This window comes from Planotetraspora thailandica (genome assembly GCF_016863335.1).
In the GTDB taxonomy this organism is placed as follows: Bacteria; Actinomycetota; Actinomycetes; order Streptosporangiales; family Streptosporangiaceae; genus Planotetraspora; species Planotetraspora thailandica.
The window spans coordinates 115,344-198,380 of record NZ_BOOR01000031.1 but is presented as its reverse complement, the minus strand read 5'-3'; the positions used below and the strand labels follow the sequence as shown (position 1 = coordinate 198,380).

Annotated in this window: 77 protein-coding genes (1 of these 77 cut by a window edge); 53 read left to right on the top strand and 24 right to left on the bottom strand. The window is 68.2% G+C overall.

The window, feature by feature from the left end:
• The 5 genes from Pth03_RS21715 to Pth03_RS21695 all read left to right on the top strand — a co-directional run.
• The coding region (locus Pth03_RS21715; RefSeq protein ID WP_203946165.1) for a GMC family oxidoreductase at window positions 1-1,117 on the top strand (1,117 nt) is incomplete at its 5' end.
• A gap of 230 nt (window positions 1,118-1,347) precedes the next feature.
• Window positions 1,348-1,965, top strand: a complete 618-nt coding sequence (locus Pth03_RS21710; RefSeq protein WP_203946164.1) for a hypothetical protein — start codon at window positions 1,348-1,350, stop codon at window positions 1,963-1,965.
• Window positions 1,966-2,014: 49 nt separating this feature from the next.
• Complete coding sequence (locus Pth03_RS21705; protein WP_203946163.1) at window positions 2,015-2,341, top strand: hypothetical protein; 327 nt, start codon at window positions 2,015-2,017, stop codon at window positions 2,339-2,341.
• Between the two features lie 294 nt (window positions 2,342-2,635).
• Window positions 2,636-2,779, top strand: a complete 144-nt coding sequence (locus Pth03_RS21700; RefSeq protein ID WP_239119250.1) for an NUDIX domain-containing protein — start codon at window positions 2,636-2,638, stop codon at window positions 2,777-2,779.
• A 159-nt stretch (window positions 2,780-2,938) separates the two neighbouring features.
• Window positions 2,939-3,379, top strand: coding sequence for a hypothetical protein (locus tag Pth03_RS21695; RefSeq protein ID WP_203946162.1), 441 nt, complete (start codon window positions 2,939-2,941; stop codon window positions 3,377-3,379).
• A gap of 216 nt (window positions 3,380-3,595) precedes the next feature.
• Here Pth03_RS21695 and Pth03_RS21690 read toward each other — a convergent pair whose 3' ends face one another.
• Window positions 3,596-3,847, bottom strand: coding sequence for a hypothetical protein (locus tag Pth03_RS21690; protein WP_203946161.1), 252 nt, complete (start codon window positions 3,845-3,847; stop codon window positions 3,596-3,598).
• A 111-nt stretch (window positions 3,848-3,958) separates the two neighbouring features.
• Complete coding sequence (locus Pth03_RS21685; RefSeq protein ID WP_203946160.1) at window positions 3,959-4,360, bottom strand: hypothetical protein; 402 nt, start codon at window positions 4,358-4,360, stop codon at window positions 3,959-3,961.
• A 203-nt stretch (window positions 4,361-4,563) separates the two neighbouring features.
• On the opposite strand from Pth03_RS21685, the gene Pth03_RS21680 reads away from it, so the two are divergent.
• The 9 genes from Pth03_RS21680 (at window position 4,564) to Pth03_RS21640 (ending at window position 13,953) form a co-directional block, all read left to right on the top strand.
• Complete coding sequence (locus Pth03_RS21680) at window positions 4,564-4,944, top strand: hypothetical protein (RefSeq protein WP_203946159.1); 381 nt, start codon at window positions 4,564-4,566, stop codon at window positions 4,942-4,944.
• Between the two features lie 298 nt (window positions 4,945-5,242).
• Window positions 5,243-6,634: an LLM class flavin-dependent oxidoreductase gene (locus Pth03_RS21675; protein WP_239119249.1), complete on the top strand. Its 1,392-nt coding sequence runs from the start codon at window positions 5,243-5,245 to the stop codon at window positions 6,632-6,634.
• 322 nt (window positions 6,635-6,956) lie between these two features.
• Window positions 6,957-7,121, top strand: a complete 165-nt coding sequence (locus Pth03_RS21670; RefSeq protein ID WP_203946158.1) for a hypothetical protein — start codon at window positions 6,957-6,959, stop codon at window positions 7,119-7,121.
• Window positions 7,118-7,624 carry a flavin reductase family protein gene (locus tag Pth03_RS21665; protein ID WP_203946157.1) on the top strand — a complete coding sequence of 169 codons (507 nt, stop codon included), beginning with the start codon at window positions 7,118-7,120 and terminating at the stop codon, window positions 7,622-7,624. The genes Pth03_RS21670 and Pth03_RS21665 overlap by 4 nt, the downstream gene beginning before the upstream one ends.
• A gap of 87 nt (window positions 7,625-7,711) precedes the next feature.
• Window positions 7,712-9,352 (top strand): ABC transporter substrate-binding protein, encoded by a 1,641-nt coding sequence (locus Pth03_RS21660; RefSeq protein WP_203946156.1) that lies wholly within the window; start codon window positions 7,712-7,714, stop codon window positions 9,350-9,352.
• Window positions 9,337-10,329: an ABC transporter permease gene (locus tag Pth03_RS21655; protein WP_239119248.1), complete on the top strand. Its 993-nt coding sequence runs from the start codon at window positions 9,337-9,339 to the stop codon at window positions 10,327-10,329. Before Pth03_RS21660 ends, Pth03_RS21655 begins: the two co-directional genes overlap by 16 nt.
• Window positions 10,326-11,180, top strand: coding sequence for an ABC transporter permease (locus Pth03_RS21650; protein ID WP_203946155.1), 855 nt, complete (start codon window positions 10,326-10,328; stop codon window positions 11,178-11,180). Before Pth03_RS21655 ends, Pth03_RS21650 begins: the two co-directional genes overlap by 4 nt.
• The gene (locus tag Pth03_RS21645; protein ID WP_203946154.1) at window positions 11,177-12,838 is read left to right on the top strand and encodes a dipeptide ABC transporter ATP-binding protein; all 1,662 of its coding nucleotides are present in this window, start codon (window positions 11,177-11,179) and stop codon (window positions 12,836-12,838) included. The genes Pth03_RS21650 and Pth03_RS21645 overlap by 4 nt, the downstream gene beginning before the upstream one ends.
• Window positions 12,839-13,200: 362 nt before the next feature.
• Window positions 13,201-13,953 (top strand): hypothetical protein, encoded by a 753-nt coding sequence (locus Pth03_RS21640; protein WP_203946153.1) that lies wholly within the window; start codon window positions 13,201-13,203, stop codon window positions 13,951-13,953.
• On the opposite strand, the gene Pth03_RS21635 is transcribed toward Pth03_RS21640, so the two are convergent.
• Complete coding sequence (locus tag Pth03_RS21635; RefSeq protein WP_203946152.1) at window positions 13,922-14,836, bottom strand: recombinase family protein; 915 nt, start codon at window positions 14,834-14,836, stop codon at window positions 13,922-13,924. The genes Pth03_RS21640 and Pth03_RS21635 overlap by 32 nt on opposite strands.
• 375 nt (window positions 14,837-15,211) lie before the next feature.
• Here Pth03_RS21635 and Pth03_RS42545 point away from each other — a divergent pair, with 375 nt between their 5' ends.
• The gene (locus Pth03_RS42545) at window positions 15,212-15,364 is read left to right on the top strand and encodes a hypothetical protein (RefSeq protein WP_203946151.1); all 153 of its coding nucleotides are present in this window, start codon (window positions 15,212-15,214) and stop codon (window positions 15,362-15,364) included.
• Between the two features lie 187 nt (window positions 15,365-15,551).
• Here Pth03_RS42545 and Pth03_RS21625 read toward each other — a convergent pair whose 3' ends face one another.
• Window positions 15,552-16,046, bottom strand: a complete 495-nt coding sequence (locus tag Pth03_RS21625) for a MarR family winged helix-turn-helix transcriptional regulator (protein ID WP_203946150.1) — start codon at window positions 16,044-16,046, stop codon at window positions 15,552-15,554.
• 163 nt (window positions 16,047-16,209) lie between these two features.
• Between Pth03_RS21625 and Pth03_RS21620 the strand changes: the two genes are divergently transcribed.
• Together Pth03_RS21620 and Pth03_RS21615 are read left to right on the top strand one after the other, a co-directional pair.
• A complete protein-coding gene (locus tag Pth03_RS21620; protein WP_203946149.1) occupies window positions 16,210-17,109 on the top strand; it encodes an alpha/beta hydrolase fold domain-containing protein in 900 nt (299 codons plus the stop codon).
• 421 nt (window positions 17,110-17,530) lie between these two features.
• A complete protein-coding gene (locus tag Pth03_RS21615) occupies window positions 17,531-19,783 on the top strand; it encodes an LLM class flavin-dependent oxidoreductase (protein ID WP_203946148.1) in 2,253 nt (750 codons plus the stop codon).
• A gap of 795 nt (window positions 19,784-20,578) precedes the next feature.
• On the opposite strand, the gene Pth03_RS21610 is transcribed toward Pth03_RS21615, so the two are convergent.
• From Pth03_RS21610 to Pth03_RS21600, 3 genes are all read right to left on the bottom strand, one after another.
• Window positions 20,579-21,238: a hypothetical protein gene (locus tag Pth03_RS21610; RefSeq protein WP_203946147.1), complete on the bottom strand. Its 660-nt coding sequence runs from the start codon at window positions 21,236-21,238 to the stop codon at window positions 20,579-20,581.
• 78 nt (window positions 21,239-21,316) lie between these two features.
• Window positions 21,317-22,372 (bottom strand): zinc-binding dehydrogenase, encoded by a 1,056-nt coding sequence (locus Pth03_RS21605; protein WP_203946146.1) that lies wholly within the window; start codon window positions 22,370-22,372, stop codon window positions 21,317-21,319.
• A 27-nt stretch (window positions 22,373-22,399) separates the two neighbouring features.
• Window positions 22,400-24,541 carry an amidase family protein gene (locus Pth03_RS21600; RefSeq protein ID WP_203946145.1) on the bottom strand — a complete coding sequence of 714 codons (2,142 nt, stop codon included), beginning with the start codon at window positions 24,539-24,541 and terminating at the stop codon, window positions 22,400-22,402.
• Window positions 24,542-24,850: 309 nt separating this feature from the next.
• Between Pth03_RS21600 and Pth03_RS21595 the strand changes: the two genes are divergently transcribed.
• Genes Pth03_RS21595 through Pth03_RS21550 form a run of 10 tightly spaced genes read left to right on the top strand, consistent with a single transcriptional unit; the run spans window position 24,851 to window position 35,069 of the window.
• Window positions 24,851-26,446 (top strand): ABC transporter substrate-binding protein, encoded by a 1,596-nt coding sequence (locus tag Pth03_RS21595; protein WP_203946144.1) that lies wholly within the window; start codon window positions 24,851-24,853, stop codon window positions 26,444-26,446.
• Between the two features lie 40 nt (window positions 26,447-26,486).
• Window positions 26,487-27,428 (top strand): ABC transporter permease, encoded by a 942-nt coding sequence (locus tag Pth03_RS21590; protein ID WP_203946143.1) that lies wholly within the window; start codon window positions 26,487-26,489, stop codon window positions 27,426-27,428.
• Window positions 27,425-28,291, top strand: a complete 867-nt coding sequence (locus Pth03_RS21585; protein WP_203946142.1) for an ABC transporter permease — start codon at window positions 27,425-27,427, stop codon at window positions 28,289-28,291. The genes Pth03_RS21590 and Pth03_RS21585 overlap by 4 nt, the downstream gene beginning before the upstream one ends.
• On the top strand, window positions 28,288-29,304 hold the full coding sequence (locus Pth03_RS21580) for an ABC transporter ATP-binding protein (protein WP_203946141.1): 1,017 nt from the start codon (window positions 28,288-28,290) through the stop codon (window positions 29,302-29,304). Before Pth03_RS21585 ends, Pth03_RS21580 begins: the two co-directional genes overlap by 4 nt.
• Window positions 29,301-30,344, top strand: a complete 1,044-nt coding sequence (locus Pth03_RS21575; protein WP_203946140.1) for an oligopeptide/dipeptide ABC transporter ATP-binding protein — start codon at window positions 29,301-29,303, stop codon at window positions 30,342-30,344. Before Pth03_RS21580 ends, Pth03_RS21575 begins: the two co-directional genes overlap by 4 nt.
• Window positions 30,341-31,300: a glycosylasparaginase gene (locus tag Pth03_RS21570; RefSeq protein ID WP_203946139.1), complete on the top strand. Its 960-nt coding sequence runs from the start codon at window positions 30,341-30,343 to the stop codon at window positions 31,298-31,300. The genes Pth03_RS21575 and Pth03_RS21570 overlap by 4 nt, the downstream gene beginning before the upstream one ends.
• Window positions 31,297-32,121: a M55 family metallopeptidase gene (locus Pth03_RS21565; protein WP_203946138.1), complete on the top strand. Its 825-nt coding sequence runs from the start codon at window positions 31,297-31,299 to the stop codon at window positions 32,119-32,121. Before Pth03_RS21570 ends, Pth03_RS21565 begins: the two co-directional genes overlap by 4 nt.
• Window positions 32,118-33,374: a methylaspartate ammonia-lyase gene (locus Pth03_RS21560; RefSeq protein ID WP_203946137.1), complete on the top strand. Its 1,257-nt coding sequence runs from the start codon at window positions 32,118-32,120 to the stop codon at window positions 33,372-33,374. Before Pth03_RS21565 ends, Pth03_RS21560 begins: the two co-directional genes overlap by 4 nt.
• Window positions 33,371-34,570, top strand: a complete 1,200-nt coding sequence (locus Pth03_RS21555; RefSeq protein ID WP_203946136.1) for a CaiB/BaiF CoA transferase family protein — start codon at window positions 33,371-33,373, stop codon at window positions 34,568-34,570. The genes Pth03_RS21560 and Pth03_RS21555 overlap by 4 nt, the downstream gene beginning before the upstream one ends.
• A gap of 1 nt (window position 34,571) precedes the next feature.
• On the top strand, window positions 34,572-35,069 hold the full coding sequence (locus tag Pth03_RS21550) for a MaoC family dehydratase (protein ID WP_203946135.1): 498 nt from the start codon (window positions 34,572-34,574) through the stop codon (window positions 35,067-35,069).
• 21 nt (window positions 35,070-35,090) lie between these two features.
• Here Pth03_RS21550 and Pth03_RS21545 read toward each other — a convergent pair whose 3' ends face one another.
• Window positions 35,091-35,720: an Lrp/AsnC family transcriptional regulator gene (locus tag Pth03_RS21545; protein WP_203946134.1), complete on the bottom strand. Its 630-nt coding sequence runs from the start codon at window positions 35,718-35,720 to the stop codon at window positions 35,091-35,093.
• A 279-nt stretch (window positions 35,721-35,999) separates the two neighbouring features.
• On the opposite strand from Pth03_RS21545, the gene Pth03_RS21540 reads away from it, so the two are divergent.
• From Pth03_RS21540 to Pth03_RS21495, 10 genes are all read left to right on the top strand, one after another.
• On the top strand, window positions 36,000-36,713 hold the full coding sequence (locus Pth03_RS21540) for a creatininase family protein (RefSeq protein ID WP_203946133.1): 714 nt from the start codon (window positions 36,000-36,002) through the stop codon (window positions 36,711-36,713).
• Window positions 36,710-37,408, top strand: coding sequence for an SDR family NAD(P)-dependent oxidoreductase (locus Pth03_RS21535; protein ID WP_203946132.1), 699 nt, complete (start codon window positions 36,710-36,712; stop codon window positions 37,406-37,408). Before Pth03_RS21540 ends, Pth03_RS21535 begins: the two co-directional genes overlap by 4 nt.
• A complete protein-coding gene (locus tag Pth03_RS21530) occupies window positions 37,395-38,771 on the top strand; it encodes a dipeptidase (RefSeq protein WP_203946131.1) in 1,377 nt (458 codons plus the stop codon). Before Pth03_RS21535 ends, Pth03_RS21530 begins: the two co-directional genes overlap by 14 nt.
• Window positions 38,771-39,952, top strand: a complete 1,182-nt coding sequence (locus Pth03_RS21525) for a dipeptidase (RefSeq protein WP_203946183.1) — start codon at window positions 38,771-38,773, stop codon at window positions 39,950-39,952. The genes Pth03_RS21530 and Pth03_RS21525 overlap by 1 nt, the downstream gene beginning before the upstream one ends.
• A 75-nt stretch (window positions 39,953-40,027) precedes the next feature.
• Window positions 40,028-41,758 (top strand): DUF885 domain-containing protein, encoded by a 1,731-nt coding sequence (locus Pth03_RS21520; protein WP_203946130.1) that lies wholly within the window; start codon window positions 40,028-40,030, stop codon window positions 41,756-41,758.
• A 27-nt stretch (window positions 41,759-41,785) separates the two neighbouring features.
• Window positions 41,786-42,640: an alpha/beta fold hydrolase gene (locus Pth03_RS21515; RefSeq protein ID WP_203946129.1), complete on the top strand. Its 855-nt coding sequence runs from the start codon at window positions 41,786-41,788 to the stop codon at window positions 42,638-42,640.
• Window positions 42,637-43,560 (top strand): succinylglutamate desuccinylase/aspartoacylase family protein, encoded by a 924-nt coding sequence (locus Pth03_RS21510; RefSeq protein ID WP_203946128.1) that lies wholly within the window; start codon window positions 42,637-42,639, stop codon window positions 43,558-43,560. Before Pth03_RS21515 ends, Pth03_RS21510 begins: the two co-directional genes overlap by 4 nt.
• Window positions 43,557-44,321 (top strand): HpcH/HpaI aldolase/citrate lyase family protein, encoded by a 765-nt coding sequence (locus Pth03_RS21505; RefSeq protein WP_203946127.1) that lies wholly within the window; start codon window positions 43,557-43,559, stop codon window positions 44,319-44,321. Before Pth03_RS21510 ends, Pth03_RS21505 begins: the two co-directional genes overlap by 4 nt.
• 162 nt (window positions 44,322-44,483) lie before the next feature.
• Entirely contained in the window at window positions 44,484-44,675 is a 192-nt protein-coding gene (locus tag Pth03_RS21500; protein ID WP_203946126.1) for a DUF5999 family protein, read from the top strand.
• A 346-nt stretch (window positions 44,676-45,021) separates the two neighbouring features.
• Entirely contained in the window at window positions 45,022-46,389 is a 1,368-nt protein-coding gene (locus Pth03_RS21495) for an IS110 family RNA-guided transposase (protein WP_239119253.1), read from the top strand.
• A 192-nt stretch (window positions 46,390-46,581) separates the two neighbouring features.
• On the opposite strand, the gene Pth03_RS21490 is transcribed toward Pth03_RS21495, so the two are convergent.
• Together Pth03_RS21490 and Pth03_RS21485 are read right to left on the bottom strand one after the other, a co-directional pair.
• A complete protein-coding gene (locus Pth03_RS21490) occupies window positions 46,582-46,836 on the bottom strand; it encodes a hypothetical protein (protein WP_203946124.1) in 255 nt (84 codons plus the stop codon).
• 224 nt (window positions 46,837-47,060) lie between these two features.
• Window positions 47,061-47,270, bottom strand: a complete 210-nt coding sequence (locus Pth03_RS21485) for a hypothetical protein (RefSeq protein ID WP_203946123.1) — start codon at window positions 47,268-47,270, stop codon at window positions 47,061-47,063.
• A 671-nt stretch (window positions 47,271-47,941) separates the two neighbouring features.
• Here Pth03_RS21485 and Pth03_RS21480 point away from each other — a divergent pair.
• Window positions 47,942-48,217: a hypothetical protein gene (locus Pth03_RS21480; RefSeq protein WP_203946122.1), complete on the top strand. Its 276-nt coding sequence runs from the start codon at window positions 47,942-47,944 to the stop codon at window positions 48,215-48,217.
• 352 nt (window positions 48,218-48,569) lie between these two features.
• On the opposite strand, the gene Pth03_RS41625 is transcribed toward Pth03_RS21480, so the two are convergent.
• From Pth03_RS41625 to Pth03_RS21465, 3 genes are all read right to left on the bottom strand, one after another.
• The gene (locus Pth03_RS41625; protein WP_239119247.1) at window positions 48,570-48,707 is read right to left on the bottom strand and encodes a hypothetical protein; all 138 of its coding nucleotides are present in this window, start codon (window positions 48,705-48,707) and stop codon (window positions 48,570-48,572) included.
• Window positions 48,708-48,956: 249 nt separating this feature from the next.
• Window positions 48,957-49,436, bottom strand: coding sequence for a hemerythrin domain-containing protein (locus tag Pth03_RS21470; protein WP_275413158.1), 480 nt, complete (start codon window positions 49,434-49,436; stop codon window positions 48,957-48,959).
• A 111-nt stretch (window positions 49,437-49,547) separates the two neighbouring features.
• Window positions 49,548-49,835, bottom strand: a complete 288-nt coding sequence (locus Pth03_RS21465) for a hypothetical protein (RefSeq protein ID WP_203946119.1) — start codon at window positions 49,833-49,835, stop codon at window positions 49,548-49,550.
• A gap of 416 nt (window positions 49,836-50,251) precedes the next feature.
• On the opposite strand from Pth03_RS21465, the gene Pth03_RS21460 reads away from it, so the two are divergent.
• Together Pth03_RS21460 and Pth03_RS21455 are read left to right on the top strand one after the other, a co-directional pair.
• On the top strand, window positions 50,252-50,773 hold the full coding sequence (locus Pth03_RS21460) for an RNA polymerase sigma factor (protein ID WP_203946118.1): 522 nt from the start codon (window positions 50,252-50,254) through the stop codon (window positions 50,771-50,773).
• The gene (locus Pth03_RS21455; RefSeq protein ID WP_239119246.1) at window positions 50,770-51,255 is read left to right on the top strand and encodes a hypothetical protein; all 486 of its coding nucleotides are present in this window, start codon (window positions 50,770-50,772) and stop codon (window positions 51,253-51,255) included. Before Pth03_RS21460 ends, Pth03_RS21455 begins: the two co-directional genes overlap by 4 nt.
• A 49-nt stretch (window positions 51,256-51,304) precedes the next feature.
• Here the strand turns inward: Pth03_RS21455 and Pth03_RS21450 are convergent, their stop codons facing one another.
• The gene (locus Pth03_RS21450; protein ID WP_444544175.1) at window positions 51,305-53,167 is read right to left on the bottom strand and encodes a Xaa-Pro dipeptidyl-peptidase; all 1,863 of its coding nucleotides are present in this window, start codon (window positions 53,165-53,167) and stop codon (window positions 51,305-51,307) included.
• Window positions 53,168-53,513: 346 nt separating this feature from the next.
• On the opposite strand from Pth03_RS21450, the gene Pth03_RS21445 reads away from it, so the two are divergent.
• The gene (locus tag Pth03_RS21445; RefSeq protein ID WP_203946116.1) at window positions 53,514-54,044 is read left to right on the top strand and encodes a MarR family winged helix-turn-helix transcriptional regulator; all 531 of its coding nucleotides are present in this window, start codon (window positions 53,514-53,516) and stop codon (window positions 54,042-54,044) included.
• A 111-nt stretch (window positions 54,045-54,155) separates the two neighbouring features.
• On the opposite strand, the gene Pth03_RS21440 is transcribed toward Pth03_RS21445, so the two are convergent.
• Window positions 54,156-56,462 (bottom strand): LLM class flavin-dependent oxidoreductase, encoded by a 2,307-nt coding sequence (locus Pth03_RS21440; RefSeq protein WP_203946115.1) that lies wholly within the window; start codon window positions 56,460-56,462, stop codon window positions 54,156-54,158.
• A gap of 275 nt (window positions 56,463-56,737) precedes the next feature.
• Between Pth03_RS21440 and Pth03_RS21435 the strand changes: the two genes are divergently transcribed.
• Window positions 56,738-57,343, top strand: coding sequence for an HD domain-containing protein (locus tag Pth03_RS21435; protein ID WP_203946114.1), 606 nt, complete (start codon window positions 56,738-56,740; stop codon window positions 57,341-57,343).
• A 135-nt stretch (window positions 57,344-57,478) separates the two neighbouring features.
• Here the strand turns inward: Pth03_RS21435 and Pth03_RS21430 are convergent, their stop codons facing one another.
• The 4 genes from Pth03_RS21430 to tal all read right to left on the bottom strand — a co-directional run bounded on the left by Pth03_RS21430 (window position 57,479) and on the right by tal (window position 61,041).
• Window positions 57,479-58,258: a PIG-L deacetylase family protein gene (locus Pth03_RS21430; RefSeq protein ID WP_203946113.1), complete on the bottom strand. Its 780-nt coding sequence runs from the start codon at window positions 58,256-58,258 to the stop codon at window positions 57,479-57,481.
• A gap of 450 nt (window positions 58,259-58,708) precedes the next feature.
• Entirely contained in the window at window positions 58,709-59,257 is a 549-nt protein-coding gene (locus Pth03_RS21425) for a cupin domain-containing protein (RefSeq protein WP_203946112.1), read from the bottom strand.
• 70 nt (window positions 59,258-59,327) lie between these two features.
• Window positions 59,328-59,921: a DsbA family oxidoreductase gene (locus tag Pth03_RS21420; protein WP_203946111.1), complete on the bottom strand. Its 594-nt coding sequence runs from the start codon at window positions 59,919-59,921 to the stop codon at window positions 59,328-59,330.
• A gap of 4 nt (window positions 59,922-59,925) precedes the next feature.
• Window positions 59,926-61,041: a transaldolase gene (tal, locus tag Pth03_RS21415; RefSeq protein WP_203946110.1), complete on the bottom strand. Its 1,116-nt coding sequence runs from the start codon at window positions 61,039-61,041 to the stop codon at window positions 59,926-59,928.
• 231 nt (window positions 61,042-61,272) lie between these two features.
• On the opposite strand from tal, the gene Pth03_RS21410 reads away from it, so the two are divergent.
• The 5 genes from Pth03_RS21410 to Pth03_RS21390 all read left to right on the top strand — a co-directional run bounded on the left by Pth03_RS21410 (window position 61,273) and on the right by Pth03_RS21390 (window position 65,836).
• The gene (locus tag Pth03_RS21410) at window positions 61,273-61,959 is read left to right on the top strand and encodes a TetR/AcrR family transcriptional regulator (RefSeq protein WP_203946109.1); all 687 of its coding nucleotides are present in this window, start codon (window positions 61,273-61,275) and stop codon (window positions 61,957-61,959) included.
• Between the two features lie 11 nt (window positions 61,960-61,970).
• Window positions 61,971-62,777: an alpha/beta hydrolase gene (locus Pth03_RS21405; RefSeq protein WP_203946108.1), complete on the top strand. Its 807-nt coding sequence runs from the start codon at window positions 61,971-61,973 to the stop codon at window positions 62,775-62,777.
• 202 nt (window positions 62,778-62,979) lie between these two features.
• A complete protein-coding gene (gene sigK, locus Pth03_RS21400; protein WP_203946107.1) occupies window positions 62,980-63,579 on the top strand; it encodes an ECF RNA polymerase sigma factor SigK in 600 nt (199 codons plus the stop codon).
• Window positions 63,576-64,337 (top strand): anti-sigma factor, encoded by a 762-nt coding sequence (locus tag Pth03_RS21395; protein ID WP_203946106.1) that lies wholly within the window; start codon window positions 63,576-63,578, stop codon window positions 64,335-64,337. Before sigK ends, Pth03_RS21395 begins: the two co-directional genes overlap by 4 nt.
• Window positions 64,338-64,657: 320 nt before the next feature.
• Entirely contained in the window at window positions 64,658-65,836 is a 1,179-nt protein-coding gene (locus Pth03_RS21390) for an acyl-CoA dehydrogenase family protein (RefSeq protein ID WP_203946105.1), read from the top strand.
• Between the two features lie 60 nt (window positions 65,837-65,896).
• On the opposite strand, the gene Pth03_RS21385 is transcribed toward Pth03_RS21390, so the two are convergent.
• Window positions 65,897-66,778: a TIGR03619 family F420-dependent LLM class oxidoreductase gene (locus tag Pth03_RS21385; protein WP_203946104.1), complete on the bottom strand. Its 882-nt coding sequence runs from the start codon at window positions 66,776-66,778 to the stop codon at window positions 65,897-65,899.
• A gap of 222 nt (window positions 66,779-67,000) precedes the next feature.
• Between Pth03_RS21385 and Pth03_RS21380 the strand changes: the two genes are divergently transcribed.
• From Pth03_RS21380 to Pth03_RS21365, 4 genes are all read left to right on the top strand, one after another.
• Window positions 67,001-67,393, top strand: coding sequence for a MerR family transcriptional regulator (locus Pth03_RS21380; RefSeq protein ID WP_203946103.1), 393 nt, complete (start codon window positions 67,001-67,003; stop codon window positions 67,391-67,393).
• Window positions 67,394-67,795: 402 nt separating this feature from the next.
• A complete protein-coding gene (locus Pth03_RS21375) occupies window positions 67,796-69,178 on the top strand; it encodes a DUF4331 domain-containing protein (RefSeq protein ID WP_239119243.1) in 1,383 nt (460 codons plus the stop codon).
• A 57-nt stretch (window positions 69,179-69,235) separates the two neighbouring features.
• Window positions 69,236-70,531 (top strand): tetratricopeptide repeat protein, encoded by a 1,296-nt coding sequence (locus Pth03_RS21370; protein ID WP_203946102.1) that lies wholly within the window; start codon window positions 69,236-69,238, stop codon window positions 70,529-70,531.
• A complete protein-coding gene (locus Pth03_RS21365; protein ID WP_203946101.1) occupies window positions 70,528-72,069 on the top strand; it encodes a nickel/cobalt transporter in 1,542 nt (513 codons plus the stop codon). The genes Pth03_RS21370 and Pth03_RS21365 overlap by 4 nt, the downstream gene beginning before the upstream one ends.
• A gap of 81 nt (window positions 72,070-72,150) precedes the next feature.
• Here Pth03_RS21365 and Pth03_RS21360 read toward each other — a convergent pair whose 3' ends face one another.
• The 4 genes from Pth03_RS21360 to Pth03_RS21345 all read right to left on the bottom strand — a co-directional run bounded on the left by Pth03_RS21360 (window position 72,151) and on the right by Pth03_RS21345 (window position 77,889).
• Entirely contained in the window at window positions 72,151-73,263 is a 1,113-nt protein-coding gene (locus Pth03_RS21360; RefSeq protein ID WP_203946100.1) for a substrate-binding domain-containing protein, read from the bottom strand.
• 65 nt (window positions 73,264-73,328) lie between these two features.
• A complete protein-coding gene (mmsB, locus tag Pth03_RS21355; RefSeq protein WP_203946099.1) occupies window positions 73,329-74,627 on the bottom strand; it encodes a multiple monosaccharide ABC transporter permease in 1,299 nt (432 codons plus the stop codon).
• A complete protein-coding gene (gene mmsA / locus Pth03_RS21350; protein WP_239119242.1) occupies window positions 74,624-76,171 on the bottom strand; it encodes a multiple monosaccharide ABC transporter ATP-binding protein in 1,548 nt (515 codons plus the stop codon). The genes mmsB and mmsA overlap by 4 nt, the downstream gene beginning before the upstream one ends.
• Before the next feature lie 704 nt (window positions 76,172-76,875).
• Complete coding sequence (locus Pth03_RS21345; protein WP_239119241.1) at window positions 76,876-77,889, bottom strand: LacI family DNA-binding transcriptional regulator; 1,014 nt, start codon at window positions 77,887-77,889, stop codon at window positions 76,876-76,878.
• 68 nt (window positions 77,890-77,957) lie between these two features.
• Between Pth03_RS21345 and Pth03_RS21340 the strand changes: the two genes are divergently transcribed.
• Complete coding sequence (locus tag Pth03_RS21340; RefSeq protein ID WP_203946098.1) at window positions 77,958-78,911, top strand: ROK family protein; 954 nt, start codon at window positions 77,958-77,960, stop codon at window positions 78,909-78,911.
• A gap of 405 nt (window positions 78,912-79,316) precedes the next feature.
• A protein-coding gene (locus Pth03_RS21335) for a GH92 family glycosyl hydrolase (protein WP_203946097.1) crosses the window boundary here: on the top strand, window positions 79,317-83,037 show its 5' portion. The gene runs 1,889 nt beyond the window's last position; 3,721 of the gene's 5,610 nt are visible here — the first part of the coding sequence; it begins with the start codon at window positions 79,317-79,319; its stop codon lies off the right edge, out of view.

Genomic DNA, 83,037 nt, shown 5'->3' with positions numbered 1-83,037 from the left:
CCGGGATCCGGCCCTGCGTGGCGTCGGCGGCCCGTTGACCGTCGCGCCCGCAGACCCCGTCAACCCGGTATTGGCAGCCTGCCTGGAGGCGGCTCTAGAGGCCGGACATCCCCGAGCATCCGACGTCGGCGGCGGGCTTGAGGAGGGGTTCGGGCCTGTCGATCTCAACATCGTCGGCGGCCGTCGGCAGAGCGCCGCCGACGCCTACCTGGCCCCGGCCCTGGGGCGGCCGAACCTGCGGGTGGTGACCGGCGCGCTCGTGCACCGGCTGCGGATCGCCGGCGGCCGCTGCACCGGAGTCGACTACAGCGTTGGAGGGCAGCCCGCCACCGTCTCCTGCTCGGGGGAGGTCGTGCTGGCCGCCGGCGCGATCGGGTCGGCGCAACTGCTCCTGCAGTCCGGCATCGGCCCGCCTGTCCACCTGCGCGAGCTCGGCATCGACGTAACGGCGGACCTTCCAGGAGTGGGAGAGAACCTGCACGATCACCCCATAGCCAACGTGGTGTATCGGTCGGCACGGCCGGTCCCGCCCGCGACGCACAACCACGGCGAGGCCTTCGGCCTGGTCCGCAGCGATCCCGCGCTGGACGAGCCCGACCTGCAGATCCTCTTCATCGACGGCCCGGGTCACATACCCGACTCCGCCGAGCAGGGCTACACCATCGGGGTCGCACCCATGCGCCCCCTCAGCCGCGGCACCGTACGCCTGGGCGGCCCGGAGCCGGGCACTCCTCCGGTGCTGGACCCGGCCTACTACAGCGACGACCGCGATCTGGCCACGGTGGTCACGGGGTTGCGAATGGCCCGTCGGATCGGCCGCGCGAGCGCCCTGAACTCCTGGCGCGACCAGGAGGTGAAGCCGGGATCGGACATGCTCGACGACGGCGTCCTGCGCGCCTACGCCCGCGCCACCCTGGCGTCGTATTGTCATCCGGTGGGCACCTGCCGGATCGGGGACGACGACATGGCCGTCGTCGACCGTGACCTCCGGGTGCGCGGCCTCAGCGGACTTCGGGTGGCCGACGCCTCGGTGATCCCCGCCATTCCGTCGGCCAATACCAACGCGACCGTTTACGCCATCGCCGAGCGCGCGGCCGAACTCCTCGGCGGGGATTGATCGCAGGGGCGAGCCCGCGGCGGCAGGCAGATCCCCGGCGTCAGGGGCGACTGCCGGTTCGTCGGCCCACGGAGTCCTGCAACTTCCGCCCTTCCTGATCGGTCGGCCTGTGCATCCTGACAGGCTGCGTCGCGCCAACTTGTCTTTAGGCGGTGCCCCTGCACCCTGTCACCGCGAGAGCCAGCGGTCAGGAGTTGGAAGGTGTTGGTGTTGCAACACCGTGATCTGCGATGGTGAGACTGATTGGTGTGCAAGAGCGGGATGGATGGTGGGCGGCGTTATCCCCACAGGTTCGTGATCAAGTCGACGACCAACTTCGTCGTCGGCGGCTGATCGGAGCCGTCGTGCTGTTGCGGTCCGAAGGCGGGCTGGATCCTGTGCCTGGACTGTATGAGGCGCAGGACATGCTGCAGGAACGGTCCGTGTGGTTAGCCGAGCAGGGCTTGGTCGATCCCGAAGATCCGCCCGCCCAGGTGCCGCAGATGGTTGAGGCGGTCAATGCGATCAGCGACCCGGCGGTAGCGATTGAGGCGCTGTGGGACGGCGATACGCAGGGCTGGTTCGTGCGACTGTTCGCGATCGTGCAACGACCGGGCAGGGAGCATCACCGCTTCGACGAGCAGCCACTGGCGCTGTTTCGTCACGGGGGTGACCTGCGCTTGTTAAACGGTGCTGTTCCTCCTTGGCCGGAAGCCGCCGAGGCTGTTGAGAAGGGCCAGGCGATAGCCCGCAGCCTTGGCGTGCCGTTCTACTTCGCCAGTCCAGACACGCCGGATGATGAATCGCCACGCTGGTGGGACTCGCAGGAAAGGGCATGCATGCCACAATCCTCGCCACGGACTCAATAAGCAGGAGACCGCTCAGCGCGCATGTACGCGGAAAGAGGAGTCATTGGTAGTGCGGAAGGCGCCGGACTGGGTCGATGATGATGCCATTCCACGTCCTCGCCTGGATGCCTGGTATGAGGGACACGTTGAGGTAGGTATCGACCTCAGCAGGGATGGAAAGTATTGGCTGAGCCTTGATTTCCATTGCCCTGCCGGACAATTGACCCATGATGCTGAGTCGCAAACCGCAAGTGGATGGATTCCCTTCGACGATCCGAGTGAAGTAAGGCGGCTCATCGACGAATTGCAGCAGACGGTCGAGCGGATCGAGAACCTCAACGCCGACCGAGTTCGCACTCCACAGGAGCATGATGCGGGCCGGGCCCACGACAGATAGCAGTCGAAGCTGATTTCCAAGGATGTGCAGAATCTGAAATCAGAAAGCGATGGATCATGGGTTGATCCTCGTGACAACGCACGGTTTAGGTCCTCTGACGGGCGACGCGGCGACGATTCTCATATATCGAACAATTACCTTTCATGTTTTGTTTGATGTCCGGATGGCCTTCGGGGGAATTCTGTCGCACCGGCGGGGGAAATCGGCCGTAATCCATTCGCTCACGGCGACGCGAATGGCCGTCGCCTCGACGGAGATTCGCGGCGGGTCGGTGGGAAATGTAATGGCACGCAGATGAGCGGGCAGCCCGATCTCGACGAGATCAAGGAGCGTTTCGTCGCGCCCGGTGGCGTGGTCGAGTTGGGACGAACCCCGGAACACGCAGTCGTCCGGGAGGTTCTGGAAGAGATCGGGGTCAGGTCAAGCCCGGGGTGCTGACCGATGTGTACAAGAATCGGTGCCGCCAGCGGCGGCACACACCTACGCCGACAAGCGGGCGTCGATAGATCACGAAGTTGGACGTGTGCGCGGGATTTGTTCTGAAGTTGGCCGATCGGGTGGACGACTAGCCGTAATCGCTACGAGAGATGAGAGTTGATGCACGCCACAAAGCAACATATTCGATATCGTCTCACATTCGCGCAGCTTTTCTCCCCTGCGCTGCTCGGTGTGCCGATTTTAGGAGTTGAATCGGCTGCATTCTGGATCGACTCTCCTGTGACATTGCCCCAGGACCTACCCGTGCTTATGCAATTGACCGTGATTCTCGCAGTGTCTTATGCGGCCTTCGCGTGCAGATTTGGCGTGACCTTGGATTGCGACGGTTTGATTGCGCATGGCCATCGATCGTGCAAGATTCCCTGGTCTGATATTGAATTGATATACATGAAGAGTTCCGGCTGGATGAAGGTTCTGGTCGTCCGCGAACGATCCGGTCGGAAGACGTTGCTCCGTGCTCCCATTCCGTTTCTTGATGCGCAATTCGAAAGGAAGTCGGCGGAGATATTCCGCATTTACGAAGACCGTATACGGGCGTAACGCGCGACGGCATCCGCTCGCCGTCGATGCTCAACTCGCCACTATCACGCCGTGAAACCCCGCCCCATGCCGTTATGGGGCTGGTCGATCTGAGACCGGAGTGTGGAGATGTCGAGTACTGGTAGCCATGACGAAGTCATGTCACAGGTTCGGCAGCGCCTTGAGAAATATCAAATGGCCCTTGAGGGTGTTCCAGTTCAGGGCTTCTTAACGTTGCTACTCATCACGGCTGCGGTGCTCAAATAGGCGATCCAACTCCTTGAGCACATGTTTCGAATCTGCTTGTAAGCGCTCGACGATCACATCGCGCCGCCCGTGCATACACGACGGTGTAACGCGTTCCCAAAGATCATCAGACGGGATGTACAGCACGGGCGGGTCTACTCCCCAACCGGCGGGGAACCAGAACGTGCACCCGTCCTCGGAGTAGATGACGACCTCTTTCCACTTGAACGTCACGCTGTACATGCCTGAACGATAGGTCAGAAAGCTGCAGATGTAGCGATGCTGATGAGGTAACCATCACTGACGGATTCGCGTGGCCCCGCCTTCTCGGCCTGCGGTAGACCTTTGCTGTGGCTACAGATCCGCAGGCGAGGGGATGACGATCAGACACAGCGTGGCGATCTCGGTGAGTGCCTGACTGGAGAGATGCCTGACCTCGGCCCATCCGGGGTCAGCGGCGAGCCCATCCGGGGTCCATTTGTCAGCGTTGGCCTGACCGCTCATCTCTGACAAGCGGTCATCGATGCGCTGCAACAGATCGTGAAGCACCGGGGAGAAAAGCCCCGGCGATCGCTCGTTGACCGCCAACGGCACCCACCCGTTAGCCCAGTCGAAGTCGAGCGCCAGTTCGTCCACGCACCACTGGTGCCGGTCAACCCACGCGACCTGTTCGTCGGCGGAGGCGGCCAGCATCACCAGCGTCTCCGCCAGTCGCAACACCGAAGTCGGCACGTCCGGCTGGCGATCAGAATTCATCGGCGCCTGCCCTTCTCTTGCAACCAGGCGGTCGGATGAATGACCAACTGCGGGACAACGCGATCGTAGACATGTTAGAGGGCAGCGGAACTATTGCTGTCGCCTTATGAGCAACGGACGACGATCCGGAAATTGGATCGGCTCGGTGACTTCCGACTGAGTAGCGTCGCGGGCGGCGCCGCGGCGAACTCGGGAGGCGACGGATGGGACGTCGGAAGAGCCCTCAGGAGAAGAAGCTGCTGAGTTATGCCAAGGATCGCCGCAACGACTATGGCGAGAACGACAAGAGCTCACGCAAGAACATTCCGCGGAACAAGCGGTATCCGCACCGGGCCAACCGGCGGAGGGTGAGCCTGGTTCTTGAGGCGGCCAGGGGTGTTGTCGACGAAGCCGTCGAGGCGGCCGCGGAGGAACGTCTTCTGACGCGGCGGCCCAAGTCCTGGAGGAAGTGGCGGGACGCTCCGCTGGGAGAGATCGTGCAGTACACCCTGAGACGCCGATTGCGCCTCGGGATCGACGATCGAGAGAGTGGTACGGCCCGCGTGGAACGCGTTCGCCGACGACTCCGGCAGCCAGTCGAGTGAGGTTTCGCGAGCCAGTGCTGAACCGGCATCGAGCCGTCGGCAGTCGCTTGAGCCGTGCCTGAGCGGCGGGCCAGACAGACTCTCCGAGGCGGTTGTGGCGCACGACAAGGGCAATCCCTATAAAACTGGTAGGCAAACATTGTTTTTGGGCCGCGAGATCCGTATGGTTTGGCGTCATGACCCGAGGCAGGCGTCAGGTACGACGCTCTTGGTGTGCGGCGCCGGCGGCATCACCAGGCATGGCCACACGCCCCGCCGGCGGCATCGCCCAGGCCAACCGAACAAGCAGTGAGTGAACGTGACTGACACCCGGATCATCCACTTCAACCTCTTCGAGATGAACTGCGTCGGCCATATCCAGCACGGGTTGTGGACGCACCCGGACAACAACCGGCACCGCTACACCGACATCGAATACTGGACGGACCTGGCCAGGCTGCTGGAACGTGGCCTGTTCGACGCCGTCTTCCTCGCCGACGTGGTCGGGCTGTACGACCGGTACAAGGGCGGGCCGGCGACCGCCGTCCGCGAGGCGGTGCAGGTGCCGGCCAACGATCCGCTGCTCGTGGTGCCCGCGATGGCGGCGGTCACTCAGCACCTCGGCTTCGCAGTGACCTTCTCCACCACCTACGAGCCTCCGTACGCGCACGCGCGCCGCATGTCCACGCTCGACCACCTCACCAAGGGGCGGGTTGCATGGAACGTCGTGACCTCCTACCTGCGCAGTGCCGCCAGGAACTTCGGGCTCGACGACGAGATCGAGCACGATCTGCGTTATGAGATCGCCGAGGAGTACCTCGAGGTCGTCTACAAGTTGTGGGAGGGCAGCTGGGAGGACGACGCGGTCGTCCGCGACCGGGAACGGCGTATCTACACCGATCCGGCCAAGGTCCACCCCATCGACCACGACGGGAAACACTTCCGCGTCGCCGGGCCGCACCTGTCCGAGCCCTCCCCGCAACGCACTCCCGTCATCTACCAGGCCGGCAACTCCGACCGGGGTAAGGACTTCGCGGCCAGGCACGCGGAGGCGATCTTCACGGGGGCGCCGTCGATCGAGGCGCTGCGCGAGGAGATCGCCGACGTCAAGAGGCGCGCCGCCGCCTTCGGCCGCGATCCCGACCACGTCAAGGTGTTCCCCGGGGCGTCGGTGATCGTCGCCCCGACCCAGGAGGAGGCCGACGCCAAGGTCGCCGAGTTGCAACGCCACATCAGCCCCGAGGGGTTCCTCGCGCAGCGCGGCAGTGGCATCGACCTGGCCGCCTACGACCCCGACGAGGCGATCGACGACATCGTCGCGCGCGGCGGCGACTTCACCGAGCGGGCGATCCGCCCCCTGGTCGGCAGAGGCCTGCGGGTCAGGGACGTGCTCCAATCCGTCGGCCGGATCGGGTCGGGCGGGCCGTTCTTCGTGGCCGGCACACCCGCACGGGTCGCCGACGAGATCGAGCGCTGGGCCGACGAGACGGGTGCGGTCGGGTTCAACCTCATGCAGTACCTCTCGCCGGGCACGGCCGAGGACTTCATCGAGCTCGTCGTCCCCGAACTCCAGCGGCGCGGCCGCTACCGCACGTCCTACGACGACGCCACGCTGCGGGAGCGCCTGCTCGGCCAGGGGATCCACCGCCTGCCCGACACCCATCCAGGCGCGGCCTTCCGCCGGGGGCCGAAGGCCCAAGGGTCCGACTGACCTGCGAGATCGTAACCCGGTCGCCCGGCTCGTCCGAGCGGTCGGGGCACAGATCACCCAGCTTCCATGTAAAACAGGTAGGGAATATTGACTTTATCTTCTGGGGTTTCTAGATTGGGCGGTATGAGCCAGGATGTCCGACCGACCCGGCGCCATAACGTGCACTTCTGTCACGTCGCACGTGGCCAATGTCGCTGATTGCGGGCCGTCACCCTTCCAGAGCCGCCCCATCGTCGCCCTCCCCTGGGTGGGAGTCCGGGGCCGGCGATCGCCTCGTGAACACCCATGTGCCGGCGGCGTGGACACCTGAGAGAGAGATCAGATGAGCATCGTGACAGTGGGGGTGGGCTCCCAGGCGCTTGACGTGTCCCCGGAGGCCGCCACCAAGCTCGGCGCGGACCTCCCCACGCCGGGGCCGGCCGTGGTCGAGGCGGTCATCCCGCAGATTCCGGCTGCCCGGGTGCTCAGGGAAGGAACTGGAAGGTGACCGCGACCCTTCCAGGGCGGGCGGTGGACGGTGAGCTGTTCCGCAGAGCGCTCGCGGCGCACGCAGCGGGAGTCGTAGTGATCACCGCTCAGGCCGAGGGGATCCCCGTCGGGCTGACCGCGACGTCGTTCTCCTCCGTGAGCCTGGAGCCGCCGCTTGTCTCCTTCTACGTGGACCGGGCCTCGACCACCTGGCCTCGGCTGCGTTCCGCCGACCACTTCGCCGTCAACGTGCTCACCAGCGACCAGGGCGAGTTGGCGGCGAGGTTCGCCCGGAAGGGCGTCGACCGGTTCGCCGAGCCGACGCGCTGGCGTCCTGGTCCGCACGCCACACCACTGCTGACCGACGTGTCGGTGCATCTGGTCTGCCTGCCGTACACGTCGGTGAAGGTGGGCGACCACGTGCTCGTCGTGGGCCTGGTCACGGAGGCGGCGGTGCACGGCACCGGCCGGCCGCTGCTGTACCACCAGGGCCGTTTCGGCAGATTCATCCCCCATCCCTGATCTCTGTTCACTTTCCTCTCGGCCGCTGCCCTGGCTGCACGGTCGGAGTGATTTCCGCGTACCCGCATCCCCCATGAGGAGCGTTCGTTGTTCCCCTCAAGAACCATCCGGAGCCTGATCGCCGCGCTGGCCGGCCTGTCGTTGCTGACCGCCTGCGGCGGCGCCACCACCACGGGCACCGTCGATGGCAGCTCCAAACAGCCCGTTCGCGGCGGCACTTTGAACCTGTCGATGTCGCTTGACCCGCTGTGCCTGGACCCGCACGCGATCTCCTCCGACGTTGAGCAGATCTTCGGGCACATCCTCACCGACAACCTGGTCTACCTGGACGAGAAGGGTGACCCTTCGCCGTGGCTGGCCACCTCCTGGGAGATTTCGCCCGACGCCAAGACCTACACCTTCCACCTGCGTAAGGGTGTGACCTTCAGCGACGGGGCCGTGTTCGACGCCCAGGCGGTCGTCACCAACTTCGAGCACATGCTCGACCCGGCGACCCGATCCCCGCTGGCCGGCCCGTACATCGCGCCGTACAAGGACAGCAAGATCATCGACGACTACACGCTCGAGGTGCACCTGTCCCGGCCGTACGTCCCGTTTTTGACCGTGCTGGCTCAGGGCTGGCTCGGAATGGAGTCACCCAAGGCGATCAAGGAGGACACCCCCGCCCAACTGTGCGAGCACCCGGTCGGCTCCGGCCCGTTCGTGCTGACCGGCTACACGAAGAACCAGAGCGTCACCTTCGCCCGCCGGGCCGACTACAACTGGCCTCCTGACCTGTTCAAGCAGACCGGTCCCGCCCACCTCGACGGCATCAAGGTCGACTGGGTGGGACAGGACGCGGTGCGCTTCAACGCCCTGGTCAGCGGCCAATACCAGGCCACCGGCTACCTGCCGGCGCAGAACGCGCAGGCCGTGAAGTCCAACCCCAACCTCGACTACCACAACAACAACCGGATCGGCTGGCCGTTCACCCTCGACTTCAACGTCTCCCGGGCGCCGTTCGACGACATCGACGTCCGCCGGGCCTTCGCCGCATCCGTCAACGTGCCGGCGATCATCCAGACGATCGGATTCGGGCAGCGGCAGCCGGCGACCGGTTTCCTCGACCGGGTCACCCAGTATTACGACCCGAGCGTGAAGTTCCCGGGGTACGACCCTGCGAAGGCCAACCAGCTCCTCGATCAGGCCGGCTGGACCGGGCGCGACGCCGACGGTTACCGCACCAAGGACGGCAAGGTTCTGGAGGCGCAGTTGCCGGTGACCCAGACGGCCACGGTCAGCCCGATCTACAACCTGATCCAGGCACAGGCCAAGGCGGTCGGCTTCAAGGTGAACGTGAACCTTCTGCCCCTCACGCAGGTCACCACGCTGCGGTACGACGGCGACTACGACCTCCTCTCCGGGGTCTGGCACACCAACACGCCGGACGTGCTCTACATCAAGTACGCGACGGAGAGCATCCCGAACGAAAAGCGCCTGGGGCAGAACCTGTCGCATCTGTCCGACCCTCAGATCGACACGTGGTTGGAGCAGGCCCGCCAGACCACCGACGGCGCGAAACTCAAGGACCTGTACGGCAAGGTCCAGCAGCGGCTGGTCGACCTGGTGCCCGGCGTGCCCATCTATGACAACTCGGTGTTGTGGGCGACGAGTAAGAAGCTGCAGGGCGTCATCACCGACACGTCGCACGCCACGCCCGTGTTCACCTATGCGTGGCTCACGAAATGACCGCCGGCGGCGCGACGGCGACCGGGCTCGGCGGTCATCCAGCCGCAGTCGCCATCGCCAAGCGGATCGGGGTACGCCTGATCGCCGGGGTGGGGGTTCTGTGGGGCGCGGCCACGCTCAGCTTCATCGCGTTGCACGTCACCGCGGGTGACGCCGCCCTGTCCACTGTGGCCGGGCAGGGCGCCAACCCGACCAAGGAGGTGCTGGACCAGGTCCGCCGTGACTTGGGCCTGGACCAGCCCCTCTACCGCCAGTACCTCGACTACCTGGGTCGTCTGCTCCACGGCGACCTGGGCCGGTCCTACCAGCAGCGGATCTCGGTGAGCCAGGCGATCGGCGAGCAGCTCGGCCAGACCGTTCAGCTCGCGGTGGCGGCGGCCGCCGTGGCCGTGCTCCTCGCGATCGCGGCCGCGGTGCTCACCGCGCGGAGGCGGCCGTGGCGGTCGATCGCCTCCGGAGTGGAGCTGACGCTGTCCGCGACGCCGACCTTCGTGATCGGCATCGTGCTCCTCATCGTCTTCTCGTTCACCCTCAAGGTCCTGCCCGTCTCCGGAAACGACGGGCCGCGCGCGCTGATCCTGCCGACGCTCACTCTGGCGTTGCCGATCGGCGCGGTGCTCGCCCAGGTGCTGCGGGCCGAACTGGAGGAGGTGCTGGAGCAACCGTTCATCCTCACCGCCCGCACCCGCGGCATGCGGGACACCTCGGTACGGGTGCGGCGCGCCCTGCGCCACGCTCTGGTGCAGATCGTCACGATGTCGGGCTTCGTGGTGGGCGGCCTCTTGGGCGGCGCGGTCATCACCGAGACGCTGTTCGTCCGCCAAGGGGTGGGGCAGCTGATGCTCTCCGCGGTGACGACCAAGGACATCCCCATGGTTTTGGGGCTGGTGGTCTTCGCCGCCTTCGTCTACGTCATGGTGAACCTGCTGGTGGACATCGCGTACACGCTCATCGACCCGAGGCTGGTGACCCGATGAGCGCGTTGACCGCCACGGACGCGGCGCTGCCGTGGGCGGGCCGCATCCGGCTGAGCCCCGGGCTGATCTTGGCCGGGCTGTTCGTGGCGGCCGTCGTGGTCGCGGCCCTCGTGCCACAGCTGCTGGCGCCGCACGACCCCTTGGAGATCGGTACCGAGGGGGCCTTCCTGCCGCCCGGCGGCAGTCACCTGCTCGGAACCGACGAGTCCGGCCGGGACGTGCTCAGCCGTATGGTCTATGGGGCCCGCCCCTCGCTGGTGATGGGGTTGGGCGCGACGGCGATCGCGATCACCGGCGGCACTCTCCTGGGCCTGATCGCCGGGCTGGGGAGCCGGTTGACCGAGAGCATCGTCATGCGGCTGATCGATGTGGTGCTGTCCATACCGGAGCTGCTGCTGGCGCTGGTGGTCATCACGCTGGCCGGCGCGGGCAGCACCAATGCGATCTTCGCCGTCGCGTTCGCCGGCATCCCGTCGTACGCGAGGATCGTGCGGGCACAGACGCACATCGTGCGCCGCTCCACCTTCGTCGAGGCGGCCGCGGGGCTGGGCATACGACGTTCCACGGTGATCTGGCGGCACGTTCTGCCGAACGCGATCCGGCCGGTGCTGGTGCTGTCCACCATCGGGGTCGGCAGCGCGATCAGCGCGGGCGCGGCGCTGAGCTTTCTGGGGTTGGGCGCGGAGCCGCCGGCGGCCGAGTGGGGCGACATGCTCTCCAACGGCCTGCAGTACATCTCCAACGACTGGTTCCTGGTGGCCGTGCCCAGCGTGACGATCACGCTGACCGTGCTGTCCATCACCGTGCTCGGCCGCGAACTGCGCCGCCGCTCCGAAGGGAGAACCGCATGACCAGCCTGCTCGAGGTCGCCGGGCTGAAGGTCGCATTCAACGGCACCTCGGTCGTCGACGGAGTCTCCTTCACGCTGGAGCGCGGGGAGTGCCTTGCGCTGGTGGGGGAGTCGGGCTCGGGAAAGAGCGTGACGACCCGTACGCTCGTCGGCCTCCCGGGGTACGGCGCCCGCGTTCACGCCGACCGGTTGCGCTTCGACGGCACCGACGTCACCGGGTTCACCGACCGGACATGGCGGCGGGTGCGCGGGGCGCGGATCGGGTTCGTGCTCCAGGACGCGATGGCCTCGCTCGACCCGCTGCGGCCGGTGGGCCGGGAAATCGCCGACCCCCTGGCACTGCACACCACGATGAACCGGGCCGCGCGGGCCGCGCGGGTCCGCGAACTGCTGGACTCCGTCGGGGTGCCGGAGCCCGAGGTGCGGGCCGCTCAGTATCCGCACCAGCTGTCCGGCGGGCTCCGCCAGCGGGCGCTCATCGCGTCCGCGATCGCGTGCGAACCGGAACTGCTGCTCGCGGATGAGCCGACCACCGCGCTGGACGCGACCGTGGCCCTGCAGGTGCTCGATCTGCTCGGCTCGCTCAAGGGCAACCACAGCGGACTGCTGGTCGTCAGCCATGATCTGGCCGTGGTGGCCCGGCTGGCCGACCGGGTCGCGGTCATGAAATCCGGCCGGATCGTTGAGACAGGCACCACCGACGCGGTGTTGCAGGATCCGCAGCACCCGTACACCAAGGCGCTGCTCGCGGCAGTGCCGTCCGCGCACGCGAAGGGCACTCGGCTGTCCGCAGTGGAGCGACCCGCGGCTTCGGCCTCCGTACAGGACCCGAACCCCGCCTCGGAGCCGGACGGGAAACCCGTTCTGGCCGCCGTCGGGCTGCGCAAGTCGTTCCCCGGACCGGACGGCGTCGCGCGGGTCGCGGTGAAGGACGTCTCGCTGACCCTGCGGGCCGGCGAGACGCTGGGCATTGTGGGGGAGTCCGGCTCCGGCAAAAGCACCACCGCCCGGCTGCTGCTCGGCATGGAGACGCCGGACGCCGGCGAGGTGCTCGTCGACGGCACCGCGTGGACCGCCCTGACCCCCGAGCAGCGGCGCGCTCATCGGCGTCGGCTGCAGATCGTGTACCAGGATCCGCTCAGTTCCTTCGACCCGCGCTACACGGTGGACCGAGTCATCGGTGAGGCGCTCGGCGTCGCCGGTTACCCACGCGGCGCCCGCCGCAGGGACCGCACCGTCGAGCTGCTCGAGATGGTCGCGCTCGACGCCGGTTACCTGCGGCGGAGGCCGCTGGAGCTGTCCGGTGGGCAGCGGCAGCGGGTGGCCATCGCCCGGGCGCTGGCGGCCGAGCCGGAGGTCATCGTCTGCGATGAGCCGGTGTCCGCGCTGGACGTCTCGGTGCAGGCGCAGATCCTCGACCTGCTCGCCGACCTGCAGGAACGACTGCGGGTGGCGTATCTGTTCATCTCCCACGACCTGGGCGTCGTCTACCACGCCAGTGACAGGGTGATGGTGATGCGGGATGGGACAGTGCTGGAGTCCGGAGACGTGCGCAACGTTTTCACCGATCCGCAGCATGACTACACCCGAGAACTGCTCGCCGCGATCCCGCGCCTGACGACCCGGGCGGCGCCGCCGCCTACCCCTTTGGGAGTGTGACCTTTAGAAATCTACGATGTAAAGGGGGTCGCTCGGCTCGGCTGGTCTGTCGCGCTCTCTCCGCAAGCCTTCGCCTGCAACGTGTGCCAGCTATCCCTGCACGGGCCAGAGGAGTTGAGCGAAGGACGACTTCCGGCCTCTGGCCACGAGGTTCGTCTGGAGGATCTCGGAGAGGATTTCGAGCCGGAGTACTTCGTCGAATCCCAGTACGGACTCCGGGACTAGGTGAGGAGGGCGGCTCGTCGAGACGCCGCCCGCCGGCTGATGCCCTGGCTGCCGTGACGCAGCGCCCCCAGCTCCCATGAACAAGGAATATGGGGCGTTCGCGTTCCGGGGTCAGATCCAGTCGCGTTTATCGTCAGGTGCGCCTCGCGGATGTTGCCGAGCAGGTCGCCGAAGGCGTGGTCGAATACATGCGCGACGCCATGACCGCCTACGCGAGCGTCCGGCTGAGCTGGACCCCAAGGACGGGCGGCATCGCGCCCCGGGCAACCGCGCAGACCGGGCGGCACCGCACTTCCCCGCGCGGGGAAAACCGATGGCCCTCTGGGGGCGGTCATTCGCATCATGAAGACATGCGACTTGTGTTCACGCCGGCCGAGGGGGATCGCTGCCGCGTCGTCGTGTACCGACGCGACGGCGTGACCTTGGAGATGCGCTCCTACGACCGGAAATTCCGCGTGCCTCACGACCTTGCCCATGCCGTGACCGAACGTGAGCTCCGGTTGGGCGCGGGAGTCTTCGGCTGCATCGCCGCCGGAGCCGTCTTCACCTCGATGCAGGTGCTCACGGGTTCGCCACGGCATGACTCGGCGGCCCGCAGCGCTCGCATCATCAAGGCCAACGCCCGCTCGATCACCACCGCCGAAGCGCTCAGCGGTGTCCTGCACGAGGCCGCCAACGGCGCCCTGACCAGGCCCTTGTTCACCAAGGTGCGTGAGGTATGGGGGATCGTGGAAGCGCGCACCTTCCCTTACGACGAAGCCACCATCACCGCGACGGCGGAAACCTTGAAAACACTGGCCAACGTCTGGAGCGGGCTCACCGTCGGCGAGGAGCTCGTCTTCATGTGGCCTCCGGCTCTCACCGCGCCGATCCCGACCACCCACCGCTGAAACCGATCACCTCGTTCGCGTCCCCGCGGAGCCGTTCGGGCCCGGGGTCAGATCCAGTCGCGTTTGCGGAACATCCAGTACAGGACCGGCCTCGGGGAACATCGGTACAGCGGTTGGCGCTGAGAACGATCACGGTCAGGGCGTGAGTGTGCTGACCCGGTTCTCGTACTCGCGGCGGGCCTTGCGTTGGGCCGGGATGACCGGGACGCCTTGGCGGCCGTCGAGGGGCTGGCAGCGGTCGAGGAGTTGGCGGTGCACGGCTGGGGCGGCGGTGACGCGCAGGGTGTACCCCTGGCCGCGTCGTACGGTCACCCCTTGGTCGAGCGCGGCGCGCTCGGCGTCGTGCAGGGCGGCTTTCCAGGTATGCGGTGCGCACGTCGCCGGTCTGGTCGGCCGGGACGGCGGGGCGGCGGCCGCCTTTGCTGCCCTTGGCCTCGGCGGCGCGCAGCCCGTCGTAGGTCAGCTCGCGCTGGAGGTCGCGTTGGAGTTCGCCGGCGGCGGCGAGGGTCTGCACCATGAACTTCACGGTGGACAGCAGTTCTCCGGTGCGGGGGTGGCGGGCGGTGAGGTCCATGGCGGAGAACGCGCCGTCGTGGATGCGCAGCGCGAGGCGGTCGCGGTGCAGGACGTCGAGCACGTCGAGGATGTGGCCGGTGCCGCGGACGAGGCGGAACATCTCGGAGATGTGGACGGTGTCGCCCGGCCGCGCGTAGTCGGGGAGCGCGCGGAACTTCGGGCGCTGGGGAGGGTGGAGGCGGCTGGAGGTGCCGCCGTCCTCCTCGAAGACGTCCGGGTCCTCGATTCCGGCTTCGTCCAGGACGAGGCTCTGCCGGGCGGTGGACCGCTGGTCGGTCGAGACCCGCTTGTAGACCAGGTTCGCCACCGAGGGGCCCCTTCCGTACGGAGGATCGGACCTTATCTGTCGTCAAACCCTGTCATCAATCGCCATCGGATCTGATTGGATTCGCTCCGCCGTGAACCCCCGGACTGCACGGGTTCATTGGACGCGCCACCTGCCTGTCGTCAAACGACCGTTTGACGACAGGAGCGACAGGCATCGTTCTCGGTGTGGAGTGGGCCGCCTGAGGCTTGTGTCAGGCGGCGCCTTCCTCCACCCGCTGCTATGCGGTCGGCAGTCGGAAGGTCGACACGCGCAAGCCAGTTCGAGAACGCGCTGAGCCGCGGGAACGCGACGTCCGGTGACCCGATCTGCAGCGGCACGATGAAGTTGGCGAACCCGAACAGGTTCGCCGGTGGCGTGGAGCAGCAGCGTGATCGTGCCGTGCGTGGTGAACAGCTGGTCGTACTGCTCGGGGGAGAAGAACTGCAGCCCGGGCCGGGCCGGCTCGGCGCGCATCAGCAACGCCGTGGCTCCGCCGATCAGGAAAACGCGCATGACGTCGTGAGGTGAAGCACGCCGATCGTCTTGTGACCGTGGTCCGGGCGATCTTCAGGACCTGCCTGCCCTTGGGTCCCTGCCACGCAGGCCGCATCGGAACCGGAACAGGCCTGCTCACGGTATCGGTCATGGATCCTCGCGGTGGATCGGCTGGTGGCGCGTTTTTGTGCGGTTCGGCGGGTCCGGCCGCCGAACCGCGTCAGCGGTACATGACGGGCGGTACCGATTCGTCCTCCGCGCCGACGCAGGCGGCGATGTCCGTGGTCGCCGTGGCCTGCTGGAGAAGGCTGTAGAGCTGTTCGCGCTGCTCGAGGGTGAGCGCGGCGAGCGCCTCGTCCTCGACCGCGGCCATGGCCAACTCCGCCTTGGCCAGCTTCTTCGCGCCGACGTCCGTGAGGTCCACGACGTGCCGGCGGCGGTCCTCCGGCGAACGGCGGCGTTCGATCAGATTGTCGGCTTCGAGGTCGTTGAGCAGGCCGACGAGGTTGGTGCTGTCGATGCCCAGCGTGGCCGCGAGGGCTTGCTGGGTGCTGCTCCCGTGGTCGCGCAGGACGGTGAGCGTGAGCAGGTGGCGCGGCCGCAGGCCCAGTGGCGCCAGCACCGTCTCGGACCGCGTCCGCACCCGGCGGGAGAGGTGGTCGAGCAGGGCGCCGCACTGGTGGGGGGGCTGGTTGACGACTGGGAGCGAGGCCATAGATCGAGTGTACCGCCTATGCCGCGCATACCATCAGTCGCTTGTGTGCTATAAATGGTTTGCCCTACGCAAATGACTTACCCAGGCTTCGTTACCTGTCGAGGGGGCGCCTGACGCCCACGATCGGCTCGGCGACCACGAAGCTGCTACTGAAAGAGGAAGCATGAAGAAACTGAGTGACGAGCTCGCCAAGGTGCACCACCTGCTGACCACCGTGGGTGATTACCTGCCCGTCGACGAGCGGCCCGAGCTCGAGCGCTTCCGCGAAGCCGGCCGGTTGTGGAGCGAGCAGTTCCCGGTTCCCGACGAGGCCGTGGTCACGGAGGCGCCGGGCTTCCCGGGCCTGACGGTGACGACTCCGGCGTCGCAGGCCGATCGGGTGCTGCTGTACTTCTACGGCGGCGGCTACAACGCCGGCGAACCCTACATCTACCGTGGCGTGGGGGCCAGGCTGGCCACCGCGGCCGGCGCCGTGGTCCACCTGCTGGACTACCCGCGCGCCCCGGAGAATCCGTTCCCGGCCGCGCTCGACTCGGCGCTGGCCGCGTACAAGTCGCTGCTCGCCACGGTGGGCCCGGACCGGATCGCGGTGGGCGGCGACTCGGCCGGCGGTGGCCTGACGCTGGCGCTGCTGCTGAAGCTGAAGCAGGAAGGTATCGCCCTGCCCGCGGCCGCGGTGCCGATTTCGCCGTGGACCGATATGACCGTGTCGGCGCCGTCCTTCACCGAACTCGCGGACCGCGACCCGTTCGTCTCGGCCGCCATGCTCCAGGCGTTCGCCGCCGGGTACCTCGGCGACCACGATCCGCGTGACCCCCTGGTGTCCCCGCTGTTCGGCGACCTGTCCGGGCTCTCGCCGATCCACATCGAGGTGGGCACCGAAGAGGTCATGATCGATGACTCGCGCCGGTTCCACGAGAAGGCCCTCGCGGCCGGAAACTCGTCGGAACTGTTCGTCATCGAGGGTGGTGCGCACCTCTTGCAGCTGTTCGCGGGCTTCGCGCCCGAGGCCGCGGACTCGATCGAGCGCATCGGCGCCTTCGTGCGCAAGCACATCGGCTGACCCCCGCCCGAGACGACCACCCTCGCGGGAGACAGCACCGGCTGTCTCTCGCGAGGGAGCGGGACTTCACGGCCAGTGGGTGTGACCGGCCCGTCGAAGCAGAAGAACCTCTGACGATCGCGAACCCGTCGACGTCGTGGCGCAGAACGTCTCCGGCCCCGCGGCGCGGGAGATCGCGGGGGTCCACGTGCTCGGCGGTGGTACGTCGCGGGCGTTCAACACCCTGCGCGAGAGCGGATCCCCGGCGCGACCGCGTCGGCCGGTCAGGGTGTGGCGGTCAAGGCCGGCCAACGGCGGCCGCGATCGATCTGCAGATCCTGTTCGGTTATGGAGTGTCCATTTCGGACCTCGCCGCTCGACGCACACGTTCGACGATCTGCTGGCTTCCACGATCAAACATCACGACAGGAGGGCGGTCACCATGACCGACTACGGTCACGACCTACGCTTCGGCTCATTCCTCACCCCGCAGAACCAGGACCCCCAGCGCGTGGTGGACCTGGCGGTGCACTCCGAACAGGTGGGCCTGGACCTGGTGACCTTCCAGGACCACCCCTACCAGCCGGCCTTCCTCGACACGTGGACGCTGATCAGCTGGGCCGCCGCCCGCACCGAGCGCGTCCACCTGTCCGGGAACGTCACCAACCTGCCGCTGCGTCAGCCCGCGGTTTTGGCCCGCTCCGTGACCAGCCTCGACCTGCTGTCGGGCGGCCGGATCGACCTCGGTCTGGGTGCCGGCGGTTTCTGGGACGCCATCGCCGCGATGGGCGGGCGGAAACTGACGCCGGGCGAGAGCGTCCAGGCACTGAGTGAGGCCATCGACATCATCCGCGGCATCTGGGCGGCTGACGAGCGCGGCGCCCTAGACGTTGACGGCGCGTACTACAAGGTCAAGGGCGCCAAGCGCGGCCCGGCACCGGCCCATGACGTGCCGATCTGGCTGGGCGCCTACAAGCCCCGTATGCTGCGGCTGATCGGCGAGAAGGCGGACGGGTGGCTGCCCAGCCTGGGCTATCTGTCCTCGCCGACCCTGCGTGAGGGCAACGAGATCATCGACGAGTCGGCCGCGCGGCACGGCCGCGACCCGCACGAGATCCGCCGTCTGCTCAACATCCAGGGAGCCTTCGGCACATCGTCCGGCCTCTTCCAGGGCCCGACCGGGCAGTGGGTGGAACAGCTCCTCCCGTTCGTCCTGGAGGACGGCATCAGCACCTTCATCCTCGTCTCCGACGACCCCGTGACGCTCCAGACCTTCGCCGAAGAGGTGGCTCCGGCCCTGCGCGCGCAAGCCGCCGCCGAACGCAGGTCAGCCAGCACACCCACCGGCAGCGTCCGCTCGGCCGCCGCCCTGGCCCAGCGCCGCGACGGCATCGACTACGACGGCCTGCCCGCGAACTTGGCCGACCGGGCCGTGGAGCCGGGAGACCGCGAATACCACAAGGTCCGCTCCACGTACCTGTGGTCCGGCTCGCCCGGACTGGTCCTGCGCCCCACCACACCCCAGGAGGTCTCCGAGGCGCTGCGCTACGCCCGCACCCAGGACGTGCCGATGGCGGTCCGCAGCGGCGGACACGGCATCAGCAGCCGCTCCACCAACGACGGAGGCATCGTCCTCGACCTCGGCGCCCTCAACGGCATCGAGCTCATCGACCGTGAGCGGCGCCTGGTGCGCGTCGGCCCCGGCGCCCGCTGGGCCGAGGTGGCCGCCGCGCTTGCCCCGCACGGTCTCGCGATCAGTTCCGGCGACGCCGGCGGAGTGGGTGTCGGCGGACTGGCCACCACCGGCGGCCAGGGTTTCCTCGGCCGCTCCTACGGCCTCACCATCGACCACCTCAAGGGCGCGGACGTCGTCCTGGCGGACGGCTCACTGGTGCGTGCGGATGCCGAGCAGCACCCCGACCTGTTCTGGGCCCTGCGCGGCGCCGGCGCCAACATGGGCATCGTCACCTCGTTCGACATCGAGGCTACCGAACTCGGCGACGTCGTCTTCGCGCAGATCCTGCACGATGCCACCGACACCACGGGCTTCCTCCAGATGTGGGGCAAGGTGATGGAGGACAGCCCCCGCGAGCTGACCGCGTTCCTCACTGTCGTCCAGCAGAGTGGGCGCCCAGTCGCCCAGACCTACGCCGTCTGGGCCGGCGACGACACCGAGCGGGCGGTGCATGCGCTGGAGCGCTTCCTGCCCATCGCCCCGGTCCTGCAGCAGAGCGCGCAACTCGTCCCGTACGCGGCGGTCATGGCCCATGACCCCGGCCAGCACGACGGCCAGTCCCTGATGCACAGCCGCACCGCGCTGGTGGACCACCTCGACGCCGACACCGCCGCCCTGGTGACGGGCCTGTTCGACCGCAGGGACACCAGCTACTTCCAGATCCGCGCCGTGGGCGGAGCCGTCAACGACCTGCCGGCCGACGCCACCGCCTACGCCCACCGCACCCAGAATCTCTCCCTCAGCATCGTGGTCCACCGCGGCCACGAGGAGCAGACGGACCGGGAATGGGCGAAGATCCCTGCGACCGGCCTCTACCTCAGCTTCGAGACCCATGACCACGCCACCGCACTGACCAAGGCGTTCCCGCCGGCCACCCTGGAGCGGCTGCGGCGGGTGAAAGGCGTCTACGACCCCGACAACGTCTTCCGCAACAACTTCTCCGTCAGCCCGACGACATGACGGGGGCACTGCCGCCGGGGATCTCCCAGCAACAGCTACCGGAAACACTCACCGCTTAACCTGCAGAAACGGATCACGCGGAGGTCGACTCATACACCACCCCGCTGGACGTGACCGCGCACACGACGTTCGCGCGCAAGCCACAGGCGTGCCAGACAGGACGGTCATGGAGGGGGACTCGCGGGGTTCGGGGTCAGTGTCATAGGCCCACTGACCTGCGCATCAGCAGGTTGCCCGAAGTCTTCCAAGCTGGTTGTGCGCTGCGAGTACCGAGAGCCGGCGTCGGAACCGCCATCAGTAGCGTTCGTCTAGGGCTTCGACCAGGTTTCGGAGTTCGAGTGCCCGCCGTGGGGACATGGCCAGCGTCACTGCTTCGAGGTCCCCACGGGCTTGCCATGGGTCGCCGCAACAGGCCCATTCCGTGCAACCGGCGTTCTTGTCGTCCCACAAACGTCGATTCGGTTGGTGGACGAAGCTTCGCCAGCGAACAAAGGACGACCCTATCGAGCCCGACCACAAGTACTTCTTCTGACGCTCGATCCGTCTAACCTCGGCGAGGGCTGCGGAGGACAGGCCAGGAATAACCGTGAGGTGGTCCTGCGTCTGGCGCCGGCGTGGAAGCCCAGCGCGGACGCGGCCAGGCCGTCTACGCGGCATCGACCTTTCTGGTGATCGTCATGCCGCTCATCTTCTCACCAGTGCGTGCCGTGCGTCGCGGGGGTCACGTCACCCGCTCCATGAACACAGGCCGGGACAGAGAGGCGCGCGCCTCTCTGTGATCGAGCCGTCCACGCCTCACGTTGATGGGCGAACGTCCCTTCGGCGAGAGCTCCCGCCGAGTTCGCCGATCCTGGCGGCCACGTGGGTGCCGCCGCCCGCACACTGCCAAACAGCGGTTCCCTCCACCAGATCGGCATGTAAGCCAAGCCGATGCTCGGGACAGGTGGGCCACACCATCCAGGTGACTTCCATGACTTCGTCCTGAGTCGCGTCAGCGACTTCCGCCAACGCAACTCCGATGTCCTTGCCGCTGCTCGGCCAGATGGGAGGTGAACCACAAGCGCCGCGGAACTCCACCCGTGCGCATCCACTGTCATCCCAGTCCGGCATCGTGATCCCCAGCGCACCTTCAATTCCTGAGGCGCGGAGGTCGCCTTCGACTACCTTCGCTGCCGTCTCGAGAGTGGCCCACCAGCCCGGCTCCAGGTCGAAGCCCGGCTCGAAGTCCATCAGCTCAAGCAGTTCCCGCCCGAGCCGGACGACATCCGCAGGACCCAGCTCCGCCGTCCGGCGTTCCAAGATCTCTCGTACGGCAGAGCCGCTCAAGCCGTATTCCTCCATCAGGCAGGCAAGCTCGACCACCGGCTCGACCCGAAGGCCACTCCCGTGCAAGCCCGAGTACACCTGCGCAGCCAATTGCTTGACCGCTCTCCCAACCTGCTCACTGGAATCCACGCCCCGGATTGTCTCCCCGCGCGACCGCTCTGACGAACGGGCCTCCTACCAGAAGCAACAACCTTGATCAGATGCCCGTCACGCAGAGCCCACGGTGACCATGGTCTTGATCGATTCTCTGGAGGCCATCGCGGCATAGCCCTGTGCGACGTCCTCCAGGGGGAGAACGCTGTCGAACACCGGGCCGGGGTCGAGGGTTCCTGCCGTGATCCGTGAGATCAGGTCGGGGAGATGGCGGCGTACGGGAGCGAGCGCGAGGTTCAGGCTCAGATTGCGGACGAGCGGCTGGAAAAGCGGCAACGTGGGTGCCGTGTGCGGCACGCCGACCGCGCCGATCGAGCCGCCGTCCCTGGCCATGCCGATCGCCATGGCCCAGGATTCCGGGGTGCCGACCGCCTCGATCACATGCCGCGCCCCGAGGCCGCCGGTCTGCTCGCGCACCGCCGCGATCCCCTCATCGCCTCGCTCGGCGATGACATCCGTCGCTCCGAAGGACTTGCCGATGGCGGCGCGGTCCGCGTGCCGGCTCATCAGGAAGATCCGGTCGGCTCCGAGGACGGCCTTCGCGGCGAGCACGGCGCACAGCCCGACGGCGCCGTCACCGATGACGGCCACCGTCGAACCCTCGGTGACACCCGCGATGACGGCTGCATGCAGGCCGGTGCCCATGACATCCGAGGCGGCCAGGAGCGCGGGATACAGCGAGTCATCGACACCGCCCAGGCCTCCGGGCACCGCCACGAGGGTTCCGTCGGCCCACGGAACCCGCACCGCCTCCCCCTGGCCGCCGTCGGTGCCCGGCGCGCCGAACGTGCCGCCGTTCACGCATGAGGTCTGAACTCCGTCCAGGCAGGCCGGGCAGGTGTTGTCGGACCACTTGAAAGGCGCGACGACCAGATCGCCGGGGCGGAAGGTGCGGACGTCGGCGCCGACCTCCACCACGATGCCGATGAATTCGTGTCCCATCCGGGATCGCTCGGCACGGGTGATGACGCCGCGGTAGGACCACAGGTCCGAACCGCAGACGGCGGCACGCAGAACCCGGACCACGGCGTCGGTCGGCTCGGATAAGGAGGCATCGGGCACGTCGTCGACGACGACGTTGCCGGCGGACATGTAGAGCGTGGCACGCATGGGAAATCGCCTTCGGTGGGGGGTTGATCAGCGCAGGGCGGGGGTGCGGGCGTCGACGGCGAGCGCCGACTCGACGTGGCCGGCTACGGCGAGCAGGTCCATGTCGGTGCCCCGCGGGGACGACAACTGGAGCCCGATCGGGAGGCCGTCGGCGCTCCAGCCGCAGGGCAACACCAGCGCCGGGGCGCCGGTGAGATTGTGGACGGCGGTGAACAGACCTTCCGCGGCGCCTTCCGGCGTGTCGACCGGAGGGGTCGTGACGGGCGCGACGAAAGGCGCGGCGGGGGTCAGGAGAACGTCGATCCCCGTGTAGACCTCGGCCGCGGCGGGCAGCAGCCGCTCGCGGGCGGTCATGGCCGCGCGGTAGCCGGCCTCGCTCACCTCGGAGCCGGAACGCAGCAGCCGCAAAGTCTCCGGGCCGTAGTGGCCGGGAGACGCCGTCACCCGTTCGCCGTGGACCTGCCAGGCCTCGAACAGCAGGATGTCGGAGAAGGTCTTCTCCAGTTCGTCGAAGGCCGAGCCGTCGACCTCCACGATCGTGCAGCCGGCGTTCCGCAGTGCCTTGATCGCCTCGCGTACGGCTGTCGCCACGTCCGGTTCGAGCTCGGCGCGATCGAGCTGTCCGGGGAGGACGCCGACGCGGAGCGCGGTGCCGGCGAGCTGCGCGGGCGCGGCTCCCGTCAGCGCCGAGAAGACCGTGACCGTGGTCGCGACGTCGCGGGCCAGCAGGCCCACATGGTCGAGGGTGGGGGAGAGCGCCTGCACACCGTCGAGCGGCAGAGCGCCGTAACTCGGTTTGAACCCGACGGTGGCGCAGTAGTGCGCCGGGATCCGGATCGAGCCGCCGGTGTCGGTGCCGAGAGCAACAGCGCAGGCGCCGACCCCGACGAGGGCCGCCGAACCTCCGCTGGACCCGCCGGCGGTCCGCCTGGGGTTGAAGGGGTTCATCGTCTCCGGCACGGCGGGATGGACGGCGCCCGCGGCGTACTCGAGCAACGACGTGGCGGCGAAGACGTCGGCGCCTGCCGCGCGCAGCGCCGCGATGACGGGGGCGTCCGCCGCGGCGGGTTCTCCGCGCATCGCCTCGGGGTTGCCGTTGCCGCGTGGGTGACCGGCGATGTCGATCAGGTCCTTGACCGCGATCTGCACGCCGTGCAGCGGTCCGTCGGCGGCGCGGGCGGGCGCGTGGAACAGTTCGACCACGGCGTCCAGTGGACGGCCGAGCCGTTCGGCGCGTTCGTAGGCGGCGAGGAGCTCCAGGTTGGCCACCTCGCATGTTCGCTCGCCCCGCTCGATCGCCTTGATGATCTCGCCGGTGTAGGTCGTCAGCGGGCCCGCGAGGTCGTGCAGCAGGTCGTCGACCTCCGTCTTGCGCTTGCGGACCATCAGGTCCCTGTAGATGCCGCTGTGCGACTTGGCGCTGGCGCGGTTGAAGGCGACCAGCCGGGCGAGGGATCCCTCCAGGTCACTGGGCTCGAAACCGTCGAAACCCTCGGGCTTCACCGGAGCCTGCGCGAGCACCTCCCTGGCGATGCCGAGCATGAGCGGCCGCCACTTCGGGTCCTCCAGGGAGTCCGCGATGGACAGGTCGGAGACGGCTCCGGCGTAGAGCATGGCGCCGTAGGCCTCCTTGCCCCAGAGGAACCCCATGATGTTGCCGGTGGCCTCGGCGTAGGGGAGGGCGTCGACCAGTTCGCGCAGCCGCGGGGTGATCTCGCCGGACAGCTCGCCGACCCGGAACGTGCCGACGTTGCCCTGCATGATGCGGCCGGGGCCGAGGACGTCCGCGCCGAAGTTCACGAAGCTCACGAGTAGCCGCTCCACGCCGACCACGGCGGCCAGTGCGTCCGCGGTCAGACCGTTCTGGAAGCTGACCAGATATCCGTCCGGGGCCAACCGGCCACGCAGCAACTCGGCGGCCTGCGCGGTGTGGTGGCTCTTGACGGCGATCGCGACGTGGTCCAGGCGTTCGGGCAGGTCATCGGGGGTGACAGCGCGCGCGGCCACCGTGAAGTTCTCGACCGGGCCTTCGATGGCCAAGCCGTCGCGGTTGATCGCCTCGACGTGCGCCGGGTCCGCGTCGCAGAACAGCACGTCGTGGCCCGCCCGGATGAGGTGGGCGCCGATCGTTCCGCCGATGGCACCGGCTCCGATGATGGTCAGCTGCATGGGGAGATCCCCTCGTGGGGTGTTCGCCTCGGTGATCCGAGAATGTCCTGCCGCCGGACACTACCAAAGCAATTTGAGGATCTACCCGGCCCTCCCCATGGCGTCTGATTCGGAAGTTGCGCTTAAGGCCTTACGTATGACAGGTGATTCGTGCGTAATATGTCGGAAACGTACCCGTGCTCCAATGCTCAACGGTGGACAGGTTCAGGCGCGCCTGACCGGCACAGCAGACCTCACCACACCCCTCACCTCCCCAAACCCACCTTTGGCGACCGCTCCGCCCCATAGCACATCTACGAAGGAGCAGGCATGTTCGATGACATTCCCGAGGGCCTCCGCGTACCTGCGATCAGCAGGCGCAGGTTGCTCCAGCTGGGCGCACTCGGTATCGGGGCGTTCTCGGCCGCGCCGCTGCTGGCCGCATGCGGGTCGACCTCCTCGCAGGCGGCCCCCGGCGGCACCAAGAAGGGAGGCGACCTGGTCATCGTCCGCGATCACGACGCGGTGAACATGGACAAGACGACGGTGTTCAGCAACGCCTCGATCTGGACCTACAACCAGATCTACGAGCCGCTGGTGGCCATGACGGACGACGGCCAGGGCGTGAAGCCGTGGCTCGCGGAGAGCTACGAGATGGCGCCGGACAACCTGTCCTGCACGCTGAAGCTCAGGCAGGGCGTGAAGTTCCACAACGGCCAGCCGATGACCTCGGCCGACGTGAAGTTCTCCATCGACGAGTCGAGCAAGACCAAGGGCGGCTGGGAGTTCATCAACTCCGCGATCAAGGAGGTGACCACGCCGGACGACTACACCGTCGTGGTGACCACCAAGTACCCGTGGGCGCCGCTGCTGGCCGACCTGAGCTGCCCGAACAACGGCATCATCCCCAAGGACTACGCGGGCAAGACCAAGGACGAGTTCTACGCCAACCCGATCGGGACCGGCCCGTTCGTGTGGGCCACCTGGCAGAAGGGCAGCGCCCTCACGCTCAAGAAGAACCCGTCGTACTGGCAGGCGGGCAAGCCGCACCTGGACTCCGTCACCTGGAAGGTGGTCGCCGACAGCAACGCCCGCGCGATCCAGCTGCAGGGCGGGCAGGCGCACATCAACGAGGCCCCGCCGTTCTCCAGCCTCGCCCAGCTCAAGGGCACGCCCAACGTGAAGGTCGACCTCTTCCCGTCCACGAAGACCGACTACATCATGATGAACCAGACCAAGAAGCCGTTCGACGACGTGCACGTGCGCCGTGCCATCTCCTACGCCGTCGACCGGGAGGCGCTGGTCAAGAGCATCCTGTTCGGCAACGGCACCCCGGCGAACTCGTTCATGATGCCGTCCACGCCGTACTACGACAAGAACACGCCGGGCCTGCAGTACGACATGGCCAAGGCCAAGGAGGAGTTGGCTCAGTCGAGCGTGCCGAACGGCTTCACCACCACATGGCTGGCCATGTCCGGCGACGCGGTGGACGCGGCGATCGCGCAGGTCCTGCAGGCGTCGCTGAAGGAACTCGGCATCACCCTGAACATCCAGAACGTGGACCCGAGCGCGCAGCACGACCTGACCGGCAAGCTGGATTACGAGATCGCGCACTCCTACTGGACCATGGACCTGGCCGACCCGGACGAGCTGGCGCAGTTCGCGCTCGACCCCACGACCGGCGGGCACTCCTTCGACACCGGCATGAACGATGCGTCGCTCATCGACCTGGTGCACAAGGCGCAGAAGGAGTTCGACAAGACCAAGCGTCAGGCTCTGTACACCGAGCTTCAGACGAAGGCCGCCGAGTCGGCGTTCCTGGTGTTCCTGTTCTACACGCCGTTCCCGTACGCGACCACCAGCAACGTGCAGGGCTTCAACGTCCTGCCCACCGGCTCCTACCACCTGGAAGACGTCTCGCTCTGAGCGGGGTAATGCCGACCCAACTCAGGGAGCGACAGAGTCGATGAAGTATCTGCTCTACATCCTCAAACGGCTGGTGTCCCTGATCCCCGTTCTTCTCGGGATCTCGTTCATCGTGTTCTTCCTCATCCGCCTGATCCCAGGTGATCCGGCGGCCACGCTGCTCGGTTCGCACGCCACTCCGCAGGCGATCAGCGAGCTGCGCAGCCAGATGGGGCTCGACAAACCGCTGCTGAGCCAGTACGTGACGTTCCTGGGGCACCTGTTGCAGGGGAACCTCGGATACTCCTACGTGTACAGCAGTTCGGTGATGGACCTGGTGACGATCAGCCTGCCGGTGACGATCTGGCTGCTGGTCTCGGGCACGGTCTTCACGTTGCTGATCGCCGTGCCGCTGGCCGTCCTGGCCGCGGCGCGGCGCAACGGGATCGCCGACAACATCATCCGCGCGGTGCCCGTCGTGGGGCTGGGGCTGCCGGCGTTCTGGCTCGGCATCATGCTGATCCTGATCTTCGGGCTGAAGCTGGGCTGGTTCCCGGTCGCCGGATACGGCGCCAGCCTGGCCGACCACCTGCGCGGCATGGTGCTGCCCGGCGTCACGATCGCCCTGACCCTTTCGCCGATCCTCATCCGCAGCCTGCGCGCCAGCATGATCGACGTGCTGAGCAGCGACTACATCGTGACGGCGAACAGCAAGGGGATCAGCACCGCACGGGTGGTGCTCGGGCATGCCCTGCGCAACGCCGCCGTCTCGTCCGTCACCGTCCTGGGCGTCAACCTCGCCTACCTCACGGGCTCCACGCTCGTGGTCGAACGCGTCTTCTCGCTCCCCGGCATCGGACAACAGATGATCAATTCCATTCTCGGAAGGGACTTCCCCACCGTGCAGGGAATCACTCTGGTCTTCGCGATCATGGTTGTCGTCGTGAACCTGTTGACCGACGTGACGCACGCCGCCCTCGATCCCCGGGTCAAGCTCGCATGAGCGCGGTCACGATCGTCGGTCCCGACGTACCCGCGGCTCCCGAAGCCGGCCGCCGCATCCGCGGACGGTGGAACCCGCCGCTCGTGGCCGGGCTGGTCCTGTTCGGCCTCATCGTCGCGGCGGCGCTCTGCGCACCGCTGCTGACGAGCCAGGATCCGATCAAGCAGAACCTCGCCGACGCCCTGCTCGCACCCGGAGCGAAGGGGCATCTGCTCGGAACCGACGCGCTCGGCCGCGACGTGCTGGCCCGGCTCCTTTACGGCGCCCGCGTCGACCTGCGGGTCGGCGTGCTGGCGGTCATCTCGCCGTTCATCATCGGGAGCCTGGTCGGGCTGATCGCGGGATGGTTCGGCGGCTGGGTGGACGCCGTCATCGGCCGGATCGTCGACATGGTGATCGCGTTCCCCTTCCTGGTGCTGGTGATCGCGCTGGTCTTCGCCATGGGCCCGGGGACGACGAGCATCTATACGGCGATCACCCTGGTCGGCTGGGTGGCGTACTGCCGCATCGTGCGCGGTCAGGTGCTGGTCGCCAAGGAGCAGGAGTACGCCATGGCGGCCAGGGCCAGCGGCCTGCCGACGTGGCGGATCCTGCTGCGGCATCTGCTGCCGAACGTCGTCCTGCAGGCGATCGTCTTCTCGATGAGCGACATCGTGCTCACCCTGCTGGCGATCGTGACGCTGGGATTCCTCGGCCTCGGCGTGCCGCCGCCGACCCCGGACTGGGGAACCATGATCCAGGAAGGTCAGCAGTTCATCTTGACCAAGTGGTACATATCCACCATTCCCGGCTTGGCTGTCGTCATCACCGGCCTCGCGCTGGCGCTGATCGCGGACGGCATCGTGGAGAAGGCGAACCGATGACCCCTCCACTGCTCGAAGTCCGAGACCTGCACGTCGACATCCCGATGCCGCACGGACGCCTGCACGCGGTCCGCGGAGTCTCCCTCTCCGTGGGTGCGGCCGAGTCGGTGGGGCTGGTCGGCGAGTCCGGCTCGGGCAAGAGCCTGACGTTGCGCGCGCTGCTCGGCCTGCTGCCCCGCCCGGCGAGGATCGTCTCGGGAACGATCCTCATCGACGGCGAAGACGTCACCGGGCTGCCGGCCAAACGCCTGAAGCGCCGGCTGACCGACACGATGAGCATGGTCTTCCAGGACTCGCTGACGGCGCTCAACCCGGTGATGCGGGTGGGCGACCAGATCGCCGAGGCGCCGCTGCGCAAGCTCGGCAAGTCGCGGAGCGAGGCCAAGGCGATCGCCGTCGACCTCATGAGAGAGGTCGGGATCGCCGATCCCGAGCGCCGTTATGAGCTGTATCCGCACCAGTTGTCGGGCGGGATGCGCCAGCGGATCTGCATCGCGATCGCGCTGTCGACCAAGCCGCGGCTCATCCTCGCCGACGAGCCGACCACGGCCCTCGACGTGACGATCCAGGCTCAGGTCCTCGGCGTCCTGCGCCGGCTCAAGCAGGAGGAGCACGTCGGGCTGCTGCTGGTCAGTCACGACCTCGCGGTGGTCAGCCAGACGTGCTCGCGGCTGTACGTGATGTACGCGGGCAAGGTCGTCGAGTCCGGCGACCTGCTGGACCTGGTCACCGAGCCCCGGCATCCGTACACGTTCTCCCTGCTCCGCTCGGTGCCCGACCCGGACCGGCGGGTCGCCCGGCTGCTGACCATCGAGGGCCGGCCCCCGGACCTCAGCGAAGCGGTGACGGGGTGCTCCTTCGCCCCCCGCTGCCCCTTCGCCGAGGACGCCTGCCGCGAGCGGGAACCGGAGCCGGTTCCCGCCGGGCCGGGGAGAGTGAGCGCCTGCCGGCGCATCGACACGGCGGAGCGATGGACCGCGATGGTCTCGGAAGAAGCGGTGAGCCAGCAGTGACGGCGGGAAACGAGATCCTTTCAGTCGAGGGCCTGGCCCGGCACTTCACTCCCAGCGTGGCGGTGACCGACCGGCTGTTCGGCAAGAAGCCGGTGGTGAACCACGCCGTCGACGGCGTGGACCTGGTGCTGCACAAGGGAGAGACGCTGGGGCTCGTCGGCGAGTCGGGTTGCGGCAAGTCGACCCTCGCGCGCACCGTCGTCGGCCTCTACCGGCCCACCGCGGGCACGATCCGCTATGAGGGCGAGGTCCTGCCGGAGAAGCGCACGCGGGCTCAGCAGCGGGCGATCCAGATGGTCTTCCAGGATCCCTACAGTTCGCTGAACCCGCGCATGACGGTCGGGCAGATGCTGTCCGAGCTGCTCCGCTTCCACAAGCTGGTCCCGCGCGACAAGGTGAACGAGCGCAGCAGGGAGCTGATGCACCTGGTCGGCCTGCCCGAACGTGCCCTGGAGCAACGCCCGCGGCAGTTCTCCGGCGGCCAGCGGCAGCGCGTCGGCATCGCACGGGCGCTGGCGCTGGAGCCCACCGTGCTGGTCGCGGACGAACCGGTGTCCGCCCTCGACGTGTCGGTTCAGGCCAACATCATCAACCTGCTCGCCGACCTCAAGGAGACGCTCCACCTGTCGGTCGTCTTCGTCTCGCACAACATGGCGGTCGTACGGCAGATCAGCGACCGTACCGCCGTCATGTACCGCGGCCGCATCGTCGAGACCGGGGACACCGACACCCTGTTCGACGACCCGGTCCATCCGTACACCAAGTTGCTCATCGGCTCGGTTCCCCGGCTCGTCGACGGGGAAGGCCCGGTCGAGGCGGAGGAGGAGCCGGAGGAGGCCGCTGGTCACGACGCCGTCAGGCAGGAGGTCGCGCGGTCCGCGGAAAGGGACGGCACCCACCCGTGCCGTTTCGCCGACCGGTGCCCGTCCGTCGTGGCCGCGTGTGCGGCCGAGCCGCCCCTGCTTGTCGATCCACGCGATCCCGCCCGGTGGGCCGCGTGCGTCCACATGTCCCAGCGCGCAGAAGGAGTCGTCGCGTGAGCAGTCCCACCAGCAGCCCCGTCGTCATCGGCAGCGAGCGGAGCGAGGCCGGTCTGCCCGCCGCCATGGAGATCCTCGCCCGCGGCGGTTCCGCGCTGGACGCGGTCGAGGCCGGGCTGCGGAGGTGCGAGGACAACCTCGACGACCACTACGTCGGCACCGGGGGGCTGCCGAACGCCCAGGGGGTGGTGGAGCTCGATGCGTCGGTGATGGTCGGCTCGACCAGGGCCTTCGGCGCCGTCGGCGCGGTGAAGGGCTTCCCCAACCCCATCTCGATCGCCCGTGCCGTACTGGAACGCCTGCCGCAGCACAGCCTGCTCGTCGGCGCCGGAGCCGAGCTGTTCGCCGAGGAGAACGGGTTCACCCGGGCCGACCTGCTGACCGAGGAGTCCAAAAAGCTGTTTTTGTCGGCGCTGCTGCCCTCGGAGGAGTCCGTCGAAGGTGAGCGGACGGCGGCGCAGGCCGGTGACGACCTCTACCGCAGGACCGCCCTGGACCTGGTCAACCGGTTCGCCCCGCACGACGGGCCATGGGGAACCATCAACATCATCGCCCTGGACTCCTCCGGCGAACTGGTCGTCGGCGTGTCCACCAGCGGCTATCCCTGGAAGTACCCGGGAAGGGTGGGGGACTCGGCCATCCCCGGCGCGGGAAACTACGCCGACCTGCGGTACGGCGGCGCCGCCTGCACCGGCCGCGGAGAGCTGAGCATGCGCGCGCTGGGCGCCCGCGGCATCGTCGCGGATCTGGCGCGCGGGCTCGACCCGTCCGCGGCGTGCCTGGCGATGCTGGCCGACGCGGCGACCCTCCCGGACGAGTTCCGCGCCGAACTGCGCTGTCTCGCCCTCACGCCGGACGGCCGGCACGGCGCCGCGGCGGGACAGGAGGGCTCGGTCTACGCGGTGATGACCGAGACCTCGACAGAGCCCGAGTTCCACCCGAGGAGCGTGTTGTGAAAATCTTCATCTCTTCCGACATGGAAGGGACCGCCGGAGTCGTCGACTGGGATCAGTGCGTCATCGGCGGATCGCAGTACCCGTACTACACCGGGCTGCTGACCGGTGAGATCAACGCCGCCATCGAGGGCGCGATGGAGGCCGGGGCCACCGAGTTCCTGGTGAACGACGCCCACTCCAAGATGGCCAACCTGAAGCCGGACGCGCTCGCCGGGCGCGCCGGTTACCTGTCCGGCCGGTACAAGCCGATGTACATGATGCAGGGGCTCGACGAGAGCTTCGACGCGATCTTCCTGGTGTCCTACCACGGGTCGATGGGCAGCGACGGCTCGGTCCTGTCGCACACCTACTTCCCGTCGGCCTTCGCCGAGGTGACCGTGGGCGGGGTCGTCGCCGGAGAGGCGGGCATCAACGCGCTCGTCGCCCGCGCGTACGGCGTGCCGATCGTGCTGGTGACCGGCGACGTCACGACGGCCGAGGAGACCGAGCGGTTCTGCCCGGGCATCAAGGCCGCGGTGGTCAAGAAGTCCATCACCCGGTTCTCCGCCGAGGCGCTGCACCCGGAGGCGGCGAGGGACCTCATCCGCGAGCGAGCCCGGGCAGCCGTCGGCGACCTGCCGGGCGCGGCACCGCCGTCCATCGACCTTCCCGTCACCCTCGGCCTCTCCTTCCGCAGCAGCGACTACTGCGAGCTGGCCGCCAGGATCGCCGGGGTCGAGCGCACCGGAGCCTTGTCGGCGGCCATCACCGGCGACGACCCGCTGTGGATCTATCAGACGTTCGTCACGGTCGTGCTGCTGTGCCGGGGGCTGGTCGAATGAAGATCGTCGGAGTTCTCTCCGTGCCCGCGCGTGCCGGATTCTTCGCCGACGACCAGGCGGCCATCAGGGCCGGCGCCGAGCACGACGGCTTCGCCTACCGGGGTGATCCGATCACGCCGGGCTTCTCCGCGATCCGGCAGGCCGGCGAGGCGCTGTCGGTGCTCCTGCTGCTCGAAGACGGCTCGGTCGCCCAGGGCGACTGCGCCGCGGTGCAGTACAGCGGCGCCGGCGGCCGCGACCCGCTCTTCAACGCGGCGGCGGCCCGCAGGGACGTCGAGGAACACCTCGTCCCCCTACTGGTGGGCGCGGAGCTCGACTCGTTCCGCGAGCTCGCCGGGCGCGTCGACGCCTGCCGTACCGCGTCGGGGCCGCTGCACACGGCCGTGCGGTACGGCGTGACGCAGGCGGTGCTCGATGCGGTCGCGCAAAGCCGCAGGCTGACCATGGCAGAGGTCGTGCGCGACGAATACGCGACCGGCGTGGAGCTCAGGCCGGTGCCGATGTTCGCCCAGACCGGCGACGAGCGATACGCCAACGCGGAGAAGATGATCCTCAAACGGGTGGACGTCCTTCCGCACGCCCTGATCAACAATGTCGACACCAAGCTGGGACGCCGGGGCGAGCTCCTCGAGGACTACCTGCGGTGGCTGGTGGCCAGGATCGGGGAACTGCGTCCTGACAGCGCGTACACGCCCCGGCTGCACTTCGACACCTACGGCACCGTGGGCCTGGCCTTCGACGGGGACGTCGAGGCGGTCGCCGCCTATCTCGCCCGTCTGGGCGACATCGCCGCGCCGTACGAGCTGGTGGTCGAGCACCCCGTCGACGCCGGCGGCAGGGAGGCGCAGATCGAGACGTACGTCGGGCTGCGGTCGGCCCTGCGGCGGATGGGCGCTCAGGTGAAGGTCGCGGTCGACGAGTGGTGCAACACCCTTGAAGACATTGAGATGTTCGTCGGCAAGGACGCCGCCGACGTGATCCACGTCAAGACGCCGGATCTCGGCGGCGTCAACAACACCATCGAGGCGCTGTTGCTGGTCCGCGATCGTGGACTCGTGGCGTACTGCGGTGGAACGTGTAACGAGACGGACCGTTCGGCGCAGGTCAGCGCCAACATCGCCATGGCCTGCGGCGCGGGACAGGTGCTGGCCAAGCCCGGCATGGGAGTGGATGAGGGGCTCATGATCGTGGGGAATGAGATGGCGCGGGTCGCGGCCCTCGCGGCGGCGCGGGGAGAGAGGGCTCTGCCGTGACGCCGCTGGCGGATGTCCGCATCATCGCGATCGAGCAGTACGGGGCGGGGCCGTTCGGCAGCGTGCACCTGGCGGACCTGGGGGCCGAGGTCATCAAGATCGAGGATCCTTCGACCGGCGGGGACATCGGGCGGTACGTCGTCCCCGAGCAGCACGGTGAGGACAGCCTGTTCTTCGAGACGTTCAACCGCAACAAACGGAGCCTCAGCCTCGACATCTCCACGCCGGAGGGCCGCGCCGTCTTCGAGGACCTGGTGAAGGTCAGCGACGTGGTGCACTCCAACCTGCGCGGCGACGTCCCGGCCAAACTGCGGATCCGCTACGACGACCTGAAGCATCTCAACCCCGCCATCGTCTGCAGCTCGCTCAGCGGCTTCGGGATGACGGGGCCGCGCAGCGCGGAGCCCGGCTACGACTACGTGTTGCAGGGCATGGCGGGCTGGATGGACATCACCGGCGAGCCCGGGGGACCGCCCACCAAGTCCGGCCTGTCGCTGGTGGACTATTCGGGCGGGCTGGTGGCGGCGGCGTCGATCCTGGCCGCGCTGCACGCGGCGCGTCGTGACGGGATCGGCGCCGACTGTGACATCAGCCTGTTCGACACGGCGATCTCGATGTTGACCTATCCGGCCGCCTGGCAGCTCAACGGCGATTTCGAGCCCAAGAGGACGCACCACTCGGCGCATCCGTCCCTGGTCCCCTTCCAGGCGTTTCCCACCGGGGACGGCTGGCTGGTCGTCGCCTGCCCCAAGGAGAAGTTCTTCCGCCGGCTCGCCGAGGTCGTCGGTCATCCCGAGTGGCCGGACGACCCCCGGTATCAGGATTTCGCCGCCCGCAGAGAGAACTCCGAGGCCTTGCTCGCGGAGCTGGAGGCCGTGTTCGCCACGAACACGAGCGAGCACTGGCTGGGGCTCCTACGAGTGGCGGGGGTGCCGTGCGGGCCGGTCAACTCTGTGGCGCAGGCCCTGCGGGATCCGCACACCATCGCCCGCGGCATGGTGGTCGAGACCGAGCACCCCTATTTCGGGACCGTACGCCAGGTGGCGAGCCCCCTGAGAGTGGGGTCCGAAGAAGGCCGGTATCGCCGCGCTCCCCGGCGCGACGAGGACGCCGACTACGTCCTCACCAAGGTGCTCGGTTACGACGCCGACCGCATCGCGCGGCTGCGGTCGGTGCGGCCCGAGGAGGAGCGCTGACATGACCGTCCGTGAAGGATGGCAGGGCCGCTACTTCGAGGACTTCGAGGTGGGTGACGTGTACCGGCACGGACTCGGGCGCACTGTCACGCAGGCGGACAACATCTGGTTCACCCTGCTCACCCAGAACACCGCTCGCGTGCACTTCGACGCGCACTACGCCGCGCAGACCGAGTTCGGCCGCCCGCTCGTCAACTCCGCCTTCACCATCGCCCTCGTCACCGGGCAGTCCGTCACCGACGTGTCCTACAACGTGATGGCCAACCTGGGCTGGGACGAGGTGCGGCTGCCGAACCCGCTGTTCGAGGGCGACACGGTCTACTCCTCGTCCGAGGTGGTGGCGGTGCGGGAGTCGCGATCCAGGCCGGAGGTCGGGATCGTCACCGTGCGGACCACCGGCACCAACCAGCATGGGACCGTCGTCATCACCTTCAACCGGACGGTGATGGTGTACAGGCGGGGCTTCGGGCCCGCGCACGGGCCGATGACCGGCGGATGACCGCCGGTCCGGCCGGACTCGTCAGGCCGGGTCGCCGGCCGGCTTCGACAGCAGTTCGGCGACCAGGTCCTTCGGTCCGATCTCCACGAGACTCAGCGACGTCTCGGTCCGCTGCACGCCTTCGATCTGCCAGATGCGATCCATGAGCAGCTGCCGCAGATGCAAGTGATCACGTACCCGGAGCTGGGCGAGCAGGTCGATCGCGCCGGTGACGATGTCGAGCCGCTCCAGCTCCGGTATGAGCGCCAGCTTCTCGACGAGTTCCTTCTGCTGGTAGCCCTGGACGGCGGTGATGGTCAGGTAGACCGTCATCGGAAAGCCCGCGGCGCTCCAGTCCAGGCGCACGCCGTAGCCGCGGATGACGCCCAGGCGCTCCAGACGCGCGATGCGCTCCTTCACCGAAGGGGCGGACATGCCCAGCTCACGGGCCAGTGCGCGCTGCGAGCGCCTGGAGTCCTGGCTGAGCAGCACGAGTATCTGCCGGTCCACGTCGTCGAGCGGAACGGGGGGCGACTGGGGCGGCATGTCGGTCAGGTCGCGGAACGGGGCGGCCGAGGCGGTGGGCGCGGCGTCGGGCGCGGCGTCGGGCGCGGTGGTGGGAGAGGTGTTGGGCGCGGCGTTGGGCGTTGCGGCGCGGCGGCGAGGGGGCATGGCGGGAAGGCTACCTGCCCGGACGTGCGGAAAGCGCAGATCCTCCGAAGTCGTCCGTATGAGGGACGCCACACCGGGCTCCGGATGCCGGTCGCGCATGCCCGAGCAAGCGACCATTTGCACATTTAAGGGGTGATGGGTGGTGATTTTGAGGCGAATGGTTAGTATGGGGCACAGATCTCCTTACAGATGACTGCCCAGGGGATCGACTCGGCTTTCACTTCACAAGCCGAATGCGCGGACAGTGCGTGGAACCACCAGAACGGAGCGTGAGGACCGGTGCGGGTCTTCGACAGCAACTGGATGCAGATCGCCGACCATCTCCAACGCGACGATCGCATCGTGTTGCCGGTCGGTTCGACCGAGCAGCACGGGTACCTCTCGCTCGGGACGGACACGCTGCTCGCCGAGCGGGTGTCGGTGGAGGCGGCAGAGCCCCTCGGCGTGCCGGTCCTGCCGGTCCTGCCGTACGGCATGGCGCCGTACTTCACCGAATATCCGGGGACGATGAGCCTGCGCATCTCCACCTACATCGCGGTGGTGCGCGACCTGCTCGACTGCCTCGCCTCCCAGGGCTTCCGGCGGATCGCGGTGGTCAACGGCCACGGAGGCAACGCACCCGTCGCCGGCCTCATCCGTGAATGGATCTCCGAGCCCCGGCTCGACCGGGTGGAGGTCCTGTTCCACAGCTGGTACAACGCGCCGCGGACGGCCGAGGCCGCGAGCCGCTTCGACGACGACCAGTACCACGGCTCCTGGCTGGAGAACTTCCCCTGGACCAGGGTCGCCGGCGTGGAGATCCCCGACGGCGCCGCCCCCGTCCTGCCCAGGTCGCTGGTGAACAACCTGAGCGCGAAAGAGATGAAGGAGCTCTCGCCTGACGGGAGCCTCGGCGGGGCCTACCAGCGCAGTGACGAGGACATGCAGGCCGTGTGGGACGCCGGCGTGGCCGAGGTCCGCGAACTGCTTGAGAACGGATGGATCAACAAGTGAGTGCAGGAAAGGACAGGGTCGCCGTCGTCACCGGCACGGCCCACGGGATCGGGGCGGCCATCGTGGCCGCCCTCGAGGCGGACGGCGTCCGGGTGCACGGCGTCGACAAGGACATCGCCGACCTGACCGACTCGTCCGCGGTGAACGCCTTCTTCGGGGAGGTCGGTGACGTCGACATCCTGGTGAACAACGCCGGCGGGGTCGTCGGCCAGGTGCACCACCCGATCGAGGAGATCACCGACGACGACTGGGCCGCCGTGGTCGCGGCCAACCTGACCAGCACCTTCCTGTGCACGCGGGCGGTCGCGCCGGGCATGAAGCAGCGCGGCTGGGGCCGCATCGTCAACATCTCCTCCGGCGCCGGACGCAGCGTCAGCCTCACCGGCATCCAGGCCTACGCCAGCTCCAAGGCCGGGCAGATCGGCTTCACCCGCCAGATGGCCCACGAGCTCGGCCGGTTCGGCGTCACGGTGAACTGCATCGCGCCGGGGTTCGTGCTGTCCAACCCCACGACGATCAAGCAGTGGGAGAGCTACGGCGAGGAGGGGCAGGCCGCGCTCGTCGACGGCATCGCCGTACGGCGGCTCGGCAGGCCCGAGGACATCGCCCACGGCGTGCGGTTCTTCGTGTCCGAGGAATCGTCCTGGATAACCGGTCAGACAATCTCGATTGATGGTGGACATGCTCTCTTTTGATGCGACCGACGCCGAGTACATCGACGAACTGGCCGCCTACGTCGCGGTCCCGAGCGTGAGCCGGGACGCCACCCAGGAAACCATGCGCGCCGCGGCCGAATGGCTCGCCGCACAGTTGTCGTTCGCCGGAGGCCGCGTCGTCGAGACCGAGGGTCACCCCGCGGTGCGGGGCGACTGGCTGGGCGCGCCGGGCGCGCCGACCATCCTGGTCTACGGCCACTACGACGTGCAGCCGACGGGCGATCTCGCCGAGTGGCACACCGAGCCGTTCGAGCTCACCGTGGACGGCGACGTGATCCGCGGCCGCGGTGTCACCGACGACAAGGGCCCGGTGTTCATCGTGCTCAAGGTGGCGCAGGCGTTCGTCGAGCAGGAGGGCGCGCTGCCGCTGAACGTCAAGTTCCTCTTCGAAGGCGAGGAGGAGATCGGCAGCCCCCATCTGCCTGCCTACCTGCGCGAGCACGCCGACGAACTCGCGGCCGACCTGGTGATCTCCGCCGACGGAGCCATGTGGCGGCCCAGCGAGCCCTCGCTGTCGATCGCGTCCAAGGGCCTGGTGACTCTGGACGTCGAGGTCACCGGTGCCGACGGCGACCTGCACTCCGGGCGGTTCGGCGGCACCGTCGCCAACCCGGTGCACGCGCTGTCGGAGATCCTGGCCGGCCTGCACACCACCGACGGCCGGGTCGCGGTCGACGGCTTCTACGACGGCATCCCCGAGCTGACCGACGAGCGCCGCGCCGCCATCGCGGCGGTGCCCTTCGACGAGGACGGCTATCGCGATGGCCTAGGCCTGGACGAGGTCTTCGGCGAAGCCGGCTACAACACCCTGGAACGGCTGTGGGAGCGTCCGACGCTCGAGATCAACGGCGTCAAGGCCGGCGGCAAGTACACGGTCATTCCGCACGTCGCGACCGGTCACATCTCCTGCCGTCTCGTGCCGGGCCAGCGCCCGGAACGGGTGCTCCAGGCGATCACCGACCACGTGCTCGCCCAGAAGATCCCCGGTGTGCGCGTCACCGTCCGGCCCGACGAGGGCGGGGTTCCCGCGTACACGATCCCCGCCGACCACCCGGCGATCCGCGCCGCCACCGAGGCCCTCGCGCACGTCTACCCCGGCCAGGAGGTTCTGCTGGCGGTCATCGCGGGGACGCTGCCCGCCACCGCGCTGTTCGAGGAGGTGCTCGGCGCGAAGACCCTGTTCTTCTCCTTCTCCACGGCGGACGAGAACCTGCACGCGCCGAACGAGTTCCTGCGGATCTCCCGGCTGCGCGAGGGCATGCGCGCCTGGGAACACCTGTGGCGCCTGCTCGCCGACGGCCCGCACCGGCTGGCTCCCGTCATCCGGGACGGATCGGCGTGATGTACCAGTCGTACGGCTATCTCACGCCGGGCGTCGACCTCCCCGCCTTCGACCTGGCCCCCGAGTTCGGCCGCGTGCCGCCGTACGACGGCGGGCTGAGCGAGCCGGACCGGGAACGGGCCGAGCGGCTGCTGCGCGACACCATCGTGATCAGCCTGCACGACCATCCCGTACGGTTCCCCGCGGACATGCGGCAGACGCCGGACTACAACCGCACGGGACGCCAGCACACCGCGTTCGCCGGACTCCTCGCGTCGGGCATGACCGTCGTGTTCGACAACATGATGGACGGCACGGCCTGCGTCACCGGCAACGCCCCGTGGCGCTGGCTCGACATCGTCACCGACCTGGGCATGCGCCAGGCAGACATCGCCCACCAGAGCGACGTCATCGTGATCCGCACGATGGACGACATCGAATACGCCCACCGGGCGGGCAAGGTGGGGCTGCTGTTCGGCCTGGAGGCGGCCACGCCGATCGAGAACGAGATCGACCGGCTCGACGTGCTCTACGGTCTCGGGCTCCGGCAGATCGGCATCGCCTACTCCGACGCGAACGCGCTCGGCAGCGGGCTGAACGAGACCACCGACGGCGGCCTGACCGACTTCGGCAGACGCGCGGTCGCCAGGATGAACAAGCTGGGCCTGGCCATCGACATCTCGCATTCCTCCGATCGGACCGGCATGGACGTCTGCGCGGTCAGCGAGCGTCCCGTGTTCATGACGCACGCCGGAGCCCGTGCGGTCTGGAACACGCCCCGGATGAAGCCGGACGACGTCCTTCGGGCCGTGGCCGAGACGGGTGGCGTCATCGGGATGTCCGCGGCACCGCACACGACGTTGTCCGAGGCACACCCCCGGCACACCATCCTGTCGGTGATGGACCACTTCCGGTACTGCCTCGATCTGGTCGGGATCGAGCACGTCGCGTTCGGCCCCGACACGTTGTACGGCGACCACGTCGGCCTGCACACCGTCTTCGGGCACCTGCTCAAGGTGGGGACGGCCGCCCCCGGGGGTCCCTCCTTCGAAAAGGTGGAGTTCGTGGACGGTCTCGAGAACCCGACCGAGAACTTCGGCAACATCTGCGGATGGCTGGTGCAAGAGGGGTTCTCCGACAGCGAGATCGCCGCCGTATTGGGCGGCAACATCCTCCGAGCGCTCCAGCGGATCTGGGCCTAGGCATGGCCTGTCCCACCGATTTCGCCATTCATCCCTCAGGAATCTCAGGAACCCGGCCGACAGGAAAGAAGACCAGTGGCCACTGACAACCAGCCCTCGGCCCAGGCGAGCGCCGAGCCGAACGACCAGCTCGCCCAGCTCAGCGCGGAGTTCTTCGAGGTGAAGCACACCGCCGACCCGTTCAGCGCCACCCTGCTGGGCGTCTCGGGTTTCGACGGCCTGGTGCCCGACCCCAGCCGTAAGGGCTCCGCCGCCGAAGCCGCGAAGATCGCCGACATCGAACGGCGGCTGCATGACATCGATCCCGCCGGCCTGAACGGGACGGACCGCATCAACCACGCGGTGCTCGGCCGGCTCGCCTGGGGCGTACGGTCCGACCTCGAGCACGGGCTGTGGGAGACCGGAGCCTCCGCGGACGGATACTCGTCGCCGCAGGCGATGATGTTCATGTCGGTTCCCGCCGCGTCCATCACCGACGCGGCGGCGGCCGACCGGTACCTCCAGCGGCTGGCCGCCCTGCCCGCGTTCCTCGACGCGATCCTCGACCGCTACCGGGAGGCCAAGGCGGACGGGCGGATCCCCACCCGCGTCGGCGTCGGCCAGGCCATGGACCAGCTCAGCGGGCACCTCGCGCTGAGCCTGGCCGACGACACCCTGCTCAGCCCGCGCCTGCCCGACGGCGTCGACCACCAGCGGATCAGGGCCCGCGCGTCCGAAATCGTCGAGGGGTCCGTCCGCCCGGCCATGCGGCGCCTGCTCGCCGGCCTCGAGGACGAGCTGCTGCCGGTGGCCCGGCCCGACGACCGGGTGGGCATCCGCTTCGTCCCCGGAGGCGAGGAAGGCTACCGCGACGCGGTGCGGCGGCACACCACCACCGATCTCAGCCCGGACGAGATCCACCAGATAGGCCTGGACTGCCTTGCCGAACTGCGGCAGGAATGGGCCGAGCTGGGCGGCCGGGCGCTCGGCACGAGCGACGTGGGGGAGGTCCTCTCCCGGCTGCGGGACGACCGTTCGCTGCGGTTCGCCACAGCCGCGCAGATCGTCGACACCGTCGCCGACGCGCTTCGCCGCGCGGAGGAGGTCCGCGACGAGTGGTTCCCGGCGTACGACATCGCCGACTGCGTCATCGAGGAGATCAACCCGATCGAGGCGGGCAACGCCGCGCTCGCGCACTACCGGCCGCCGGCCGGCGACGGCTCCCGCCCCGGCGCCCACTGCGTGCTCACGACCGACCCGCAGGAGCGGTTCGTCTACGAATACGAGGCGCTGGCCTTCCACGAGAGCACACCGGGCCACCATCTGCAGATCGCCTCGGCGCAGACCCTGACGGATCTGCCGGAGTACCGCCGCTTCCTGGACGCCGAGGTGTGCGGGTACGTCGAGGGCTGGGGCCTGTACAGCGAACGGCTGGCCGACGAGATGGGCCTGTACACCTCCGATCTCGCCCGGCTGGGGATGCTCTCGTTCGACGCGCTGCGGGCCTGCCGGCTGGTGGTCGACACCGGCATGCACCACCTGGGCTGGTCGCGGCAGCAGGCCATGGATTTCATGTGGGACAACACCGCGACCACACGCGCCAACGTCCGCAACGAGATCGACCGGTACATCGCCTGGCCCGGCCAGGCACTGGCGTACATGATCGGCCGCAGGGAGATCCGCCGCCTGCGCGCCCTGGCCGAGGACCGGCTCGGATCCCGGTTCGACATCCGCGCCTTCCACGGGACGGTGCTCGGCAACGGCGCGGTCCCGCTCGGCGTGCTCGACCAGATCGTGGCCGCCTGGATCGACGTCGTGGCGGCCTGACCCGGCGCCCATCGGCAAGGAGTGAACATGTTCGTGGAAATCAACGGAGCGCGGCTCAACGTCGAGGTCCTCGGCGAGGAGGGCGCCCCGGTGCTGATCGCGCACCACGGCGGCGGGGGAATCGGCTCGCTGGCGGAGCCGAAGGCGACCTTCGGCCCGCTCGCCGACCTGTTCCGTGTGATCGTGTTCGACGCCCGGGGATGCGGCCTGAGCGAGGGCGTCCCGCCCTATTCACACGCCCAGTGGGCCGCCGACGTCGACGCGTTGCGCGAGTGGGCGGGCGCCGAGCAGATCGTGATCGCGGGCGGCTCCTACGGCGGGTTCATCGCCATGGAATACGCGATCGCCTATCCCGGCCGGGTGCGCGCGATGATCCTGCGGGACACCTCGCCGGACCGCACCAACCTGGAGATCGCCCACCAGAACGCGCGCCTGCAGACCCGGGTGGAGCTCAACTGGGAGAACTACGACCGGTACTGGAGCGGCAACATCCGCGACGACGAGGACCTGAAGGCCCGCTGGGCCGAGCTGATCCCGCTGTACGACTACGAGTACGACCCGGTGAAGGCGGCGGCCCGGGTCGAGGCCGGCATCTACCGCCATGAGGCGCACAACTGGTGTTTCCAGCACAACGCCCCCGTCTATGACGTCAAGCCGCAGCTTCCCTCCGTCACCTGCCCGACCCTGGTCACCGTCGGGCGCGCCGACTGGGTGACCCCGGTGTCGTCGGCGGAGACGATCGCCTCGCTCATCCCGAACTCCAGGCTCGTCGTCTTCGAGAAGTCCGGCCACTCACCACAGATCGAGGAGGCGGAGCTGTTCCAGAAGACGATGCGCGACTTCCTCGCCGAGGCCCTGCCGGATCTCGAGGCGTCCCGATGATCACACGGCGGGACCTGCACATCCCCGACCTCGAGCTCGAGATTCCGTACTTCGAGATCCAGGGGCGGGGCGACGGGCCGCGGCTCACCGTGTTGTCCGGCGTCCACGGCGCCGAGTACGCCTCGATCGCGGCCGTCCGCGAATTCGTGCGGGACCTCGACACGGCCGCCGTCTCCGGGCGGATCGTCGTCGTTCCGGTGGTGAACGTGCCGGGGTTCTGGGCAAGGACGCCGTTCGTCGTCCCGGCGGACGGCAAGAACCTGAACCGGAGCTTTCCCGGCGACCCCCACGGCACTTTCACCGAGGTGCTCGCCCACCACGTGTTCAGCACGTTCATCGTCGGCTCCGACTACCTGGTCGACATGCACGCCGGCGACGTGCCCGAGTCGCTCGAGCCGTTCACGATCTACGAGGAGTCTCCGGTCGAGGCGGCCTCCTTGGATCTCGCCGTGGCCTACGGCGCCGGGCACATCGTCCGGCAGGCCGCGGTGGAACGGACCGTCGCGGGCAGCACATGCGCGGCCGCGGCGGACGCCGGCATCCCGGCGATCATCGCGGAATCCGGTCAGAACGGCCTGCTCGACCGGGCGGCGATCGACAGGCACCTCGCCGGGCTGACCAACATCGCCAGGTCCATCGGAGTGCTGGACGGTGAGCCGTGGCCGGCGCGCGACGCTCGCCGTCACGAGGGCTGGCACTGGCTGCGCACCGACCGGGCCGGTTGGTGGCAGCCTGCCGTGACAGTCGGGGAACATGTGCCGGCCGGCGGGCTGCTCGGAACCGTGAGCGACGTCTGGGGTGAGGTGTTCGCCGAGGTGCGCGCGCCCGAGGCGGGCACGCCGCTGTTCCTGACGAGCAGCCCGGCGGTCTCCGCCGACGGCCTGCTGCTCGGCCTCGCCCGGGACGTGGAACGGTCATGAGGGCACGGTCCTGGCTGTTCACGCCCGGCGACCGCCAGGACCGGTTCGCCAAGGCCGCGGCGAGCGGCGCCGACGTCGGCATCCTCGACCTCGAAGACGCCGTGGCGCCGGAGCACAAGCCTGCCGCTCGGGCGGCCGTAGCCGAAGCGCTGATCCGGCACCGGGCCTACGTGCGGATCAACGGCGCGGACACCCCATGGCACGACGACGACCTCGCCGCGATCGCCGACCGGCCCGGACTGCTGGGCGTCATGGTGCCCAAGGCCGAGACCCCGAACGCGCTGGATGCGATCGCGGGGCCGGTGGTCGCCCTGGTGGAAACCGCCGCCGGGCTGGAGAACGCGTCCCTCATCGCCGCCCACCCGAACGTGGTACGGCTGGCTTTCGGCAACGTCGACTTCGGCCTCGACATCGGCGCCGCCGACGAGGAGTTCGTCTACGCCCGTTCTCGTCTGGTGGTGGTGTCACGCGCGCAGGGGATCGCCGTGCCGATCGACGGGGTGACCACCGACCTCGACGACCCGGCCCAGGCGGCCGCCGACGCCCGGCGTGCCCGCAGGCTGGGCTTCGGTGGCAAGCTCTGCCTCCACCCCCGCCAGATCGCCCCGGTCAACCAGGCGTTCACCCCCACGGCGGCCGAGCTCGCCTGGGCCCGCCGGGTAGTGGAGAAGGCCGACGAGAGAGGCGTCATCCGCGTCGACGGCCAGATGATCGACAAACCCCGCCTTGAGCTGGCCCGGCGTCTGCTCGACGAGTCGTGAACAGGCTGGAAGTTCCAGGCGGAGGCGTCGCGTACCGGGGAGCGGGGAGGCTCCGGTAGGGCCTGCCTGCCTGGAAGAACGGGCGTTGGCCGTATAGACGGGCAACCCGGGTGCGGCGATCGTGGGTGGTGTAACGGGTTCGTAGGGAAAGGGGAGGGCATCATGTGCGTCCACCGGCCTCGATGCCCCGCGGCGAACGCCACCGACCATATGGCCGCCTGCGTCGTGTCCGCCCATCCGGAGCAAGGGTGGAGTCTCCTCTGCAACGGCGTGGTGCTCTTCGACGACAGCGGCGAACTGTTCCCCGACGGGCATGCCCTCGCGCCACGAGAGCGGCTCTCCTCCGCTGCCTGACCGGGTGAGGGGATGCACCGATCTGCCGAACGCGCGGCCGTCTACCTCGACACCATGGACCACTCTGCGATGCGCCATGAGGGATTCGAACCCCCGACCGTCGGATTAGTCCCCCTATCCCTGCGGTGACGCCGCGCAGGCGTGAAAATGGGGTCGGGTTGCCCGCCGACGTCGGTGTCTTCTTGGGATCTGGAGCCCGTGGATTAGTCTGACGCCGGGGCCCGACCTGGAAGGGTCACGCACTGTTGCTTCGAGCACGCCGGTCAGAATTTCGGTTCCCGACCGAGGCCCCCGGGCATCCCTCCACCTACCCCCCGACAGGTGATGGAGGACGGTTCGCGTGGCGATGCGAGAGCCTCATGAAATCCCCGATGAGGAACACGAGCAGGTCTTCCAGCGGGTCTGCGCGATCGATGTGGCCAAGGACTCCGGCAAGGTGTGCATGCGCGTGCCGCACGAGTCCAGGCCGGGCCGGCGCCTGAGCAAGGTGTGGGACGTTGACGCCACGTTCAACGCGGTTACCGAACTCGCCGATCATCTGGTGTGCCAGGGGATCGAGATGGTCACGGTCGAGTCGACTTCCGACTGTTGGCGGATTTGGTTCTATCTGCTGGAAGCGCGCGGCCTGAAGGTCCAGTTGGTCAATGCCCGGGATGTTAAGAACGTCCCCGGCCGCCCGAAGACGGACAAGTTGGACAGCGTCTGGTTGGCCAAGCTGACGGAGAAAGGGCTGCTGCGGCCCTCGTTCGTGCCGCCAAAGGAGATTCGTACGCTGCGGGACTACACCCGGATGCGGGTGGATCTGACTCAAGAGCGGACTCGGCATTGGCAGCGGCTGGAAAAGCTGCTGGAGGACTCGCTGATCAAGGTGTCGTCGGTGGCGAGCAAGCTGGATACCGTTTCGGCCCGGGACATGGTCGAAGCGCTGATCGCGGGGGAACGCAACCTCCGGGTGCTCGCCGATCTGGCCCGCGGCAAGATGAAGGCCAAGAACGCCGCCCTGATCGAGGCGTTGACCGGCCAGTTCGACGACCACCACGCTGAACTCGCCCGGATGCTGCTGGACCAGATCGACGGCCTCACCAGGCAGATCGATCAGCTGACCGTCCGGGTCGAGCAGGTGCTCTCAGCCCTTCCCGCCGCTCAGGCTCCCCGGGACGGAGACGGTCACGGCTGTGACTGCGGCTCCGATGAGTGTGACCACTGCCAGATGGCCCACATCCTGCTCCCGGCGTTGGAGCGGCTGGATGAGATCCCCGGTATCGCTCCGCACATCGCCCAGGTGATCATCGCGGAGGTTGGACTGGATATGAGTCGGTTCCCCACCGCAGGACATCTGGTGTCTTGGACCAAGCTCTGCCCTCGCACCATCCAGTCAGGGGCCAAGAGCAGATCTGGTCAGGCGGGAAAGGGCAACCCGTACTTGAAGGGTGTGCTGGGAAACGCGGCTGCCGCTGCGGCCAAGAGCGACACCTTTCTGGGCGAGCGCTACCGGCGGATCGTCAAACGTCGCGGCAAGCTCAAAGCCCTGGTGGCCATCGCCCGGTCCATCCTCGTCATTGTCTGGCATCTGCTCGCCGATCCCAGCACCCGCTTCAGTGACCTGGGCGTCGACTACTACGCCAACCGCATCGACAAGGGGAAGAAGGCCCGCAACCACATCCGGCAGCTGGAAGCGCTCGGCTTCACTGTCGCCCTCACTCAAGCCGTCTGACCAATACCGGCCCTGACCAGCCCCAGCCCGCAATCACTGGCTGGGGTTCGCTGCCGCCTGCCTAGCTGAAGTGGATCATTTTCCGGTCAGAAGTGGATTAGTTTCCTCCAGCTCTACATAGCCTCTGACCTGCTGAACGGGGCGTCGGGGAACGGCCGAAGACGGAGATCATCCCGCGTATATCCCGCACGCCTATTGGTCGGCTCTGGAGCGCCTGGCGCGTTCTCGCAGTCGACGTAGGCGGCGGTCGTACTGCCCCGCATATGACCTCGTGGCCTTGTCGACCAAACGGATCAGCGGGTCCGAGAAGTGCTCATAGAGTTCAACCTCGAACGGGTCGCTGTCGTAATCGATCAGCCGGGCCAGCGTCTTACGGTCCTGTTCGATAGAGCCACGACGCCGAACACGGTCGCGCCACCTTTCTGCGCTCACCTGGGCCTCGTCCACGCCCCTACCGTAGTCGTCATAGCGGACGATGCGGAGAGTGTGTGGAACCGAGCTATCAGCTTGGGAAGTCTTTCAACATCATGCGGTCTGAGCTGCGAAAACGCTGATCTGCGTGTATGCGGGTCGAGTGACCGTGAGTCCCCGTGATTCCCCGCTGCTTGCCGACCGTACGGGCACGCAACGGGCACGGTGCAGGCTCCGGTGATCTCCTTTGCGTGCCTCCACTACTGAGGGAGCGCGGTCTGTTCACGGTGGGTCCTGAAGCCGAAGAAGTGCAGACCGTCCACCGCTCTGTCGTCAGCTACCTCTTCTGCGGTCCACAGATGATCGGAGTAGTCGTCCATCGCGATGCCGCCCTGCGCGAGCAGTGCCAACGTTAGATGGCGCACCTCGGCCGTCCCGTCGACTCGGCCCGAGACCTCGACTTCAAGCATCCATTCAGGTCGCCGGCCGCAGGCCCGAGTAAGACTCCTTACCGTCTGCGGCTCCCAGTCCAGGTACAGGTCCTCAGTTATCAGCCATACGTACAGACATCCGTCCACGAACCACGGATGCCTCCGACCGGGAGACCGTTCGTCAAGCAGAGCAACGACGGCAGCCTGCTCGACATCGGGGAAGACGAAGATGCTACGCACACCCAGAGAGTCGCATACGACAGGCGAGCCCACGCGTCAGCGGTAGTTCGTGAACTGCCACGGTGGTGTGGCTGACCAGCATTGAAGCGCCGATGGTGCCTCTGACCTGCGGGTTTGGCATCTCGGCGCTTCTCGTCATTACGCGGCCGATCACGCTGTCATGTGCCCTGGATGTGCCCTCGGTCGGGCGCCATGGCCGACAAGCCCATCGGCTGTAACTTCTTGCTCCCAAAGCACTGGTCATGGCTCTTGGGGCTGGCGTTTGTCCAGGTGAAGTCACATGTTCAGTGCATGGATGTGCACTGAAGGGCTGGGCTAAGCATCCCTGATGTCACTCAGTTTGGCACTCACCCGGCACGCACCGTCGGCGGCTTCTCGGCTGTAGGCACCTGCCAACGGCCCTGGGTGGCACGGCGGCCGGTTATTGCTCTGAGTACTCTTCGAGTGGCGGCGATCACCAGGACGGCTTCATGAACAGGCTTACAGTGCAGAGCGGCAGCGAGGATTTCGTTTGCCTCTTCATTGAACCGTACGGCGAGGACTTCTGGTTGAAGCCCGGTGACGAATTCACCGTTGTTCCGGCTGAGGACACGTCGGATCCTCAGTTCACGGTGGTTGCCGCCACTGACCGCATGGTGGTGTGGATCTTCGAAAGTGGCGACCCAGAGAAGGTAATCGTCGACTATACGATCGTCGACAGCAACGGCACCGCGTTGAAGTGCGGCCATCAGCAGCCTGCTGACTAGGGACCTGGGGGCTCATGTCCCTGACCTGGGCCGTGGTTGGAGCGGGTGACGGGAATCGAACCCGCGCTGTCAGCTTGGGAAGTCGCTACGCGATGGGGCTGCTGACGTCGGAGAACCCTGACCTGTGGGGGAGCGGGGTGAGCAGCCACGACTTCCTATGAGTCCCTCTTGGTCTCCTCTCTGACGGGCACGCAACGGGCACGGGGGCATGGCTTCTGCTTCCTCGCTGCATACCTGTGCTCGTATGGCCGGGCCGAGGAAGGAATGTCCCCACACGGTCCCACGCCGGCTCGGCCGAGCTAGACCCTGGCGTGGATGTGCTCGCGCTGTGTTTCGCCGTGTGACAGCGGTCTCAGAGTTTGTACAGCTTGTTGAACGGTGTAGTGATTCGTTCCTGCCGCGATCCGAAATCGACGAGCACGGCGATCTCGTCTTCTACAGCGATGACGACGCCGAGACCATACCGATCATGGGTCACTTGGTCGTTCACGCTGAACCGCTCGGCAGTCGGGGCGGGGGGCGGGGGCTTGAAGGGACTTGTGGGCAGGTGGCGACGGGGCGCGCCGCTGGGTGGCTTCATCCCCTTAAGTATGTGCCGCCTGTGAGAACGCTCGCGACGGGAGATGGAGATGGCCCTAAAAATGATCAAGGTCCGAGTTTGGATTAGCGCCCTGACCTGGGCTTTCGTCACCGTATCCCCGGAATCCCGCAAGGCTCCCGGGGAAGATCGAGCGGCCGGTCAGACAGTGCTGCGAGGCGGGGTTGGGGTGCCGTACAGGCGCTTGGCGTAGGAGGCGTAGACGCGGGGGCTGTATTTCTCGGCCAGTGGCAGGATGCGCTCCTCCTCCAGAGCCGTGTGCTCCACGAGCGCCGAGTTGAGACGTTCGAGGGCGCCGGCAAGCCCGTCACGGTGGCGGACCGCCGCGGTGCCGCACCAGGGATCGAGTTCCTTCTTGATCCCCTGGTTCGCCTCGTCGATGGCCTCGTGCTGCCCTTCCATCACATGTACGACGGCGGCGACGTCGTCCGACCCGCGGTCGAGGAGTTTCGGCCACAGCAGCGCGTCCTCGGCCGCGTGATGGCCATGGAGGACGCCGGAGATGAACTCGATGTGATCGGCGACCTGGCCGGCCCGGTTCACATCGCTCTCACCGACGCCGCGGACCACATCCACCGTCAGGCCGAATTCTCTGCGCATAAGAATGTGCGCCATATACATGTCGCGTATGTCGGCCATACGCTCTTGCTCTACCGCCACGTCTGGCCGGCTTGCCATAGCTGAGCGCGCGCCCGCCGTTCCGGCTGGAAGGCGGGCGCTTTGCCGATCAGGTCACGTCTGGTCGGCGTACCAGACGTTGGTGCATTGAAGAGCCCCGTTGTGGCGAAGGCAAACCCGTACGGGGGTGTGCCAGTTGTTGATCGTGGGGGAATGAACGGTGTTTCCCGTCGCGTAGACCGTTCTCTGGCAATACTCCCAGCTTCCGATCTGCTCCGTGAACCACCACTTCTTCGTGGTGTTGCGCTTGTCGGAGTCGGTGGCCCGGTCGATCGAGACGATGTCTCCGGCGGAGGCGTTCTCCACTCTGGCGTAGGACTGGTTGAACGCGCCACCGTTCATCAGCCGGACGGTCTTTCCGTGGAGCTTGGCGGGATAGGCGATATCACGACCATTCCAGCGGGAGCTGCCCGAACTGTAGAGCACTTCTTTGTAGACGTCGGGAAAAGACGCATTGCAGGCCGATGAGTCGGCCCTTGCGGTTGATCCGAACCCCGTCATGAAACCTGTTACAAGGATGGAGACCGACGCAATTCGAGTTAGCGTCCTCTTCAACCCATTTCCCCCTTATGGCTTGATTGCATGATCTGCCCCGCATGAAGTAGATCATGTGCATCTATTGCGTGCAAGGCTTGATAAGCGCGTAAATGCCTCATGTGCCGTAGGAGTTGCGCGGCTGTCGCCGGCTCCCGGTCGGCTTTGCGTGCATGAACCTGATCGGGTTCTCGTCCGACTGTGCAGGGTGACGGGAGGACGAGATGACCGACGAATTGCTGGTCGTGCGCGCCCAATTAGGCGAGCGGGCGGCACTGGCCGAGCTGGTGGCCCGATGGCGGATGCCGGTGTGGACGTACGTGCGGCGAATGCTGGACGCCGAGCGGGCCGACGACGTGTCCCAGGAGGTCTGGCTGGCCGTGCTGCGTGGCCTGCCCCGGCTGCGCGAGCCCGACCGGTTCGCACCCTGGCTGTTCACCATCGCCCGCCGTTCGGTGACCGACCGTCTGCGCGGCCAGTACGCCTTCCGGCAGGAGGACCTCGTCGGCGACGTCGTCGTCGAGGACCCGGTGGAGTCCTTGGTGGACCGCGCCGAGCTGGTGAGCCTCCTGTCGGAGCTGCCGGTGCTGGAGCGGGAGGTCCTCGTCCTGTTCTACCTGGAGGACCTGCCGGTTGAGGACTGCGCGCGGATCTGCCGGATCCCCGCCGGCACGGTCAAATCCCGGCTCAACCGGGCCCGTCGCCTGCTGCGTGAGCACCTGGAGAAGAAGGGATACCGGCCATGATCGAGGAGGAACCGCGTCTGTCGGCGCAGGAAATGATCGATCGGCTCGAGCCGTCGCTGTCCCTGAAGAGACGGGTTCGGGCGGTGGCGGCGCTGCTGGCAGGGCTGGCCGGTGCGGTCTTCGTGTCTGCGCTGTGGTGGAGCGAGCCCGACCCCTTGCCTGGCCGTACTCAGCTGGTCTTCGCCCTGCTCACCGTGTGCTGCCTGGCCTGGGCGGGATACGGCGGGTGGTTGCTGACGCGGCGGGTGCCCCTGTTCGCCACCGACCGGGTGATCGCCGCCTGGATGGGCCTTGCCGCCTCGGCCGCGACGACCACGGCCCTGGCCGCCGTCGCCGTGCAGCGCGGCACCGGCCTGGTCCCGGCTCTGGCGGTCGGAGGCCTGTTCGTCGCCGTGGCGCTGGTGCTGGCCGTACGGGCTCATGCGCGTCGGCGGGCGCTGCTGCGCCGCGTACGCGAGCTGACCGGCAGAGAGGAGAAGTGAAGAACAGGGCGGGCCGCCGATGGCGGCCCGCCCTTCCGTGCGATCGAGATCAGGCGTTCGCCGAGCGGAACTCGCCCGCTCCGCCGACGAGCGGCAGCATGACCGTGCTCTTCGTCGTGTCGAGGTTCAGCGTCGCGCCGGGGGTGGGCCGGATGGTGTACTCGTAGTCGCTCGACAGCAGCACGATGCCGATGCGGTGGCCCGCAGGGAACACGTAGTCATGCGGCTGCATGTCGAAGTCGAGGCGGTACTCGCTGCCCGGCTTGACCGGGGTGGTCTTCCAGATCGACTTGCGGTTCTGCGGATCCGTCCAGCCCCGCGTGATGATCTTGGCCTTGCCGTTCTGGTCGTAGTCCACGAGCAGCGCCGTGACGTTCGCGGCCGGCTGGCCGAACGACATCCGCAGCGATACCAGCGGCGTGCCGCTGAGCCTGACCGCACCGGACAGCGTCCCCGACTTGTAGGCCAGACGGTTGGGAGACGTCGCCGCGTCGGCGAGAGTCTGTGCCGTCTTCGTCGCGTCGTCGACGATCGTCTCGGTCACGGGCTTGCCCTGGCGGGTCTTGTCGTGGGTGAGGACGCCGGCGGCCCCGTTCGTGCCGGGCGCCAGGTTGAGCTCGGTGTCCGCCGCGGCCGGGTCGGGCCACTCGGGGTATTCCACCAGGCTCCTGTCCTCACGCTGGATCAGGGCTCGGGGGTCGTTCTCCACGCCGTTCTTGTAATCCCACAGGTAGCGGGTGAACCAGCGGTTGAGCACGTCGACGCTGGGGGAGCCGCCGTGCCCGCCCTGGTGCAGGTAGATCTTGTGCGGCACGCCGCGCGCCTTGAGCGCTTCGTACCACTGCGCGGCGTGCTTGGTCTTGACGTTCCAGTCGTTGAGCCCGTGCGCGACCAGCACCGCGGCATGGACCTTGCCGACGTCGTTCATGTAGTTGCGCTCGTCCCAGAAGGCGTTGTAGTCGCCGGTGACCCGGTCCTGCGCCTTCGCGAGCTCCTCGATGACGCTTCGGCAGATCTCCTTGTCCGCACGGGTGTAGACGTACTCCGCGAGCACATCGGTGTCCTCGCCCTGGTAGCCGCCGGCGGCGACGACGGCGCCGTTCGCGCGGTAGTAGTCGTACCAGCTCGAGATCGCCGAGATCGGCACGATGGCCTCGAGCCCCTGGACGCCGGTGCTCGCGACCGCGTTGGGCAGGGTGCCGTTGTACGAGGTGCCGATCATGCCGACCTTGCCGGTCGTCCAGGTCGCCTTGACCTCCGCGCCGGTGGCGTCGTAGGCCTTCGCGCGGCCGTTCAGCCAGTCGACGACGGACTTCGCACCAATGGTCTCGTTGCGCCCGCCGGTGGTCGGGCAGCCGTCGGACTTGCCGCTGCCCAGCGACTCGGCGTGGACCACCGCGAAACCGCGGGGCAGCCAGTTGGACTCGTGGCTGGTGCTGATGGCGGGCTGCGGGCCGGTGGCCGCAGCGGACGCGGCGACGCCGGCCCCTTCTGCGGTCGCGGCGGCCAGCCGCTCGTCGGACGCCGGGTCCAGCACCGCACCGCCGCGGTTCTGCCAGCCCTTGCCCGGGCGCAGAGCCTCGTAGAGCTCGTGGTCGACGTCGTGGTTCGTGATCGGGTTGCCGCCTGCGTAGTAGGGGCTGACCTCGTAGACGACGGGCGACTTCAGACCGTCCGTCTCGGTCTCCCGGAGCCGGGTGACCTCGGCGTGCACCCGGTCGTTCCGTCCGTCGCCGTCACTGTCGATCGGGGTCTGGACCCATACTTCCTGGCGGATCCAGTCGTTCCTGTTCGTCGAGAACACCGGCTGGGCCATGCCGTTCTGGAAGACCGGCCCGACGGGGGCGGCCGCGGCGGCGGGGGCCGAGGTCACGATCACTCCCGTAAGGACCGTGATGACGGCGAGACCCAGCGCCGCGGCGCCACGACGTGCTGATCCAGGACTACGAAGGGCGGTCGGAGCCAGAGGGCCCGTCACCCGGCGCGGTAAGGACATCGGCAAACTTCCCTAGCGATCAGGCGCCCGGGACCGGAGAAAAGGGCCTCGAGCGGATAAAGGGACCGTAAAGGCGGCTCGCTCGAGGCTATGAGTTAGATACGCCGAATGTCTTCGTACGACCGTTCTCTATTGATCGTGGCGTTTTCTACAAATGTCTTAAACCGGGTCGACATGCCTCCATGGGCAGGACAAGCGTGTGCGCACATCTTTTGTCAGGCAACTTATGGAGTGGTCAACACACTGCCGTAGAATCGGTCGCATGTCCGTCGTCACAGACCCATACGAGCCGCCGGCCGGACGCCGGCGCGGTTCCAACTTCGGCTGGTCTCTCGGCATGGTGCTGCGCCGCTGGCACGAGTACGTCGAGGAAGTGCTGAAGGACCTTCCGCACGGCAGCCGCGGGTACCACATCCTGGCCGTGGTCGTACACGAAGAGGTGCCGACGCAGAGCGCCCTGGCGGCCCGCCTGGTGATCGACCGCAGCATCCTGACGTACGTGATCGACGACCTTGAGAACGCCGGTCTCATCGAGCGGCGGTTGGACGCACGCGACCGGCGGGCCCGCCGGATCGTGGCCACCGAGCGTGGGCGCCAGGCACTCGCCGATGCAGAGCAGCGGGTCGCGCACGCCGAGGACCACGTGCTGGGCGGGCTGCCCGAGGAGCAGCGTGCCGCCTTTCGCGATTTCGCCGAGCGCGCCGCCGAGGCGATCCAGGACGCCGCACCCGGAACCGACCCCTGCATCGCGGTGACGAGCGTCCTTCCCCCGGCGGGCGAATCCGCCTCCTGACTTCCGATCCCTCCCGGACGCGGGGGCGAGGTCGCGTCCGGTCGATCGGCATTCGCCTGTCATTGCGTACGAGCCACGCCCCGCGATGATCTCCGCGTGATCAGGCAGATCTCAAGCGGCATGGTCGGTCTCCTTTCCGGCCTGCTGGGCTGGGGCCGGGGGGATGGGGAAGTTGCGGTTGAAGACGTTGTCCGGGTCGTAGGTCGCCTTGATGGCGCGCAGCCGGCTGAGGCTGGGCTCGGGCCAGGCGTCCAGGAGCCGTTCCGGACTGGTCTCGGACTCGAAGCTGAGGTACATGCCGTCGAGGTGCTCGTACAGGTCGGCCCAGAGCTTGTCGAGCTGGGACCGGCGGTCCGGAACGGTGGCGGCGAGCACCGAGAAGTTCTGTTCCCGGTGCGGATAGGCGGTCGCGTCGCGGGCGACGTCGTTGACGGCTCCGCCCACGGATCGGAACTGCATGATCATCACGTCGCCGGAGCGGATCATGGTCGCCATGGCGTCCGCCGCCTGCGGTGTGATGTGGTGCAGCAGGCCGCTGTGGGTGTCCACCAGTCCCTGGCCGCGCTGCTGATTGCCGGGCGGTGCGACGATCGCCGAGTACGGCGCGAGCTGGGCCTGCTGGTCGAGGATCGGCCCGATCTCCAGGAACGGGCTCAGGGCGGTCTGCGCCGCTTCGACGTCGTCTCCGGCGTAGACGAGAGTGACCTGGGCCATCGGCGGGTCACCGCGGCGGCCGGGGAACAGGGAGAGGAAGCTGGTGATCTCCCGTGGCGCGCCCTCGACGAGCCGGCCCCATCGGCCGAGCAGCTCCGCGGTGTCGGTCGCGTCGACGACGAGCTGGGCGTAGACGACGTCGTCGACCTCGTACGCCTCCAGTTCGAGGGCGGTCACGACGCCGAAGTTGCCGCCGGCGCCGCGGATCGCCCAGAACAGGTCGGGGTGATGGTTTTCGTCGACGCGGAGCAGATCGCCGTCCGCGGTGACGATCTCGGCGGCGACGATGTGGTCGATGGTCAGGCCGTACTTGCGTGCCAGGTATCCGAGGCCGGCGGTGGTGGCGAGACCGCCCACGCCCACGTCGCCGTAGTCGCCCGAGCTCATCGCCAGGCCGTACGGGGCGAGTGCCTGGGCGACGTGTCCCCAGCGGACGCCCGGCTCGAGGCGGATCCGGCGGGTGGCCCGGTCGAGCACCTCGACCTTGTTCATCTTGGACATGTCGATGACGATTCCGCCGTCGTTCGTCGACCGGCCGCTGATGCCGTGCCCGCCGCTGCGGACGGACAGCGGCACGTTCTGCGTCCGCGCGTAGGCCAGGGCGTCGATCACGTCGGGGGCGCCCTCGGGGCGGATCACCAGGGCAGGCGATCCCTGCCGGCTGTAGCTGTGACGCACCCGCTCATAATCCGGGTCGCCGGGTTCGACGGATGCGGCGGCCAGTGTCGCGGGCAGCGCGTCGTAGTCGAGGCCGGGCAGGCGCTTGGCCAGGACGACCGCCGGCCGGACCCGACCCGTCGCCGTCCCGCTCTCCTTGCGCTCCTTGGTCACGGCCTCACGCAGCGCGGGCGCGACCTCCTGCCCGAACGTCTGGATGAGGCGCGGGTCGTCGCGGCCGACGAGGAACGCGCTGAACCCCTCCTCGAGCACCAACGGGAGCAGCTGGTCGACCCACTGCTCGGGCGGCCCCTGCAGGAAGCCGCGGTTGTCCGGGGAGAAGCCCACCTGCATGAGGTTGAGCAGCCTGCGGATCTGCCGCGGGTCACGCCCGGCCTCGGCGGCCGCGTCATCGATCATGCGGTTGGCCGTGACGCGGTCGGGGGACTGGATGTATTCCTGGGTCGGCAACCAGCCGTCGGCCTTGGCCCCGGTCAGCGCGAGCATCCGGGGCTTGTAGGACCCCAGCCAGATGCTGATGTCGTGCGCCGGCGCGGGACCTCGTCGCATCCCCGGAACGGGATAGTGCTCGCCCCGCAGGCGCAGCGGCCCCTTGGCCGAGCCGTCCCATACGCCGCGCAGTATCTCGATCGCCTCGCTCAGCGCCTCCACGCCCTGGCCCGCGGTCAGCCGCCGGCCGCCCATGCCCTCGATCGCGTCCCAGAACGCCCCGGCGCCCAGGCCGAGCTCGAACCGGCCCTTCGAGAGCAGGTCCAGGCTCGCCGCGGCCCGGGCCAGCACCGCCGGCGCTCGCAGCGGCAGGTTCAGCACGTTCGCCGAGACGCGTATCCGCTCCGTCCGGGCCGCGACCCAGCTCAGCAGCGTCCAGGTGTCGAGGAACTCCGAGTTGTACGGATGGTCCTGGAAGGTGGCCAGGTCCAAACCTGCCGCCTCGGTCAGCTCGGCCAGCGCCACCACCCGGTCCGGGTCGTGCGAGCTCGGCAAGATGAACGTCCCGAACAGCAGTTCGTGGCCGTAATCGGGCATCGCCCTACTCCCTCGTCTAAGAATCGTTGATCGACAATCAAGTCTGACTGTCAAATCGTTTGTCCACCAACCTATCTGATTCTGAGATTATTCCGGGCTCTGTGGCAGGTGCCCACCGGCTCCTCATGACGGAGGATGTCCGTGGCCGTGGGGGGCGATAATGTGTCGGCTTCGCCCGGGTCCTGATGACTTCGCGCCTGCCTCGGTACGGTTCGACGGACTGCGCAATCGGGTCGACCCGGCCTGGCCAACGCTGACGAGAGAGGGATACGTCGATGCGCCGGTTCACAAGTTGGAAGACCTGGAGCGACGCTCAGGCGCCTCTGCGGGATTCGCTGCCCGAGGCCGTCCTCACCGACGTCGCCGCAGCGGTCGCGTTCGCGGCCGAGCGGCACGCGGACCAGCAGCGGCCGACCGGTGTCCCGTACATGGAGCATCTTCTGGAGGCCCTGGAGGTCGCCGTGGTCGGGGCCGGGGTGCGGGATCGGGATGTGCTGGTCGCGATCGTGCTGCACGACGTGGTCGAGGACACGCCATGCGAGCCGGAGGAGATCCGCGACCGGTTCGGCGAGCAGGTCGCCGACCTTGTGGCGTGGGTGACCAAGCCGCCCACGCCATCCGGTGCCGACAAGGCCGCCGTCAAGCAGGGGTACCTGCGGGCGCTGGCGGACGCGCCGCGAGTCGCCGTCCTCGTCAAGCTCGCCGACCGGGTCAGCAACGTGCAGGAACTGCACCGCATGTCATCCGATTTCCAGCGCCGTTATCACCGGGAGACGCTCGACTACATCGTCCCGCTCGCCGCGGCCGACCCCTGGTTCGCCGACTGGTTCCGGACCTGGCGCGAGGAGTGGCGTCATCTGGAGACCGATCACGCGAACTGAGGCCGGCCGGCGCCGTGCCGGCATGTGCTCAGCGCGAATACGCCCTCGCCGTATCAGTGCGGACGATCGGATCAAGCCCGATGACCTGATCCGGACATCTGCGCGCTGCTGGCTTGCGACGGCATTGCGGCGATGTCAGCCGTTCTGATCGCGGGTCTCCCACGGCGGCGGGCTGCTCGGGTCGAGCGGGCAGGCATCGAACAGGACCGCCGACGGCACACCCATGCGGGCACCGCCGCTGTCGGCGATCCATCTCACGATTTGTGCGGGGTCGGTCGAGCCGTCACCCAGCCCCTCGAAGTAGGCGCGGTGCGCGCTCAGCGATGCGACGCCCCGATCGACGAATCCGGTCACATCGACACCGCAGTTCGGGTCGTCGGTGCCGCCGAAACAGATGTACCGCACCCCCGGCCAGGGCTCGAGGCCGTCCTCGATCAGCTCAGGAAAGACCCACCGGTTGCCGGCGTCCCGTACGGCGTCCAGCGTGGCGAGACCGACGGCGCGGTGGTCGGCCTGGTTGAGGAGACCACCGACCATCCGTTCGGCGAAGGTCCCGGTGAAGACGACATCGGGCCGGTGCCGCCGGATGGCGCGCGCGATGTCGCGCCGCAGCGGCAGCCCATACTCCACAACGCCGTCACGGTGGTCGAGAAACTCCACCACGTCGACGCCGACCTCGCGGGCGCCCTGCCGCTCCTCCTCTTCGCGGATCACGGCCGCCTCGCGCGGATCGAGCTTGTCGATGCCGGCTTCCCCTCGGGTCACCAGCAGGTAGACGATTTGCTTGCCCTGGGCCGTCCAGCGGGCCACCGCGGACGCCGCCCCGTACTCGAGATCGTCCGGGTGCGCGGCCACGCAGAGCGCGCTGTGCCAGTCTTCCCGCAGAGCGGGGAGTAACGGTGGTTGGGGGGTCATGTCGCGATGATAGGCAGGCGCTCGTGACGACTTCAACGAGTCATCACCTGGCCCACGGCCGGCACTTCGGACCCCTCGATGTGCCCCGCCGAGCCGTGACCCCGAGCCGCATCCCGGGTGGTCGACGGCCAGGTGACAGGGGGCTTCCCGGAAGGACCGGCCGGTCTCGCTCACATGGCGTAGCGGATAATTACGCTAAGTAGTAGTCTGGCAGTCCCGTTCGCCCGCCCCCCACTAGATCGGTAAGGGAGCGGAAATGCCGGCCTCGCACATTCCACCGCCGGACCAGTCAGGCCTCGAAGCATGGATTCGCCAGCTGCTTCGCCTCACGGGAGCCTGCGCGACCACAAGCCTCTCCACCGCTTCTCTGCCGCTCGGGGAGGAGCGCGGTGGCCTCGGCCCTGGCTGAGGGCGGCCGACTCCGATCGTCTGACGATCGCCCGGGCCGGGTCAGTGCCGTGTAACCAGGTGAGGCGGTGGTGTCAGTCCGTAACGCACCACGACGTCGTCGAACCAGTCGGGATCGCCGTAGGTCAGGCCGTATCTGGCCGCGAGGTCGGCGAATTCGGGCGTCGCGTGGAGCTTCACGCCGGACGCCGGTTTGACGGAGCCGAGCAGCTCGCTGAGCTCGCGGAAGTAGTTCTCGAAGCCGCCCGGTGTGATGACCTCGATGATGCGGCCGGGCACCGTCCCCGCGTTCCACATGGCGTGCATCTGCCCCCGTGGTTTGGTGATGTAGCCGCCGGGCCCCAAGACGACCTCGTCGGCGTCGGACCGGAAGCCGATCTCGCCCTCGAGCACGATGGAGTGCTCGTCCTCCCGCGTGTGGCGGTGCGGCGCGGTGATCGTGCCCACGGCGAACGGATGCTCGACGATGGCCACTTCGCCGTTGTTGTCGCGGCTGTAGAGCTTGAAGACCGCGCCGAATCCCAGGATGGCGGCCGACTCACCGCCGCCGGGCGGCACCACCTCCACAGCCGGTGCGCCGGAGAGGGTCATCAGGTCCTGCCCTTCTTCGTGTTCACTCCGCGTCAGCAGATGCGGGGCCTTCTGTTACAGCACCGAACCCTTACTCGTCCGACAGCGCCTTCTTCGCAAGGCGTTCGAACTCCGACGGTGGGCGAAGACCCGAGATCAACTCTCCCGCGATGAACCAGCTCGGCGTTGCCTGTACGCCGAACCGGGTGCCCATCGACTCGACTTCGACAAGGTTCGCTGATGCGGCGCCATCGATCAGCGCGGCACACAGCGCGCTGAGATCCACACCGACCTCGACCGCGTGCTGAGCGATCACCACCATGTCGCCGAGGTCCTCGCCGAGCGCGAAATGTGCGGCGAACAGCCCCCTGTTGAAGTCGCCCGACACTTTGGGTTGGAACAGGCGAACCCACTCCGCCGCAGCCAATGCCGTTCGGGTGTTGGGCAGCCGAGCCGGCCAGTTCAACGGCAGGCCGGCCCGAGCCGCCTCACGTTCGAGTGAGGCGTACATCGGCCCGACACGTGGCCCCGCGTCGATTCCCTCAAGCGGGATTTCGGGATGGATCTGAAATGGCAGGTGGACGACATCCAGGCCGCGTTCTTCGAGGATGTCGTTCCGCTGTTGTCCCACGTAACAGAACGGGCAGATGAAGTCGAACCAATGCAGGATCGGCGCACTCGCCATCACGTCACTCCCTCGCCATAACGAGCCGAACGGCCACAGAGTCGAGCAGTTTCCGCCAGGACCTCTCGAATTTGCCGACGCCCTCGTCTTCGAGCACCCGGAACACGTCGCTCAGGTTGATGCCGACGCCGGCGAGCCGATCGAAGACCTCCCGCGCCTGCATAGCGGTGCCGCTGACCGTGTCACCAGTGATATGAGCGTGGTCGGCGACAGCGAAGAGAGTCTCCTCCGGCATGGTGCTGACGGCGCCGGCGACGACGAGCTCGTCGACATAGCGGGTGTCGGGGTACCGGGGATTCTTCACGCTCGTGGACGCCCAAAGCGGGCGCTGCGGCCGGGCGCCCGCGGCGGCCAGCGCGTGCCACCGGTCTGTGGCGAAGAGCTCCTCGAACACGCCGAAGGCCACGCGGGCGTTGGCGATCGCGGCCACGCCGCGCAGCGATCTGGCCTTGTCGGTGCCGATGGCGTCGAGCCGCCTGTCGACCTCGGTGTCCATTCTGGACACGAAGAACGACGCCACCGAGGCGATCCGGCCGAGGTAGTGGCCATTGGCTTCGGCCTGCTCGATGCCGGCGAAGAAGGCGTCGACCACGGCTCGGTACCGGTCGGGCGAGAAGATCAGCGTGACATTGACGCTGATGCCCTCCGCCAGAACAGCGGTGATGGCCGGCAGGCCTTCCTTGGTCGCCGGGATCTTCACGAAGACGTTGGGCCGGTGCACGGCCTCCCATAGCCGCCGCGCCTCGGCCACCGTCGCGCCGGTGTCCCTGGCCAACCGGGGGTCCACCTCGATGGACACCCAGCCGTCCGTGCCGTCCGTCGCGTGGTGAACGCCGCGGAAGAGGTCGGCGGCCTCACGGACGTCCGTGGTCGTCAGTTCGCGGACCGCGGTGTCCGGGTCGGCGCCGTCGACGGCCAGTTCGTGGAGCCGGCCGTCGTAGGCCTCGCCGTACGAGATCGCGTTCTCGAAGATCGTCGGGTTCGTCGTGACACCGGACACGTGGTGGTCGCGGATGAGCTCGGCAAGGTTGCCTGAGATCAGCCGTTCCCGCGACAGATCGTCGAGCCAGATGGACACCCCGGCCTCGGCCAGCCTGGCAAGTCGGTCGATACGGCGCATGATTCTTCCCTTCTGGCGTCAGGAGGCGAGCGAGGCGGGCGCGGCGTCCCTACGGCGTCGGCGGTGAAACCCGAACTCGCGGAACATGTTTCCTAGTTGCGTTACATCCAATGAATGTAACGTAACGCCCCTCGCCGCCACAAGTCACCCCGTGCGGGCGGTGGTGTTACAGTCACATGCTGTAACGTATCCAGTATGATGTGACGCCAGTCGTCATCCGCGAGGTGATCCATGGTCCGAGCACGACAACCGCAGAGCGAGCAGCGTGGCGGCAACGGTGTGAAGGGTGAGACCGACCGGGCGCATCCCGGCGGCCGGCCTCGGGACGCGGCCATCGACGAGGCCATCATCCTGGCCACCCGCGAGCGGCTGGTACGCGACGGCTACTCGAGGATGACGATCGGTGACATCGTCGCCGACGCCAAGGTGACCCGTCCCACGCTCTATCGCCGCTGGAGCAACAAGTTCGACCTGGTGGTCGACGCGCTCGACTACGGATTTCGCAAGCAGCGCGACATGTACACCGTCGACCTGTCCGAGCTGGAGCCTCGCGACGCGCTCGTCGAGGCCGTCCGCCGACTCGACCCCGCCTACTTCAACCCCGACGCCATGGTGCTGATGGGCAACTTCGCCGGCGAGGCGATCCGCACTCCGGAACTGCTGGAGATCCTGCGCACGCATGCCGTCGAGCCCCGCGTCGCCCTGATCGAGGAGGCGCTGAAGCAGCTGCAGGAACGCCGCGCGGTCGGCGCCGACATCGACACCCGCATGATCGCCATGATGTGTTTCGGCAGCTACTTCGCCGCGTTCTACGCCGGGGATCCGACGGACGAGATTCCCGAACGCGTCGTGGCCGTGCTGTGGCCGGCCATCGACGCCGCCCCGGGACGGGGTTCTGGCACCGGACGATCCACGTGACCATGACTTCCGTGACGGTCGAGAACGATCTCGTCTTCGCCACTGTCGGCGGGACCGAACTCGGGCTGGATCTGTACCGCGCACCGCAGCCCGACGCGCCTCTGGTGCTGTACGTCCACGGTGGCGGCTGGCGGCATGGCGACAAGGCGGACGGGAGCGCCGAGCGGCTGGCGCCGCTGGCCGCGTACGGCGTGACGGTGGCGTCGGTGAACTACCGGCTGGTGCCCGACGCGGTCTTTCCCGACCAGATGCACGACATGAAGGGGGCTGTGCGCTGGCTGCGGGCCCACGGTCCGCGCCTGGGCGTGGCGACCGAGCGGATCGGCGTCTGGGGTGCATCGGCCGGGGCCTATCTCGGCTCCCTGCTGGCCCTGACCCCCGGGGACGCGGAGTTCGAGGGTACGGTCGGCGGCAATCTCGATCAGTCCAGCGAAGTGCAGGCCGTCGTCCATTGGTTCGGTCAGTCCGACCTGCTGGTGTCCGGCTCCCGCAGCGAACTCGAAGCCGGCCTTCTGCCGTTCGCATTCGAGGCGGATCTGCTCGGCGTGTCCGACGTCGCCGACGTCGCCGACCGCGCCCGGGAGCTGAGTTTGCCGTCCCGCGTCAGTCCGCAGGCTCCGCCCTTCCTGATCGCGCACGGCGACAGGGACCGGGTGATCCCGCCTTCGGAAGGCGAAGCCCTGCATCACGCGCTGAGCAGGGCCGGGGTGAACACCCGCTTCGACCTGCTGGGCGGGGCCGGACACGAGGGAGCGGAGTTCGACAGCCCAGCCTCGCTCGCCGTCACGGCGGCATGGTTGCGCGCCGTACTGCGCTGACCTCGCCCCGATGCCGTTCGCGGCCCGCCGTACGGGGGATTGGAGCTGTCACATCACGCGCGGCGAGCGGACGATGCATGGGCGGGCGTCGACGCGAGCGTGCAGGATTCGGGAAACAGCGGAACCCATACCAATCCGCTGGCCGGTCGACTCCGAACAACTGGCGAAAGAGGCGTAGTGGGCCGGTGGCGGAGGAGGGTTTATGGGCCCGAGGAAACCAACCGTGCGGCCGTCCGAGGGGGGCGGGCAGGCCGGCGAGGTGGGGCTGGAGGGGCTGCTGCGGCGGGTGGCCAGGGGGGACCGCGCGGCCTTCGAGGAGGTGTACGAGCAGGTCGCCGGCCAGGTCTACGGCCTGGCTCTGCGGGTGTTGCGCGATCCGGCGCAGAGCGAGGAGGTCGCTCAGGACGTGCTGGTAGAGGTGTGGCGCAGCGCCGCCCGGTACGAACCGTCCAGGGGGTCGGCAAGGGCATGGGTGATGACCATCGCCCACCGCCGCGCCGTGGACCGGGTCCGCTCGGCGCAGGCGGCGGTGAACCGCGAGGAGCGGGTGGCCCGCCTGGACGTGCGGCGCCCGTTCGATGAGGTCGCCGACTCGGTGGAGAAGACGCTGGAGCTCGAACGGCTGCGCCGCTGCCTGAACGGGCTGACCGAACTGCAGCGCGAATCAGTGACCTTCGCCTATTACGACGGATACTCCTACCGCGAGGTGGCCGAGCTCTTGAAGGTGCCGCTGGCGACCGTGAAGACCCGGATGCGCGACGGACTGATCCGCATGCGTGACTGCCTGGGGGTGGAACGATGAACGTTGCCGGCGGGCACGACCCGCACACGCTGGCGGGCGCCTACGCGCTCGACGCCATCGACGACCTCGACCGGCGCCGCTTCGAAGACCATCTGGACACCTGCGAGGAGTGCGCGCAGGAGGTGAGCGGCCTGACGGAGACCGCGGCCTGGCTGGCACAGGCCGTCGCCGCCCCGCCGCCGCCCGGCATGCGCGCGGCGGTGATGGCCGAGATCGGCCGGGTTCGCCAGCTTCCTCCGGCGGTCGGATCCACGCCCGACGGCGGGCGTGTCACCAGGACGGGCAGGGCGCGGTGGTGGCCGCGGGTGGCCGCGGGGCTCGCCGCCGCGGGTGTGGCCGCCGCCGTGGTGGCCGGCACGTTCGCCGTCCGGACGCAGGACGAACTGGAGCGCATCAAGGCGGGCGACCGGCAGGTGGTCGCGGTGCTGGCCGCCCCGGACGCCCGTACGGTCTCCGCGACGGCGGGCCGCGACACGACCGGCACGGCCGTGGTCTCGCGTTCGCAGGGCAAGCTGGTGTTCGTCTCCTCGGGGCTGGCCGCCCTGCCGTCGTCGCGGACCTATCAGCTGTGGCGGATCGCTCCGGACGGGATCCGGTCGGCCGGGCTGCTTCATCCGGACGGCTCCGGCCAGGTGGCACCGGTGATCGTCGACACCGGGGGAGACGTCGAGCAGGTGGGCGTGACAGTCGAACCGGCCGGCGGGTCGGAGCAGCCCACCACGCAGCCGATGTTGCTCCTCGACCTTCCCACTGCCTGAAAGACCGGCTGGAGAGCACTGGCCGGGCGCGGGGCGGCCTGAGCCGTGGGTGCTCATGAACGAGAGCACCCACGGCGCCGGATTGTTCGCCGAGCCTCTACTGGGTCTTGGGGGGAGTGTTCAGTTACTCCCCGTAAACTGTTGTTTGCGATATTCGAACAAAATCCTCATCCGTCCGTACCACGGTCGGATCGCACATCGAGGCACCCGGTCCCGGCGAGGCGACGCGCACCGCGCATGAAGGCCGGCATCGATCATCATCCGCTTCACCCGGGGAAGCGCGGTCATCAGCCCGAAGAACACCGTCGAGGAGGTCCGAGATGACGGATCTGGCGAGGGACTACCTCGATCTCGACAGCCTGTTCTCGGCTGAGGAACTCGGCCTGCGGAACCGTGTCCGCGAGTTCGTGCAGGCCCGGATCAAGCCGAACATCGCGCGGTGGTACGAGGCCGCGCACTTTCCACGGGAGATCGCGAAGGAGATGGGCGCGCTCGGCCTGCTCGGCATGCACCTGACCGGCTACGGGTGCGCCGGCCGCAGCGCCGTCGAGTACGGCCTGGCCTCCATGGAGCTCGAGGCGGGCGATTCTGGCATGCGCACGTTCGTCAGCGTCCAGGGGTCGCTCGCCATGACCGCGATCCACCGCTTCGGCTCGGAGGAGCAGCGGCAGCGCTGGCTGCCCGGCATGGCCGCCGGCGACTTGATCGGCTGTTTCGGCCTCACCGAGCCGACCGCGGGCAGTGATCCGGCCGCGATGCGCAGCACTGCCGTACGGGACGGCGACGGCTGGGTCCTGAACGGAGCCAAACGATGGATCGGGCTGGCCACGATCGCCGACGTGGCGGTCATCTGGGCCAAGACGGACGAGGGCGTCCGTGGCTTTCTCGTCCCGACCGGCACCGAAGGATTCACCGCCACGCCGATCGAGCCCAAGCTGGGGATGCGCGCCTCGATCCAGTGCGACATCGACCTGACCGACGTGCGACTCGCCGCCGAGGCCGTCCTTCCCGGCGCCGTCGGGCTGCGGGCGCCCTTCACCTGCCTCAACGAGGCCCGCTACGGGATCATGTGGGGTGCGATGGGCGCGGCCCGCGACGCGTACGAGGCCGCGCTCGCCTACGCCCTCGAACGCCACCAGTTCGGCGCCCCGATCGGCGCGTTCCAGCTCATCCAGCAGAAGCTGGTCGACATGGTGCTGGAGATCCAGAAGGGGACGCTGGTCGCGCTGCGGACCGGACGGTTGAAGGACTCCGGCGCGTTGCGGCACGAGCAGCTGTCGTTCGGCAAGCTGAACAACGTCCGCGAGGCAATCGAGATCTGCCGCAGTGCTCGCACGATCTTCGGCGGCAACGGCATCACTCTCGACTACTCGCCGCTACGGCACGCGTGCAACCTGGAGAGCGTGCGGACCTACGAGGGCACCGACGAGATGCACACCCTCATCATGGGCCGGGCGATCACTGGGGTGGCCGCGTTCAGCCCGGGGACCGCGGGCTGACGAACGCCGGCGGCGTCCCGGGCAGAGGCGTCTCGCCGTCTCCGGCGTTGGCAACATCGGTCATGAGGCTGCGGCCCGTTCGCGGATCTCCACCGCCGTCTCAAGCATCTGCCGAGTGCTGGTGAACCAGTCCTGCAGATTCAGATCCACGATGAGCTCGTCTGCGCCGGCCTCTGCGGCCGTGTGGATGTCGTCCATGATCTGGTCGACAGTGCCGACGAACGGCGATCGGTCAGGTCCTGCCGGACGGTCGGTGAAGGTGACGTTTCCCACCACGACCATCTCCATCAGGCTTGTGTCCCGGCCATACTCAGAAGCCATTTCCCGGATACGGTCCCAGCTTGCGCGCAGTTCTGCGGCTCCTTCCGGGCCCGGCACGGTCAGGAACGGCAGCCAGCCGTCTGCGCGTTTGGCCATGCGCTGCACGGCCTTGGCGCTGCCACCGCCGCCCAGCATCACAGGGATTTTCGAAACGGGCTTGGGCAGGACCGAGGCGTTGTCGATGACTACGCGAGGACTCCGGAAGTTCACCGGGTCCGGCCCCCACACGGCATCGAAGACGTCCAGCGTCTCGTCGAGGAAGCGGCCGCGATCCGCTCGGGTGGCGCCAGCGGCCTGGAATTCGTCGGTGGACCAGCCGGTGCCCATACCCGCGATAACGCGGCCGCCGCTGATCTGATCGATCGTGGCCAGCTGCTTCGCCAGCTGGACGGGTGTGTGAAGTCCGGCGACCAGAACGGCAGTACCGAGGCGCACCTGTTCGGTCGCCACCGCCGCTGCCGTGAGGACTGCCATGGAGTCGGCGGCCTGCCGCTGGGTTTCCGGCCACGGCACGTTCGGCGGGGCATATGGTTCGGCGGGTGTCTCCGGGAAGAGCAGCCGTTCGTACGTCCACAAACTGGCGTACCCGGCCGCTTCGGCCGTTCTGGCTGCTTCGACCACGTCGTGTTGTAGGTCGGTTCCCAATCTCTGGGGCAGACGAAGTCCAAGTCTCATTTGAGACCTTCCATGTAGTCGTGAATGTCGTGGCCGCCGCAGGAACTGAGCCGAGCCTCACTCCTACCCCGCTTACCAGGCAGAGTGCAGATCTCGGCCGTTCTCGGACCACCCAGCGAGTCTTAAACACTCACATTGATGTGAAGGTCAAGGCGTAGGCTTGAGCACATGAGAATCGGAGAGCTCGCGGAGCGTACCGGCGTATCCCGCCGGCTACTGCGCTACTACGAGGAGCAGGGGCTGATCATAGCCAGCCGCGCCCTCAACGGTTACCGTGAGTACAAAGAGTCACATGTGGACGTCGTGCTGCAGATCAAGGGACTGCTCGACGCCGGACTGCCGACCCGAATCATTCAGCAGCTCCTGCCGTGCCTGGACAAGCCGCAGACCATTTACGTCCCCGACGTGACATCCGAAATGATCACCACACTGCAACGCGAACAAGCTCGGCTGTCCGAACGCATCGAGTTCCTGACCCGCAACAGAGACGCAATCGCCGACTACCTCGACACGGTTCTCAGCGTCAAGGCAGCGAACGCCGAGAGCAGGGCCACGTCATGATCTGACGAGCGTCTCGCGGTTGGTCACGCAGCATCGATCTGGACGGGGAGGGCGGCCAGGCGCCATTCGAGCATGCCCTCGGTCAGCCGCCCGGCAGTGCGACCGCGGGCGTTGAGCAGGCAGACCGCGTCGGGCGCCGGCACGCAGTTGCTGCTCGCCGCCGTCAGCGATAGCGCACACCTCGCGGGGTCCAGGGCCGGTACGGACTTCGGATCTCCAGATCGTCGCCTTCACCAGCGCCAGCACCTGTTGTCCAGATTCATCGGAAAGTCGACCAAACATGGGCCAATCCGCGTGCACCCCGGCGACGAATGACTGACGGGAATCCGGCCGGATCCTTTCTTCCCGCAAGTCACAGACCGGCTACTCATGTGGCCGGGAGCCGAAAGGACCCAGCAGACAATGGAGCTGCGAACCAACCGGCGCGTCCTCGTCGCCCTCGGCATGGCAGGCGCGCTGGCCGCGTCCTCTCTCGCCCTGCTTCGACCGGAGAGCGGCGCGGCGTCCTCGCACCGTGAGGCCCCCATGATCGCGGGCGACCCCCGGAACGACAACACCGACGTGTACGCCTTCGTCAGCCCGGACAAGCCCGACACCGTCACCTTGATGGCCAACTTCATCCCGTTCGAGGAGCCGACCGGCGGGCCGAACTTCTACCAGTTCGACACCAACTCGCGGTACTCCATCAAGATCGACAACAACGGCGACGCGAAGCCCGACGTCACCTACCAGTGGACCTTCCGCAACGAGGACAGGCGCGGCACGAGCTCCTTCCTCTACAACAACGGTCCCGTCACCTCGCTGAACGACCCGAACCTGCTGTTCAAGCAGCGTTACACGCTCAAGAAGATCACCCACGCGGGGACGCGGACCCTGACCTCGAGCGGCATCGTGGCCCCGAGCAACACCGGCCCCGCCTCCATGCCGCGCTACTGCACGCTGCGCGCCCAGTCGATCAAGACTCTGCCCGGTGGCGGCAAGGCGTTCGCCGGACAGGCCGACGAGGCGTTCTTCGCCGACCTGCGGGTCTTCGACCTGCTCTACGGCGGCAACCTGTCCGAGGTCGGCCAGGACACCTTCAAGGGCTACAACGTGCACAGCCTGGCCCTGCAGGTGCCCAAGAAGGATGTCGCCCTGCGCGGGAACGTCGGCCGCAACTCGGTGATCGGCGTCTGGTCGACCGTGGACAAGTGGAGCCCGAAGGGCTACGTCCAGGTCTCGCGTCTGGGCCAGCCACTGGTCAACGAGGTCGTCGTCCCGGCGGCGCTGAAGGACGCGTTCAACGCGCTGCCCCCGCACAAGGACGCCGACGTCCCGGCCGTCGTCAAGCGCGTCACCAACCCTGAGGTGCCCAAGCTCCTCGAGGCCATCTACGGCCTCAAGGCGCCGAAGACCCCCCGCACCGACCTGGTCGAGATCTTCCTGACCGGCATCGCCAAGGCCAACGGGCCGATCAAGGCCGACCTCAACTCGCAGATCCTCAACAAGGACGCGGGCAAGCTGCGTCCCTCGGAGATGCTGCGGCTGAACATGGCCATCCCGCCCACGGCCGGCCCGAACCGGCTCGGCGTGCTCGCCGGCGACCTGCAGGGCTTCCCGAACGGCCGCCGCCTCGGCGACGACGTGATCGACATCGCTCTCCAGGCGATGGCCGGCGCCGCCCAGACCGGCAAGCTCGTCGACGCCCTTGCGGCCGGCGACAAGGTGAACCAGAACGACAAGCCGTTCACCGCGCAGTTCCCCTACATCCCGCTGCCCGGCAACACGTCCGTCAACGCCCGCTGACCTGAGGCGCGGGACCCGGTACTCCCGGGTCCCACGCCCAGTCCTTAGGGGATCACCGTGAAGAATTCCGCGAAAGTCCGGATCGTCGCCGCCGTGCTGGGCCTGGCCTCCGTTCTGACCGTGGGGGCCGCCCTCATCCCCGGCGACCGGCAGTCACCGACCGTCGTCGTCGGGGCCGCCTACCAGACCGGCGAGAACCCGGTCTTGGCCACCTCGCTCAAGGACGCGATCCGGGCGCTCACCGCCCGGCTCCAGCGTCTGCCCGACGACCACCAGGCCTGGGCACAGCTCGGCTCCGCCTACGTGCAGCAGGCCCGCCTGACCGCCGACCCGTCCTTCTATCCCCGCGCCGAGCAGGCGCTGGCCCGTTCCGTCGCCTTGCGCCCCGGCAACTTCGCCGCGCTGACCGGCCAGGCCGCCCTGGCCGCCGGTCGTCACGACTTCGCCGAGGCCGTACGGCTGGCCCGAGTGTCGGAGGCCGCCAACCCCTACGGCGTGGACGCCCAAGCGGTGCTGGCCGACGCCTACACCCAGCTCGGCCGGTATGGCGAGGCGACGCGGGCGATCGACAGGATGATGGCCCTGCACCCCGGCGTCGCGGCCTTCACCCGGGCGTCCTACGACGCCGAGCTCCACGGTGACCGGGCCGCGGCCCGCCGCATGCTGGAGCGGGCCCTCGGCGACGCGTTCTCGCCTGCCGACATCGCCTACTGCCGCCACTACCTGGGAGAGCTGGCCCTGCACTCCGGTGATCTGAAAGGTGCCACGAAGCAATACCGTCTCGCGCTGGAGGCCGCCCCCGACTTCACCCCCGCTCTCGCCGGAACCGCCCGGGCCGCCGCGCTCAGCGGCCGGCCGGCCGAGGCCGCCGATCTCTACGCCACCGTGGTCGCCCGGTTGCCCCTCGCTCAGTACGTCACCGAGTACGGCGAGGTGCTGTCCGCGGCGGGCAGGGACCCGGGGGAGCAGTGGGCGCTGCTGCGCGCACAACGGGACCTCATGAAAGAGGCAGGGGTCAAGGACGACCTGACCTGGGCCGAGTACGAGGCCGACCATGGCTCTCCCGCACGGGCGGTGGAGCACGCCCGGGCCGAGTACGCCCGCAACCCCAACGTGGTCGCGGCCGACGCCCTGGCCTGGGCCTTGCACCGCGACGGCCGCGACCGGGAGGCGTTGCCGTACGCGCGCGAGGCCACCGCCACCGGCTGGCGCAACGCGCTGCTCCATCACCACCGCGCGGAGATCGAGCGTTCGCTCGGCATGGGCGAGGAAGCCCGGAAATCCGCGGCCATGGTCCGTGACATCGATCCGGCGTTCTCCCCTGATCTTCCGGCGCTGGCGAGGTTGTCATGAGGCACGGAAGGGTTGTCAGGACGGCGGTCGCCGCGGCCCTGTCCGGCCTGGCGATATGCGCGACGCTCGCCGCGACCCCTGCGGCCGCCCGGGCCGCGTCCATGCACCCCTTGGGCAACTTCACCGTCAACCACTACAACGGCCTGCGGATCACTCCGGACGAGGTGGAGAACCTGGCGATCGTGGACAGCGCCGAGCTGCCCACCCTCCAGGCCCGCTCCACGGTGGACGCCGACCGGTCGGGCACGGTGTCCGACGCCGAACGATCGTCGTACGGCACCGCCCGGTGCGGCGAGCTCGCCGCCGCGCAGCGCCTGACGGTCAACGGGACGGCGACGCCGTGGCGGGTCTCCGAGGCCGGCTTCGTCTACGAACCCGGACAGGGCGGGCTGGAGATCAGCCGCCTGACCTGCCGGCTGTCGGTGTCGGTGGTGACGCGGGGAACGGTCGGGTTCAGGGACGGCTTCCTCGCCGACCGGCTGGGCTGGCGGGAGATCACGGCGGTGTCCGCAGGCGGGGCACGGCTGGCGCGGTCGTCCGTTCCCGGTGTGAGCGTCAGCAAGGAACTGCGCGGCTACCCCGGTGACCTCCTGGCGAGCCCGCTCGACCAGCGTACGGCGGAACTGAGCGTCGTCCCCGGGGCCGGATCCGTGGCGGTCGCGCCGCCGCTGACGGGCGGCGGGCCGGTCGGGGACGTGCTGGCCGCCCTGGACGACACGTTCACCAGGCTGGTCGGCACCGAGTCGCTGACCGTGCCGCTGGGCCTGCTGGCCGTTCTGCTGGCCACGCTGCTCGGCGCCGGTCACGCGCTCGCCCCAGGACACGGCAAGACCATCATGGCGGCCTACCTGGCCGGGCGGCGAGGCCGTCCACGGGACGCGCTGGTCGTCGGCGCCACCGTGACCGTCACCCACACGCTCGGCGTTCTCGTGGCCGGCCTGCTGCTGACCGTCTTCTCCACCCTCACCGGCGAGTCGTTGCTCGGCCGGCTCGGCTTGGCCAGCGGTCTGCTGATCGCCGTCATCGGCGCGGGTCTGCTGAGGTCCGCCTGGCGGGCCCGTCGTAGCGGGGAGCACCACGGTCACGGGCATGGCCACGGGCATGGACACGGTCACGGACATGGACACGGTCACGGGCACGGGCACGCGGGTGCGGAGGGCGGCCGGGTTGCCCTGCTGGAGCGGGAGCGGGTCGGTCACGTGCGGGAAGGGGGCTCGCGACGCGGACTGGTGGGCATGGGGGTGGCCGGAGGCCTGGTGCCCAGCCCGTCAGCGCTCGTCGTCCTGCTGGGTGCCATCGCGCTCGGCCGTACCTGGTTCGGGATCGCACTCGTCTTCGCCTACGGCGTCGGGATGGCCGCCACGCTCACCGTCACCGGGCTGCTGCTGGTCAGGCTGGCGGGAAGGCTCGACCGCATCGCCGTCGGGAGCCACGGCCTGACGGCCCGCTGGTCGGCGCTGGCACCGGTCGCCACCGCCTGCGTCGTCATCGTGCTCGGGCTGGGCCTCGCGGTACGCAGCCTCACCGGGGCCGCCTGACCTGCTCACCCCCCGAAAAAACGAATGTGGGTCCCCGCACTGCGGGGACCCACATCGGTGCCTGACTTCGGCCGGGCGCCGCTACTTGGTGAGCGGGGCCAGGGTGGGGTCGTTGGCGTACGCCTCGGCGGCGTTCTCCTTGGTCACGATCACCGGCGGCAGCAGGAACGACGGGACGACCTTCACGCCGTTGTTGTACGACTTGGTGTCGTTGACCTCGGGCGTCTTACCGGCCTGCAGGTCCTTGACCATCTGGATGGTCTGCTTGACCAGGTTGCGGGTGTCCTTGTTGATCGTGGAGTACTGCTCGCCGGCCATGATCGACTTGACCGACTCGACCTCGGAGTCCTGGCCGGTCACGACCGGGATCGGCTTGCCGGCGCCCTTGACCGAGGTGATGATGGCGCGGGCCAGCGTGTCGTTCGGGGAGAGCACGCCGTCCAGCGTCTTGTCACCGTTGTAGGTGGAGGTCAGCAGAGAGTCCATCCGACGCTGGGCGTTCTCGGCCTTCCAGCCGTCGGTGGCAGTCTGCTTGATGTCGGTCTGGCCGGAGCCGACCACGACGTCACCCGAGTCGATCTTCGGCTTGAGCACGCTCATCGCGCCGTCGAAGAACACCGCCGAGTTGTTGTCGTCCTGCGAGCCGGAGAACAGCTCGATGGTGTACGGGCCGCTCGACTTCTTCTTCGCCATGCCGTCGAGCAGGGCCTGGCCCTGGAGCTCGCCGACCTTGAAGTTGTCGTACGCGACGTAGTAGTCGACGCCCTGGGTGTTCTTGATGAGACGGTCGTAGGCGATGACCGTCGCACCGGCCTGCTTGGCGGCCTCGACCTGGGTGCTCAGCTGAGCGGCGTCGGTCGCGCCGATGACGATGACCTTGGCGCCCTTGGTGACCATGGCCGAGATCTGCGCCTGCTGGTCGGCGACAGTGGTGGAGGAGCCGGCGTACTGAACGTCGGACTGGAAGCCGGCCTCCTTCAGGCCGTTGGTGAACAGGTCACCGGCCAGAACCCAGTTCTCCGAGGTCTTCGCCGGGAGGGCGACGCCGATCAGAGAGTTGGCCGGGAAGCCCTTGTCGGAGCCGGCCGAGCTGGAGGCAGTGGCGTCGCCGCCCGAACGCTCGGACGAGCAGCCGGCAAGCGCCAGCAGCGCGATGGCGCCGGCCGCCACACCCCTGACGAGGATGTTACGCATTTTCAGGTGTGCCCTTCTTCGAAATAAGACGGGGCGGAGGCGTCCGCCCCGTCGAACGGTGGCCGTCAGCCGGCTACCGGACTTTTGCCGCTTTCCTGGCCCGCTTCGACGGCAGACGCGGGGCTGAGCGCCGCGTCCCTGCGGAACGGGCGCATCAGGGAGTCGATGACGGAGAAACGTCCCTGCTTCTTGTTGTAGGCGTCGAGCGCGACGGCGAGCAGCAGGACCACACCCTTGATGATCTGCACCCTGTCGGAGCCCACGCCCATCAGCTGCAAGCCGTTGTTGAGCACGGCCATGACGAGGCCGCCGACGATGGACCCGCTGATCGTGCCGAGTCCGCCGGAGACGGCCGCGCCGCCGACGAAGACGGCGGCGATCGCGTCCAGCTCCCAGCCGATGCCGTCCTGCGGCCCGGAGGCGGCCGAACGGGCGACGAAGATCATGCCGGCCAGAGCCGCCAGGACCGACATGTTCATCATCACGAGGAAGTTGACCCGCTTGAGCTTGACGCCGGACAGCTCGGCGGCGCGGGCGTTGCCGCCGACCGCGTAGATGTGCCGGCCGCCCGCCGTGTTGCGGGTGACGAACCCGTAGATGACGACCAGGACGCCGAGGATGATTCCGGAGACCGGGAAGCTGGTCCCGACCCGTCCGCCGGCGAACTGCAGGGTCGCGAACACCACCACGACGACGGGGATGACGATCCGGATCGCCGAGATCCACATCGGGGCGACGTCGGCCATCATCTCCCGCCGGGTGCGGCGGCCCCGCCACTCCCGGATCACCACCGCCACGCAGACCACCAGGCCGAGCAGGAGCGTGAGGTTGTTGTACCCGGTGTCCGGGCCGACCTCCGGCAGGAAGCCGGCGCCGATGGTCCTGAATCCTTCAGGCACGGGGATGGTGTCGGCGTTGCCGATGAACTGGTTGCCGCCGCGGAACAACATCATGCCGGCCAGGGTGACGATGAACGCCGGCACGCCGACGTACGCCACCCAGAAGCCCTGCCAGGCGCCGATGAGGGCGCCGACCGCCAGGCCGATCAGAATGGCCGGGAACCACGGCACCGAGTAGTCCTGCATGACGTTCGCGACCACGATGCCGACGAACGCGGCGACCGAGCCGACGGACAGGTCGATGTGGCCGGCCACGATGACCATCAGCATTCCGATGGCCAGGATCAGGATGTAGGAGTACTGGCTCACCAGCGAGATGAGGTTGCCGGGGCTCAGCGTCAGGCCGTCGGTCAGGATCTGGAACAGGAGGACGATCGCGACCAGCGTGAAGATCATCCCGAACTGACGGGCGTTGGAGGTCGTCCCTCCGAACAGGGATTTCTGGAGTTCTTTCACGCGGCTCATGATCGTTGTGCCTTCTTCGCTGAGGTCATCTGCTTCAACAGGAGTTCGGGGTCGGCGTCCTGCCGGTCGATGTCGCCGGTGATCGTCCCCTCGAACACCGTGTAGATCCGGTCGCACAGTCCGATCAGCTCGGGCAGCTCCGACGAGATGACGACGACGCCCTTCCCCTGGTCGGCGAGCCGCTGGATGATGCCGTAGATCTCGTACTTGGCGCCCACGTCGATGCCCCGGGTCGGTTCATCGAGGATGAGCAGGTCGGGATCGGTGAACATCCACTTAGCCAGCACGACCTTCTGCTGGTTGCCGCCGGAGAGCTTGGTGACCCCCTCGTCGACGCTGGGGGCCTTGACGCGCAGGCTCGTCCGATAGCTCTCGGCCGCCTGGTACTCCCGCACGTGGTCGATCACGCCGTGGCTGGAGATCTTGGACAGCTTGGCCGACACCATCGAGGTCTTGATGTCGTCGAGCAGATTCAGGCCGATCGACTTGCGGTCCTCACTGACGTACGCCAGGCCGTGCTCGATGGCGTCCGACACGGACTTCAGCACGATCTCCTGGCCGTCCTTGAAGATCTGCCCGGAGACGTAGGTGCCGTACGACCGGCCGAACAGGCTCATCGCCAGCTCGGTGCGCCCGGCGCCCATGAGGCCGGCGAACCCGACGATCTCGCCGCGGCGCACGGTGAAGCTGGAGTGCTTGGCCACCAGGCGGTCGGCGGAGATCGGGTGCCGGACCGTCCAGTCGCGCACCTCGAAGAAGACCTCGCCGATGTTGGGCGTGTGGTCCGGGAACCGGCTGTGCAGCTCCCGGCCGACCATGCCCCGCACGATCCGGTCCTCGTCGACGCCGTCCGCCTTGATGTCGAGGGTCTCGATCGTCTTGCCGTCCCGAAGGATGGTGATGGAGTCGGCGACCTGCGCGATCTCGTTGAGCTTGTGGGAGATGATGATCGACGTGATGCCCCGGCCCTTGAAGTCACGAAGAAGGTCGAGCAGGTGCTGCGAGTCGTCCTCGTTCAGGGCGGCGGTGGGCTCGTCGAGGATGAGCAGCTTCACGTCCTTGGCGAACGCCTTCGCGATCTCCACGAGCTGCTGCTTGCCCACGCCGATGTCCTTGATCAGCGTGTCCGGGTCCTCTTCCAGACCGACCCGGGCCATCAGCTCCAGAGCCCGGCGGTTGGCGACCTTCCAGTCGATCACGCCGCCACGGCCCGGTTCGTTGCCGAGGAAGATGTTCTCGGTGATGGACATGCCGGGCACCAGGGCGAGCTCCTGGTGGATGATCACGATGCCGGCCTGTTCGCTGGCCCGGATGTCGGAGAACCGGCTCTCCGTGCCCCGGTAGAGGATCTGGCCGGAATAGCTGCCGTACGGGTAGACCCCGCTGAGCACCTTCATCAGGGTGGACTTGCCGGCGCCGTTCTCTCCGGCGATCGCGTGGATCTCGCCGGCCCGCACGACCAGGTTCACATCGGAGAGCGCCTTGACCCCCGGGAACTCCTTGGTGATCGAACGCATCTCCAGCAGGACGGGTGCGCCGCTCATGACCAGCTCACCCCGCTCCGGTCCCATGCCGGGTACGGCCGCGGGGCGGCGGGGTCGCCGTCCCTGAGCCGCCGGAGGGATCCGCGCGCGACCGGCTGCAGCGGGTCGCGCCACGTCACCCATGACATTTCTTGCCTCCGGGGGTCGTCATCAGTCGAGGCCACGTAGTCCATGGCCTGAAACCTATTGCGAAGACGAAGGGGCTTCGCGAAGCCCCAATATCGCCTATATCTCGGACAAGCCGCCTGTTCGGGGGGTGATCGGCGTGTGTCGATGCCGCAGTCGTGCGCGGTTACGGGCCGGCACGGGCCCGGCTGCCTCGTCGCGGGCGGCCGGCGACGATGTCCGCCGGGCGCGATCACCCAGGGCTCTTCCGCCCCGGCGCCGACCGGCCGGCTCATCCCCACCCGCGAGGCCCTCCTGACCGGACACGGCGCCGCGGGAGAGAAGATCAACAACCATGACGATTCTGTTCTCCCTCCGGTAGCTCGTGACATCGTTGTCAGGCAGGTAGCGGGTAGAGACTGCTCCCACGTTACGGGTGTGTCAACCGAGGTCGTTCCAATGTGGCCATTTCGTGACGGATATCGCCTCTCAGGGTGTTTAACCTCACATGATCGGCTGACCGGTCCGCCGATCCGGGCGGCACAAGTCGCGCCGAGCCGTACGCCGATCGGGTGCCGGGGGTGCACGGCAGGTGCCGGCTAGCGGGGCGCGAGGCCCCGCGCGACCAGCTCGGTCGGGAGCACCACTGTACGTGGCCAGGAGCGGTCGCCCTCTATCCGGCGGAACAGCAGCTCGGCGGCGGCCCGAGCCAGTTCCCGGGTGTCGTAGGCGATGACCGTCAACGGGTACGGCACCAGGCCGGCCATGTCGAAGTCGTCGAATCCGAGCAGCGCGGCGTCGCTGCCGCGCCGGTGCAGTTCCTCGATCACGCCCAGGGTGATCCGGTTGTTCAGGCTGAAGAAGGCGGTCGGCGCATCCGGCCGGTCGAGCATCTCGGAGACGACCCTGGCCGCCGCGGAGGGGCCGCGGATGCCGTCGCGGACCAGCCGGGTGTCGTACGGCACGCCGGCCGGGGCGAGCGCGTCCTGCGCGCCGTCCAGCCGCTCGCGCATCGTGTAGACGCCGAGCGAGTCGAGCAGGATTCCGATCCGGCGATGGCCCGCCTCGAGGAGCCGGCGCATCCCGTCCCGCGCGCCTCCGCGGTTGTCGAGCAGCACCGTGTCGGCGATCAGCCCGCCGGCCGGCCGGTCGAGGAAGACCATGGGGGTGCCGAGCTCGATCTCGGCGCGCAGGAACGCGTGGTCGTCGCCGGCGGGCACGACGAGCAGTCCGTCGACGCGGCGGGTGCACATCTCCCGCAGCAGTTGCTGCTCGCGGTCCGGATCCTCTTCGGAGCTGGCGATGATGAGCATCGTGTCGTTCTGCCGCGCGATCTCGGCGACGACTCCCGCGATCGTGGCGTAGAACGGGTTGGCGATCTCCTCGATCAGCAGGCCTATCGTGGCGGACGGCTGTCCGGAGCGCAGTGAGCTGGCCTGGGGGTTGCGCCGGAAGCCGAGCTCGGCCACGGCGGCGAGCACCCGTTCGACCAGCTCAGGCTGGACATGCGGCGCGTTGTTCACGACCCGGGAGACGGTCTTCAGACTCACTCCGGCCCGAGCCGCCACGTCCGCCATGGTGGGCCGCCTTGCACGGCCGACGTCACTAGCCACGCGACGAACCTTACCGGGCGTGCCTGACGCTATTGTGACAACGTTGTCCGAGCGCTATAGGGAGCCTCATGTCCGATCTCGCCCTCGCCGTCGACGTCGGCGGAACCAAGGTAGCCGCCGCCCTGGTCGCCGCCGACGGAACCGTTGTCGAGCGGCGGGTCCGGCCGACGGCCGTTTCCCCTGACCCGGAGGCGGTCTGGCGCCCCGTGACCGAACTCGTCGCGGAGGTCCTCGCGGCCGGCACGGGGCAGGTGGTCGGCGTCGGCGTGGGCTCGGCCGGCCCCATCCATGTGCCGGAGGGCTCGATCAGCCCGGTCAACATCCCGGCCTGGCGGCGTTTCCCGCTTCTGCACCGTCTTGCCGAACTCGTGCCCGGGGTTCCTGCCCGGCTCGCCGGCGACGGCATCTGCGCCGCGGCGGGGGAGCACTGGCGCGGAGCGGGACAGGACGTGGACGATCTGCTGGGCATCGTCGTCTCCACCGGTGTGGGGGGAGGCCTGATCCAGGGCGGGCGCCTGGTCGCCGGGCCGAGCGGCAACGCCGGCCATATCGGCCACGTGGTCGTCGACCTCGACGGCGTTCCCTGCCCGTGCGGGGGACGGGGCTGCGTCGAGGCGATGAGCAGCGGGCCGAGCATGGTCGCGTGGGCACTGCGCACCGGATGGCAGGCACCCGTGCCGGCGCCGACCGGGGTGGACCTCGCGGCCGCGGCCCGGGCCGGTGATCCGTACGCGAACGAGGCGTTCCAGCGGGCCGGCCGTGCCCTCGCGGCGGGCATCGTCTCGACGGCGGCCATCTGCGACCTGTCCCGGGTGGTGATCGGCGGCGGTGTCTCGGCCGCCCACGACCTGCTCTTCCCGCCACTGAGGGCGGCCATCACCGAGTACGGCCGGCTGGCCTTCCTCCAGGGGATCGAGGTGACGACCGCGAGCCTCGGCAACTCCGCCGGCCTGGTCGGCGCCGCCGCCCTGGTGCTCGCCCCGGAGGCGTACGCCGGCCGCGGCGTCGCCTCGCTCACCTGACCTCCCTGGGCCACCTGGGAAACCAACGGAGTGTTTCGGCGAGGTTACGCGATTAGTCTTGACAACGTTGTCTCGGAGTAACAGGCTAGCCGCGATCTCCATTCGGGTGCGCTCTTCCGCGGGCGCACCGTCTCCTCGTGGAGCTTCCGCATGGTTGAAGACCTACATCCCTACTCACGGCAGCGGTCGAAGCGGTTCTCACCGCCTGGCGGCACCCCTCCCGGCGTCGCTCCGCGGTGACCCCCGGGCCGCTTGAGCGGTGATCCACGGCCGGCATACGGCGGGCCCTGCCCGGCTGCCCGGTAGGCGCGCTGCCCGGTCCATCACGGTCGATGGACCGTGGCAGCCAGGGTCTTCCTCCCCGACGTTCGACGCTCGATCTCCATCGAGTCGAAAGGCCCAGTGATGTCAGATTCCCCCCTTGCTCGTCTTTTGTCCCTCAGGCGGATAGCCGCTGCCACGGCGCTGTCGCTGCCGGCGTGGATGCTCGTCGCCACGCCTGCGGCGAACGCCGCGGTGCCGCCGGGCAATTTCGGCTCCTCGTTCGAGTCGTCCGACCCGCAATCCGCGACGAGCACCGCGGAGGTCGGCGCGGACGGCAAGCCGGTCCAGGCCAACCTGAGCGGCTCCAACCCCGGACTGCCGGGAAGCGTGCTCGGCCAGATCAGCGCGGTGACCGCGAGCGCGGAGAACCCGCCGGGCGAAGTCGCCGCGAACCTCAAGGACGACGACTCGTCGACCAAGTGGCTGGCCTTCAGCCGGACCGGCTCGGTCACCTACCGGATGTCCCAGCCCGTGGCGGTAAAGAAGTACGCGCTGACCTCGGCGAACGACGCGCCGGGCCGTGACCCCAAGGACTTCACGGTTCAGGGGTCGAACGACGGCAACGAGTGGACCGACCTGGACAGCCGGACAGGACAGACCTTCACCGGGCGGTTCGCCACCAACACCTACAGCTTTACCAACACGACCGCCTACACCTACTACCGGCTGAACGTCACCGCGAACTCCGGTGACTCGATCATCCAGCTCGCCGACTGGAACATCAGCGACGGCTCGGACACCACGCGGCCGGCCACCCCGATGGTCAGTGTCGCCGGTCCGGGTCCGGTCGACGGCGCCAACATGAAGCCCGGGGCCGGATTCACCGGAGTGACCGCGCTGCGGTACGCGGGCTACGCCCAGGCCGGCGGTCGCGCATCCGCGACCAACAAGCTGTTCGACGTCGACATCCCGGTCGGACCGAAGACCCGGCTGACCTACAAGGTCTTCCCCGAGTTCACCGCCGATGACGCGCAGTACCCGTCCACGTACGTGGCCGTCGACCTGCACTTCACCGACGGCACCTACCTGAGCAGCCGTTCCCCCCTCGACCAGCACGGTTACTCGCTCACGGCGGCGGGGCAGGGCGCGTCGAAGGTGCTGTACACCGGCGAGTGGAACGCGGTGCAGTCCGAGATCGGGGCGGTCGCGAACGGCAAGACGATCGACCGCATCCTGCTCTCCTACGACGATCCCCAGGCGAGCGCCTCGACGCGTTTCCAGGGCTGGCTCGACGACATCAAGGTGACGGGCAGCCCGGCGCCGATCGACGGCTCCAGCCTGACCAACTACGTCGACACCCGGCGCGGTACCAACGCGACCGGCGGGTTCTCGCGCGGCAACAACCTGCCGATCTCGGCGATGCCGAACGGCTTCAACTTCTTCACGCCGGTCACCAACGCCGCGTCCAACAGCTGGGAGTACGACTACCAGCGGGCCAACAACGCGGCCAACCTGCCCACGCTGCAGGGGCTTGAGATCTCGCACGAGCCCAGCCCGTGGATGGGCGACCGCAACCAGATGTCGGTCATGCCGGTGCTCGCGGGCGGGCCGCTCACCGGAGCGCCGAGCAACCGCGCGGTCGCCTTCAGCCACGACGACGAGATCGCACGGCCGGACCTCTACTCGGTCACGCTGCAGAACGGCCTGAACGCGCAGATGTCGCCCACCGACCACGGCGGGATCATGCAGTTCGCCTTCCCGTCCGGGCAGGCCACCGGAAGCCTCGTCTTCTACAACGGCACGTTCACCATCGGCACCGACGGCACGTTCACCGGCTGGGTCGACAACGGAAGCGGCCTGTCGGCAGGTCGCAGCCGGATGTTCGTGTCGGGCGCCTTCGACCGTGCGCCGACGGCGACCTCCGCCACTTCGGCCACCTTCGACCTCTCTGCGAACCAGCAGGTGACGCTGCGCATCGCGACGTCGTTCATCTCGGTCGACCAGGCGCACAGGAACCTCGACTTCGAGGTCACCGGCAAGAGCTTCGACCAGATCCACGCCGCCGCCACCGCGGCCTGGCAGGACCGCCTCGGCCGGATCGAGGTGGGGGGTGCGAACGAGACGCAGCTGGTGACGCTGTACTCGAACCTGTACCGGCTGAACCTCTATCCGAACTCGCAGTCGGAGAACACCGGCACCGCCGCCCAGCCGCACTGGCAGTACGCCAGCCCGGTTTCGGCGCCGACCGGCACGTCGACCGCCACGCAGACCGGCGCGAAGATCGTCGACGGTCAGATCTACGTCAACAACGGGTTCTGGGACACCTACCGCACCGTGTGGCCCGCGTACTCGCTGCTGTATCCGGACATCGCGGCCAAGATCGCCGACGGGTTCGTCCAGCAGTACCGTGACGGCGGCTGGGTCGCCCGCTGGTCGTCCCCCGGCTACGCCGACCTGATGACCGGCACCAGCGCGAACGTCGCGCTGGCCGAGGCTTACCTGAACGGCGTTAAGCTGCCCGACCCGCTCGCCGCGTACGACTCCGCGGTGAAGGACGCGACGGTCGCGTCCGGGCGCAGCGAGGTCGGCCGCAAGGGCATCGAGCGCTCGCTGTTCCTCGGCTACACGCCGACCTCCACCGGCGAGTCGGTGTCGTGGGCGCTGGAAGGCTTCATCAACGACTACGGCATCGGCAACATGGGTGCCGCCCTGGCGAAGGACAAGGCCACGCCGAAGGCGGATCGCCAGCGGCTCAAGGAGGAGCCGCAGTACTTCCTGGAGCGGGCCCGCAACTACGTCAACCTCTTCGACAAGAACCAGAAGTTCTTCCAGGGGCGCGACGCCGCCGGTAACTTCCTGACCGGCGACCCGCTCGACTGGGGCGGCGTCTACACCGAGACCAACGGGTGGAACTTCGCGTTCACCGCGCAGCAGGACGGCCAGGGTCTGGCCAACCTGTACGGCGGGCAGAAGGCGCTGGGGGACAAGCTCGACCAGTTCTTCAGCACCCCGGAGAATGCCGACCACACCGGTGGGTACGGCACCACCATCCACGAGATGCTCGAAGCGCGCGCGGTGCGCCTGGGCCAGCTCGGCATGAGTAACCAGCCGTCGCACCACATCCCTTACATGTACGACTATGCCGGGGAGCCGTCGAAGACGCAGGCGATCGTGCGGGAGATCCTGCAGCGCCTCTACGCCGGCGGCGAGATCGGCCAGGGCTACCTGGGCGACGAGGACAACGGCGAGATGTCGTCGTGGTACATCCTCAGCTCGCTCGGCATCTACCCGCTGCAGGCCGGCTCGTCCAACTGGGCCATCGGTTCGCCGCAGTTCACCCGGATGACCGTCCACCGGACGACCGGCGACATCGTCGTCAACGCGCCGGACAACAGCACGAAGAACGTCTACGTGCAGAGCGTGAAGGTCAACGGGAAGAAGCAGCGTGACGTGTCCATCGACTCGTCCACGCTCGCCCGTGGCGGCACGATCGACTTCGAGATGGGCCCCAAGCCGTCGTCCTGGGGCACCGGCAAGAACGACGCACCGCCGTCGCTGACCAAGGGCAACGAGGCGCCCAAGCCGTTGCAGGACACCACGGGCCCCGGTCTCGGCACCGCGACCGCGACCGGTGGGCAGGACGCGTCGAAGCTGTTCGACGACTCGTCGATCACGCAGATGACCTTCACCTCCGGCACACCGCAGGTCAGCTGGGCCTTCCGGGGCGGCAAGCAGACGCCGATGTACTACACCCTCACCTCGGGGGCGAGCGCGGGAGACCCCGCGGACTGGCGGCTGCAGGGCTCCAACGACGGGATCACCTGGACCACCGTCGACTCCCGCAAGGGCGAGGTGTTCCAGT

Excerpts from the sequence above, each read along its gene's own strand:
- Pth03_RS21710 (WP_203946164.1), top strand. The coding sequence starts at position 1,348 with ATGGTGAGACTGATTGGTGTGCAAGAGCGGGATGGATGGTGGGCGGCG.
- Pth03_RS21700 (WP_239119250.1), top strand. The coding sequence starts at position 2,636 with ATGAGCGGGCAGCCCGATCTCGACGAGATCAAGGAGCGTTTCGTCGCG.
- Pth03_RS21695 (WP_203946162.1), top strand. The coding sequence starts at position 2,939 with ATGCACGCCACAAAGCAACATATTCGATATCGTCTCACATTCGCGCAG.
- Pth03_RS21690 (WP_203946161.1), bottom strand. The coding sequence starts at position 3,847 with ATGTACAGCGTGACGTTCAAGTGGAAAGAGGTCGTCATCTACTCCGAG.
- Pth03_RS21685 (WP_203946160.1), bottom strand. The coding sequence starts at position 4,360 with ATGAATTCTGATCGCCAGCCGGACGTGCCGACTTCGGTGTTGCGACTG.
- Pth03_RS21680 (WP_203946159.1), top strand. The coding sequence starts at position 4,564 with ATGGGACGTCGGAAGAGCCCTCAGGAGAAGAAGCTGCTGAGTTATGCC.
- Pth03_RS21670 (WP_203946158.1), top strand. The coding sequence starts at position 6,957 with ATGAGCATCGTGACAGTGGGGGTGGGCTCCCAGGCGCTTGACGTGTCC.
- Pth03_RS21650 (WP_203946155.1), top strand. The coding sequence starts at position 10,326 with ATGAGCGCGTTGACCGCCACGGACGCGGCGCTGCCGTGGGCGGGCCGC.
- Pth03_RS21645 (WP_203946154.1), top strand. The coding sequence starts at position 11,177 with ATGACCAGCCTGCTCGAGGTCGCCGGGCTGAAGGTCGCATTCAACGGC.
- Pth03_RS21625 (WP_203946150.1), bottom strand. The coding sequence starts at position 16,046 with ATGGCCTCGCTCCCAGTCGTCAACCAGCCCCCCCACCAGTGCGGCGCC.
- Pth03_RS21620 (WP_203946149.1), top strand. The coding sequence starts at position 16,210 with ATGAAGAAACTGAGTGACGAGCTCGCCAAGGTGCACCACCTGCTGACC.
- Pth03_RS21615 (WP_203946148.1), top strand. The coding sequence starts at position 17,531 with ATGACCGACTACGGTCACGACCTACGCTTCGGCTCATTCCTCACCCCG.
- Pth03_RS21605 (WP_203946146.1), bottom strand. The coding sequence starts at position 22,372 with ATGCGTGCCACGCTCTACATGTCCGCCGGCAACGTCGTCGTCGACGAC.
- Pth03_RS21600 (WP_203946145.1), bottom strand. The coding sequence starts at position 24,541 with ATGCAGCTGACCATCATCGGAGCCGGTGCCATCGGCGGAACGATCGGC.
- Pth03_RS21595 (WP_203946144.1), top strand. The coding sequence starts at position 24,851 with ATGTTCGATGACATTCCCGAGGGCCTCCGCGTACCTGCGATCAGCAGG.
- Pth03_RS21590 (WP_203946143.1), top strand. The coding sequence starts at position 26,487 with ATGAAGTATCTGCTCTACATCCTCAAACGGCTGGTGTCCCTGATCCCC.
- Pth03_RS21585 (WP_203946142.1), top strand. The coding sequence starts at position 27,425 with ATGAGCGCGGTCACGATCGTCGGTCCCGACGTACCCGCGGCTCCCGAA.
- Pth03_RS21580 (WP_203946141.1), top strand. The coding sequence starts at position 28,288 with ATGACCCCTCCACTGCTCGAAGTCCGAGACCTGCACGTCGACATCCCG.
- Pth03_RS21560 (WP_203946137.1), top strand. The coding sequence starts at position 32,118 with ATGAAGATCGTCGGAGTTCTCTCCGTGCCCGCGCGTGCCGGATTCTTC.
- Pth03_RS21550 (WP_203946135.1), top strand. The coding sequence starts at position 34,572 with ATGACCGTCCGTGAAGGATGGCAGGGCCGCTACTTCGAGGACTTCGAG.
- Pth03_RS21545 (WP_203946134.1), bottom strand. The coding sequence starts at position 35,720 with ATGCCCCCTCGCCGCCGCGCCGCAACGCCCAACGCCGCGCCCAACACC.
- Pth03_RS21530 (WP_203946131.1), top strand. The coding sequence starts at position 37,395 with ATGCTCTCTTTTGATGCGACCGACGCCGAGTACATCGACGAACTGGCC.
- Pth03_RS21525 (WP_203946183.1), top strand. The coding sequence starts at position 38,771 with ATGTACCAGTCGTACGGCTATCTCACGCCGGGCGTCGACCTCCCCGCC.
- Pth03_RS21515 (WP_203946129.1), top strand. The coding sequence starts at position 41,786 with ATGTTCGTGGAAATCAACGGAGCGCGGCTCAACGTCGAGGTCCTCGGC.
- Pth03_RS21510 (WP_203946128.1), top strand. The coding sequence starts at position 42,637 with ATGATCACACGGCGGGACCTGCACATCCCCGACCTCGAGCTCGAGATT.
- Pth03_RS21505 (WP_203946127.1), top strand. The coding sequence starts at position 43,557 with ATGAGGGCACGGTCCTGGCTGTTCACGCCCGGCGACCGCCAGGACCGG.
- Pth03_RS21500 (WP_203946126.1), top strand. The coding sequence starts at position 44,484 with ATGTGCGTCCACCGGCCTCGATGCCCCGCGGCGAACGCCACCGACCAT.
- Pth03_RS21495 (WP_239119253.1), top strand. The coding sequence starts at position 45,022 with ATGCGAGAGCCTCATGAAATCCCCGATGAGGAACACGAGCAGGTCTTC.
- Pth03_RS21485 (WP_203946123.1), bottom strand. The coding sequence starts at position 47,270 with ATGCTTGAAGTCGAGGTCTCGGGCCGAGTCGACGGGACGGCCGAGGTG.
- Pth03_RS21480 (WP_203946122.1), top strand. The coding sequence starts at position 47,942 with ATGAACAGGCTTACAGTGCAGAGCGGCAGCGAGGATTTCGTTTGCCTC.
- Pth03_RS21470 (WP_275413158.1), bottom strand. The coding sequence starts at position 49,436 with ATGTATATGGCGCACATTCTTATGCGCAGAGAATTCGGCCTGACGGTG.
- Pth03_RS21465 (WP_203946119.1), bottom strand. The coding sequence starts at position 49,835 with ATGAACGGTGGCGCGTTCAACCAGTCCTACGCCAGAGTGGAGAACGCC.
- Pth03_RS21460 (WP_203946118.1), top strand. The coding sequence starts at position 50,252 with ATGACCGACGAATTGCTGGTCGTGCGCGCCCAATTAGGCGAGCGGGCG.
- Pth03_RS21455 (WP_239119246.1), top strand. The coding sequence starts at position 50,770 with ATGATCGAGGAGGAACCGCGTCTGTCGGCGCAGGAAATGATCGATCGG.
- Pth03_RS21445 (WP_203946116.1), top strand. The coding sequence starts at position 53,514 with ATGTCCGTCGTCACAGACCCATACGAGCCGCCGGCCGGACGCCGGCGC.
- Pth03_RS21440 (WP_203946115.1), bottom strand. The coding sequence starts at position 56,462 with ATGCCCGATTACGGCCACGAACTGCTGTTCGGGACGTTCATCTTGCCG.
- Pth03_RS21435 (WP_203946114.1), top strand. The coding sequence starts at position 56,738 with ATGCGCCGGTTCACAAGTTGGAAGACCTGGAGCGACGCTCAGGCGCCT.
- Pth03_RS21430 (WP_203946113.1), bottom strand. The coding sequence starts at position 58,258 with ATGACCCCCCAACCACCGTTACTCCCCGCTCTGCGGGAAGACTGGCAC.
- Pth03_RS21425 (WP_203946112.1), bottom strand. The coding sequence starts at position 59,257 with ATGACCCTCTCCGGCGCACCGGCTGTGGAGGTGGTGCCGCCCGGCGGC.
- Pth03_RS21420 (WP_203946111.1), bottom strand. The coding sequence starts at position 59,921 with ATGGCGAGTGCGCCGATCCTGCATTGGTTCGACTTCATCTGCCCGTTC.
- tal (WP_203946110.1), bottom strand. The coding sequence starts at position 61,041 with ATGCGCCGTATCGACCGACTTGCCAGGCTGGCCGAGGCCGGGGTGTCC.
- Pth03_RS21410 (WP_203946109.1), top strand. The coding sequence starts at position 61,273 with ATGGTCCGAGCACGACAACCGCAGAGCGAGCAGCGTGGCGGCAACGGT.
- sigK (WP_203946107.1), top strand. The coding sequence starts at position 62,980 with ATGGGCCCGAGGAAACCAACCGTGCGGCCGTCCGAGGGGGGCGGGCAG.
- Pth03_RS21395 (WP_203946106.1), top strand. The coding sequence starts at position 63,576 with ATGAACGTTGCCGGCGGGCACGACCCGCACACGCTGGCGGGCGCCTAC.
- Pth03_RS21390 (WP_203946105.1), top strand. The coding sequence starts at position 64,658 with ATGACGGATCTGGCGAGGGACTACCTCGATCTCGACAGCCTGTTCTCG.
- Pth03_RS21380 (WP_203946103.1), top strand. The coding sequence starts at position 67,001 with ATGAGAATCGGAGAGCTCGCGGAGCGTACCGGCGTATCCCGCCGGCTA.
- Pth03_RS21375 (WP_239119243.1), top strand. The coding sequence starts at position 67,796 with ATGGAGCTGCGAACCAACCGGCGCGTCCTCGTCGCCCTCGGCATGGCA.
- Pth03_RS21365 (WP_203946101.1), top strand. The coding sequence starts at position 70,528 with ATGAGGCACGGAAGGGTTGTCAGGACGGCGGTCGCCGCGGCCCTGTCC.
- Pth03_RS21360 (WP_203946100.1), bottom strand. The coding sequence starts at position 73,263 with ATGCGTAACATCCTCGTCAGGGGTGTGGCGGCCGGCGCCATCGCGCTG.
- mmsB (WP_203946099.1), bottom strand. The coding sequence starts at position 74,627 with ATGAGCCGCGTGAAAGAACTCCAGAAATCCCTGTTCGGAGGGACGACC.
- mmsA (WP_239119242.1), bottom strand. The coding sequence starts at position 76,171 with ATGAGCGGCGCACCCGTCCTGCTGGAGATGCGTTCGATCACCAAGGAG.
- Pth03_RS21340 (WP_203946098.1), top strand. The coding sequence starts at position 77,958 with ATGTCCGATCTCGCCCTCGCCGTCGACGTCGGCGGAACCAAGGTAGCC.